Below are 114336 nucleotides of genomic sequence, written 5' to 3' on the forward strand. Positions count from 1 at the left end.
GGTGTCGGCCGGCGCTGGAAGGAACATGAGCATGACATTCAAGGCACTGGTTACCGACAAGTCGGCAGAGGGGAAACTATCATCACAGGTGCAAACGCTTGAGGATGAACAGTTGCCCGAGGGCGATGTCGTTGTCGATATCGACTGGGCCGGGTTCAACTACAAGGACGGTTTGTGCCTCAAGGGTGCCGGTGGGTTGGTGCGCAATTTTCCGCATGTGGCCGGGATCGATTTTGCTGGGCGGGTGCGCGCAAGTGACGATGCGCGATATGCTGCAGGGCAGGAAGTTGTATTGACCGGTTGGCGCGTTGGCGAGAATCATTGGGGCGGCTTTTCGCAACGGGCGCGGGTCAAGGCCGACTGGCTAGTGCCGCTCCCCAAAGGCTTGAGCGGACGCGAGGCGATGATCGTCGGCACCGCCGGATTGACCGCGATGCTGGCGATTGATCGGTTGGAGCGAGCTGGATTGACACCAGCTGCTGGCGAGGTCCTGGTGACGGGTGCCGGGGGTGTTGGCTCGATTGCCGTGGCGATGCTGGCAAAGCTGGGTTATTCGGTGACGGCGCTATCGGGGCGTGCTGAACTGAGCGAGGCACTCAAAGCCTTTAGGGCGAACGCCATTCTGGATCGCGCGGCCTTTATGGAGGAGGCGGACAAGCCGCTTGAAGCGGCGCGCTGGGCCGGGGTCATTGACGCGGTGGGCGGTGCGGTTCTGGGCAAGCTGTTGCGTCAGGTCAAATATGGTGGGGCCGTCGCGGCGATTGGCAATGCGGCCGGGATCGAGCTCAACACCAATGTGTTGCCCTTTATCCTGCGCGGGGTGGCCCTGTTAGGCATCGACAGCGTCATGCAGCCCTATGAGGCGCGCGTTGCGGCGTGGGCGCGGTTGGCGGATATTTTTGACATCAAGGCCTATGGTGGCTTTGTCGCGGAGATCGGTTTGGCGGATTTGCCAGACGCTGCCGACAGAATTTTGGCGGGTTCGGTCAAGGGGCGGCTGATCGTTAAGCCCTAGCGATAGCCTTGCGCCTGTAACTCAAAAAGTTCGGCATAGCGACCGGCCAGCGCCAGGAGCTGTTCGTGACTGCCGGCCTCGAGAATTTTGCCATCTTCGAGTACCAGAATGCGGTCGGCCATCCGCACCGTCGAGAAGCGGTGGGAAATCAGTACGGCGGTCTTGCCCACGGTCAGGGTCTTGAAGCGCTCAAAGACCTGGGCTTCCGATTTCGCATCGAGCGCGGCGGTCGGTTCATCGAGAATGACCAGATTGGCGTCGCGCATATAGGCGCGGGCGATGGCGACCTTCTGCCACTCGCCGCCCGACAGGTCGCGACCCTTGTTGAACAGCCGACCAAGCGGTTGTTCGTAATTGAGCGGCAATTTGTTAATCACCGCATCGGCCAGGCTGCTGGCGGCGGCATTTTCAATGCGGGGGCGGTCTTCATTGTCGGCAACGCTGCCGACGCCAATATTGTCGGCGGCGGTGAAGCTGTAGCGCATGAAATCCTGAAAAATCACGCCGATATGGGCGTGAATGTCGTCAACGGTCATTTCGCGCAGATCGACTCCATCAACACTAATCCGACCCTCGTCGGGGTCGTAAAGCCGCGTCAGAAGTTTGACGATGGTGGTTTTCCCCGCGCCATTTTCGCCGACAAGCGCCAGCGTCTCGCCGGCATTGAGGGTAAAACTCAGATCACGGATGGCCCAGATATCTGTCTCGGGATAGCGAAAGCCGACCTTTTCAAAAACGATTCCCTGGGCAATGGGATTGGGGAACGGTTTTGGATTTTCCGGCGGCGCGATAGCGGGCTTGATTTCAAAGAACGAGAACAGATCATCGAGATAGAGCGACTGCCCGGCAATCTGGGTAAATCCAAGCAGGATTTTTTGGAACAGGCCATTGAGATTGAGAAATGAGCCGGACAGAAAGGCCAGATCGCCAATGGTGAAGGCCCCGGTTACCGTGCGCCAGACGATAAAGGCGTAGGCACCATAATAGGTCAGCGTCGAGATTGACGAGAACAGTGCCCCCCAGAGCGCCCGGTCAGTGGAGAGCCTTCGGTTTTCAAGAAAAATCGTGTGTGCCAGCGTGCGGAAGCGGTCGACCAGATAATTGCCAAGGCCAAAGAGTTTTATCTCCTTGGCGGTTTCGGCGTTGGCGCCGATGTGGCGAATATATTCGAGTTGTCGCCGCTCAGGGGTGCGACCGCGACTGACAAAATAGGACAATGTGTTAAAGCGGGTTTCACCCCAGATCGAGGGGACGAACGACAGCGGCAGCAGCAGGATGAGCCAAGGCGCATAGACGAACAGACCTGCGGCAAGGGTCACTACGGTGATCACGTCCTGAGCCTGCCCGAACATTTGCGACAATAGCGCATTGCGACCCGCCGCCTGCCGCCGGGCCCGCTCGAGCCGGTCCTGATATTCGGCGGATTCAAAATGACGGAGGTCAAGCCTGGCGGCGTGCAGCATCAATTCCATGCTGACGGTATTAGAATGGAGCTCCCCCAAGATCGTATCGACAAGGCTGGTGGCGCGGTTCAGCAGGTCACCAGAAACGACCAGAACAAATTCGACGAGCAGCAGCACGGCGATGGTGTTGAGCCGACCGCTTTGCCACCACGCGATGAAATCCTCGCCAGCGGGATTACCCGACAGCCGCACGACCTCGTCGATGATCAGCTTGCCGACAAACAGCATGACGACGGGTTGAACGGCGCGAACCAGACGCAGGCCGATGCTGGCGGCTGTCAGTGCGCGGCTGGTCCGCCATATCTGGGCGACCAGGCGCCCCAATAGACGCAGATTTGCCAGGCGTTCAGCCAGTGTTGGCTTTGGCTGGTTGGGGCTGGCGGGTCGAAATGGGGAGGAAAATGAACTCATGGCCGCTCATAAGCCGCAAATTGGCGGGCGTTAAGAGGTGCCGGCCGCATTTGATTGCGGCCGGCATACGGATCAGTAGCGCTGTGGCGCGGCGGGCTTGTTTCCCATGATCGTGTCGATCTTTTCCATCACCTCGGGGGTCAGCTTGTCCTTGGACTTGAGGGAGGCAAGATTGTCCTCCAACTGAGATTTTTTCGATGCGCCCAGAATGACAGTCGAGACGTGTGGATTGGCCAGGCACCACAAAAGCGCGATGTGGTGAATGGGCATGCCCAATTCGTCGGCGAACTTGGCCAATTGTTTGACCTTGGCCAGCTTTGCCTTACCCGCATCGCTCTCCCAGCTGGCTTTTAGCCACTCATAACCGGGCAGATTCAAACGGCTGTCCGTGGGGATGCCGTCATTGTACTTGCCGGTGAGAACGCCCGAGGCCAGCGGCGACCAAATGGTTGTGCCCAGCCCCATGAGATCATAGAGCGGGGTATAGTCGCCCTCGACCTTTTGACGCTCGAACAGGTTATATTGCGGCTGTTCCATGGTCGGCGGGGTGATCCGCAAGTCTTTGGCCACAGCCCAGGCTTCGCTCAATTGCTGGGCATTCCATTCCGAGGTACCCCAATACAAGATCTTGCCCTGCTGGACGAGATCATGCATGGCGCGCACGGTTTCCTCGATCGGGGTATCGATATCGGGACGGTGGCAGAAATAGAGGTCGAGGTAACCGACCTGCAGCCGCTTGAGCGCGGCGTGGCAGGCATCAAAGACGTGCTTGCGGCTGAGCCCGCGCTGAGTGGGCTTGGAGCCGCCCCAGAATACTTTTGAGGAAACGGCGTAACTATCGCGGCTCCAACCCAGCTTGTTGAGCGCCTGCCCCATCAGGGCCTCGGAAGCGCCAGCCTCATAGCCCTCGGCATTGTCGAAAAAATTGATGCCTTCATCATAGGCCAGGGTCATCAGGCTGAGGGCTTCTTTTTCATCGACCTGCTTGCCGAAGGTTACCCACGAACCGAGCGAAACTTCACTGACCTGAAGGCCCGATTTGCCAAGGCGTCGATATTCCATGGTTTATTCCTTTGATTTGGCGGCCAAATGGTCGCGTGGTAATTTGGGTCTGTCGAGCAGCGTCATCACCGCCAGTGTGCGGTTGAGGCTGAAACGCCAAGGGCTTTACCCGGGGAGGGTTCGTCATGCTCAAAGACAAGGATTCTGCGGCAATAGTGGCGGTGACCGATATGAACCGGGCACGGCAATTTTATGAAACAACGTTGGGATTGTCGCTGATAAGCGGCGATGAGAACGTCATGCAATTTGCGACCGGGTCAACGGCTCTGGTAGTATATAGGTCGGACTACGCGGGCAGCAATAAGGCGAATGCCATTGTTTGGGGTGTCGGCTCGGAAATCGAGGCTATTGTCGCCGATCTCAAGGCCAGGGGCGTCGTGTTCGAGCATTACCCCGACATGAATGTGCAGGGGGACGTGCACGTTGCCGGCGACTTCAAGATGGTCTGGTTCAAGGATCCCGACGGCAATATCCTGCACCTCAACAGCCTGTAAATATCAGGGCAGATTGGTCAGGAAATGGGCCAGATTGTCGGTAATATGGTGGACGTGCGGACCCGAGCTTCGCCCTAACTCCCAAGCTTCGACCTGATCATGGACGAAGTCCTCGCCTGCTACTACCTGAACCGTACTCATGCCAATGTCGTGGGGCACAGTGAGGTTTTTTTCCAGATCATCGAACATGACCGCCCGCTTCGGGTCGATAGAATTGAGGCTTAAAAAGCCATCATAGGCGGCTTTGTGAGGCTTGGGCACATAGGTCATGGCGCGAATATCGTGGATATGCTCGAATAGATCAGCACCCCCAAGCCGGGTCAGTACGGCGCGCGCGTGTCCAACGTCGCCATTGGTCAAAATGAACTTGCGGCCCGGCAAATTTCGGATGGCGGCGACCAGCTCGGGATGCGGCGCAACCGGGGCATAGTCGATGGCGTGGACCGTATCAAGAAAATGATCCGGATCCACCTCGTGCTTGAGCATCAACCCGTTGAGTGTGGTGCCATGGTCGCGGTAATAGCCTTTTTGCAAGGCCCGCGCGGCGTCGAAATCGAGCTGGGCGATTTCCATGACATAGTGGGTGATGCGCAAATCAATCTGGGCAAAAAGATTGCAGGTGCGCGGATAGAGCGTGTTGTCCAGATCGAACACCCAATCGGTGACGTGGGACAGGCCGGTGCTGGTAGGCGTTATGGCGTTCATTCCAGCGATCCTAGCCGAAAATGCTGAACACTTCATATAAACTTGGCGTGTCGAGGGGCGGGAGCGAACATATCGCCCCCACCCCAATTCAGCTATTTGGCTGGCTGATTGGCGGTTGCACTGACACCGAGAAGCGGGATCAGCCCGGCAGGGTTGGCCGCGGCGCCCATGGCCATCATGCCATTGACGGGCGAAGGCGGATCAAGCGCCACTTCAAGGCTCTGGGGATCATCAAGGAAGGCATTGACCGCCGGCACCAGAATATCGTTGAGTGCCGGAATGCCAACATTGTTGATCATGGCGGGCACCATCTGCTTGAGCCCGGCGACCAATTGGGCAGGCTCAATGTTTTCCTGAGCGGCAAAGAAGTTGATCAGTTTCATGGCCATCGAAGCATCGTCAAAACGCAGTCGGGCGCTGTTAATGCTGACCGAAGACATGACCTGCATACCCATCATCATGTTGGCCTGATCGATTTGCTCCTGGGTCTTGCTGTCGTCGCCTGCGGCGGCTGCTGAAGCGTAAATGGTGTCCATAAGCGCCGGGGTCAATCCGGTGAGATCAGCGTTGAACATAGCGGCCCCCTGATCATCGAGATTGATCAGAAACTGGTCAATGACCATGTGCCCGTCAGCCATGTTCCAGGTCATGGATTCATTGATATTGCCGCTAACCTGGGTCAGACCCAATGCTTCGATTACCGCGCCCGCCTCGGCGTTTTCTTCGGCCACGGTGCTCAGATCAGCGGAAAAACCGGTAAGCTCAAAGCTTGAGGCGACATCGACCAGATCAGCACTGCCCTGGGCGGGATTGAAGACGTTTGCGGTGCCGATCTTTTCGACGGTTATGACTTCAAGACCATTGCGGGTGACGCTGAGCGGGCCAGCGCTTGCAGATGCAAACCCCTGCAGGGAAGCGATGAAATTCACGCCATCGCCGGCAGGCACATAGATGCCATTGACGACGATATTCTTGAGTGAAACGTGGCCGGGAGTTTTTTCGGTGATGTCATATTCGAAGTCGGGCATGGTCAGCGCGTCGGCGGTGTAGCTGCCATCGGCATTCTCGGTGACGCCAGTAAATGTCAGATCGGCGGCAATGTCGGTTGGGGCTTCGCCCGAGACGGCGATCTTGACGCCTTTGACGACAACAGTGGCGCCGTCGGCCTCGACGGTGCCGGGTTCGATATCATAGCCCATGGCGCCATAGACGGCGGCGACGCGATCAACGAAGGCCTGTGCGTCGAGCGCCATGACCGGCTGGATCATGGTGGCAGTACCGATTGTGGCCAGCAATGCCAAGCGGAACTTTGACGTGAATTTCATATTGGTCTCCGGCAAATTTTTCGTTGTGGAACAGGATGATGGATAGGCAAGACGTTCTGCGATTGGTCTAGCCGGGGAAGTGGCGATTACCAAATCCATTTACAACAGGTTGCGCTGCCCATTGCGTACTTCCGGTTAAATAAACAGTTAAACGGCCCGATTGACCAGACCTTTTCCCGCCGCCGACGCAGCGAAGCGACGAGCACAATATTGCTGGGGCTGATGAACCCCGCATGAATTGCGAGTGAGCCACGAGAATTTTTGGACAATCAATCACTTGATTGAGACGCCGCGTTGGGATACCCGGAACGGCCCAGCCCAATAGTCAACACCAGACCATGACCGTCCAGATCACCATACCAAACAAGCGCGAAAGCACCGACGAGCGCCGCCTGGCCATTGCCCTGGCGGCACGCGCACTGATCGTGGAAAAAGGGTTTGAGGGGCTGCGCACCCGCGATATCGCCGAGCGGGTCGGCATCAATATTGCCACGCTGCACTATCACGTGCCGACCAAGAAAGCCTTGATCCAGTTGGTAGCTCAGACCATCGAGCGGGATTTCAGACAGCAGGAAGAACGGCGTCCGCGCAAACATCTGCCAGCGATTGAGCGGTTGCGTATCGAGTTTGACGATCAGCGCGAAACACTGGTTGATAATCCGGCGCTGGTGGTTGCGATGAGCGAACTGATGCAACGGGCGCGTCGCGATCCCGATGTTGCGCAGATCCTGCAGCCGCTTTATGATTCCTGGATACTCCAACTCACCGACATTGTTACCGCCGGACGGGCGGACGGCAGTTTCCGGCCTGATATCGACCCCAATGCCGCCGCCAACATCATTGCGGGAGCCATAGGCAACCTGTGGCGCCAGCAGGGGGATTGCCCTGACAATTTTGACAATATTACCCGGGAATTGGAGCGATCGCTGCTTTGCCCGGCAAACGACAACAAGGATCCGGCACCATGAATGCCCCCCATTTTCACGTCCCCCAGAGCGTCGAGGAAGCAGATCCGCGCCGCTGGATCGCGTTGGTGATCCTGCTGATGGCCAATTTCATGAACCTGATCGACGTGACCATCGTCAATGTGGCCATTCCGACGATGGAATCGGGGCTGGGCGCCTCCGACAGCCAAATTGAATGGGTGATCGCGGGCTATGTCCTGGCCTTTGCACTGGGTCTTTTGCCGTTCGGGCGGCTGGGGGACATCATTGGGCGCAAGTCGATGTTCCTGATGGGCGTTGCCGGTTTTACGATCGGGTCGGCGTTGTGCGGGCTTTCACCTTCCATCGAATGGCTGGTCGCGGCGCGCATTCTGCAGGGTTTTGCTGGTGCGGTGATGACACCGCAGGTAATGGCCATCGTGCAGGTGACGTTTCCGCCGCAGGAAAAGGGTCTGGCATTTTCCCTGTTCGGGCTGTCCGCAGGCATGGCGTCGGTGGCTGGGCCATTGGTGGGTGGTCTATTGATCAATGCCAATTTGTGGGGTCTGGACTGGCGACCGATCTTTTTGATCAATATTCCGCTGGGGGTGCTGGCGATTGTCGCTGGCTCGATCCTTATTCCCAAAACGCCACGACATCCGACGCTCAAGAATGACTATGTGGGCATTGGCCTGTTCAGCGCCGCCATTCTGCTGCTGATCTATCCGTTGATCGAAGGGCGGGCCTATGGTTGGCCGCTCTGGATATTCGGGATGATGGTATTGTCGTTCATCGGCATGGTGGCGTTCTACCTGTGGCAGAAGCGGCGCGATGCGTTGGGGCAAGCGCAATTGCTGCCGATATCGCTGCTGGAGAACCGGAATTTTGTGCTCGGCGCCTTCATGGTCATGGTGTTTTTCTCCGGCATGCCGGGGCTTTTTCTGGTGCTGGCGATTTTCCTTCAAACCGGGTTTGGCTTTTCGCCGCTCGAATCCGGACTGACCACGGTTCCCTTCCCGATTGGAGTGCTGATGGCATCGCTGTTGGCGGGGCGGTTGGGCAGCAACTTCCTCAAGCAGCGGTTGGCTGGTGGCGCGACGACCATGGTGGTGGGGATGTTGACGTTGCGCTGGGTCTTGAGCGGCATTGATCAAAGCATCGATCATTGGTGGTTTGCGGTACCGCTGTTCATTTCCGGGGTTGGTCTGGGAACCGCAGTTTCTTCGCTGTTCCAGACGGTCCTGGCGGGTATTCCGTCTCAGGATGCCGGGTCGGGATCGGGCACGTTGCAAGCGTTTCAGCAGGTAGGCGGCTCGTTTGGCGTGGCATTGGTGGGGCAGATATTTTTTACCTGGCTGGCCAATGCCGAGGCTTGGGGGGCGACGTCCAAGGGCACCGCATTCAGCAATGCGGCTTCAAATGCAATGCTTTATGTGATCGGGGCGTTCCTCGTGGTGGCGCTGTTGGTGCCCTTTCTCAAGGTTACCAACCAGCCCGGTCATCGCGGCAATAAGCCGGATGAACCCATATTGGTTGAAGTGTAACGCGGGCCTAGAAAAAGGGGAGCATATGCTCCCCTTTTGTTAACGTTGAGGCTAGAGCGCCGGGCGCTCTAGCCTCTGGTGTCGCATCGTTTCTTGCGGAACCCGGTTCCCACTTTCCGCACGATGCTCTAGCGCACGATCAGCGTGCCGGCACCATATTCGGTAAAGAGTTCGACCAGGACGACATGAGGCGTCTTGCCGTTGAGAATGACGACACCTTCAACCCCATCTTCGAGTGCTTCAAGGCAGGTTTCCACCTTTGGAATCATGCCGCCTGAAATGGTGCCGTCGGCGATTAGCGCCTTGGCTTCGCGCACCGTCAGTTCGGCGATCAGCTGCCCATCCTTGTCGAGCACACCGGGAACGTCGGTCAGGAACAGCAAACGCTTGGCACCGAGCGAACCGGCAATGGCGCCAGCGAAAGTATCGGCGTTGATATTATAGGTCGCGCCGTCGCGGCCGGGGGCAACGGGGGCAATGACCGGTATCATTTCCGAGCGCGCCAGAAGGTCGAGCAAGGTGCGGTCGATTTCGACCGGCTCGCCGACAAACCCCAGATCCAGTACCCGTTCGATATTGGAGGTCGGGTCGATGACCTTTTTCGGCCTTGCGGGCAAAGACCATGTTGCCGTCCTTGCCGCAGAGGCCAATGGCCCATTCGCCTTCGGCATTGATCAGCGCGACGATTTCCTTGTTGATCGAGCCTGCGAGGACCATTTCGACGATCTCCATCGTCCGCCGATCGGTGACACGCAAGCCGCCCTCAAACTTGGATTCAATGCCAAGGCTTTTGAGCATCAACGCAATTTGCGGGCCGCCCCCGTGCACAACGATGGGATTGACCTTGGATTGCTTGAGCAGCGCGATGTCGCGGGCGAAGGCTTGGCCAAGGGCGGGGTCGCCCATGGCGTGGCCACCATATTTGACCACGACAGTCTTGCCCTCATAACGCTGCATGAAGGGCAGCGCCTGCGCCAGAATTCCGGCGTCATGAGAAAAGTTATGTTCCTGGGAGGACGTTGGCGGTGTCGGCACCTGAGTCATGGGTCTAGTGATTTCCCTTCAAAGGCGGCGTAAATCTGATCGGGCTCTGATCTAGTCGATTTTGGCGACGAGCGATACCGCCACGTCCTGAATTATTGTGTGACATGATCCAATCATATGGCAACTGCGTTTCAATAGTGGGCTACAAAAACCATGAGGGAGCGCGCGGATAGGCATTTGGCCGATTGCGCGATAGTATATGGTCATGCAAACACCGTCCCAAGACATTGCCGATCTGATTGCGCGTTGTGCGCTGCGCGACCGGGCAGCGTTTCGGTCGCTCTATGAACGCACCAGCGCGAAACTATTCGGGGTGACCCTGCGTATCTTGAAAGACCGATCCGAAGCCGAGGAGGCTATTCAGGAAGTGTACGTCAAGATCTGGCAGCGATCCGACCGCTATGTCGCCGGCAAATACAGCCCCATCAGTTGGCTGGTCGCTGTGGCGCGCAATCATTCGCTCGATATCTTGCGGGCACGCCGACCCATATCGGACGATATTGATGTGGCGCTGGAAATTCCTGATGCCGGGCCTAGCCCGGAACGGGCAACAGAAAACAGTCAGGAACGCGCCCAGATTGAATCATGTCTGGGTGAACTTGATCAGGATAAGGCCGAGGCCGTGCGCGGCGCGTATCTCGACGGGTATAGTTATGATGAGTTGGCACAGCGCCATGCGGTGCCGCTCAATACAATGCGAACATGGCTGCGCCGCAGCCTGATTAAACTAAGAGAGTGTTTGAGCGCATGAGTACCAGTGATGACATCGGCGATCCCGTTGGCGGCAATGCCCTGGTCGCCGAGTTTGTCCTTGGGCTGCTTGATAGCGCCGAGCACGAGCGCGTGGCAAAATTGATCCGCGACGACCCTCGCCTTCAGGCAGAGCAGCATTTTTGGGAAAGCCGGTTCGCCGCGCTCAATGCCGAATATGAAGAGGTGGCGGTGCCGGCCCATTTGATCAATGCTATCGAGGCGCGAGCCTTTGGCGATGCGGTTGGCAGGCAAAAATCGCGCTTGTGGGACAGTCTGATCCTGTGGCGCGGTCTGGCAGCCGGCGCGCTGGCGGTTGCAGTGGTCGCCATTGGCATGAATGCTGGCGGCAACCCTGGCACCAACGATGCGGCAAGCCTTGCAACGCAATTGGTGGCAGCGCTGGAGCTTGATGGCAGCAGCGTCAAATTTGTAGCGCTTTATGATAGTGCGACTGGCACGGTGCGATTAACCTCGCTGTCGGGTGAGCCGGTGCCCGACAAGGATTTTGAGCTTTGGGCCATTCAGGGCGGCAACAATCCGATCTCGATGGGCGTGGTGCCCGTCAATCAGCGCACGCAGGTGACCTTGTCGCCCGATGTCATGGCAGGTTGGGGCGCGGGCTCAGTTCTGGCGATTACACTTGAACCCAAGGGCGGCTCGCCCACCGGTGATCCAACCGGACCGATCGTTGCCAAGGGCTCTGTCACCCAGATCTAGTCTGGGACATGGAAATCTCACTCAAATCCTGTCGGCATACACGCCGACAGGATTTTTTAGTTTTGGCAAGGCGATCGACGCCGGCCGGACCAAAATCGAAGCTTTTCGCAAAATCGGAAAAATAGCTGAAACTATCCTGAAACGCCTTCGTTGCTTTGGCTGTCCCCGAAACAAAGGGGAAAGACACACAGGAAGGAACGTCCCCATGAAACTCTCGATCCGCAGCCTTGCCCTCACCACCATGTTGACCGTCTCATCGCTTTCGGGCGCTGCAGCTTTCGCCCAGGACAACCCAATGGTTGGTGGCGCAGCCATGTATGCTGACAAGAACATCATCGAAAATGCTGTCAATTCAGCTGATCACACCACTTTGGTTGCTGCCGTCAAGGCTGCCGGGCTGGTGGATACGCTTTCGGGTGAAGGTCCATTTACTGTTCTGGCCCCAACCAACGAAGCATTTGACGCGCTGCCAGCCGGCACCGTCGAGACTTTGCTGAAACCAGAAAACAAGGAAATGCTATCAACGATCCTGGCTTGCCATGTCATTGCAGCCAAGGCCTTGTCGACTGACATCGTTGGCATGGTCAAGGATGATGGCGGCGAGCACATGGTTGATACCGTTGGCGGCTGTAAGCTGACCCTCAAGACCACTGCTGATGGTGGCGTTACCGTTACCGACGAAAACGGCACAACGGCCAATGTCACCATTGCCGACGTGATGCAGAGCAATGGCGTAATCCATGTGATTGACGCTGTTCTGACACCAAAGTCCTCAATGTAACCTATCGACGGCGACTAACGAATAGATCTGTGGCGGCCCGGTCTTTTGCAAAAATGATCGGGCTCTCACACAATCTTGACGTGCACCCGCTTCGCCCAAGCAATTACAGTGCACGTCAAAGGGCCCGCGATGCTGCTACCTCCCTCCGGTGGCTTTGGGGCGCGGGCCCGCCTCTTTCAGGGAGTTGGACGATGAAGTTTGACCGACGTAATTTTATCTTTGGCGGCGCAACGCTGCTCGGGCTAGGTGGCCTGGGTTATCTGATGCGCAGCACCGCCCCCGCAGTTGCCAGTGAAGGCAATTTTGCAGTGACCATGACCGACGACGAGTGGCGCGCAAAACTCGGCGATGCCGCCTATCAGGTCCTGCGTCATGAAGGCACGGAACGCGCCTTTACCTCGCCACTACTCGATGAGCACCGTGTTGGCGTCTTTGCCTGCGCCGGTTGCGATCTACCGCTCTACAATTCGGATACCAAGTTTGAAAGCGGCACCGGTTGGCCAAGTTTTTACACCTATATCGACGGTGCCCTTGGCACCAAGGTGGACAACTCGCTGTTCGGTCAGCGTACGGAAGTCCATTGCAGCCGCTGCGGCGGGCATCAGGGCCATGTGTTTGAGGATGGTCCGAAGCCAACGGGGCTTCGCTATTGCATCAATGGCGTTTCCGTCAAGTTTGTCGCAGCCTGATTGATAAAATCCACATTGAATTCAGGTGCCCTTTGCAGCTAATGCGAAGGGCATTTTTCGCTGAGGGCTTTCGTGCAGATCACCATTATCCAGACCGGGCAGGTTCCCCCTGCCCTCGCCGACACTTTCGAGCCTTATCCTCAAATGTTTGAAGCCATGTTTGACGGCACGGGCGCACACTTTGATTTTGAGACGATTGCGGTTCATGAGGGTGCGCCCCTGCCCGACCCCGTCGGGCTCGCAGCCATCGTGATCACCGGATCGTCAGCCGGGGTTTATGATGATCTGATCTGGATGGCGCCGCTGCGCCAGTTTATTCGCGACGCCTATGCGGCGGGAACCCGAATGGTCGGCATCTGTTTTGGCCATCAGATCATGGCCGACGCGTTGGGCGGAGATGTGGGAAAATCGGAAAAAGGCTGGGGGTTGGGTCGACACACCTATGCTGTAACCAATCGCCCCGACTTTATGGCCGATGCACCACAGACCCTGGCCATCGCCTGTTCGCATCAAGATCAGGTCAAGGTGCCGCCAGCGGCGGCGCGCGTCATTATGGCATCCGATTTCACGCCGAATGCCGGGCTGATGTACGAGAATGGCGCGGCACTGAGTTTTCAGCCGCATCCCGAGTTTGACAACGATTTCATGCTGGCTTTGGCGGCGCTGCGACGCGGCCAGGTGCCTGACCAGTTGGTGGAAGCTGCCGAGGCATCGGTTTCGACACCATCTGACAGCAAGGCACTGGCGGGCTATATAGCGACATTTCTGACCAGATAAATCCAAGGCCATCAGGCCCCGGTTAGCTGGCTTTTTCAAACCGTTCGTCAAAGGCATAACCGGCGCCGCGAACGGTGCGGATCGGATCGGCAGAACGACCGCGATTGATCGCCTTGCGAAGGCGTCCGACGTGAACATCGACAGTGCGTTCATCGACATAAACATCATTGCCCCAAACGCCGTCGAGCAATTGCTCGCGCGAATAGACACGACCCGGGTGGCGCATCAGATATTCCAGCAGGCGGTATTCGGTGGGGCCGAGGTGGACTTCGCGGCCCGAGCGGCTGACGCGATGGCTGGTGCGATCCAGCTCCAGATCACCGGCCTTGAGAACGGCGGTGACCAATTGCGGGCTGGAACGGCGCAAAAGGGCATTGATGCGGGCGAGCAGTTCGGGCACCGAGAACGGTTTGACGACATAATCGTCGGCACCCGTGGCCAGACCGCGTACCCGCTCTTCTTCTTCACCACGGGCGGTGATCATGATGATGGGGATGCGCGCGGTTTCCTCGCGGGCGCGCCAGCGGCGGCACAGTTCAATGCCGGAAAGGCCGGGCAGCATCCAATCGAGCAGGATCAAATCCGGTGTGGTTTCCTGCATGGCCTCAACAGCTTCATCGCCGCTTTCGGCGGTCAGCACGCGAAATCCTTCGGCCTCGAGATTATAACGCATGAGGACGGACAGGTCCGCCTCGTCCTCAACGACCAGAATTGTTGCAGCCATCCGCTCTTCAGACCTTGATCTGTGTGCGATGCAGATCCTGCACATCGCTGGTCAATTGCTTGCCGGTCTGTAGATAATAGGCGCGCTCGGCAATGTTGGTGGCATGATCGCCGATGCGCTCGAGGTTCTTGGCGCAGAACAACAGATGAGTACAGGGCGTGATATTGCGCGGGTCTTCCATCATGTAGGTCAAAAGCTCGCGGAACAGCGAGGTGTACATGGCGTCCACCTCGTCGTCATTGTTGCACACCGCAATGGCGGCGTCAGCGTCACGGCTGGCATAGGCATCGAGCGCCAGCTTGATCTGGCGCAGCACCAGATTGGTCATGTTCTTGACGCCGTTGTAAAAAGTCGGCTGCAGGCTGATGCCCTCCAGCTTGAGCGAGCGACGCGATAGCTGCTTGGCCATGTCGCCGACGCGTTCCAGATCGGAGGCGACGTGAATGGCAGTAACGATTGAGCGCAGGTCCGAGGCCATGGGCTGGCGCCGGGCGATCATCGACACGGCCATGTCGTCGATCTTGCGCTGCATGTCGTCGATACGCTGGTCGGCGACGATGGTGATATCGGCCAGTTCACGATCAAGCTTGAGCAGCGAACGGGTGCCGTTTTCAATGGCGACTTCGACCTGTCCGCCCATTTCGGCGATCAACTGCGCCAGCGCCGTCAACTCGTCGGTGTAGGAGGAAACGATGTGGTCCTGGGTAGAATTGGGCATGGCAAAATCCTCAATTGTCCGCGCTGCGGATCAGCCGATACGGCCCATGATATAATCCTGGGTCTGCTTATTGATGGGGTTGGTAAAAATATCTTCGGTCACCCCTTCCTCGATCAGATTGCCCAGATGGAAAAAGGCGGTTTTCTGACTGACGCGAGCGGCCTGCTGCATCGAGTGGGTGACGATGACGATGGTGTAGTTTGCGCGCAATTCATCAATCAACTCTTCGATGATGGCGGTGGCTATCGGGTCGAGGGCCGAGCAAGGCTCGTCCATCAGGATGACCTCGGGCCCGACAGCCATGGCGCGGGCGATGCAAAGGCGCTGCTGCTGACCGCCCGACAGGCCGGTTCCCGGTTCATTGAGACGATCCTTGACCTCTTCAAACAGACCCGCCCTGCGCAGCGAGGAGACGACGATTTCGTCGAGATCAGTGCGCGAGGTGGCGATGCCATGGATTTTGGGACCATAGGCGACATTTTCATAGATCGACTTGGGGAATGGATTGGGCTTCTGGAAAACCATGCCGATGCGGGCGCGCAATTCAACCACGTCGAGCGATGGATCATAGATGTCCTCGCCATCGAGTTTGATCAGGCCTTCAACCCTTGCGCCCTCGATGGTGTCGTTCATGCGGTTGATGCAGCGCAGGAACGTTGATTTGCCGCAGCCTGACGGCCCGATGAATGAGGTGACAGCGCGATCGGGAATCTCGATGGAAACGCCGTGCAACGCTTCTTTGGCGCCGTAGTGAACCTTGACGTCCTGGGCCTGGATGCGAATGGAGCGATCAGGGGCGTCAGTCGGGTTCATGGCGCTTTCCACCGTTGTTTGTGTCATTTTTACCTTACCGGCCATTACGTCCATTTTTCCATGCTCCGTTCAATCATGCCCGGCGCTCGAGGCGCGTCCGCAGGAAGATGGCGATGGCATTGAGCAGGATCATCAGTCCCAACAATACCATGATCGCGGCAGAGGTGCGGGCTTCGAAAAAATTTCTGTTCTCATTGCCGTTCCAGAGGAATATCTGCACCGGCAGGGCCGTTGCCTGATCGAGCGGACTGGCCGGAACGGAAGCAACAAAGGCATTCATGCCGATAAGCAGTAGCGGTGCCGTTTCGCCCAGAGCCTGTGCGACCCCGATGATGGTGGCGGTCAGGATGGATGGAAAGGTGACCGGCAAAACGTGATGAAACACCATCTGGGTTCGGGAGGCGCCCAACCCGAGTGCGGCCTGACGCAAAGCGGGAGAGACGCTCTGCAATGCCGCGCGGGTGGCAATGATGATAGTGGGCAATGTCATCAAGGTCAGCACCATGCCGCCGACCAACGGGGCGGATATGGGCAGGTGAAAGAAATTGATGAATACCGCTGCCCCCAACAGGCCGAAGACGATGGAGGGGACCGCCGCCAGATTATTGATATTGACCTCGATGATATCGGTGAGGCGCGATTTTTTGGCGAATTCTTCAAGATAAATGGCGCTGGCAACCCCGATCGGCACCGCCAGGATTATGACGACCAACATCATATAGACCGAGCCCATGAAGGCGCCGGCCAGACCTGCGGACGCCGGGGCGGCGCGACTATCGACATTGGTGAAAATTCCGGTGGCAAAATCTTTGGTCAGGGTCCCGTTTTCGGCAAAAAAGTCGGTGAGCGCACGGGCGTCTGCGCCAAGCTGTTGCTGGGCATCGGGCAGGTCGCGGTCGATATTGCCCTTAACCCAGTTATCGACATTGGCAGAGGCGACCAGATCAATTGAAATGGTTTTGCCGAGAAGGCCGGGATCCTCAACGTAGCGCTCGCGCAGGATATGACGGGCGTTGGTTTCGGGGATAGTCAGGAGTTGACGTGTATCAATGTCATAATCGGCGGGGGCCGACTTGCGCATCGCGACCTCAAGCACCTTGTTCCAGTTGAGCAAGACAAGCGAACTCCGCCATTTGAGGTTGGCCTGCTCGAAACCAGCATCGGACTGGCCCACTTCGCGCACCGGCGCCGGGGTCAGCTTGATAATTGCGGGATCGTAGGCCACTTCGAGATGCAGGTTGGCCTGAGTGAACGCAGGAATGCCCTTGCTCAATACGTCGGTAAACAGCAGGGCAACAAACCCGAGAGCGGCGACGATGGCGGCAATGCCCAGGCCCCGAAATATCTTTTCGGTCATGTGGCGGCGACGCAATCCGGCCTTGACCTTGCGGGCCCGCTCGGCGGCAAGACTGCGGCTCGCGGTATTGGATTGACTGAGTTCGGTCATGTTATTCGTACTGCTCCCGGAAGCGGCGGACGATGTAAAGCGCCACGACATTTAGGATGAGGGTCATCACGAAAAGCGTCAGCCCCAACGCGAAGGCCACCAGCGATTGCGGTCCGGCAAAGTCGGTATCACCGGTCAGCTGATTGACGATGGAAATGGTGATGGTGGAGACTGGTTCGAGCGGGGTTCCGCGCAACACCGGGCTGTTACCGGCAGCCAGAACGACGATCATGGTTTCGCCAATGGCGCGGCTGATGGCCAGAAGGAAGGCCCCCACGATGCCCGGCAGCGCCGCTGGCAGCAGCACGCGGCGGATGGTTTCGGACTGGGTGGCGCCCAGACCATAAGAGCCGTCGCGCATCGAGGACGGCACCTGGTTGAGAATGTCATCGGATAGCGACGAGATGAAGGGGATGATCATGATCCCCATCACGAGGCCCGCCGTCAGGGCACTGGCGGCCTTGATGTCAAGACCAATGATGTCACCGGCACTTGCCAGGAACGGACCGACAGTCACCAGCGCGAAAAAGCCATAAACGATGGTGGGAATGCCGGCCAGAATTTCAATGATCGGCTTGATGATGGCCCGCAGTTTGCGGGGCGCGTATTGGGAAAGATAGATCGCAGTCATCAGACCGACGGGCACGGCCACCAGGGTCGCGATAAGCGAAACCATCAGCGTGCCTGCCAGGAGCGGCAGCAAACCATATTGGCCTTGAGCGCCCCCTTCGGTGGAGGAGAACACCGGGTTCCAGACAGTTCCGAAGAAGAAATCGAGCGGATTGACGAAGGTGAAGAAGCGCAGTGCTTCGGTCACGAGGGAGGCAACGATGCCGACGGTTGTCAGGATCGCAATTCCCGAGCAGGCCAGTAACAGCAGGCCAATGATGAATTCGACGTTGTTGCGGGCGCGCAGGCGCGGCGTGATCTTGGAGCGCGCGTAGAGCAGCGCCAAAATACCGGTGCCAGCAGCGGCAGCGATGACCACCAGAAATGTGGTGAACTGGAACTGACGCAGCGCTTCGCCTGCGGCCTGTTCATAGGGTTGCACATCGCCTGCAACACCAAACCCGGAAGCCAGCGCGTTGATGCGCTGAAGGGTTGCCTGCAAGTCTTGCCCGGTTTGAGCGGCGACATCGGCGGGCAGTTGGGCAAGGGTAAAAGCGCGGATGACATCGCCGCCGAAATAGGCCCAAAGGGCCAGGATCAGCAGCATGGGAATGATGGCCCATAGCGCGACAAGGGTGCCGTGATATTGCGGACGGGAATGCACGCGGATGCCATTTGGCGTGGCCAGATTGCGGCTACGGGACCAACCAGACTGATAAGCCAGACCCATGATAACAAGGAGCAGGCCAACGACAACGAGTGAGTTCACAGCGGTCACGCTTTCCCATTGATAGTAGGGATGGACCGCGCCCAGGTGGGCGCGGTCCGGGATATGCAGAACTTAGTTGGCGGCGGCTTCGAACGCGGCCAGAACTTGGGCAGTCTTGTCTTCTGGCTGCGGGATCAGACCTGCAGCTTCAAGCGTACCGCCGCTGCCGGACATCATGTCCGACAGGAAGAAATTTACATATTCCTCGATGCCGGGAATGGTGCCGATGTGCTGGCCCTTGATATAAAAGTAGAGCGGACGCGACACAGGATATTCGCCAGCAGCAACGGTATCGTTGGAAGGCACAACGCCATCAATGGTTGCAACCTTTAGCGTGTCCTTGTTCTGGTCGTAAAAGCTCAGACCGAAAACGCCGACAGTGTCAGGGTTGGACTTGAGGCGCGCCAGCGTTTCAGTGTAATCGCCCGAAATTTCGACAACAACGTCCTGACGCAGGGTGGTTTCAGCGGCAGCCTTTTCTTCCTCGCTCAGACCTTCTGGCAGACCTGCTTCTTCAGCACCGGCAGATACAACGCGTTCCTGGAAAACTTCACGGGTGCCGTGGTTGGAACCGGGAATGGCCAGAGCGATGGTCTGATCTGGCAGCGATGCGTCGATCTGATTCCAGTTGGTGTATGGGTTGTCGACCAGCTTGCCATCAACGGGGACCTTGGCAGCGATTGCCTTGTAGATCTGGACGGGGGTCAGGGAGAAGTCAGGACCGGTCGCTTCGGACGCAAAAACGATGCCGTCGAAGCCGAACTGGATTTCACGGATGTCGGTGACGCCGTTTTCTTCACAGGCGGCGCGTTCCTTGTCCTTGATCGGGCGCGACGCATCCGCGATGTCGATGGTATTTTCACCAACCCCTTCGCAGAACTGCTTTAGGCCGCCACCGGTGCCGCCCGAACCGACGACTGGGGTGTTGAACTCAGGGTAGGACGCACCGAATTCCTCGGCAACAATCGAAGCGAATGGCAGAACGGTGGACGAGCCAGCGATCTGAATGGTGTCGCGAGCAATAGCTGCGGTGGTGCCAAATGCGGCAAGTGCAATCACGGCGGCGCTGGCGAAAGACAAGGCTTTCATGGAAGTGTCCTTTTTCTCAAAAATGCGGCTCGAATCCCGGCAATATCTTGTGGGGTTCGACCCCGTCCGGTGTTTGACGGTCGCAACCTATGACGCAGTGGTCATAGATTTATGACACTTGGCTGACAGTTGTATGACAGTACAAGCCGTTGATTTTGAATAATTATTCAAAGAGAAACCCGGAATCAATGACTTCACGGTCAGGGCAATGACACGTCGACCCGCATGCCGTGACCGGGCCTTGAACGGATGGTGAGCTGGCCGCGATGGCGGTTAACCGTGTGCTTTGCAATGGCAAGGCCAAGCCCTGTGCCCTTCTTGCGACGGCTGGCATCGGCATCGATGCGATAGAATCGCTCGGTCAAACGGGGGACATGTTCAGGTTCAACGCCGGGTCCATGATCGACGATGCTGACCAGATGGGTAAAGCCGGGCAGCGCTGCTACCGCCAACTCGATATCTACCGTGTTGCCCGAGCCGCCATACTTTATGGCATTTTCGACCAGATTTTCGAAAACCTCGTAAAGCTCATCGCGATCCCCGATTGCGTTGGTTGTTTCGGCGGGGATGGCGAGGCGAAGCTCGACTTCAGCGGCTTCTGCCTGGGCCTGCAAGCCCTCGCGCACATCGCGCAGCAGGGCGACCAGATCAACCGAGCCGGTGGGGCGAACATGCTGGTGCATTTCGATCCGCGACAGTGAGAGCAAATCTTCGATCAGCTTGGCCATGCGTTCGGCCTGGCCGCGCATGATGTGAAGGAATTTTTCACGCGCCGCCGTATCGCGCGCCGCTGGACCGAGCAATGTGTCGATAAAGCCAAGCAGCGAGGTCAGTGGTGTGCGCAACTCATGACTGGCATTGGCGATGAAATCAGAGCGCATGGCATCGACCCGCTTGAGATCGGTAAGGCTTTGGAAGGTGATCAACAACAGCGGTGGGGTCGTCTCGCCGTTAGGGTCGGTTGTGCTTTGCAAAGGCGAAATGGCCACTTTTTCCCAGGTTTCGCTGGGCAGTGTTTCGTGAAGTTCGAACAGGCGCGTTTCACCACTCTGCCAGACGGCCTCAATGGCCTTTACCAGTTCGGGATAGCGCAGAACGAAGGTAATCGGGTTGCCGATGGCAATATTGGGAAAGCGTTGTGCGGCGGCCGCATTTCGGTGACGCACCACCGAGCGGCGATCCAACACCAGGCAGGGATCAAGCAGAACATCGGCGAAGCGGTCGACCCCCATGGTGGCAATCACGCCGGGCGCGTCTCCGGGGGCATGCTCTTGGTGTTGGCTGACGGTTATTGGCAACCAGAGTGCTGCTATTATCAGGATCAGGAGCGCCAGAACCGCTTCGGGCCAACCCAGCCCTGCCTCAACCACCAGCGCCGCCAGAACGAACGCCACGCAGACAAGCAGCACCACGCGGGTGCGCAGCCGATCCAGCAGGGGCGGCAGGCGCCCGTCGGGTCGGGCATTCTTATTGGAACGATCAACCATTTTAACTCTTTGACAGATAGTTGGCGCGGTTGGCCTTGCACGCGCTTCGGCTTCATAGCACGTTGATTACAACAATGGAGAGACAGTGTGAACGACGCGATCAAGAGCTTTGATATCGAGAATCCGGAACTACCCAAGGCCATCAAGAAGGGTGCACTGGAATCGGGCGGCTATCCCTACAAACACAAACTTGATCGCAAGATTTACGAGAACGAGTTGCATGATTTGCAAGTTCAGCTGGTGCGGTTGCAGGCCCATCTGGCCAAGACAAGCGAGCGGGTCATCCTGGTTTTTGAAGGACGCGACGCGGCCGGAAAAGGCGGTACGATCAAAAATTATCTGACCAATCTCAATGCCCGCTACAATCTGATTGCCGCACTGCCCAAGCCCAACGACAGGGAACGCACGCAATGGTATTTCCAACGCTATGTCGACTGGTTTCCAGCGGCAGGCGAAACGGTATTGTTTGACCGTTCTTGGTACAACCGGGCTGGGGTTGAGCCGGTAATGGGCTTTTCAACGCCCGAGCAGACAGCGCATTTTCTCGAAGAAGTGCCGCACTTTGAAAAACGCATCACCAATGATGGCATTCACCTGTTCAAATTCTGGCTGTCGATCGGGCGCGAAATGCAGCTCAAGCGATTTCATGACCGCCGCCACGATCCGCTCAAGGTCTGGAAGCTGTCGCCGGTCGATCTGGAGGCATTGACGCGCTGGGGCGAATATTCCAAAGCGCGAGATGTGATGCTGGAACGCTCCGATAGCGCACACGCGCCCTGGACCATTGCCCGGTTCAACGACAAACGGCGCGGTCGGCTCAACGTCATGCGCACCGTCCTCAACAAGCTGGCCTATGAGGGCAAGGACCCCATTGCCATTGGCGAAGTCGACCGCAAGATCATGCTGAGCGCCTCGGAGTTTCTGGCACTCAAGACGGTGGACGCCGCCTGAATTCAGCTCGGTTCGGCCATGACGTGTGAAACTCGTTTGACAGGGGGATCAAAACGCCTTCATCTAGCGGCAATCGGCGTTAATGACTGACATTGATGCACAATCGGATGCGCCCGCGCAGAATGACGCCAGACAGGGCCAACATGGTTGACGAGGTTGCAGATCACCGACTGGCGGCGCGGCAGGTGCCCCCGGTATTGGTCGTGAATGGGGACGGCGCATCGCCGTTCGTTCTGGTGTGCGATCATGCGTCCAATCGCCTTCCCGAGCGCTATGGCGATCTGGGTCTGAGCCAGACCCAGCGCCTGTCCCATATTGCATGGGACCCCGGGGCGCTGGCGGTATGCCATCAAATGGTTGATCGGCTTGATGCGCCTTTGATTCACTCGACGGTTTCGCGCCTGATCATTGACGCCAATCGCGATATTGGTTCGCCCGAATTGATCCGGACGGTTTCGGAAACCACCGAAATTGCGGCCAATCTTGAGTTGTCGCCAGAAGAGCGGCAGAGCCGGATCAGCCAGTTTCACACCCCGTTTCACGATGTGATCGGGGCGCTGCTCAATCGGCGGGCGGCGGCTGGCAAGAAGTCAGTATTGGTGTGCATGCACTCGTTTACCCCCTCATTTATGGGCGTTGGCCGACCTTGGCCTATCGGGCTGATCCATGGCAAGGACCAGCAGTTTACCCACGCCTTGCAGGACGCGCTCAAGGCCGAGGATCCGGGGCTTAATGTTGGCTGGAATGAGCCTTATGCGGCTATGAACGGGGTGACGTTCACGCTCGAGGAACATGGGGATCGGCGCGGCATTGATGCCACCATGATCGAGTTGCGCAACGATGAAATCACCGAGCCGGACGGCGTTTCCCATTGGGCGGGTCGGCTGGCGCGGTGCCTTGAAACGGCAAGGCAGGCCAGCGTTTCCTAGCTGTGCTAATGCTGACGCGAATTTGATCTAGATTCGGGGGAAGTGTTGGCAGGCAAGACGCAGGCAGGCGGGATCGCCTACGCGACGCGCGACAATTCCTATTTCGAACAACGGAGGCTAAAGCGCTACGCAGGGGTGTGGTCACTGTGGGCACTGAGCGTCGGCGCGGTGATTTCGGGCCATTTTTCAGGCTGGAACCTAGGTTTTGCCATGGGTGGCTGGGGCGGCATGGCGGTGGCTGCTGTCATTATCGGCGTCATGTATCTCGGGCTGACGCTATGCATTGCCGAAATGAGCCCTGCCCTGCCCCACACCGGGGCCGCCTATTCATTTGCCAGAACCGCCATGGGACCGTGGGGCGGTTTTGTCACCGGGCTGTTTGAAAACGTGGAGTATGTACTGACCCCGGCTGTGGTTGTTACGTTCATATCCTCTTATTTCAGCGCCATTGTGGGGCTTGATGCGGTGTGGCTGCCGCTGGTGTGGGTGGCATTTTATGGCATTTTCCTTGGCCTAAATATTTTCGGCGTGGCCCTGAGTTTTCGGGTGACGCTGGTGGTCACGCTGGCCTCGCTTTTGGTGCTGGCGGTCTTCTGGATCAGTGCGTTGCCCAATATGGATTTTGGCCGATGGGCGCTCAATATCGGGGCGGATGGTTCTGAATTGCCGCTAGGGCATGGTCCGCTGTTTCCCTTTGGCATTGCGGGGATATTTGCCTCGCTGCCCTTTGCCGTCTGGCTGTTTCTGGCGATTGAACAATTGCCGCTGGCGGCTGAAGAGTCGGTTGATCCCAGGCGTGACATGCCGCGCGGTATTTTGCTGGGCATGGGAACGCTGGTGATTTCGGCATTCTTGATTGTGCTGCTTAATCCCTCGGTAATCGGTGTGGGCGCCTATGGACTGGGGCGCTCGGGCGAGCCGCTGCTGGATGGATTTCGGGCGATTTATGGAGACGGCTGGGCCGTTCTATTGGGGCTGGTGGCGATGCTGGGGCTGATCGCCTCGTTTCACGCCATTCTGTTTGCGCAGGGGCGGCAGATCTATTCCCTCAGCCGGGCCGGGTATTTTCCATCGGCTCTGTCGGTGACGCACCGACGCCACAAGACCCCTCACGTTGCGATGATCGGGGGCGCGCTACTGGGCCTCTGCGTCATGTTGACTATCTGGTTTGCCAATGGTGGCGGTGGCGAAGCGCCGACCCAGCTCGGCGACGATATCATTGGCACCGTGCTGCTGAACATGGCGGTATTCGGGGCCATGTTGAGCTATATCATGCAGGCGGTGAGCTTCATTTTGTTGCGGCGCAACCGCGCCAGCATCGCGCGCCCATTTCGCAGCCCCCTGGGTATTGGAGGGGCTGCGCTGACAATCATTATTGCCACGATCACGCTTGGCTTCCAGCTCCAGGACCCGAATTTTTTCCGCGGCGTCATCTGGGTCGTTGTCTGGTGTGCCATTGGCATTGCCTATTTCGGCCTTGTTGGTCGACACCGACTGATCCTGTCGCCAGAGGAAGAGTTCGCTCTGGCGCAGGGAGTAGATTAGGCGACGCGGTCGGCGACTGTTTGGGCGGCGCCGTGCTCGAACAGGTTTTCGAGATGCCCGATAACGGTCGACCTGAAGGCCGGCTGCTCGGCAAGGTCTGCACCAAAAATTTCAGGCAGCGCGACAAGACCGTTGAACAGGGCCTTGGGGTCCTCCCCCGCTTCGGCAGCGATGGCCATCAGGCGCATGGACATCGGGTCCTTGACGTCGATGGGTTTGCCGTTTTCGTCGATGCCCATGACATAACGCATCCATGCGGCGACCCCGAGCGCCAGCCGGTCGATGGATTTACCGGCCGCCAGTCGGTCGCGAATGGTGCCCAAAAGGCGTTGTGGCAGTTTCTGGCTGCCGTCCATGGCAATCTGCCAGGTGCGATGCTTGAGGGCGGGGTTGGCAAAACGGGCCAATAATTGATCGCGATAGGTCGGTAGGTCGGTGCCGGGCATATCAAGGGTCGGCATGATTTCATCGGTCTGCATCTGATGGATCAGTCTGACGAAATTATCATCCTCCATGGCATCGGAAACATGCTCGTAGCCTGCCAGATAGCCGAGGTAGGAAAGGGTCGAGTGCGCGCCATTGAGCATGCGCAGTTTCATCAATTCGAACGGCTCGACGCTTTTGACCAGTTGCGCACCAACGGCTTCAAACGGAGGACGACCTCCGGGAAAATTGTCTTCGATGACCCATTGCGTGAAGGGCTCGGTCATGATCGGCCAGGCATCTTCAGCCCCGATCAATTCGGCAATGGCGCTCCGGTCGGCATCAGTGGTTGCGGGGACGATGCGATCCACCATGGTGCCGGGAAAGGCGACATTATCGGCAACCCAAGCGCCCAGATCAGCATCAAGGAGGCCGGCGAAGCGGGCAACAATGCGCTGGCACGTTTCCCCGTTGGACGGCAGATTATCGCAACTCATCACGGCAAAGGGGGCAACGCCTGAGGCGCGGCGACGCGCGAGCGCGGCAACGATCAGGCCGGGGGCGCTGCGTGGATTTTCGGGATTTGCCAGATCATGGACGATGTCAGGATGTTTGGAATCGAGCTCGCCGGTGGCGGGGTCGTGGCAATAGCCTTTTTCAGTGACGGTCAGCGAAACGATGCGAATGTTGGGCGACGCCATCGTCTCGAGCAGCTTTTCGCGTTCGACATTGGCGTCCAGAATATCAATGATCGAGCCAATAACGCGCGGCTGGGTGCCCGAAGCATCGCGCACGGCAACGGTATAAAGACAATCCTGCGGGGCCAGAGCCTGCTTGGTGTCGGGGCGGCGAAGGCTGGCGCCGACGATCGCCCAATCGGGATGATCCTTGAGCAAATCATCAATATAAACAGCCATGTGGGCGCGATGAAAGGCGCCGATACCAAGGTGCACGATGCCTGCGGAAATACCAGTTCGGTCATAAGCTGGCACGGCCAGTCTGGTGGGAGCATTGGCAAGCGAATTGGCTGAAAGTCGGGTCATAGCTACATCCATTGGTCGACGCGGCTTCTTGTATGGTAGAAATTGAAAAAGCGCCACCACCTGATTGCAGGCTGTGCAAATGTAAGCGATAAGCGGGGCAGATCGGCCCGGGAGACAGGATTTGGCGCAGAAACGCTTCGTGAGTATTGGCGAGTGCATGATCGAAATGTCGGGTGGCGAAGAGCGCCAGTACCGGCTCGGTTATGCCGGCGATACGCTCAACACCGCTTGGTACATGCGGGCGATTTTGGGATCGGACTGGCAGGTCGACTATATGACAGCCCTCGGCGACGACCGCTATTCGGGCGATATTCGGGCGTTTCTGGATAGCCACAATATTGGCACCAGCCACATTGCCACCATCGCCAACAAGCGCCCCGGCCTTTACATGATCCATCAGGACAAGGGCGACCGACACTTTACCTATTGGCGCGAAAATTCGGCGGCACGACAGTTGGCCGACGATAGGGACGGGCTGACGCGGGCGCTCGATGGGGCCGACATGGTCTATTTCTCCGGGATTACGCTTGCGATCCTGCAGCCACGGGCGCGCGGTCGGCTGTTGGGTGCTATTGTTGCAGCGCGCGACGCGGGCGCGCGAATTGTCTTTGATACCAATTTGCGGCCAGCGCTTTGGAGTTCGCCACGGGTGATGGCCTCCATGCTAACTGCCGCAGCCAGCCTTTGCGATGTAGTATTGCCAACCCATAGCGACGAGGCGCCGCTATTTGGTGACAAGAACGTCGAAGACACCGCCAATCGCTATCTTGAACTCGGTGTTGAAGAAGTGGTGGTCAAGGATGGGGCCAATACGGCCCTGATTGCCACGCGTGACCAGCAGGTCAGCGTCAAACCGCCAAAAGTCGACAATGTTGTCGACGCCACCGGCGCAGGTGATTCTTTCAATGGTGCATATTTGTGCGCGCGGGCAGCCGGCCTTGATCTTGCCGACGCGGGCGCAGCGGCGCATCGGGTGGCCGGTATCGTCATTGGCCAAAAAGGCGCGCTGGTCGATCCGGCCCTGCTTGAGACTTAAAAGACGCGGTCACCGATCTCTTTCAGATAGTCGATTTCCTCAGGCGTCGGGACACGCCCCAGTGCCTTGTTGCGCTTGGGGAAGCGACCGAAGCGGGCAATGACGTCGCGATGGCCTTTTTGAAAATCGAGCCAACTTTGCGTGTCCGGTTGGCTGAACAGGGCCATGCCGATCTCCTGAATCACCAGTGATTCCGAATGCATATAGGGCATGTAGACAAACATTTTTTCGTGCGGGGTCAGTCCCTTGTCCAACCCCTCGCCTACGATGTACTGGGCCAAGGTCAAAGCCATCAAATCCTGCGCAAAGGCTTTGGGGGAACCGCGATTAAGCTGGCGGGATAGTTGGTCCAGCAGGATAATTTCGGCGCGGCGACCAACAAGGCTATCGCGCCAGTGATAAAGTTCGCCGCGCGAGGCCTGTTCATGGGTTGAGCTGAACCGGGCGGCACAGGCGACGTCAAATTCCTCGCCGCCTGAAAACCACTGTTCGGGGCCATGTTCGACGAACCAGAATTTGATGACGTCGCTGGGTTGTGTCATGGGTCGTTGCCCTCTGGCTGTTTGATGTCGACTTAAGCTGTCGCAGAAATGCGGAGGCGGTTGCCGGAAGGATCGCGGGTTTCGATGCCCGTTGCAAGATGTTCAACCGACGCACCGGCCTTTTCAAGGCGGGTCACCATTTCAGCAAGCGTTGCAGCATCAGGCACAACAATATTGAACCAACGTAGACCAGCCTTATTGGCTGGCGGTAGTTTTGCGTCGGGACCTGCCCAGACATTGAACGCCAACGTGTGGGGCATATAATTCAGCCCCACATCGCCCATTCCGAAGGAGTGGATCAAAACGAACCCGCCAAAGCCGATAGTGTCCCGATAAAAACCCATAGCGACGTCGAGATCATTGACGTGAACATGCACATGCCCGATGCGGGTGCCCTTTGGCATACTGACCTGTCGTTGAGCAGGATCCCCCAACTCGCCCAGCAGCTCTTCGAGATCAATGCGTTCGCGGCCAGAATGGGGTTTGCCATCGGCTGTTAAAGCATAATAGCCCCTTTTGGGATCGCCCAAGGTGCCGCGCCATGGCGTTTCAAAGGTGATTTCAATGCCATTGCCATCAAGATCCCAAAGATAAATGGCCTCGGAAACCAGATGATCAGTGGGCGAAATGCGAACCTGCTTTTCAATTGCGCGCATGGCCATGGAGGCAAGGTCAGCGCGGGTCGGCACGTGGATGGCGACATGATAAAGGCCGATTGTGTGCGGCACGACCGGTCCCTGAGCATTGGTATCCAGCACAATCAAGGTCTGGTTGTCGACACCCAGTTCAAGTCGATCCGGCAGGTCGCCTATAACGGTCAGGCCGACGACATCGCGCCAGATCGCCAGCGCCCTGTCCTTGTCAGTGACGGCCAGATGAACCGGCCCCAGACGGGTGGTCATGGGGAGCAATGGAGCCGAGCGAATGTCGGACTGCACAGTGGCGTCGATCATCATGACCTCCTGAGGGATTGGCGGAACCTAACAGCATTACGCTGCCTTGCGCATTATATATGCCGGCCGCCCCAATGTTCTATGGCCACAAAGCGAATGGACTGTTCGCTTGTTGCGCCCCAAAGCAAAGTGCCTTTCCAGAATGCCATAACCGTGCTGAATTCTTGATAGTCTTTTAGGAGGAGGCAGGCGAAATGGGCATCAGGACGATTGCAATCGTGGCAAGTCTGTTGGCTGGCACCAGCGGCGCCATGGCGAATTGCTACGAGGATCTGGGGTGCGACAATGGGCGCTATTTCACCCGAAGCGAAGTGCGCCAATTATCGTGTCAGGTGCTATGGGAATTGCGCAATTCCATGTATCACCAGAATGGCTATTGTTTCAAAACCCAGCGCGGTATCAATAGTTTCGGCAATGAGGGTTGCTATATCAGCGATCAGGCAGGGGTCAGCCTCAATGCCTATGAACGCGCCAATATCGGCCTGATTGTCGCCACCGAAAAAGCCAAGGGTTGTCGCTGAATTTGCAACGAATGCAGCGCCGTCCCGTTGTGCTCGACAAGGAGAAATTGAATGAAGATCATGTACACAGCCAAGGCCACCTCAACCGGCGGTGGCCGCGTTGGGCAGGCGGCAACCGATGACGGGGTGCTTGACGTTACCCTGACTTCACCTAAAGAAATGGGCGGCGATGGGGCGCGCGGCACCAACCCTGAACAATTGTTTGCGGTTGGATATTCGGCCTGTTTCCTGGGCGCCATCAGGGGTGCCGCAGGCAAGACAAAGACGAAAATTTCCGACGATTCAACGGTTACCGCCGAGGTCAGTTTCCGGGATCGCGAAGATGGCGAAGGGTTCTGGATTCAGGCAGCACTTAAAGTGCATCTGCCGGGGCTCGACAAGGAAACCGCCGAGGATGTGGTGCGGCGCGCACATATCATTTGCCCCTATAGCGAAGTGTCGCGCAACGGCTTTAACGTGACGCTAGACGTGGTCTAGGCGTCGAATTGATATTTGAGACTGTGGAATCCGGGGCATGGTAGTGCCCCGGATTATTTGTCGTCAGGCGATCATCAGACCCTTGGTCAATTCGAGCGCCTGGCGTTCAAACAGACGCCGGTAGATGCCGCCAGACAGTTGGATCAATTGCTCGTGCCGCCCTTCTTCAACGATACGGCCCTTGTCGAAGACCAACAGGCGATCAAGTGCACGCACCGTGGAAAGGCGGTGGGCAATGACAAGCGTTGTTCGTCCCACCATCAAGCGTTCCATGGCTTCCTGGATCAGCACTTCGCTTTCGCTATCGAGGCTCGATGTCGCCTCGTCCAAAATCAGGATCGGGGCATCGGCCAGAAACGCGCGGGCAATGGCGACGCGCTGGCGTTCGCCGCCTGACAATTTAACGCCACGCTCACCGACCATGGTTTCATAGGCCTTGGGCAGGCCGACGATAAAGTCGTGGGCGCTGGCCTGACGCGCGGCCATCTCGACCTCAGCGCGACTGGCACCGGGGCGGGCATAGGCGATATTGTCGGCCAACGAGCGGTGAAACAGGATTGGCTCCTGCTGCACGATGGCGATCTGGCCGCGCAGGGACGATTGCTGGACGCCAGCAATATCCTGGCCATCAATGCGGATGTCACCCGAGTTGATGTCATAGAGCCGCTGGATCAGCTTGACGAACGTCGTCTTGCCTGAACCCGAATGCCCCACCAACCCGACACGCTCGCCCGGGGCGATCGACACCGAAAAATCGGCATAGAGCGGCGTCTGATGCGAACCGTACTGGAAGGTGACATTGTCAAAGGCAATCGCCCCTTTGCCAATGGCAATGGCGCCAGCGTCAGGTCGATCCTCAACGCCCAGCGGTTGCTCATAGAGTTGCACCAACTCTTCCATGTCGTTCACTGAACGTTGCAGGTTGCGAATGTGCTGGCCGACATCGCGCAAGTGACCCGACAGGACGAAGAACATGGTCAGTACAAAGGTGATGTCGCCTGGGCTGGCCAAACCCTGCTGCCACAGCAACAGTGCGGTGCCCAATATGGCGCTTTGCATGATCACCATCATCAAGCCCTGGACGCCGCCATTGATAGTGCCGCGCTGCCAGACGCGACGGGTGCGGTGGCGCCATTTGTCGACGACGCGCTGCAGGCGAGATTCTTCGCGGGTTTCGGCGCCGAAGGCCTTGACCACGGTATTGCAACTAACGGCATCGGCCAGCGCGCCACCCATTTTGGTGTCCCATGCATTGGCCAGGGCACCAGCGGGCGCCACGAAACCAACCGACAACACAACGGTAACGCCGACATAGATCAACGATCCTAATCCGACAACCAATCCCATCACCGGCCAGGCCATGCCCAGAATAACGGTCGCGCCGAACAGCATGACGAGCGAGGGGAGCAGGGCAATAAGGAGAGTATCATTGAGCAGATCGAGCGCCCCCATGCCACGCGTGATTTTGCGCACGGTGGACCCGGCAAAGCTGTTGGCGTGCCAATCGGTCGAAAACCGCTGGACACGATGGAAGGCGCTGGTGGTGACTTCACTCATGATGCGCAGGGTGAAGGCGATTAGGCTGAAAAACACCAATTGGCGCAACACCACCGAGGCCAGATAAAGCGCAGCCATGATCCAGAATGCCGTTACAGCGGCATCCCAGAACTGCGCAGCCTGACCACTACCCGAAGCCACTGCGTCGACCAGTTTACCGGCAAACAAAGGGCTAAATGCTTCGGCAAGCGTGGCGCCCAAAACCAAGGTTGCTGTGAATACGGCGCGAATTGGTTGCTGCTTCCAGAAGCCAAAGGTGAAGCCAAGCACCTTGCGGAAAGCATCGCCGCGGATATTGAGTTTGAAACGAGCCATGAAACGTTCCAGCGCCACCGTTACGGCGGACCGGTCCCCTGAACTAAAACGGAAACAGCGCGAGGCAATGCCTTGAAGATCGTGCTGTCAGGAAGTGAGAGATTGAGCGCCAGCGCTCGGGGCAGAACGGACCTTTAAGGTCGGAACATGCCGATGGGAGTAATCGCAAATGATGCTGTCAACGAACGCCTCCCATAACAGGGGTTTGAAAGCTCATCTATAGATCAAGATTTGCAGTTCGCCAATATGGCTGATCACGGCCCGGTCAGTGATGTTGCCCAAGTGCAACAGATTCTCGCCGTCCCAACCAGAGAAATTTGGCGGCAACCCTCGCAATGTGTCCCAAAGCGCATTAGCTTGACGCAGTCCTATCTCGATATATTCATTCGGAATTTCATCATGAGCGCAACGACCCCGATCGATCCCGTCAAACTGGATAAACTCGCCCAGGTGGCCATCAAGGTTGGCCTGCAATTGGCTGAAGGGCAGGATCTGGTGATGACGGCCCCGATGACCGCCGCACCGCTGGTACGCCGGATCACCGAGCATGCCTATAAAGCCGGCGCGGGTCTGGTGACGACGTTTTATTCGGACGAGGAAGCAACGCTGGCCCGTTACAAGCACGCCAACAACGCCAGTTTCGACAAGGCGGCAGGCTGGCTTTACAAGGGCATGGCCGAAGCCTTTTCCAACAATGCGGCCCGGCTGGCGATTGCCGGTGACAACCCAATGATGCTGGCCGGACAGGACACGGACAAGGTGTCGCGCGCCAACCGCGCCAATTCGGCTGCCTACAGGCCGGCGCTGCAAAAGATCACCGGCTTTGACATCAACTGGAACATTGTCTCCTACCCCAGCCCTGCATGGGCAAAACTGGTTTTTCCCAATGATCCTGAAGATATCGCGGTGGGCAAGCTGGCCGATGCTATTTTTGCGGCCAGCCGGGTGGATCAGGACGATCCTATTGCTGCCTGGAAGGCCCACAATGCCAATCTGAAGCAGCGCTGGACATGGCTCAATGAGATGAATTTTGCCTCGCTGCACTATACCGGTCCCGGCACCGATCTGACGATCGGGCTGGCCGACGGTCATCAGTGGAAGGGCGGCGCATCGGAAGCCAAGAACGGGATTACCTGCAATCCAAATATTCCGACCGAGGAAGTTTTTACCACCCCACACAAGCTGCGGGTCGACGGCCATGTTGCCGCCACCAAGCCGCTGTCGCACAATGGCTCGCTGATTGAGGAGATGCAGGCACGCTTCGAGGGTGGGCGGCTTGTTGAACTCAAGGCCAGAAAGGGTCAGGACGTGTTCAACAAGGTTCTGGACACTGACGAAGGTGGGCGTCGCCTGGGCGAAGTGGCGCTGGTGCCGCACTCATCGCCAATATCGGCGTCAGGGCTGTTGTTTTTCAATACGCTTTACGACGAAAACGCGGCCTGCCATATCGCGATGGGCCAGTGCTATGCCGACTGCTTTGTTGGTGGCAAGACCCTGGCCCCCGAGCAGATCGCGGCGCAGGGCGGCAATACCAGCAACATTCACATCGACTGGATGATCGGCTCTGACAAGATCGACATTGATGGGATCAAAGACGATGGGTCCATCGTGCCGGTTTTCCGCAAGGGTGAATGGGCCTGATCGGCGCATAAAAAAACCCTCCCCGACTGGGGAGGGTGAGTGCCAACCGAAGTTGGACAGGAAGATCAGCCGGTCCAGCCACCGTCAATGACGTGAACCTGACCTGTGGTGTAGCCGGCCCCGGCAAGATAGACCGCGAGGTCGGCGATTTCCTCAGGCCGACCGATGCGGCCGATTGGCTGGCGCGCAATAAAAGCGGCCTTGGCTTTCTCGAAATCGCCCGTATCTTCCCAGCGTTGATGTAGCGACGGGCTATCGACGGTGCCCGGCGCGATGGCGTTGCAGCGAATGCCTTTATCAACATAATCGGCCGCGACGGCTTTGGTCAGGCCGACAACTGCCGCCTTGGTTGCTGTGTAGACAAACCTGTTCGGAATTCCCTTAACCGACGAGGCGACCGAAGACACATTGATGATATCGCCGTCGCCGCGCTCAAGCATCTGCGGCAATACCGCCTTGATGGTGCGCACCTGAGATTTGACGTTCAGATCGAAAGCAAAATCAAGGTCCTCGTCCGTGCTTTCGAGAATATTGCCGCTGTGAACAACGCCAGCGCAATTGAACAGAATATCGATGCGGCCGATTTCGGCGACGGCTTTGTTCACCGCTTCGCTTGAGAGCACATCGAGCACGCGGGTGGTGACATTTGGTGTGCCGTCAAGTTCGGCCAGCTTTTCGGCATTGATATCAGTGGCAATGACCCTGGCGCCGGCTGCCACGAAAGCGTGGACCGAGGCCAGGCCGATGCCCTGCGCCGCAGCCGTGATCAATACGATTTTTCCATTTAGTTGTGACATTATAAGCCTTTGACAATCTTGACGCAGTGAAAAAGTCGCGCCACTTTCGAAATCTTTCGCTAACATGTTAGCAGCAAAGTGGTCGGAGTCTACTGGCAAAAGGGCGTATGAAGGCCCTTGCAAAGATTTTAACGTTGGCGGTTTCGAGCTAGCTGCCTAACATCACACCATATTCTGATTCAACGAAGGGCCATACAGCATGCGCATTCTCGATACTCATCTGCACCTGGTCTATCCTGAACGCCATAGCTACCCCTGGCTTGCCAACGCGCCAAAGCTGAACAAACCCTGGAGCGTTGAAAGCTATTTCGCCGAGGCCTTGCCGCTGGGGATCGAGTCGGCGCTGCACATGGAAGTGGATGTCGCCGAGACCGATCAGTTGGCCGAAACTGAGTTTGTGCTCGGTCTACCCCGGATTGCCGGGGCGATTGCGGGATGCCGGCCCGAGAGCATGGGGTTTGTGGATCAAATTGAGCAGTTGAGCGAGCACGCCCACGTCAAGGGCGTTCGCCGCGTGCTGCATGTGATGCCAGACGATACGTCACAATCCGATCTGTTCATTGAAAATATTCGCCACCTGCCCGACTATGATCTGAGCTTTGATTTGTGCCTGCGCGCCGACCAATTGCCGCTGGGTACCGAGCTGATCCAGAAGGCGCCTGATGTGCACTTTATTCTGGATCATTGCGGCGTGCCCAATGTGGCGGCCCAGGAGCTTGATCCGTGGCGGGGCTACATTACCGAAATGGCGCGCATGCCCAATGTGGCGGCCAAGATTTCAGGCGTTGTAGCTTATGCCAAACCCGACTGGGTGGTGGATGATTTACGTCCGTTTGTTGAACAAATCATCGAAAGTTTTGGCTGGGATCGGGTCGTTTGGGGATCGGACCATCCTGTGTGCACGCAGACCGCCAATGTGACGCGGTGGGTCGAGGCGACCCATACGTTGATCAAAGGCGCGAGTGAGGATGAAAAAGCCAAGCTGCTGCACCGGAACGCCGAACGCATCTATCGGGTTTAGTCGGGGCGCTTAATTTTAACCGGACAAGCAGTGCGCATCCTGTCGCCTTGAAAGGGGCGGCAGGCCGTTGCATTGTCACATTCACAATAGCCAGGATCTAGAGACCATGAGTACTGCAAACCCAGCCGACCGGATCGCCATTTCAACCTGGTCGCTGCATCGGATGATGGGCACGACCTATCCCCACGATCTGGATAGTCTTGCTATCACCTCGGCGCAGGAAACCTATGGCGAAGTCAATGAATCGCTGCTCGATATACCCTCAGCCATCGCCAACCACGGCATCAACAGGCTTGAAATCTGCTCGTTCCACCTGCCCAGCCGGGACCCGGTCTATCTGGGTGAACTGCGCGATGCACTGGCCCGCGTCGATGTGCAATTGCAGACCCTTTTAATTGAAGCGGGCGATATTTCGGACGCGGCAACCAGTCAACGCGATACCGACTGGATCGCCCATTGGGTCGAAACCGCCAATATTCTGGGGGCCAAGCACGCCCGCGTTATTGCCGGCAAGCAAAAGCCCAGCCTTGAGGCGCTTGATCTTTCAGCCAAAGCGTTGGCCAGTCTGGCCGATCGCAATGCGGGTGGCACGACCCGGCTGGTGGTCGAAAACTGGTTCGATCTGTTGCCAAAGCCTGCGCAGGTCAACGATCTGCTGGATCGGCTTGATGGTCGGGTGGGGCTCAATGCTGATTTTGGCAATTGGAGCGGGCCCAACAAATATGCCGACCTGAGCGCGATTTTTGGCCGCGCCGAACTGTGCCACGCCAAGGCAAGCTTTAAGGACGGGCAGATGGATGAAGGCGACTATGCCCAGTGTCTGTCGGCGGCTGAAGAGGCCGGTTATGCCGGCCCCTATACGCTGATTTTTGATGCCGAAACGCCCAGTGAATGGGACGGCATTGCCATTGAAAAGACATTTGTTGAAGAGCAGTTGACGCTGGCGGCTACTCCAGCGGAGTGAGCGTGCCCAGAAGAGTTGGGATCAACTCGCTGACCGTTGGGTGAATATGGACGGCATGCTGCATGACGGTATAGGGCTGCTTGCCCGCCATCAATTGCAGCAGGCCGTGAATGACCTCATCGCCTTCGATGCCAAGAAAGGCGCCGCCCAAGACCTGTTTGGTTTCAGCATCGACCAGCACCTTGAGCAGGCCCTGCGTTTCGCTGCGTTCGCGGGCGCGGGCGACCTTGGCCATGGGCATGGTGGCCATCAGGGCCGGTTTGCCGCTCTTGCGCACGTCGGTTTCGCTCATGCCGATGCGCCCCAATGGCGGGTCGATAAACAGGGCATAAATCGGGATGCGGACGCCAATATCACGGTTACCATCTTCGAGCAGATTGTCCGCGACAATTTCAAAGTCATTGTATGAGGTATGGGTGAAGGCGCCGCGACCGTTAACGTCGCCCATGGCCCAGATGCCGGGCACATTGGTGCGCAAATGATCGTCAACTTCTATGAAGCCGCGCCGATTGGTAGCGATACCCGCCGCGATCAGGTTGAGCGCCTCGGTATTTGGCAGGCGGCCAGTGGCAATCAGCAAGTGCGAGCCGCTCAGCTTTTGGGACTTGCCGGCGACCTTGAGGACAATCTCGACGCCGTTTTCTGATTTCGACAATTTTACGCCGCTGGTGTTGAATAGGAACTGGATGCCCTCAGCTTCAAGGATTTCACGCACCGCCTCGGATATATCGTCGTCCTCGCGCGCAATCGGGCGGTCGCCGTTGCTGAAGACTGTGACCCTGGCGCCGAAACGGGCATACATCTGGGCAAATTCGAGCCCGACATAGCTGGCCCCGGCAATGATCAGATGATCCGGCACGACATCGAGGTCCATCATCGAGGTGTTGTCGAGATAGGTTATCTCGGAGAGGCCGGGCCAATCGGGAACGGCGGGGCGTCCACCGCTGTTGATGAATATTTTCGGCGCCGTCAGGGTCTTGCCGTTGACGCTGACCTCGTTGGCGGACAAAAAACCGGCTTCGCCCCAAAAAAGCGTCAGATTATCGAGATTGCCGAGCCAGTCGGTCAAGCTGGAAACGGAGGCGCCGACGATTGTGTCTTTCCGGGCCTTTACCGCCTTCATGTCGACGGTGACATTGCCCGCGTTAACGCCAAAATCGGCAGCGCGGCGGGCCATGTGAGCGGCGCGAGCGCTGGCAACCAGTGATTTTGTGGGCGTGCAGCCATCATTGACGCAGGTGCCGCCCAGATGCTCGCGCTCGATCAGTGCGACCTTTGAGCCTGCTTCAGCCATTTTGGCGGCGAGGAAGGGACCAGACTGGCCTGCCCCGATTATGATGGCGTCAAATTGCTGGCTCATAAAGTACCTCGGCTATCGTTTGAGTGACTGATGTCTTGTTTGGTATTAACGTTGATCGAGCCATTTGGTCGGCTTTGAGTGCAATTTGTTTCACCAACCAAGAGAACGCAAATGACCTGGTTGCCATCCAATGATCCGATATTGGGCGATGCGCAGTCGTGCGAGGCGCTGGAATTGGTGGTGGTGCCGCGCACGCGCGACCTTGGCAATTTTCCGGTTCGGCGGGCGCTGCCGCACGGGAAAAGGCAAATGGTTGGCCCGTTCATTTTCTTTGACCATTTCGGCCCGGTGCAGTTCATTTCCGGACAGGGCATGGATATCAAACCGCATCCCCATATCGGGCTGTCGACTGTCACCTATCTGTTCGATGGCAAAATCACCCATCGCGACAGCGAGGGCAATGTGCAGGAAATCCAACCGGGCGCGATGAATTTGATGACCGCGGGGCGGGGTATTACCCATTCGGAACGGACGCCCGATGTCGAGCGGAGCGTGGGGCAAAAAATGCTTGGGCTGCAAAGCTGGATCGCCCTGCCTGAAGGGCGAGAGGAGATTGATCCCTCGTTCCAGCATTTTGGCGCGGAAGCCTTGCCGACGGTGACCGATGCCGGGTTGAGCGCCCGGATCATTGCGGGCAGCGCCTTTGGTAAATCGGCCAAGGTCGACATGGTATCTGACTGGTTTTATGTCGAGGTAACACTGGCGGCCGGCAACAGTGCGCCGCTTGATGCCGATCACGAGGAGCGCGCCATCTATATTGTGGATGGCGAGATAGATATTGCGGGGGATGTCTTTGAAGGGCCGCGGCTTCTGGTTTTTCGCCCCGGCGACAAGATTAGTGTGACGGCGGTTCGGCCCAGCCGCATGATGTTTCTGGGTGGTACGGCCCTGGGTGGGCCGCGCTATATCTGGTGGAACTTTGTTTCCTCAAGCAAGGAGCGGATCGAGCAGGCCAAGGAGGACTGGAAAAACGCCCGGTTCGGCGCGGTACCTGACGAGACCGAGTTTATTCCCCTGCCCGAAAAATCCTTTTAGTGCCCTATTCGGCGCGCCACCCGGGTATTTTGCCGACATCGGGCAGGCCATAGAACTTGCGCACCACGTCCCAGCCTTCTTCAGCGCTGTCGACGATGGTGAAAAGATCTGGATCGGTTGGCGCAATGGTGCCGGCGGCGGCGAGCGCATCGAAATTGATGACCTTGCCCCAAAACTCTGCGCCGAACAGCAGCAGCGGCACAGGCTCCATGCGGCCGGTCTGGATCAGGGTCAGGGTTTCGAAAAATTCGTCCATGGTGCCAAAGCCGCCGGGGAAGACGGCAACCGCCTTGGCGCGCAGCAGGAAATGAATCTTGCGGGTGGCAAAATAGTGAAAATTAAAGCTGAGATCGGGCGTCACATAGTGATTGGGCGCCTGCTCATGGGCCAAAACGATATTGAGGCCGATCGACTGGGCGCCAACATCGACCGCGCCGCGATTGCCCGCCTCCATGACACCGGGTCCGCCGCCGGTCACGACCACAAATTCGCGACTGTCCTGGGCGAGCGAAGTTAGCGAGGCAAATTGGGCGAAACGGCGGGCCTCGTCATAATAGATCGAAGCCTTTTCCAGATTGGCCTTTTGGGTATCGTTGCGCGCCGCCCAGGCGGGCTTTCCGGGCTCTGGAATACGTGCGCCGCCAAAGAGCACGACAGTGGAATTGATCCCATGCTCGCTCAAGCGCATTTCGGTCTTGGTATATTCAAGCTGAAAGCGAATGCCGCGGGTCTCCTCGGCAGTCATGAACTCTTCGTCGGAAAAAGCCAGACGATAGGCCGACGATTCTGTCTGGGGGGTCTGGGGCGCGCGCTTGGCGGCATCGACGTCCTGCGCGGACGTCCGCAGGGGCGTGTGGCGGCGTTTGGCCATATATGGCTCTCCTCGGATTTGGCGCCATGGTGGCATTGTGACAGTTAAGGATGAGTTTGGGCGTACTTCTAGTGATTGACACCGCAAGGCGCCTCGCTATGGTCCCGGCCAAACTGTGTTTGCCCCAAGGATTGCCCCGCATGTCTCACGCCGATCTCGCCAATACAATTGATACAGCCTTCGAAAACCGCAATGAGATCAATTTTTCGACCACTGGTGTCGTGCGCGAAGCGGTCAATGACGCGTTGGCAATGCTCGATAGTGGCAAGGCACGGGTGGCCGAAAAGATCGACGGGCAGTGGCAGGTCAATCAATGGCTGAAAAAAGCGGTGCTTCTGTCGTTCCGGCTCAATGACAACAAGATGATCGAGGGCGCGCCGGGCAGATCGTCGTTCTGGGACAAGGTGCCGACCAAGTTTGAAGGCTGGAGCGAAACCGATTTCCGCAATGGCGGGTTCCGGGCTGTACCGGGCGCGGTGGTGCGCCATTCGGCCCATATCAGCAAGGGTGTCGTTTTGATGCCCAGCTTTGTCAATCTCGGCGCCTATGTGGGCGAAGGCACGATGGTCGATACTTGGGTGACCGTTGGTTCCTGCGCGCAAATCGGCAAGAATGTGCATATTTCGGGCGGCGTCGGCATTGGCGGGGTGCTGGAACCCTTGCAGGCCGGTCCGGTGATCATTGAGGACAATTGCTTTATCGGGGCGCGCTCGGAAGTGGTCGAAGGTGTGGTCGTGGGCGAAGGTGCGGTTATTTCGATGGGCGTTTTCATTGGCGCGTCCACCAAGATCGTCGACCGGGCGACCGGTGAGATCCACATCGGCAAGGTGCCTCCCTATTCGGTGGTTGTTTCAGGCAATCTACCCGGCAGGCCGCTGCCGAACGGGCAGCCCGGTCCATCACTCTATTGTGCGGTGATCGTCAAAACGGTTGATGCGCAGACCCGTTCCAAGACTGGGATCAATGATCTGTTGCGCGATTAACAAGTCCCTGGCCTAAATTGAATGGCCATCTGGCCGGATATGCTTTGGCGCACTAGAGTTTGAGTCGGGCACTATCCGTGCAGGAGGGACAAATGGATTTCAATCAGGACTGGAAGTATCTGTTTACGAGTTTTGAGGGACGTATCAATCGTGCGCCCTTCTGGGCAGGCGTTGTCGTTCTGTTTTTGGTTAGTCTGGTGGTGACCTTCGTGCTCGGGCTGTTGCACCTTAGTTTTCTGGGCAATTTGTTCGCCCTCGTGATGGTTTATCCGGGGGTTGCGCTTTATGCCAAGCGTTGGCACGACCGCTCGAAGTCGGGCTGGTGGTCGCTGGTAATGCTCATTCCGCTGCTGGGTCTGATTTATGCGATCTATGAGATCGGCATTCAGGAAGGGGTTCCTGAAGACAATCAATATGGGTCCAACCCATTGGCGCGCGCCTAGCATTGGGCAGGAAACGGACGGGACATGGTTGCCGACATCGGGGATGATCCCGTCCAATTGCTATCAAACTTGATTGCCTGCGCTTCGGTGACGCCGGAGGAAGCGGGCGCGCTTGGCGTGCTGGAAACAACACTGGTCGCGCTCGGGTTCAGGGTTGAGCGGATCAGGTTTGAGGGCGATGGCTCCTACCCCGTCGACAATCTGTTCGCGACGCGCGGCAATGGCGGCAAGCGCCTGCTGTTTGCCGGGCATACCGATGTAGTGCCGCCCGGCGCGTTAGAGAGTTGGAGCGCTGACCCGTTCGTGCCCCGGATCGCTGATGGCAAGATATATGGGCGTGGTGCGGCGGACATGAAGAGCGGTATCGCAGCCTTTGTTGCAGCGCTCGCCAAAATTCCAGTCGACGCCGGCACCATCGCACTGGCCATTACCAACGACGAAGAGGCCGACGCCATCAACGGGACGGCCAAGCTGATGGCATGGGCGCGCGACAATGGCCATGAATTTGATTTTGCCATTGTGGGCGAGCCCAGTTCGACGGCTCATTTGGGCGACAGTATCAAGATCGGGCGGCGCGGCTCCTTTTCGGGCCGGGTCAGGGTTCAGGGCGTTCAAGGCCATGTGGCCTATCCGGAAAAGGCCCAAAACCCACTGCCGATATTGGCATCAGTCGTGGGGGCGCTCAGCGGCAGGCAGATCGACAATGGCACCCCCCATTTTCCGGCCAGCAATCTTGAGTTCACCTCAATCGACGTCGGCAATCCAACCAGCAATGTCATCCCGGCCAGTGGGGAGGCCCGGTTCAACATTCGCTATAACGATCTTTGGACACCGCAGACATTGCGCAACTGGGTGACGACGCAGATCGGCGATATCGACGCGCATGGCTGCACAATCGACTTTGAATTGGCGGCCACGCCTTCGCGCTCGTTCCTTTCGCCTATCGGGGGGAAGTGGAAAGTCTGCGCGACGCGATATTTTCGGTTACGGGACGACGTCCAGAATTATCCACCGGCGGTGGAACATCCGACGCGCGTTTTATCGCCCACTATTGTGCCGTGGTCGAATGTGGCCTTGTTGGCAGCTCGATGCACAAGAGCGACGAACATGTCGCCATTGCCGATGTCACCGGACTGCGCGATATTTATGCGGCATTCATCAACCGTTATTTTGGCCTTTAGGCATGAGGATATGGCGGGCACTGGTGGGCGCGTCGCGAGGATGGCTTGGCATTATCCAGGGTCAGAAAAATTGGCGCCAACATTTCCGATTGTCGGTTGCCGGGTTGCTTACGGCGCTGATCATATTCGGGCTGGTGGCTCTGATGGTAACGCTTTTGAGCACCATGGGCGAAGCCATTTCAGAAACGTCGATTGCAGGCAGCGTCCTGGTTGAATGCTCAGGATTGCTGGCATTGGTCGTGACCATCGTGGGCGTACGGTTGCTGGGTCGACGCGATTTGCAGCCGCTGACAATGATCATTCCCGGAATATATGCGGTCACCGCCTATGTCCTGTTGCGTTCAATATTTGCCGCCATTAGCGGGCCGTTGGCGGGTCTTGCCCTGTTTGGGCTTGGATTTTTGCTCTACGGATTGGCGCGCCAGGCAGCCAGACTGAACCTTATCGGGGCGGTTGCATTTGCAGTTTTAACGCTTGGCCTGCTTGTGGCAATGCCTGCAAGCCTTTACATGCTCACTATTCCTGCCCATTCGTCCATCTGATCGGTTTATTCAGTGCCCCAATCGCCAACCACCTTTCTTGAAGAAGCAAAAGACGCCGCGCACGGCGTTTATGCGTTGCTGACCGGGGACCGGGCGGCGGCCCGCTTTTTTGACCTGACGCTGGGCGGGCTGGTGGGCAGCTTTGCCATGGTCCTGATAGCGGTGACGCTGGCCAGCTTTGCGCCGCTGCCATTTGATGTCGAGTCGGCGGCACCACCAACGCCAACGCTTGATATCATTTTGAGCCTAATGGCCTATGGGATTCAGGCGGGTGCCGCATATGGGTTTTTCAACCTGATCGGGCGGCTGGATGGGTTTATCCCTTATCTGGTTGCCAGCAACTGGGTGACCTTTTTCAGCGCCATTGCGCTTCAGGTTGCCTTTGCCGTCGTGGGCATGGGGATTGCCATTCCCGGCCTGATCCTGCTGCTGGCCATTCTGATTGGCAGCCTGATCCTGTTCGTCAATGTCGCCCGGTTCATCGCTACCCTCAAGCCATCGCAGATCGTAATGCTGCTGGTGGTTGATGGTATTGCGCTATTTATCGGGCTGGCATTGTTGTCGGTGTTCATTCCGACCCCGGTCGCCAGCTAATAAATGACGTGGGTCAGATAGAGCCCGTCAGGTGGTGCCAGCGCGCCGCAGCGGCTGCGTTGGGCCGCATCGAGCGCCGCGCGAAAATCCTGTGGCGTCCATTTTCGCTGCCCGACCAGCTTGAGTGAGCCGACCATCGAGCGAACCTGATGGTGCAGGAAACTGCGGGCCCTGGCGGTAATCACAATGTGATCCAACTCGCGCCGCACCGAAAAATGATCGAGCGATTTAAGCGGTGATCTGGACTGGCAGGCCGCCGCGCGGAAAGTGGTAAAATCGTGTGTGCCCAAAATCAATTGTGCAGCGGCGTGCATTTTTTCGGCATCAAGCGGCACCGGTACGTGCCACACGTGGTGGCGTTCCAATGCCGCCGGTGCGCGCCGATTGAGAATGCGATATTCATAGTGGCGCGCCAGCGCTGAAAAGCGGGCCTCAAAGGTGTCGGGAACCGCTTCAGCGAGCAGAATGGAGACCGGATGGCGGCGCAGATGGTGATTGATCGCTTCGCGAATGCGGAACGGGTCCCACTCGCGGTTCAGATCGAAATGGACGACCTGCCCCAATGCGTGCACACCGGTATCCGTGCGCCCAGCCGCCTGGGTGTTGACAGTTTCGCCTGAAAACGCGGCAATTGCGGTTTCCAGTTCCTGTTGTACCGAGGGCTGCTCGATCTGGCGTTGCCAACCACAAAAGGGCGTGCCGTCATATTCGATAATGAGCTTATAGCGGGGCATCTCAATTCACGGCTACAGGCAATTGCCCGGTGCCGCGCAGGAAGGTGGCCGCGTCCATGGCCGATTTGCCTTCGCGCTGCACCTGCATGAGGCGCACGGCGCCAGAGCCGCAGGCGATTGTCAATTCACCGTGCAGCACTGTTCCGGGCGCTCCATTGCCGTTAGCCAGGGTCGAGCGCAGGGCCTTGACGCGTACGTGCTTGCTGGCAAGTTCGATTTCGAACCAGGCACCGGGAAACGGCGACAGGCCGCGAATGTGGTTATGGACATCGTGGGCTGGACGCGACCAGTCGATACGCGCTTCGGCCTTTTCGATTTTTTTGGCATAAAGCGCACCGGTTTCCGGTTGGGGGGTAAATTCCAGGCTGCCGCGCTCGAGCGCTGCCAGCGCCCGGCCCATCAAGTCGGCGCCGGTGCGCATCATGATGTCGTGCAATTCGCCCGCTGTCATATCGGGCCCGATAGCCATTTCGTCGGCCAGCCCGATGGCGCCGGTATCGAGCCCTTCGTCCATCTGCATGACCATGACGCCAGTGCGCGCATCACCTGCCATGATGGCGCGCTGAATGGGGGCGGCACCGCGCCAGCGCGGCAAGAGCGACCCGTGCAAATTGAGGCAACCGTGGGCCGGCGCATTCAACACTTGTTTGGGCAACAAGAGGCCATAGGCAACGACAATGGCCACATCTGCATCGTGGGCTGCAAATTCGGCCTGCTCACCGGCGCCCTTGAGCGATTTTGGCGTATAGATGGGGATGCCGAAATTTTCGGCAGCCAAATGAATGGGCGACTTGCGCTCGGCCTGTCCGCGTCCAGCGGGCTTGGGTGCGCGGGTATAGACCGCGACGACCTCATGACCGGCGGCAACAATTTCGGTCAGTGTGGGCACGGAAAAATCGGGCGTACCCATGAATATGACGCGCATGACGGCTGGCTCCTGGCATGCCCATCGCAAAGGCATCAATATGGTGGGTAGATTGGCTTAACCGGCGGCGCGTTTGGCGGCCTTGTCAAATTTCTTGATCACTCGGTCGCGTTTGAGGCGAGACAGATAATCGATATAGAGCACGCCATCGAGGTGATCGAGTTCGTGCTGGACGCAGACGGCTAGACGTTCAGTCGCGGCCAGATCGACAGTTTTGCCATCAAGGTCGGTATAGCGCACGGTGACGGCGGCCGGGCGCTCAACATCGTAATAGAGTTCGGGGATCGACAGGCAGCCTTCTTCGGTGACTACCGTCTCGTCGGAAAGCTTGAGAATTTCGGGATTGATCAACACCAGTGGAGCGGCGGGTTCGTCTTCCTTGGCCAGATCCATGACGACGACGCGGCGCAAGACGCCGATCTGGGGCGCGGCCAAACCAATGCCGGGCGCATCATACATGGTTTCAAGCATGTCACTGACCAAAGCCTTGATATCATCATCGACCGCAACCACTGGATCGGCAACGGCGCGCAACCGGGCATCGGGAATAACGAGAATGGGGCGAATGGCCATGGAAGACTTGTCCTTTGCAAAGCTTGCCCTTCGATATGGTATTTTCCGCGTCGCGGTCAACCATCTGGAACATTCAAGGAACGCGCGAATCGGCTAGAGTGCGCCAATGGACACAATAGTTTTTTCTCTCGGTCAGTTCCCGATCAGCATCATGGTGCTGGCGATTTCCGGCTTTGCCCTTATCACTGTTTTGCTGGCGGGACTGCTGATCAGCGCCTGGCGCACCGGCAGAGATCGTGCGGCCGAGGTTGAGGCGGCGACCCAGCGCGGTGCTGAAACCGAGAAGCATCTCGCTGATCTCATGCGTATTCAGTCCGAAATGACGGGACGCATGCAGACGATGTCGGAAATTTTTGGCTCGCGCACATCGGATCTGGCGCGGGTGGTCAATGAACGATTGGACAGTACCAGCCAGCGAGTCGGGCAAGCGCTGCAGGAAACGCGCGCCAAGACCGATGAGGGGTTGAACAAACTGCATGAGCGGCTGGCGGTGATCGACCGGGCGCAATCGACGATGACGTCGCTCTCGGGCGAGATCGTCTCACTGCAATCAATATTGGCCAACAAGCAGACACGTGGCGCGTTTGGGCAGGGGCGGATGGAGGCGATCATTGCTGATGGGCTTGCGCCCAACGCCTATTCGTTTCAGGCAACGCTGTCCAATGGCAAGCGGCCCGACTGTCTGGTGCTGATGCCCAATGAAGGGCCATCGCTGGTGATCGACGCGAAATTTCCGCTCGAAAGCTGGCAACGCATCAATGAAGCGGTTTCTCCTGATGAGATTAGGCAGGCAAGCAGCCAGTTCAAGGCCGATATTGACGTGCATGTGCGCGCCATTGCCGAAAAATATCTGATCAATGGCGAGACGCAGGACACGGCGTTCATGTTCGTGCCCTCGGAATCGATTTTTGCCGATATCCATGAAAAATTCGAGGATGTTGTGCAAAAGGCCGTGCGGCAGCGGGTGGTGATCGTGTCACCGGCGCTATTGATGCTGTCGATCCAGGTCATACAGGCCTTGTTGCGCGATGTACGGATGCGCGAGCAGGCGCATCTAATCCAGAAGGAAGTGCGTGATCTGTTGGCCGATGTGGGGCGGCTCGACGATAGGGTTAATAAATTGCAGACCCATTTCACTCAAGCCAACAAGGATATTGGCGATATTCTGATTTCAACCAGCAAGGTCACCAAGCGCAGCGAGCGCATCGATCAGATGGATTTTGAAGAAGAACGCGCGCGACTGGCGGGGGAATGATGTGGCGCTGGAGCGTACGCTGTGCGGTTATAGAGGGCTAATGCGCGCAATGTGGCTGACCCGACTGTTGCGTCGTTCGGTCACTAAAATTGAAAGGTCCGCGACATGGCGCATAGAACTTGATTTGTACATCAAGAGTCCATCACGCAGTATGAACCAGAGTGGCATTCGTGAGCGGGAGTTGAAATGGTCATCATCTCAGGAACAATCACATTGCATCCTGGCCAACGCGAGGCCTTCTTAATGGCCTCTCGTACAGCTATTGAAGCGGCGCGCCAAGTTGAGGGATGTAACTGGTTCGTCGTGTCTGCCGATCCTATAGATCCCGACATCGCGAATGTTTATGAGGAATGGGCGTCCGAAGCGGAACTGCAGTCGTTTCGCAATGAAGGTCCATCCGAGGACATGCAACGCTTGATTGCTACAGCAAATGTTCAACGCCATTTCGTGGCAAAAAGCGCCCCCGCCTGAGGAGAATCGGGACGAAAAAATTTGAGTTTTGCGTTGGCTATCTCCTGTTTGTCCGTTAGCGCGGCGGTGTTGTAATTGTCGTGGCACAAAGGTAGCGGGAAGGCGCGATGCAGGGGATCGAATTATCACGAGGTTTCTATACTGAAATCGTTAGACCCTGGCTAAGTCAGGTTGCGCCCGAGCTCCGCTATTCCGCTGCATTGATCGGCTATGGATCGGAACTAATTGGCTTTGACGACGAGACCTCCAAAGACCACAATTGGGGACCGCGCGTCCACATATACGTATCTCAGGATAGCTTCCGCAACGATGCGCGGTGGCTTGTAGCTGAATTTTCAAAGTCCGCACCAGCTAGCTATCTTGGAGAGCCTATTGGCTGGCGCAGCCGACCGCACCCGCCAGCGAACGGCGTCGAAGCAGCGGGATCCCCTGGACACGGGCTAGAATTTCACACGCTCGAGGCGCGCTTAGAAGAGCATTTCGCCCTTCGTTCGACGGCAAGCCTCAATGCACGTCAATGGCTCGGCTTTGCCGAGCAGAAGCTACTTGCCTTTACATCGGGTGCTGTGTTCCGTGATGACGATGACCGCCTGGGTCAAGCCCGACATCGTTTGGAATATTTTCCAGATGATGTGTGGCTATACAAAATTGCATGTCAGTGGCGGCGCATCGCTGAAGAGCAGGCATTTGTCGGTCGCGCAGGACAAGTTGGAGACGATCTCGGTTCACGTGTTATTGCCGCGCGGCTCGTGCGAGACGTGATGAGAATGGGGTTCCTTCTCGAGCGACGCTACGCCCCTTATTCAAAGTGGCTCGGTAGCAGCTTTGCCGAGCTCCCGATCGCAAAAACCCTCTCGCCTCACCTTCGGCGTGCCATGCTTTCGAATATGTGGATGGAGCGCGGTGACGCACTCGCTTGTGCTTATCTAGAACTGGCAAATAAGCAGAATTCGATTGGCGTCGCTGACTTTGAGTCAATTGTGGGTGCATACCACGACCGTCCTTTCACCACCATCAACGCTGACGCAGCGGTAGCGGCCGCGCATTCGGCGATAACGGATGCGTGGATAAAAGGACTGCCGATTGTCGGTTCTCTGGATCAAGTCAGCGACCTTACACCCCTGCTTGAAGATGCCAGGCTCTCCCAAAAGATGATGAGTCAGTTGGGTCAATGATCATCTTCGGGTCGCAGCCGCCCCTTATGTGAACCTGTCACGGGTTGGCGCGTTGGTGGAGTTGAACGCCAATTACAAGGACGATCAGATGAGCCAGCAGCACCACAATCCCGGCACGTTGATGTCAGAGGAAACCAGTTTCGATGAGGGTGACGAGCCGGGCATTGCCCAGCCCATCAGCCAGAGTGAAATCGAAGAACTGCTTTATGGTGATGATCGGCCTGCCGAGCAGCGGCTGGAGAGGTTGCACGAAATTCGGCACGAACTGGCGGCCCGGGAATCGGCAGATTTTGGTGGCGAAGATCCGGCGGCATTGCTGGGTGAAGTGGATCGCGCCATCGCAAGTCTTGGTACCGACACCGACAATGCAGACGATACGGACGATTTTTCGGCGCTGTCAGCGCCCGATAGTCGCGATCCAGCAGACCATCTGGATTCCCTCTCGCCCGATGATGTCGATGCCATCGAAGACATCGAAGGGGCCGGGGATGTGGTGGAAGATGATGTGATCTGGGACGACGGGCGCAACGAGCGCTGACGGTTCGCGCTAAATCCGGGTTCGGGCTTTTAATGCCTGACTGAGCGTGCCTTCGTCGAGATAGTCCAACTCGCCCCCTACAGGTACGCCGTGGGCGAGCCGAGTGATCCTGGTATCAGAACCGGCGAGGCGGTCGGTAATGTAGTGGGCCGTTGTTTGCCCTTCCACCGTGGCATTAACGGCCAGCACCACTTCCTTGAAGGTTGGGGCGCGCTCGACCAGCGAAGCGATTGAAATATCATCGGGGCCGACGCCATCGAGCGGGGACAGGACGCCGCCGAGCACGTGGTAGCGCACCGCGCCAACTCCGGCGCGCTCCAACGCCCAAAGGTCGGACACGTCTTCTACCACAATCAGCATGCCGGATTCAGTGCGTCTTGGATCTGCGCATATACCGCAGGGACTGGTGGTATCGACGTTGCCACATATTTCGCAGGTCTTGACCGCTACCACGGCGCGATCGAGGGCCGCCGAAAGTGGCATCATCAGCGATTCTTTTTTCTTGATCAGATGCAGCACCGCGCGGCGCGCCGAGCGCGGGCCGAGCCCGGGCAGACGCGCCAGCAGTTGGATCAATTGCTCAATTTCTGGTCCGCCGGACGCCAATTTGTGCCTCAGGGTGCGGGGTTGATGGCGCTAGAACGGCAGCTTCATGCCGGGTGGAATTGGCAGGTCGGCGGTCACTTCGGCCATGCGGTTCTGGGTTTCGGATTCCACTTTGGCCTTGGCGTCGGCGTGGGCCGCAACGATGAGGTCCTCAAGGATTTCCACGTCGTCTTCCTTGAACATGGATGGATCAATCTTGACGCCGCGCAATTCGCCCTTGCCATTCAGGCTGACCGTGACCATGCCGCCACCGGACTTACCTTCAACGATCAGATTGGCAAGTTCGGCCTGCATGGCCTCCATCTTGCCCTTCATTTCGCCCGCAGCCTTCATCATTCCCATGATGTCTTTCATAATTCGTCGTCCTCTGTTTCGGGGGGCGCTTCAGTCGCGGCGTCAAATTCGGGGGTAAGCGCATCTTCGCGCACCCGCACATTGACCACCTTGGCACCGGGGAAGGTTTCGAGAATGGCATGCACCAATGGATCGTCGTGCGCCTCGGCGGTTGCCGCTTGCTGACGCTGTTCCTTGATCTGACGGATGGTAGGACCGGGGGGCGCCTTGTTTGAAACCGTTACCAGCCAGCGCTGCCCCGTCCATTGCTGCAGCCGTGCCGACAGGGTGGCGATCAAGCCTGGATCGGCTCCATCGCTCAATGCCACCTCGATCCGGCCTTCGGAAAAGAAACCGGGCGCATGTCGGATTCAAGCGCGATCTTGAGGATCACGTCACGCCGTTGGTTGGCGAGGGCGATTAGTTCGGCATAAGTGCGCGGCCCAGCGACAGCGCTGGGTTGAGATTGAGGCTGCGTTTGGGGAAGCGATTGCTGGGCGCTTGGCGCCTCGACCCGCATGGCCTGCTGGCCGTTGCCGCCGGGCCTATTGAAATTTTGCGGCGGCAGCGGATCGGCCGGGGTGGGCTGGTTGGCCAGTTTGGCCAGTAATTCGTCAGGACTGGGCAAATCGGCGGCATAAGCGAGGCGCACCAGCACCATCTCGGCGGCCTGTAAACCATTGCCAGCGCGCGACACTTCCTCATAGCCCTTGAACAATATCTGCCAGCAGCGCGTCAGCGCCCGCATTGGCAGCTTCGTCGCAAGCTGGGTGCCACGGGTGCGTTCATCGGGGGTCAGGGACACATCATCGGCAGCGGCGGGCACGACCTTGACGCGGGTAACCAGATGGGTGAAGTCGGCCAGATCGGCAATCATGGTTTGCGGGTCAGCACCCGCATCATAAAGTTCGCGCACCAGTTTGAGCGCTTCCCCCACCTGCCCGCCCAATAGATGTTCGAACAGATCGATAGTGCGCGCCCGATCGCCTAATCCCAACATGGCCTTGACGGTGGCCGCGGTGACATGGCCGTTGCCGTGGGAGATTGCCTGATCCAGCAGCGAAAGATTGTCACGGGCCGAGCCTTCGCCTGCGCGGACGATCATGGACAGAGCTTCAGGTTCGAAGGCGATTACTTCCTGAGCCAGAATATTTTGCAGATAGGCGGTCATCACCTCGGGGGTGATGCGGCGCAGATCAAAGCGCTGGCATCGCGACAGGATGGTGACTGGCACCTTGCGGATTTCGGTGGTCGCAAAAATGAATTTGACATAGGGCGGCGGCTCTTCGAGCGTTTTGAGCAGGCCATTGAAAGCCTGGGTCGAGAGCATGTGCACTTCGTCGATGATGTAGACTTTATAGGGTGCGGAAACCGGGCCGTATTTTACCGAGTCGATGATCTCGCGTATATTGTCGATGCCGGTATTGGAGGCCGCATCCATTTCGATGACGTCAATATGGCGCCCTTCGATGATGGCGCGGCAGTGCTCGCCCTCAACATCAAGATCAAGGGTGGGGTATTTACCCGAGGCATCCTGATAATTGAACGCGCGCGCCAGAATGCGGGCGGTCGTGGTTTTGCCCACACCGCGGACACCGGTCAGCATGAAGGCATGATGGATGCGGTTCTGTTTGAAGGCATTGCCCAGGGTCTGAACCATGGCGTCCTGCCCGATGAGCGTGGAAAAGCTCACCGGGCGATATTTGCGCGCCAGCACCAGATAGGGGGACGAAGCTGTATCAGGCGATGCCATACTGCCCTTTGTCACCGTTGCTTGAGGAGAATCTGCTGTGGGTCATGGTCCCATCATAAGCAGAAGTAGGAGGCTGGCAACGACCCGTGAAGGTCTCGTTGGGGCTGCTTCCTTCCGGACCTGACCCGGTTGGCGAGGAACACGTCCGCGCCAACCTCCCGGTCGTCTATATGGCTAAGGATTGCTGCCATGACAAGAGGGAACCAGCAATCAGCCAGCTTCGGCGGCCTTGTAAACGCCGAGGACGCGGAAATAGTCGGTATAAAATCCCAATTCCTCAAAGGCGTGCTGTACCCCGATATCGTCGGGATGGCCCTCGATATCGGCATAAAACTGGGTGGCTGTAAAATTGCCGTCGACCATATAGCTTTCCAGCTTGGTCATATTGACCCCGTTGGTGGCAAAACCGCCCATGGCCTTATAGAGCGCGGCGGGCACGTTGCGGACTCTAAAAACAAATGTTGTCTTGACCTTGCCGACGCTGGCGGGGGCCTCGTCCTTGTCGCGGGCCAGCACCAGAAAGCGGGTGGTATTGTGGGCCGCATCCTCGATATTTTCGGCCAGAACATTCAGACCATATATTTCACCGGCAAAGCGCGAAGCGATGGCGGCCACAGATTTATCGGCCTTGTCGGCTATTTCGCGGGCCGAACCGGCGGTGTCGACAGCGTTGATGGTGCGGAGCTGGTGGGATTGAATGAATTTGCGGCACTGACCCAGCGCCACTGACAAGGACTGCACGGCCTTGATGTCAGCAAGTTTTGCGCCGGGCACCCCCAGCAAGGTCATTTCAACACGCAGGAAAGTCTCCCCGGTGATGAACAGCCCGCTTTCAGGCAACAAGTGGTGAATGTCAGTAATGCGGCCATAGAGCGAATTTTCGACCGGCACGACGCCAAAGGCGGCGCGACGGGTCTGGACGGCGGCGATTGTTTCTTCAAAGGTCACGCAGCCCAGCGGCTCCCCCTGGGGAAACAGGCGAATGGCGGCGGCATGGCTGAAAGCGCCCGGCTCGCCCTGGAATGCGATCTTTTGCGACATTGTGCGGTCCCCGATAATGGTGGCAGCGTTTTGAACCGGGGCGCGTGGGGAGTCAATTGTGCCGCCAAGGCACGATCGGACGCGGAAACTAGTGGGGAATTGTCGCACCATACAATGGGCGGTTGCGCCGATGATAGCTAGATACTATCGTCCGCGCGCGCTCGGAACCTGTCGCGCAGGGGATTTTCTATTGAGAATCACCTATGAGTGATGCGTTCCCTTGACTGGCGCGGGGGTTGACTGGCAGAGAGACCAAATGGATTCGTTCGAGCTAAACAAGATCATTGGCGCCGTTCTCGGCACCCTGTTATTTGTCATGGGTGTCGGTATTGTCGCCGAATCCATCTATAGTCCGATTGAGGATCGGGGGCCCGGCTATGCCTTGCCCGAACCAGAGGCGACCGCAGATGCCGGCGCTGCGCCGGTGGTTGTGGAAACGCCTCTGCCGGTTTTGCTGGCCAGTGCCGACGTCAAGCGCGGTCAGGCCGCTGTTCGCAAGTGCCAGTCCTGCCACAATTTTGGCGAGGGCGAACCCAACAAGCAGGGGCCGCTACTCTATGATGTGGTCGACCGCCTCGAAGGTAGTCATGAAGGTTTCTCCTATTCGGACGAAATGCTGAAACACAATGCCGATGGCGCGCATTGGACTTATGAGAACCTCAACGCCTTCTTGACCAAACCCAAGGATTATGTCCCCGGCACCAAGATGAGCTTCCCAGGCATCAGCAAGCCCGAAGAACGCGCCGACGTCCTGGCCTATTTGCAGACGTTGTCAGCTTCGCCAAAGGCTTTCCCTGAGCCAGAAGCGGCTCCTGCTGAAGCGGCACCCGCCGCCGATGCAGCGGCCCCGGCCGCAGACGCCACCCCGGCCGAAGGCGCAGCTCCTGCAGAGGACACTGCCCCGGCAGCTGAAACACCGGCGCCAACGGCCAGTGAACCTGCGCCAGCCGAAGCAGCCGATACGCCTATTGCAAATGATGCTGCAGCGCCCGCTGCCAGCGGTGGCTCAGCGGCGCCGGTCGAAACGCCGACAACAACCCAGACCGAGACATCGACCGAAGGTACACCGACCACCACCGGCCACTAGGCTGGCCGTTGTCGGTCGATAGAATTACAAGCCGCGCCCTCTGGCGCGGCTTTTTTTGATTTTCCAAGATTGCGCAAGCTTGGGAATTGAACGCTGCATCAAGAATTGCGCTATCAGGGTCAAGCTCGATCAGTGACGCCGCGTGTATTGATCGGCTCCGGGGAATGTCCATGCTATTGTTGCACATGTCCGATATTGACGAAGCCAGTTGGGCTGAAATGCTACGCGAGGTGTTGGCACCCTACCCGGTTGTGGTTCGCACCGATAATTTTGACCCCGCCGATGTACGCTATATTTTGGTCTGGAAGCCGACCGCCGACGCGTTTGACGGCTTGAGCCATCTCAAGGCTGTGCTGTCGATGGGTGCGGGCGTTGATGCCTTGTTGGGCCACCCCAACCTGCCCGATGCACCGATCGTACGCTTCGTTGATGATGATCTGAGCCAGCGCATGAGCGATTATGTGGTGGCGCATGTCGCTATGCATCAAAGGCTTTATACACGTTTTCGCGCCGACCAACGGGCGCGGCGCTGGACACAATTATATCCACCAACCGCCACAACCGTCACGGTGGGCATTATGGGCATGGGCGTTTTGGGGCAAGACGCGGCGCGGCGGCTATTGCCGCTCGGCTATGAACTGCGTGGCTGGAGCCGTTCCCCCAAAAGCATCGAAGGCGTCGCCGGTTTTACGGGGCCCAAGCAGTTTGATGATTTTCTGGCGGGCACCGATATTCTGGTCAACCTGTTGCCATTGACGCCCGACACGGTTGGCATTCTCAACCGCGACACTTTCGCCAAGCTCAAGCGTGACGGATTGACTGGCGGACCGGTGATCATCAATACGGGGCGTGGCGGGCACCAGAAGGAAGCCGATATTGTTTCGGCCCTTAGCGATGGCACTCTGGCCGCCGCGAGCCTTGATGTGTTCGAGGTTGAACCTTTGCCAGTTGACAGCCCGCTGTGGGACATCGAGAATTGCTACATTACCCCGCACATTGCCGCGATTTCATCAAAAAGTGCCGGGATCAGCTATTTTTCCAAGGTCATTCTGGACCATGAGGCCGGCAAGCCGCTGCTCCACGTTGTGGACAGGTCACGCGGTTACTAGCTGATGCGGCCTCAGGCTGGGTACCGCTGCTTTAGAACGCCATAGACCGCGCGGATGCCCTGATCCGTGCCGCCCTGGCTGCGACCTGGGCGGGCCTCCGGTGCCCAGCCGTAGATATCAAGATGCACCCACGCCCCGGCGCGTTCGACAAACCGTTTGAGGAACATGGCGGCGGTGATCGAACCGGCAAAGCCACCGGCACCGGCATTGTTAACGTCGGCAATGCGCGAATTCATCATTGTATCATACGGGCCCCAAAGCGGCATTTGCCAGAGGGGATCGTCGCTGGCCAACCCGGCGGCCATCAGGTCACGCGCCAATTGATCGTCGCTCGTATATAGAGGCGGCAATTCAGGGCCAAGCGCAACGCGGGCGGCACCGGTCAGCGTTGCCATATCGAGCAGCAGTTCGGGCGCCTCCTCATCGGCAAGGGTCAGCGCATCGGCAAGGATCAAGCGCCCCTCGGCATCGGTATTGCCGATCTCGACGGTCAAACCGCGCCGCGAGGGCAGGATATCGCCGGGGCGGAAGGATGAGCCAGCAATCGCGTTTTCGACCACGGGCAGCAGGACGCGCAAACGCAGTTTGAGACCCGCGTCGATAATGGCGTGAGCAAGTCCCAGAATGTTGGCGGCTCCGCCCATGTCTTTTTTCATCAGTCCCATGCCGGCGGCTGATTTGATATCGAGCCCGCCGGTGTCAAAGGTCACACCCTTGCCGACCAATGTTACCTTGGGCGCTGCGGGATCTCCCCAGGTTAAATCGAGCAGTCTTGGTGCCTCGACGCTGGCGCGTCCAACAGCATGAATCAACGGCAGTTTGGCATTGAGCAGGTCATCGCCAACAATGCTGCGCAATTCCATCTTGTGACGGGTGGCAAAGGCTGCGATTTCGCGCTCAAAGGCATCGGGTCCGAGATCGTTGGCAGGCGTATTGATCAGATCGCGCGCCAGATAAGCGGCATCGACCAGGCGGGTTACCTCTGCAGCGTCGGCGTCTTCCGGCATCGCCAGAACTGGGGCCGGGCTGCCTGACTTGTAGCGGTCAAACCTGTAGGCGCCGAGACTAAAAGCAATGGCAGCCAGCGTCGGGTCACCGATGGCACCCTCCAGGCGGTAGTGGCCTTCGGGCAGATTGGTAGCGGCCAGTGCTGCCATCATTGGCGGGCGACCGTTTTCGGGGCCGGTGCCAAAGAGATGGGCCGACAGATTGCCGTGGGCATCGGGCACCGACAGCAAGCGACCGCGCTGGCCAGAAAAACCGTTATTGCTCGCCCAATGCTGGACAAAATCATCCAGGGCAGATGAGGCGATATTGCCCTCCTCGACAAAGATTACCGGCACAATCTGGGAATCGGACATGGCAGCCTACATGGTTTTTCGTTGCCCCTGTTTAGCGGCTTGGCCCGCCCGGATCAATTGGTCAACAGCCGACTTTAACGGGCTGTTAGGGTTAATGATTTATTGCTGGATCCAAGAGGTGCCATCGCATCGTCGAGGAGTTGGCCTATCGTGCTGCAGGTTTCGCGGATAACCCGTTCGTTTCGCGCCATCATGTTGGTAAGTGTTGCCGCTGTGGCGCTGTCGGCCTGCGCATCCAACCGCTCCAGCTCACGTTCTCCTGATTTTGCGGGCCTGTCGCACGATGCCAGTCAAGCCAATCTGGCTGAGCTGAGCGCGCGCTACAAAGCCAATCCCAAGGACAAGGGATTGATCATCTATTTTGCTGCCGCACTGCGCGGGCAGGGCCAGAGCAAACAGGCTGTGTCGGTTCTTGAGGCGGGCATGGCCTATTATAAGAGCGATGTTGATATCAGCGTTGCCTATGCAAAAGCACTGGCGGCCGATGGTCGTTTCGAGCAGGCGCTCAATGTTATAGATGATGCCATTCGTCCCGATGCGCCGGACTGGAACGCGCTTTCTGTCAAGGGTGCCATTCTCGATCAAATGGGGCGTAATGGCGAGGCCCGGCAACTCTATAAGCAGGCGCAAGCCTTTGCGCCGGGCGAAGCCTCGATCGAAGCCAACTGGGGCCTGTCCTTTGCGATGACCCAGGACTTGAATTCGGCCGAACAACATTTGCGTCGCGCCGTTTCAATGCCGGGTGCTACAACGCAAGTCCGGCAAAATCTGGCGTTGATACTGGGACTACAGGGCCAGTTTGACGCCGCCCGAGCCATCTATGCCGCCGAATTGCCGCCGGAACAGGTGGCCGCCAACATGGCTTACGTCAAGGCGCTCCTGACTCAGCAGAACCGCTGGGACACTGTAGCCAAGGCCAACTAGGCCAACTAGGCCAACCTCCCCAACAAACGCTAAGTCTTCCAGTAGACGCTTAGGCGCGCGCCATTGGCGTGGGTAGCAGTGAAGACGGGCATCTAGAACGAGGTTTTAACGGTCTGTGCAAATGCCGTGATGATAGCTGGGGTCATGATGACGATGAACAACACCGGCAGGAAGAACAGGATCAGCGGCACCGTCATTTTGGGCGGCAGAGAGGCAGCCTTTTTTTCCGCTTCCATCAGGCGGGTTTCGCGCCCCTCTTCGGCCATGACGCGCAGCGCCTGACCCACAGAGGTACCGTAGCGATCAGCCTGAATAAGCGCTGTCATTACCGATTTGACGTTGTCCAACCCTGTACGGCGGCCCAGATTGTCATAGGCGCGACTGCGATCATCGAGGAAGGACAGTTCGGCGGTCGTCAGGGTTATCTCTTCGGCCAGTGCCCCGCTTTGCTGGCCGATTTCCTTGGCCACGCGCTTCATGGCGTGTTCAATCGACATGCCCGCTTCAACGCAAAGCAGCATCAGATCAAGACAGTCGGGCCAGGCCTTGCGGATTTCCTTTTGCCGTTTGACCGTCGCATTCTTGAGCAAAATATTGGGTAGGAACGAGGCTATGATGCCCGCGCCGATCGCGTAGACCAGATTGAGAAACAGCGGCTTTTCAGGATACATAACAAAGATCAGATAGGCGGCAACAACGGCAAAAAAGCCAAGTGGGGTTGCAAAGCGCATGAACAGGAACGAATTAAGGTGCCCCTGCCCGCGATAACCGGCCATTGCCAGCTTGTTAACGGTATTGCTGTCCTTGAAAGCCTTCTCGAGACTCAAGTTCTCCACCATGCGTTTCATCATGGTGGTGTTGGAAGTTTCGCTACGCCGAATAGTGCCCCGCGCGTCGCTGGCAACCGGGCCGCGCAGACGAGCCATTTCCTCGGCGCGCATTTTCTCGCGCTCCAGAGCCACACGGCGGATGCGCTGCTTCATCTCTGATTTGACGACAAAAGAGGAGCCGAAAGTGAAAACCACGGCGCCAGCACAAATGGCGGCCAGAACGGCTATGACAAAATCGCGCTGCGCCAGCAATCCGAGCAAATTCATTTGACGCCTCTAAAAATCGAACTGGACCATGCGGTTCATGACGAACACACCGAGCGAGAGCATCAACAGCGCCACCCCAGACCAAATCTGGCCCAGGAATGTGGTCCAGAGCGGTGTGAGATATTGCGGTGAAACCAACGAAACCAAACCCGCGACAACAAACGGCAGCGCGCCAATAATGATCGCGGACGCCTTGGCCTCCGCCGACATCGCCGCAACCTTCTGCTTCATCTTCTTGCGGTTGCGCAGAACGCGCGCCAGATTGGTCAGTGCTTCACTCAAATTGCCGCCCGACTGCTGCTGGACGGTAATGACCACGACGAAGAAATTGACCTCCGACAATGGCACCCGATCAAGCAGCACCGAGACAGCCTCAGTCATCGTCATGCCGACCGACTGTTGGTCTAGTACCCGGGCAAATTCGGATTTTACCGGCTCCTTGGCGTCCTTGGCAACGACGCGCATGCTGTCGTTAAGCGGCAATCCGGTTTTGACACCACGAACGATGGCTTCAACGGCATTGGGCAGTTCATCGAGATATTTGTTCTGATAGCGCTTGCGGCGGCGCGCGATGTACCAGCGTGGCATCAGATAAGCGATACCGACGGCAAAAACGGCTGCAAACAGTATGGGCACCTGCACGAGGAACAGGATGACAAAGGCAATGGCCCCAAGAATGGCGCTATTGCGAATAAAGCCTGCGGGCTTGATCGTCATGCCGGCCTGAAACAATTGCCCCTTGAGTGGCACCCGACGCTTCTTGCGCTCAAGGGCGTCAGACTGTGCCTTGAGCGCCTGCTGCACCGATTTGCGGCGCTGATCCCGGTTCTTGAGGTCGGCGTTTTCCTGCCGCACGACCCTTATGTCCCCCTGGTAGGCTTTGATCCGCTTTTCGGCGCGACCATTGCCCAACATGGACGGCACCAAGGCAAAGCCGACGGCTCCGACGCAGATCATGGCAAGAATAGCGAGGATAAAGGGGGTCATGGCGTCATGAATCCAGAAGTTCGCGGTGCTCGGTATTGGAGTTTTCCAATGCCTCGACCAGATTGGCTTCCTCATTGAAATATTTGGCCCGCTCGGTGAACTGGGGCTTGGTTATACCGGTGGAGCGATGGCGCCCCAGGAGCGCGCCGTTCTGATCCTCGCCAGTAATGTCGTAGAGGAAGATATCCTGGGTGACGATCACATCGCCTTCCATGCCCAGGATCTCGGAAATATGGGTGATGCGGCGTGAGCCATCGCGCAGACGCGCGGCCTGAACGACGACGTCGATCGAGGAGGTGATCATTTCGCGAATGGTGCGGCTGGGCAAAGAATAGCCGCCCATGGTGATCATGGATTCAAGGCGACTGAGTGCCTCGCGGGGCGAGTTGGCGTGCAGCGTTCCCATTGAGCCATCGTGACCAGTGTTCATGGCCTGCAGCAGATCAAAGCTTTCGGGGCCACGCACCTCGCCCACGATGATGCGTTCGGGGCGCATACGCAGGCAGTTCTTGATCAGATCGCGCATGGTAATCTCACCTTCACCCTCGAGATTGGGCGGGCGGGTTTCCAGTCGCACCACATGAGGCTGCTGGAGTTGAAGTTCGGCAGAGTCTTCGCAGGTAATGACGCGTTCATCCTTTTCGATGAAGGCGGTCAGGCAGTTGAGCAAGGTCGTCTTGCCCGAACCGGTACCGCCCGAGATCAGGATATTGGCGCGTACGCGGCCCAGAATGCGCAGCACCTCGGCCCCTTCGGGCGATATCGAGCCATATTTGACCAGTTGCTGAAGCGTCAACTTGTCTTTCTTGAACTTACGAATGGTAAGCGCGGCACCATCGATAGCCAGAGGCGGGGCGATGACGTTGACGCGAGAACCGTCGGGTAGACGCGCATCGCAGATGGGCGAACTTTCATCAACGCGACGGCCAACCTGGCTCACGATGCGTTGGCAAACATTCATCAGATGAGCATCGTCGCGGAACCGGACGTTGGTCAGCTTCACCTTACCCGCCACTTCGATGTAGCAACGCTGCGAACCGTTGACCATGATGTCGGCGATGTCGTCGCGCGCCAGAAGCGGCTCAAGCGGTCCATAACCGAGCACGTCATTACAGATGTCGTCGAGCAGGTCTTCCTGCTCCGAGATCGACATGATGATGGATTTGAGCGCTATGATTTCCGCGACAATATCGCGAATTTCCTCGCGTGCCGCGTCGATCTCCATGGTCGCGAGTTGACTGAGATCGATTGAGTCAATCAGAGCGTTGAAAATTGCCGACTTGGTCTGGAAATATTCCTTGTCGCGCTGAGCATCTGCGGGCGCGCGCACATCGACAACTTCATCGTTTCCCTTGAGGCGCTGGGCAGCCTGGGTCGGGTCGGTTGCCTTGCGAACCTGATCTGGCTTTTCGGCAGGCGCTTCGGCCGGACGCGGCTTGACGACCTCGTTCACGCCCGGGGTGTTGCCACCAAATGATGTACGCTTGCCAAACATGGACTTCCTACCGTTTCAGTCTGGGCCCTGCCCGGCTCATACGCACGGGCAGACCAGGGATTGGATCAGGCACGCTTCTTCATGAATGCGGGCAACTTCATCAGACTGCCCACCTTGCCAGCGCTTACGGGCGCCTGGCGACCGGTGACATGCATGCCGATGCTGCGATAAATTTCGTTGATCTTGTTGTTGGCCGCGACCTCGGCGATCATCTGCCCATTGTTGGCGGCGGTACCGAACAAGGCCGCGTCGAACGGAATTTGACCCAACAGGTGGCACTCAACCGATCCAGCAAATTCGGCAGCTGCAATTTCAGGTCGACGCGGCATGCTGAGCTTGTTGATTACCAATTGAGGCGCGGCCTCACTGGGGCGCAGTGCCTTGATGGTGTCGGCCATGGTCTTGGCATTTCGCAGATTAGCCAGATCGGGTTCGGCCACGATCACAACTTCATCGATGGTGGCAAGGGTCTGGCGTACCCAGGCATTCCAGGCGTGAGGAATATCAAGAACCACCACGGGCATGCTCGATTGACACAGTTCGATGACCTGTTCGAACTGGCGTTCCTCAAAATCATAGGTCTGATCGAGGGTGATCGGTGCCGTGAGCAGATTGATGTGATTGGCGGCCTTTGACATCAGCCGATCCAGCATCACCTGATCGACTTTTTGATTGGCCATGACGGCGTCGGCGATCCCGTGGGGAGGATCCTGATTGAAATTCAATCCGGCTGTGCCAAACGCTAGGTCCATATCAAGAATGAGTGCATCCTGACGCAGGCTCTGGGCAACGGCCCAGGCGACATTGTGCGCGACGGTGGAGGAGCCGGCGCCGCCCTTGGCAGAAATGAAGCCGACGGTTCGACCGATTGGTGTGGAAGTGGCAGAAGCGAAAATTTCGGTGATGGCCGAAACGATGGACTGTGCACTGGCGGGCAGAACGATATATTCGGACACGCCAAATTTGATCAGTTCGCGATAAAGCACCACGTCGTTGACGTGGCCAAGTACGATCAATTTGGTAGTGGCATCGCATACTTCGGCCAAATGCGCCAACGCTTTGGGGATGTCAGCCGGCGGCAGGGTCGTTTCTACCATGATCAAATTGGGCGTGGGATTGGACTTATAAGTTTCAATTGCTCCATCCAAGCCGCCGTTGTGGGTGGTCAGGGCAACCTTGGACATCCGACGGTCGTGAATGGCGCTTTCGACCAATTGCGCAGTTTGGGAGTGCTCGCAAAATGCCTGAATGGTGATGCGCGGGATCAGCCGTGCGCCGCCAGCGATTTCAGCTGCAGGGTCTTCTGTCTTACCGGGCTCAGGGGTCAAAAAGCTCATCGAACCAAGTCTCCAATTTGCCGCCAACGCGACGCGAACTCACTCAAGGTCGGGGCAGCGCGCCGCCCCGGAAACATTTCAGTCAAGCACGAAGCCGACGGAGCCTTTGAAGCTGCCGCGCATGCCGCCGCCGTTGCCAACGCCGTACATGGTTTCCATATTTCCAAGGAAAATGGCTTCAGCATCGCCAGCTACAACACTGCGATCGGTTGGCAGGGGGGCCGCTATCGGGCTCGGCTGAGCCAGATAGGGTGTGACCAGGATAACAAGTTCTGTCTGATCGTTGTTATAGTCACGCGACCGGAAGAGCGCGCCAAGGATCGGGATGTTGCCTAATCCGGGCAATTGCTTGATCTGTTGGCCGACATTGCTCTGCAACAGACCGCCGATTGCCAGTGTATCGCCGGGACGGATCTCAACCGAAGTCTTGGTGTTGCGATTGGTCAACGTATAGCTGCCAGCCTGCAATTCGGAGACGCCGGTATCAATCTCCAGCCCGATTGTGCCGTTGGAACGCACGGTCGGGGTAAAATTGAGTTTTACGCCATAATCCTTGTACTGGATCGTGGTGCCGCCGTTGCCGTCTGATATCGGAATTGGGAACTCGCCGCCAGCCTTGAATTCGGCTGGCTGGCCCGAGAGGGCCGTGAGCGTCGGTTTGGCCAGAACGCGCAGGGCGTTGCGGTCTTCAAGCGCGGTAATGGCTGCGTTAATCTGCAGGCCACCAGAGTTATAGGCACCGCTGACCATATTGTTGGCCGAGGTGGACATGGTATTGTTGAAGCCGAAATTGGCCGAGCCAATCGAGAGCGAACCCGAGAGATTCACGCCCAGCTGCTTGGCAGTCGTTCGTTTAACCTCGGAAACGGTCACCTGCAGCATGACCTGCTGTGGTCCGTCGACATCAAGGATGTTGGCCACGTTCTTTTCATCGCCCGCGAATTGGACGGCAACGGCAGCAGCACGCTGACGGTCCTCATCGGAGCGAACCGAGCCAGTGAGCACAACACGGTTGGTATCGCCGCCCAGGTTCACCGACTCAACAGTGATATTTGAAGTGGGAATGATCCGGGTCAACGCAGCTTGCAACGCTGCACCGATCTGGGATGGTTCCTTGATCACCTGGAGCTCGAGCACCGAAATGGTGCGACCTGAAGCATCGAGAAACAGAATATTGGTTTCACCGCCCCCGACGCCCTGAATGATGGCGCGCCGCGAGGATCGCATGATCGCCCCTGCAACCTCGGGCTGAGAAACAACGACTTCACTTACGTTGCCAGGCAGGTCGACGATCATCGACTTGTTTAACTGCAGCTTGACGTTCTGGGTAATGCCATACTGATTTGAAGAAACTGTCAGCTGGGATTGCGCCATGGCTGGCGCACTGGTCAATGGAGCCAGAGCAAGCGTGGCGCCAATTAGCAGCGCGGCAAGGGCCGAGCGGGTGGTGGCGGGAGTAAAACGGGCTGACTGGGACATGGCGTTCTCCTCACTCATCACTGCACCACGATTTCGGGCAGGACGGGTGCCGATGAGGTCACTTGGGGTGCGTTGGCCGATGGCAACGCGGGATCGATCGCGGGGGGCTGAACCATTTCAGGTGGCGCTGCGCTGGCGGACATCACACTTGATTGTTTGCCGTAACGCACCAGCCGCACCGCCTGCGAGGAATTGGTGCGAACCTCGTTATTGTTGTTGAAATCAGCCATCGAGCGCAGCGCCAGCGAGAGGGAGCCCTGCGATTTGGCGTTCATCAATGTTTCGGCCTGGGACGGGTCGAGTTCAAGCGTGGCAATGGTTCGGTCATCAAACACTTGTGCCTGCGGACCACCTTCTGGCGCAGTCTCGGTCTCTCCGCCCGTGGCGCCAACTTCGCCGAGGCGTTTGCCAATCGCCAGGATGCGAACGTTGGTCAGGACGGCTTCGGAAGTTTGCCCACCAGCTGTCATGCGCGTCAGAAGGACATCGACATGATCGTTGGGCACGATAAATCCACCAGCGCTGGAGGCGGCATCAACCGGCACCGAGACGCCACGCATACCCTTGCTCAATACCGCCGACAGATATCCTTGATCTGCGCGAACAAGCTTGGCTTCACGGATAGGTTCACCGGGGAAGAATTCAAATCGCGCCACAGTGTCCACTAGTAAGTCGGTTGCATCCGGCGTTGCTTCGCTGGTCACATATTCGGGCCGGACAGCTCCTTCGGGCCAATCCTGCCACTGGACCGATTGCGGGGTGAGGCGTTCGCCAACACCTATCGTGTTTCTGGCGACCAGAACCTGAAGCTTGGCTTCCTGCTTGGTCACCTCGGTGACCACAGTCTGGGGCGTGGGCGTACCGCCGCGCATCAGAAGGAAAAATGCAAGGCCACCAGTCAGAACTGCGACGGACAATAAAATGATCTGTGCCGGTTTCATCACTCAACTCCACTGCGTCACAATGCCAGTACCGGGCACCGAACCGTTAAACTGGACAGCAGCCCTAAACCTTGACAGTCTTGACGCGCCAGTTTCATTGTCCAAACTATGATGCAAAAGGGTCAAAGTTTGGTTAACCGGGGATTTGCAAATCCGGTTAATAAACTATTTAAAAATGCGGAGATGAAATAGGCCGTATTGACCGCGAATGTTTGAGTATTCGCGGCGTCCTATTTGGAGTGTGACCAGCTTACGATCGACTTGACCATAAAGATTGATCAGATATTCAGGCGGCCAGCTGCTGAAAGATGGGTGAAGCCGAATATGTCACGAGGCCCGCAATCGCCAGAGCGATGCCATAGGGAATACCAGTCTTTCGATCATGCAGGCGTTCGAGCCAGACAAAGCGCGCCAGAAGCGGGCTGAGCGGCAAGGTACGCAGCGCCAGAATCAGCAGTGTCAGAGCACCGCCGAGCAAGCCGGCATAAACGAGGTAAGGCAAGGTAAGGCCGAAGCCGAGCCACAAAGTAGTGGCAGCGGCGAGTTTTGCATCGCCTCCCCGATCCAGCGCAATGCGAACATGCAAAACGCCACGACGAGAACCACCGTGGCACATGCAATGTGCATGGCGACCTGTTGCAGCGGCAAATTTATCACCAGCGCCAAAACGAAAAATCCGGCGACCAAGGTGAGCACCAGCTTGTTGGATATCTTCATGGTGAGCAGGTCCGAGGATGCGGCCAGCGCCATGGCGAACGGAAAAAACAACATGGCAATCGTGGACACAGTATCCCCCTTGAACCCGGCAACAACGCATTTCGCGCGAGGATCAATCTGAACGAAAGCGGTTAACAATATGCAAAACAAAGGGGGGAGCACGGTGCTCCCCCCTCGGTCAAATCTTTGATTGGTCGCCTAAGGCGATCAGGGTGTTGGAACGGTAACGCCGCCAAGACGGTTCGAGATACCGTTGAACAGGTTACCCAGGTTTCCGCCGAGGGCAGATGCTGCAGCGATGATGCCAACAGCGATCAGAGCGGCGATCAGGCCATATTCGATTGCGGTTGCGCCGGACTCGTCCTGCGCGAAGCTTGCAATAATTTTCATTCCCATACTCCTTGCTCACGTCATTAAGTGACGCCATCGTTCGATACGTCACACATCGAACTTGGCGTTGAAGTTATCCGGCAGTTCTTGAAATTGCGTTAATTGAAGAGTCGGCAGGACCTTGATTCAATATGAAATAAAATATGCATATCAATACCTTAATCCAAAAGTTCGCTTTTTACATACCGCACGAAGGCTAGGGGTTTACCCCTTTTACCCCGCAATATTGCAGTAACACTCTATATATAGCGGTCTGACTGAATAGCCTTCAGACTTGTCATAATTCCTCTTAACAATGACTTGGGACGACAATTCTGACCGCGTTTGCCAATTCTTCACCATTATCAGCGAAAATCATCGTGCCCATTCAGTTTGTCGAGGCCCAATCATGTCGCGTTTCCTTGTTATCGCCGCTGCCACTGTTCTGGTGAGCCTGGTTAATCCAATCTCAGCGATGGCTGAACAAGGCGCACCGATCAACGTCAATGCCAACATGGCGAGGGTCTTGCGGATCAACGCCCCCGCCGCGACGGTCATCGTGGGCAATCCAGCGGTTGCAGACGTGACCATACAAGATCCACAAACGCTGATCCTGACCGGCAAGAGCTATGGACAGACAAACCTCATCGTTCTTGATGCCATCGGTAACCCGATAGCGGACACCTTGATCGAAGTAGTGCAGAAGCAGGCCGGAACAATGACGGTTTATCAGGGGCAGCAGCGGTCGAGCCTGTCGTGTGCGCCCGTTTGTCAGCCCACAATCATGCTGGGCGATGATCCAAGCTTTCTGGCCAATAGCATCTCGGGTTCGAACCTGGTCAGCAGCGCCGCAAACTGATTGCAGCGTTAAGCCGCTGTTTACCACAAATGCGAATGCATTGTGACGGCGGCATTTCATAAGATTTACTTAGCCATGTCCTACTAGATTTGACTGATGAATTGGGCGAGGTCCATGGTCAAGTCACTGTCATCAGCGCGGCGCGGCGTGTTTGCGAGACTGGTTCGCCGCTCGTTCGTGCGCGACACCAGCGGTGCGACGGCCATTGAGTTCGGAATTCTTGCCCTGCCGTTCTTTGCCATCATCGGGGCTATTCTCGAGACATCACTGGTCTTTCTCTCCGGCCAGATTCTAGACAGCGCAGTCAGCGACGCCAGTCGCCAGATAAGGACAGGGCAAGCCGTCAACGCCACATTTGGTGTCGGCGAGTTTCGCAATCTGATCTGCGGTGGGCTTTATGGCCTGTTCGACTGCAGCGCCTTGAACATCAGGGTCAGCACCATCAGTGACTTTTCATCGGCAGTAGTGACTCTTCCGGTCAACGCTGCCTGCACGAGCAGCTGTACATGGACCACCCCAGACACTTATGGGCCAGGGTCGGGATCTAGCACCATCATGGTTCAGGTCTATTACAAATGGCCAATCATACTTGATTTTGGAGGCGGGCTCAGCCTGGCCGACCTACCCGACCGGACCCGGCTCCTCGCCACCGTTCGCGTTTTCCGTAATGAGCCATTCTGATGGTTGGATTAATCAAATTGCTTCGCTCAAGGTTCAATGGATTTGCGCGCGCCAACGAAGCGGTGGCGGCGGTCGAGTTTGCGCTGATCCTGCCGGTGATGCTGCTGGTCTATATCGGCAGCGTTGAGGCCAGCTCACTGATCACGACCGACCGTCGGGTGCAGACCATTACCGGCACGCTGGGCGATCTGGTTGCCCGTTCCAACGAAAAGATTCCCGTTGCCAGCCTCATAAATTTCTTTGAGGCGGCCGAGGGCATCATGGTGCCGTTTTCAACGGCGTCACTTGTGCAAGTGGTGACCTCGGTTCGGGTCAACAATGACGGCACGACAACGGTGTTGTGGAGCCGTCAATACCAGAACAACACGATGTCGTCGGGCGGTCGGGCACATTCGGTCAATCAGCCCTATGCGCTGCCTAGCGCGATTACCGATATTTCCCTCGGGGAATCGGTAATCGTTGCGGAAACTTTCTATACGTTCACGCCCTCGTTCAACATTGTCTACAACGGCACCATTCCGCTTTATCGTGAGAATTTCTATCTGCCGCGCTTTGAAACAGACATTGATCTGGTCCCTTAAGGCCCACGCGCTTGCGCCTTAGAGACGGCTATGCCATAGGCGAGGCATTCCAACCACGGTGTGCCCCATGAGCGAACCCCTGATCCCCGTATTCGACATCGGCAATGTATTTGTCGACTGGAACCCGATGTATCTGTTTCGCAAGCTGTTCGAAACCGAAGAGGAAGCGCGCTGGTTCGCCGACAATGTCTGCACGCCCGACTGGAACCTGGAATTTGACGCTGGCGAAATTTATGCCGAAGGCGTTGCCAAGCTGATTGCCCGCTTTCCGCGATATTGGCGCGAAATTCAAGCGTATGACGTGCGTTGGAAAGAAACCTTTAGCGGGATCATCCAGGGCACTGTCGCTATCCACGACGAGTTGATCGAGCAGGAAATCCCGACATTTGCCATCACCAATTTTTCCTGGGAAAAGTGGGTGTCATGCCTTGGGGAATGGCCGTTTCTTGAAAAATTCGACGGGGTCATCGTCTCGGGGCTTGAGGGACTGGTAAAGCCTGACACAAGGCTTTACCGGGTCTTTTGTGAGCGCTACGGGTTGGCCCCGGAAAGCTGCGTTTTCATTGACGACAGCGAACCAAATGTGATTGCCGCGCGCAAATATGGCATGAACGCCGTTCACTTCACCTCGCCTGAGCAGGCGCGCAAGGAACTGATCGGCTTCGGCCTACCGCTCGCCAGCAAGTAAGGAATTCCCTCGTCCGCCGCCTATTTGGTGCCATACATGCGGTCGCCCGCGTCGCCAAGGCCGGGCATGATGTAGCCCAGCTCATTGAGGTGACTATCGATCGAGGCAGTAAAGACCGGCACATCCGGGTGTGCCTCGGTAAACCGCGCCACCCCTTCGGGCGCCGCCAACAGGCATAGAAAGCGGATATTATTGGCGCCGCGTTCCTTGAGCTTGTCGATGGCCGCAGTCGCCGAATTGGCGGTGGCCAGCATGGGATCGACCACGATGATCAGTCGGTCCTGAAGATTGGAGGGGGCCTTGAAGTAATATTCAACCGGCTCCAGCGTCTCATGGTCGCGATACATGCCAATGTGAGCGACGCGCGCGGCGGGCACCAAGTCCAGCATGCCTTCGAGCAGACCATTGCCGGCACGTAGGATTGAGGCAAACACCAGCTTCTTGCCCTTGATGGCGGGCGCCATCATTTCGGCCATCGGGGTTTCGATCGGGATCAGTTCCAGTTCGAGATCGCGCGTCACCTCATAACAGAGCAAATGGGCAATCTCGCGCAGCAGGCGGCGGAACCCGGCAATCGAGGTTTCCTTGTTGCGCATGATGGTCAGCTTGTGCTGGATCAGCGGGTGATCGACGACCGTAACATTGTTCATTTGATCATCTTTGTTCTAGAGAAAACTCTTGCCGTGTGTGCCCGGCGCCAGACCCAACCAATGGGCGAGGCTTTCCCCAATATCGGCGAAGGTTGAGCGAATGCCAATCTCGCCAGGCGTCAGGCTTGGGGAAAACAGCAGAATTGGTATCTGTTCGCGGGTGTGATCGCTGCCGGGCCAGGTTGGATCATTGCCGTGATCGGCGGTTAGCACAAGCAAATCGTCGGGCTGCATGGCCACGATCAGTTCTGGCAGCCGAGCGTCGAACTGTTCGAGCGCTGCGGCATAGCCGGGCACATCGCGACGATGGCCATATTCAGAGTCGAAATCGACAAAATTGGTCATGACGAAACTGCCGTCGGCCGCCATTTCCATGGCTTCGAGCGTTTTGTCAAACAGCGCCATATTGCCGGTGGCCTTGAGTTTATGGGTCACGCCCATGGTGGCGTAGATATCGGAAATTTTGCCAATTGCAAAAACCTGACGTCCCGCCGCCTTGGCGCGGTCAAGCAATGTGGGTTCGGGCGGGGCGATGGCAAAGTCACGTCGATTGCCAGTACGCTTGAAGGTTTGCGCAGTTTCGCCGACGAAGGGTCGGGCAATGACGCGGCCGATCATCATCGGTTCTGTCAACCTAAAGGCGGTCTGACACACCTCATAGAGCCGATCGAGACCGAAATGGTTTTCGTGGGCGGCAATCTGAAATACGCTATCAATTGAGGTGTAGCAAATCGGTTTGCCGGTGCGGATCGACTCTTCGCCCAATTCAGCAATGATTGTAGTGCCCGACGCGTGTTTGTCGCCCAAAATACCGGGAAGACCCGCTTCGCGTACCAACGTTTCGATTAAATCGGCGGGAAATGTCGGTTCGGTCTGGGGAAAGTAGCCCCATTCAAATGGTACCGGTACCCCGGCGATTTCCCAATGACCGGAGGGTGTATCCTTGCCTTTGGAAATTTCGCGCCCGACACCAAATCGACCGCCCAGTGGTTTGTCGGAAAATCCAGCCGGAACAGTGCCAGTCGACAGTTTCATGGCGGCCCCCAGCCCGATGGAATCCATGTTGGGCAAGTGTAACGGTCCACTGCGCAGGCCGGCTCGATCAGCTTTGCCTGCGGCGGCGTGTTCGACAATATGGCCCAGCGTGTCGGCACCTTGGTCGCCATAGCTGGCTGCATCAGGCGCCCCGCCAATTCCGACGCTATCAAGAATGCACAAAATGGCGCGGGGCATGGCTATTCCTTTCGCTCGACCGAGTCAGGTGCAACGGTGGCGGAGACAAGCGGCTGACGTTCGTGAAAATTGCCCAGTCCATAGGCGGCCAACAGTCGTTTCTCGGCCTCGTCGACACTGGCCGCGTCGTTGGCATGCAGGCGCGCGATGGGAGTCTTGGTGTCGATGCGTGTGCCCAAACCCGCCAGACGATCAAAGCCCACGGCATAATCAATGGCGTCGCCTGGCGTTGTTCGCCCGCCACCCAAGGCTACAACAGCCATGCCAACGCCGCGTGTATCAATGCTGGCTACCGTTCCTTCCTGTGGGGCATGAACGTCACGGATGATGCTGGCCTCGGGTAAGTGGGCATCCATATTGTCGATAAGGTCAGCGGGGCCGCCGAGCGCGGCGACCATTTGGCCAAAGCGTTCAGCGGCGCTGCCATCGTCCAGTCTGGCGTGCAGCAACACGCGGGCCTGTTGGGAGTTCTCGGCAATGTTGGTCATTGTGGCAACCGTTGCGCACAGCGCCAGCGTTACTTCAAGCAATCGCTCGTCGCGATGTCGGCCAGTCAGGAAGTCCACCGCGTTGCGCACCTCAAGCGCGTTGCCGGCGGCGCTTGCCAGCGGCTCGTTCATGTCTGTGATCAGGGCCGACGTCGCAAGGCCTGCCCCATTGGCCACTTCAACCAGACTTTGGGCGAGCGCACGCGCCTTTTCGGGTGTCGACATAAAGGCGCCTGAACCGGTCTTGACGTCGAGCACCAGTGCATCGAGCCCAGCGGCCAGTTTTTTGGCCAGAATCGAAGCGGTAATCAGGGGAATGGATTCAACCGTCGCGGTCACATCACGAATGGCATATAGCCGTTTGTCTGCGGGCGCCAGATCGGCAGTCTGGCCGATAATGGCGCAGCCCGCGTTTTTAACGACCTGCCGAAAAAGCGCATTGTCGGGGCTGGTGGTATAGCCGGGAATGGCATCGAACTTGTCCAGCGTACCGCCGGTGTGCCCGAGCCCCCGCCCCGAAATCATGGGGACATATATCCCGATAGCCGCCAACATTGGCGCCAGCATAAGCGAGACATTATCGCCCACGCCACCGGTCGAGTGCTTGTCGGCCACCGGCCCGTCAAAGTCGCGCCAATCGAGTACCTGACCGCTATCGCGCATCGCCAGCGTGAGTGCGACGCGCTCGTCCATGTCCATATCGTTGAAATAGACTGCCATGGCGAAGGCGGCGGCCTGTGTGTCGGCAACGCGGCCATCGGCAAAACCGGCGATGAATTCAGCGATTTCCGCTTTTGTCAGCGCATGGCCGTCGCGTTTCCTGGCAATGACTTCCTGGGGTAGAAAAACCATTCAACTTCCTGACTCGATGCGATAGAGCCGGACTGGCGAGGGCGTGCGCGCAATGATTTTCTTGGCTTCCTGATCAAGCTGCACGCTTTTGACCCACCAACCAGCCGTCTCACCGCCCGGAAACAAGTCTGGCGGCAGGTCGGGTTTAACAGCTGCAATGATGTCGGCCACAACCATACCGGGTGCCTTTGCGGGCAGCACATTGAGGAATGCCGTGCGCATGGCGTTAAATCTGGCCGCGTCGACCTGATAGGTCTTACCGGGCTGGCCGACATTTTCAATGGTGACCTTTTCGCTCATGCTCCCTCCTCCTCAAGCGCCGTATGGTATCCAGACATTCTTGATCTGGGTGGCGCGTGCCAGCAGATAATCGCCTTCAAAAAGGTGCTGGTCAGCCAGATCATAAGCCAGTCCGCGACTGGTCCAGGTCTGCTTGAGATTGCCGGTTGAGGCCTTTTCGACCATGGTTGATGCTTCAGCCGAGCCCATGAACCAGAGCGCATCAACGCCGTCATGTTCTGCAAGGGTCTTGGCCAGCGTCACGCTATCGCCGGTAACAATATTGATCACCCCCTTGGGCACGTCCGAGGTTTCGATGACCTGATAGAAATCGGTCATCGACAGGGGCGCGGTCTGGCTGGGCACCAGGACGGCTGGATTCCCCATGGCCAGAGCAGGTGCCAACAGGGCGATAGCGCCGAGCAGCGGCATTTCGTCGGGCGCGACAATGCCCATGACCCCGATGGGTTCAACCATGGCTGCAGCAACGGTTCGCTGAGGCGGATTGTGAATGGCGCCATCATATTTGTCGGCCCATCCGGCAAAGGCGAACAGGCGTTCAACGGCAGCTGCAACCTCCCTGGCGCCGTCCTTGCCGGTTTGCGCCTTGAGGCGGTCGGCAAATTCATCGCGACGATAATCGAGATTTTCGGCGAGAAAATAGAGGATCTGGGCGCGCACATGGGCGGCGGTCGTTGCCCAGCTCAGAGCACCGCGCGCCGCTTCCACGGCGTTACGAATATCCTTGCGATTGCCCTCGCCCACTTCGCCGACCAATTGGCCGGATGCGCCGATAACCTGACGGTCATAGCCACTGTCGGGCCGGGCCTGCTTGCCACCGATATACATTTTGGCGGTCTGGTCGAGTTGGGTAGCGTCCAACGGATTGCCCGATTTGGCTGATGTAGCCTTTGTCGTGGGGGCGGCTTTAAGCGCTTTTTCCCAAGCGGGTTTCAGATAGGCGGCAAGTCCTTCCCTGCCCCCTTCGCGGCCAAAGCCACTTTCCTTGTAGCCACCAAAACCGACCGCTGCGTCGAAATTGTTGGTGCCATTGATCCAGACGACACCGGCTTTGATCTTGGGGGCAATATCGAGCGCCAGATTGATGTTCTCGCTCCAGATAGTCGCCGCGAGCCCATATTTGGTATTGTTGGCCAAGGCCACCGCTTCCTCGGGTGTGCGGAAACTCATGGCGACCAGCACGGGCCCGAATATTTCCTCGCTCACCAGCGAATTGGCGGGTGACACATTGGTCACCAGCGTTGGCTTGAGGAAGCACCCCTGCCCCGGCACGTCCATGTCCGGCTCATATATGACAGCGCCTTCGCTGGCGCCAGCCTTTAGCAAATCCTTGACCCGGGTTACCTGAATTTGAGCGACCAGCGCGCCGATATCGACGGATTTATCGAGCGGATCGCCAACGCGTAAAGTGGCCATGCGTTTTTTCAACTTGGCGATGAAACGCTCTTCAATGCTTTCCTGCACCAGGAGGCGCGATCCAGCACAGCAGACCTGCCCCTGATTGAACCAGATGGCGTCGACCAACCCTTCGATGGCGCTATCGATATCGGCATCTTCAAACACCAGATAGGGCGACTTGCCCCCCAATTCGAGCGACAGGCCCTTACCGGTGCCTGCGGTAGCGGCGCGAATGGCCTTGCCCACTTCCGTCGAGCCGGTAAATGCAATCTTGTCGATGCCATCATGCTCGACAATGGCCTGACCGGTTTCGCCTTCCCCGGTCACGATATTGACGACTCCCTTGGGCAAACCGATCCGGTCGCAGATTTCGGCAAACAGCAGCGCGGTCAGCGAGGTGAATTCGGCAGGTTTAAGAATTATGGTATTGCCGGCGGCGAGCGCCGGGGCGATTTTCCAGGACAGCATCAGAAGTGGAAAGTTCCACGGGATGATCTGCCCGCAAACGCCGTAGGGCACATGATCGGGGAAGGTCCGGTTCAGGTGTTGTGCCCAACCGGCGTGGTGGTAGAAATGGCGCGCCACCAAAGGAATGTCGATGTCGCGGCTTTCCCGGATCGGCTTGCCATTATCAAGGCTTTCGAGCACGGCGAACAAACGCGAATGCTTCTGGACTGCGCGGGCGATGGCATAAAGATACCTGCCACGTTCGTAACCCGAAAGACCGCTCCAGCCCTTGAACGCACCGCGCGCCGCTTTTACCGCAGCGTCGACATCTGCCTGTGTGCCCTTGCTGACCTGCGCCAAGATCTTGCCGCTGGCCGGATTTTCCGACGCGAATGTGTCGCCTGGCTTGGTCCATTTGCCATCAATATAGTGGCCAAAGGCTTGGCCGTGGCTCTCAAGCCAATCAAGCGCTGGCTGAGGCCCTTCGGGCGCCGGGCCGTATTCGAGGCTATCAAATATTTGCGCAATCTTGTTCATGGTTGGCCTCCTTCAGAGTGCCGCTGTAATTCTAGAGATCGCAGCCCCCGCCGTCCTTCCGCAAGGGAAGATGTGATCCGGGGCCCGAGGTGCACCCCCGCTAAACCATTGGTTGGCGATAATCGGCCGAATAGTTACCGGTCAGGCCATGCTCCAGCTGCCGCTCAATGTCGGTTAGCAACGAAGAAGCGCCGAAGCGGAACAGGTGCGGCTGCAGCCAGTGCGTGCCCAATTCCTCTTTCATCAGCGCCATATAATTGAGCGCGTCCTTGGAATGGGAAATGCCGCCGGCGGGTTTGTAGCCGATCTCGATGCCGGTTTCTTCATGGAACCAGCGGATCATGCGGATCATGGCCAGCGAGGTGGGCAAATTGGCATTGACCTTTTCCTTGCCGGTCGAGGTCTTGATGAAGTCGGCACCGGCCAACATACACACCAGCGATGCCTTGGCAACATTGGTCAGGGTTGCCAGTTCGCCGGTTCCCAGAATGGTTTTCATGTGCGCATCGCCACAGGCCTTGCGGAAGGCCTTGACCTGATCATACAGCGCCTGCCAGTCGCCGCGCAGCACCATGCCGCGCTCGATGACAATATCAATCTCGCTGGCCCCATCGGCGACCGAGCTTTCGATTTCCTTGAGCTTGGTCTCTACGGGTGCCAGGCCATGTGGAAAGGCGGTCGAAACTGCCGCGACCGGTATATTGGTGCCCTGCAGCGCCGCGACGGCAGTGGCGACAAAACTATGATAGACGCAGACCGCACCAGGCTTGATATCCAGCTTGGCGATACCGAGCGCGTCGACGATATCGGAGCGCAATGGGTGCCGGGCTTTGGCGCAAAGCCGTTCGACGCGCCCGGCCGTGTCGTCAGCATTAAGGGTCGTGAGGTCGATCATGGTGATCGCCTTCAGGAGCCAGGCAAGCTGGTATTCCTTCTTGACTGTGCGGCGCGTGCCAATGGTGGCGGCCCGCCGTTCCAACGCCGAGCGGTTCATGCGGACGCGCCCGACCCAATCAAGATCAAGCGGAAAGCCGGGATTGCGTTTGTGCCCTGCGTCGGTGGGGCTGTGATCGACTACTCGTAAACTCATTTGGGCTCAAAGCTCCTCCACGAGGGCGGGAATGAGTTTGCTCAATTTTTCCGCGCCCTGCACAGCCATGGTCTTGGTGTGCGCGTGGCTTATGTTTTCACTCGACAGACCCGCGCCCATATTGGTGATGGACGAGCAGGCCCAGATTTTCATGCCCAGAAAACGTCCGATTATCACTTCGGGCGCTGTGGACATGCCGACAGCATTGGCCCCCATCCGAATTGCCATCTGGATTTCGGCCGGGGTTTCAAAGCTGGGGCCGGAATACCAAAAATAGACCCCTTCGCGCAGGCCAATTTCCAATCTGTCGGCAATCAGCCCCGCTTTGGCGCGCAGATCGGGAGCGTAGCAATCGACCATGTTCACAAAACGGCGGTCAGTCGCTTCACCTATCAGCGGATTCATGCCGGCATAATTGATATGATCAGCAATCATCATCAGTTGGCCCGGGGGATTTTCGGCCTCGAGCGAACCAGCAGAATTGGTCAGCAGAAGGGTTTGTGCGCCCAGATCGGCCATCGCCTCAAGCGCTGGCCGCATGGCGGCGGCATTGCCATGTTCATAATAGTGCTCACGCCCGGTCAGGACCGCCACGCGCTTGCCACCCATGATCCCGATCAGCAGATCGCGACCATGCCCGGAAACCCCGCCGCCGGGAAATCCCTTGAGTTCGGAAAAAGGAATGGTGACCGTTTCGGTCATCAGTTCGCCAATCGCCAACAAGCCCGATCCCAACACCAGCGCCGCCGAGATCGGCTCGTGCCCGGCGATTTTGCGGATGGTTTTTAGCGCTTTACTCATTTGCCCAGAAACTCCGGGCCAAAGGAATGGGGCAGCAATTGTTCGAGTGTGCTGGTCAACGGCTCGCCTTCCACGCCGTGGGAGATGACCACGGCGTCAAGATCTGCAAATTCGCGGATACGCTGGCGGCAGCCGCCACACGGGGTCACTGGGTCAGTGCCGGGACCGGTAACGTAAATCGCCTTGATCCGCCTGGCACCCCCGGCAATCATGGCTGCAATGGCCGAGGCTTCGGCGCAATTGCCCTGCGGATAGGCCGCGTTCTCAATATTGCAGCCTGCATATATCTGCCCATCATCGGCAAGAATGGCCGCGCCCACTGAAAAACCCGAATAGGGGGCGTAGGCTTTGGCACGAACGGCTTCGGCGGCTGCGAAAAGGGCCTCACCTAATTTTGGCTCGGCCACGGCTAGCGCTCCTTGGTATAGGGCTGGCCCGCGGCCTTGGGTGCCACGGCGCGACCGATGAAGCCGGCAAGTAGAACAACCGTCAGGATGTAAGGCAGCACCTGAATGGCCTGCACCGGTACCTCGCCAATGACCGGGAACTGAATACCCTGCAAACGAAACTGCAGCGCATCAAGAAAGCCGAACAGCAGGCAGGTAGCCAGGGCCGGCCACGGCTTCCATTTGGCAAAGATCAATGCTGCCAGTGCGATGTAGCCACGCCCCGCCGACATATTGTTGTTAAATCCGGCTGACTGGGCGATGGACAGATAGGTACCACCAATACCCACCAGAACTGCGGTGATAATGAGCGCCTGATAACGCAGCAGGGTGACAGACATGCCGGCGGTATCGAGGGCCTTGGGATTTTCGCCCACGGCGCGCAGGCGCAAACCGAAGCGGGTTGAAAACAGCACCCAAGCGGTTACCGGCACCGCGATAAAGGCCACATAGGCCAGAATATTGTGCCCCGAAATCAGCTCGGAATAGAGACCCCCAAGAATTGGGACGTCCTTGACCTGATCGGCATACGGCAAGGAGATTGGTCCAAAACGTTGACTCTGGCTCAGTTGCGGGGTGAAGCCGCCGCGATGAAACCAGCTTTGCCCGAGAAATGTCGTCAGTCCGGCGGCCAGAAAATTCAGCGCGACGCCCGATATAATCTGATTGCCCTTGAGATTGATCGAGGCCAGACCGTGAATCCCCGACATGCCCAAAGCCACGCCAATGCCGGCCAATAGCCCAAGCCATGGCGAACCAGTTACCGCGGACATGGCAGCCGCTCCAAAAGCGGCGCCAAGCAATTTGCCCTCAAGCCCGATGTCGACGATACCAGCGCGTTCCGAATAGAGCCCGGCAAGACACGCCAGGATCAAGGGAATGGCAAGACGGACGGTCGAGTCCAGAATGAGGATGAGATCTGTATAATAATGCATCAGCCGCCCTCCGCCGATGAATTATCGGGCGGTTTGAAAAAGACCCGCTCCAGCGGTGGCCGCAGCATGTCGCCCATGGCACCAGTGAACAGGATGACCAGTGCCTGAATGGTCACGATCATTTCGCGCGTGATGCCGGGCATGGAAAATGCCAGTTCCTGCCCGCCCTGATAAAGCGCGCCGAATAAGAGCGCTGAAAGCGCCACCCCAAATGGATGTCCCTTGCCCATGAAAGCAACAGCAACACCAACAAAGCCGGCGCCGCTAACGAAATTGAGGATCAAACGTCCCTGAACGCCACCAACATTATTGACCGCGACCATGCCTGCCATTGCGCCAGCCAGTGCCATGGTGATCATGATCATGCGTGAATTGGAGATACCGGCATAACGGGCCGCCGTTGGGTTCTGTCCCAGCACGCGCATGGCAAAGCCGAATTTGGTCCGCCAGACCAGCCAGTACACACCGACCAACGCCAGAAGCGCCAGAATGAAGCTGATATTGACCGGGGAATGTTTGAACAGATCCCAGAAGACATTGAGTTGCGGCACTCGGCTGATAGCATCAATGGGTGCACTTTCGTCAGAATTCACCCCGTCGGGTTTTAAGTGCTTGGAGATGATGTAGCCCATCATCGAGACGGCAATGAAGTTGAACAGGATAGTGGTGATAACGATGTGGCTGCCACGCTTTGCCTGCAGGTAGCCGGGAATGAAGGCCCACGCGGCGCCGAACAGGCCGCCCGCCACAATCATGGCAGGAACGGTAACCAGCCAAGGCAGGCCATTGAGTGCCAGGGCAACCAGGATGACACCAAGGCCAGCGACATAGGCCTGCCCTTCTGGCCCGATATTAAAGAGCCCCGCCTGATAGGCCAGGGACACAGCCAACCCGGCGAAAATGAAATCGGTGGTGTAGTAGAGGGTATAGCCAAAGCCACTACCATAGCCGAAGGCGCCATAGATCATGATGCCCACCGCATCGAGCGGATTTTGCCCGACCAGCATCACGACGATACCGCCGATCAAAAAGGCGAGCATGACATTGAGCACTGGCAATAGCGCAACATCAACCCAGCGCGGTAAGGGGACGCGCGCACTCATTGAGATTCATCCTTATCCACGCGCGGGCTCATTTCCGTTAGCGTTTTCTCTATCGGGGTCACATGCTCAGGCAGGCGCGCCTCTGTTTCGGATTCCCCACTCGCGCCCCCCTCGTGAACACCTGCCATGAGCAAGCCGAGCGCGCCTTCATCGGCGGTTGCCGGATCGGCTTCACCGACGATTTCACCGTCAAACAGCACCAGAATGCGATCCGACAGCGAGCGAATTTCGTCCAACTCCACCGAAACGAGCAGGATGGCCTTCCCCGCATCGCGCATGGCAATTATCTGCTTGTGGATAAATTCGATCGCGCCGATGTCGACGCCGCGTGTTGGTTGCCCGACGATCAGCACATCGGGATTGCGCTCCATTTCACGGGCCAGCACGATTTTCTGCTGATTGCCGCCTGAGAAATTAGCGGTCTTGAGAGCCGTGTTGGCCGGGCGAATGTCAAATTTCTCGATGCGCTCTGCCGCCTCGGATTTGGCTTTGGCAATATCAAGCCCAAGGCCTGAACCATAGGAATTATGATAGCCGAGAATTGAATTCTCCCACTCGAGCAACGTGGTGACCAGCCCCTCGCGCAGCCGATCTTCAGGCACATGAGCCAAGCCAGCATCGCGCAAACGTGCGGCGCCATCGTCGCCAAAGGCAGAAATTGCCTGACCGTTGACCTCGACGCTGCCAAGGGTCTGGTCTCGCATGCCCGAAATGGCTTCGAGCAATTCGGACTGGCCGTTGCCGGCCACCCCGGCAATGCCAACAATTTCGCCGGCACGCACCTGAAAGCTGACGTTCTTGACCCGGGCGATACCAAAATCATCGGTAACGACGAGATCCTTGACCTTGAGTAGTACGTCTCCAGGGGAGGCTGGCCCTTTTTCCACTTCAAGTAGCACCCGCCGCCCGACCATAAGCTCAGCCAGCTCACCCGGCGAGGTCTGCGCGGTTTCAAGGGTCTTGACCATAGTCCCCTGCCGCATCACCGAAACCTCGTCGGTGATGGCCATGATTTCACGCAATTTATGCGTGATGAGAATGATGGTCTTGCCCTCGTCGCGCAGGGTTTTGAGAATACGGAACAGATGGTCGGCCTCGGCCGGGGTCAGAACGCCGGTCGGCTCGTCGAGAATGAGAATGTCGGCGCCGCGATAGAGCGCTTTCAATATTTCAACGCGCTGCTGCTGGCCAACCGAGAGATCCTCGATCAACGCGTCGGGATCAACCTCCAGGCCATAGTCCTTGGCCAATTGCTTGAGCTGGTCTCGCGCCTTGCTCAGCGTCGGCCCCAAAAGCGCGCTATCTTCGGCGCCCAGCACGACGTTTTCAATGACAGTAAAATTATCAACCAGCATAAAGTGCTGGTGCACCATGCCGATACCCAGCGCCAGCGCATGGCGACTATCGGTAATCGAAACCGGCTTGCCGCTAACGTGAATGGTGCCGCTATCGGCGGTATAGAAGCCGTAAAGGATCGACATCAGGGTCGATTTTCCCGCGCCATTTTCACCCACGATACCGTGAACGGTACCACGCTGAACCGACAGGTGAATGTCACGATTGGCTCGAACCGGGCCAAAACTCTTATTGATACCCACAAGCTTGATGGCCGGGGGCAAGGCAGCGGCTGTTTCCAGCCGCTGCGTCGAAGATGATGCATCTTTTGCCATCAGGCGGTTCCCGTCTTCAATCAGACGGGACACGCCTTGTCTTCACGGTAGTCGTGAACGACGATGTCGCCGGAAATAATCTTGGCCGTGGCGTCATCGACGGCGGCCTTCATTTCGGGCGTGATCAGGTCCGCATTGTTCTCGTCGAACGCTGCGCCAACGCCTTCTTCAGCCAGACCGAGAACGACGGTGCCGGCAGACCACGTGCCGTTCATTTCGTCCATCATGGCGTTGTAGGCGGCGACGTCCACACGCTTGACCATGGAGGTCAGGACATGGCCGGGATGCAGGTAGTTCTGGTTGCTATCAACACCGATGCCGAATTTGCCCGCGTCGGATGCCGCTTGCAGCACGCCAGCACCAGCACCACCAGCAACCTGGAACACAACGTCAACGCCCTGATCGAGCTGGCTCTTGGTCACCTCGGTTGCCTTGCCGGGATCGTTGAAGGCTTCAAAGCCCGCGCCGACATAGGTTTCAAGCACATCAATATCGGGATTTACCGACTTGGCACCCTCCTTGTACCCGCAGGCAAAGGCTTCGAGCAGGTCGAAATTGAATGCCGGTACGACGCCGATCTTGCCCGATTCGGACTTCATGGCGGCGAGGATACCAACGAGGTAGGAGCCTTCCTGTTCCTTAAAGACTACCGAGCGCACATTTGGCAGATCAACAACGCTGTCGATGATGACGAAATGGGTATCGGGGAAGTCGGGCGCGACGGTGGTCAGTGCGGTCGCCCAGGAAAAGCCGGGAATGATGATGGGCGAGAAGCCCTTGGTGGCGAACTGGCGGATTGCCTGTTCGCGCTGCGCATCACCAGTGATTTCCAGGTCCGAATAGGAGTTGCCGGTTTCCTTCTTGTACATCTCGGCGCCGTTATAGGCACTTTCGTTGAAGGATTTGTCGAACTTGCCGCCACCGTCATAGATCAGTGCGGGATCGGCGAAAGCGGTGCCGGCCAGAATAGCGCTGAGGGCTACGCCACCGGCAATCGCTGATGTGAATTTAGTCAGTGTCATTGATAGTCTCCCTGTCTCGCACCTTTTGCAGCCCGCTTGAGGGCGCCGGACAAACTTCGTGCGTTGACCAAGGATACAATCGTGCAAATGCTTTGCCCGCAAGAGGGAAAACTGAATTTTTTTCCGATTGGTAAAAATTACAAACAGGCTTTTTGGCTTGATCGCACCGAACGTCGCCAGCATTTTTGCCGTACCCGGGATTACCCCGAGATGATTGCCATTGCCTGATGGCAGAGTGAAACCGGCTCAAGCTTGCGGCGGCAAGACAGTTATCGACACGCCCATGGCGTCTGCAAAGCGCTTGAAAAAGCCATCGATGATTTTTTGGGCCGAACTGCCGATGACAGCCTTGCCAAGCCGCATGATCTGACCTGATGCGCCACCGGTTGCGACAAATGTCAGTTCGGTGCCATCCCCATCATCGCTCAGGATGATGTCGGCGGCCCCTTCTGCAAAGCCCAAAAGTCCTCCCCGACCCTTGCCTGTAAGCGTATAGCTGGCTGCCGGCACAATGTCGGTCAGAACCAGATCGCCCTTAAAGACTGGATGAACCACGCCGAGGTTGACCTTAATTTCGAGTTCCAGTGCTTCAGCCCCTACCCAATCTATGCGGTGGCATCCGGGAATAGCCGCTTTGAGCATGGCGGTATCGTTAAGGCCAGCCCATACGGCTACCCGGGGTGCATCAAGTCGATATCTACCGCCGAACTCCATCAGGATGCGGCCACATTGGCAGTGCAGGGTGCGTTGGGGAGATAAATCGCATGCATCACTATTGACCTTGCTCTTAACGTGCGGCTTTTTCGCACCAATATTATCAAAATAGTTGTCTGGCCGAGCAGTTTCAATTGTCATACGGGTCGCCAGAGGCAATCTATGACGCGCAGGCATTTCACGCGGGGAGCTTTTATATGTCCAACGACGCTACCACTACCGAAACCGTGAGCAACAATGTTGCCCTCGCCGAGAAGCCCTTGCAATATCTGGACAAGGCAGTCACGGCCATTCGCAATCTTGGCGTGTGGCCTGAGCAGACGGGAGAACAGCCCATCACCGGGCTTTTGGCGCAAATTACCGAGTTGGACGAGACCCGGGTTATTCTGATTGGTCGAACGTTAAGCCAGGCCAGTGCGTTCAACGAAGTGGTGCGTGAACAGATCGCGGCCATGCAGATTGGCGAGCGTTACGAAGACATCACCAAGGGATTTGATTCGATTCGCGACGATGCCAAGGGCATGGTCGACCAGCTTGCCGACAACAAGATCGATTTGCGTGAACGCGTTTCCAACGTATGGATGAAGGTTTCTCGCGGCGACATCGCGAGCCGATTCAACAAGATCCGCGACACCTATCTCGCCGTTTCGGCCGACACCAAGGATCAGATTGATCGCGAGCACACGATTTTGGAAGCTTATCGCGATTTTCGTGGTGCGCTAAAGCAATCCGAGGTCATGGCACTCGAAGTTCTCGATACGGCGGCCAAGCGTCTGGCCGAAAAGAAGGACATTCTTCAAAAAGCCGCCGACACGCTCGCCGCCTTTACCGGGGATGCTCCAGCGGATCGGGCGCGCCTCGAAATGGATCGCGACGAAAAGCTGCGCAACATGCAGAATGAGGAAGGGCGCTATCAGATCGCCAAGGATCTGTCGGACAATCTGACGATCTCCTACAACACCTCTGAAGTCGTTATGGCCCGCCTGATGCAAACGACCAATGCCAAGGAGCGGGTCTATCAGCAGTCAATTTCGTTCTTTTCGACCAATGAAACCGTGTTGACGGCGCTTTCGGCCTCATTCACCGGCATGTTCGGCCTGCATGAGGCGACCGAGACGCTCAATGCGATGAAGGAGGGGATGAGCAAGAGCCTCGAAACCCTCTCTGAAATCGGCGACAAGGTGCAGGAAGAAGCGCTCAAGGCCGGTTATGGCCCGACCATTCGCGCCGATGCGGTCAAAAAGCTGGTGGATAGTGTTGTCAATTTCCAGGAAAAATCGCGCGGTATCATCAACGACATGCGGGTTGCATCTACCAAGAATTCGGCGGAAATCCGCGATGCTGTCGAAGATGGCAAGAAGCGATTGGCCCAGCTGGCGGCGGACGGCAATGCGCTGATGTTGGACACCAAGAATTGAGGCTGGTCAACGACCGGTGAGCCCGCATCATGAGTGAAACGACCGCCACAACCTCTGCCCCACTGGACGAGGTCATGCTGGCTATGGATGTGGTGGATACGCTCCGGCACCGCCAGGATCTGGCAACGCGCGAACTGGCCGGGGCGACGCGCGAGAGCCAATTGATCGACAAGCTGCGCGAAATTTATCGCCAGCAAGGCATTGATGTGCCTGACCATATCCTGAAGGAAGGCGTGTCGGCGCTGGCTGAAAGCCGGTTCGTCTACACCCCACCTCCGTCGGGTTTCGGCACGACGATGGCGCGCCTCTATGTGGGGCGCAGCCGCTGGCTGCCCAAGGCAATTGGCGCGGTGGCGGTGTTGCTGCTGCTTTTGGGCGGGTATTTCCTGGGCTATCAACCCTATCAGGCACATCAGCGCGAAGTGGCCCATCTGGAGTTGACTCAGGAGCTACCGGCGCGACTTGAAGAACTTTATCAGACCATTTTCAACGAAACCAAGGTGCAGCAGGCCGAGGTTGAGGCCGAGGATCTGCTAAAGCGCGGCAAAGCCTATGCAGCCGAAGGCAATCGTGCGCAGGCTGAAGAAATGGCTAATCGCCTGACCGCGTTGCGGGACCAATTGCGCCAGGAATATACGCTCAGGGTGGTCAATCGACCTGATACGCTCTCGGTGTTCTGGCGTTTTCCGGAAAACAATTCGGCGGCCACCAATTATTACATCGTGGTGGAAGCAGTCGACCCAAATGGCAATCTATTGTCGTTCCCCATCCGCAACGAGGAAAATGGCGAAACCGAAACGGTCAACATCTGGGGGTTGCGGGTGCCTGAAAGCGTTTACCGTTCGGTGGCGGCGGACAAGACCGACAATGGCATTATTGAACGCGACACGGTCGGGCTCAAGTCAGATGGCTTCATGGATATTGAATACACAGTGCCCGTATTGGGCGGGACGGTAACGCAGTGGTAGAACTATGAGCCTGCGCGGTCCTCAAGCTATGGCGTCGCTTGACGAGGCGATGCGCGATATAAGGCGCGAAGAGGACGAGATCTCTAAACGGCTGGCCCGGTCGGGTGAGCGGGTCAGCAAAATTCGCGAAAGCGAAGCCGATCTGGTGCGCGAGCTGGCCAAAATGCGACTAGACCCTGCCATTCAGAGCGAACTGCAGGGTCATATTTCGAACGCCGAGAGCAAGGCGCGCGATATGCTCAAGGCCCATGCCAGCGAGTTGAGTGCGACAGAGAAAGCCCTGGCGGTCATCGACGACAAGCTTGGAGCGCTAACGGCAGAACGTGCCAAGGCCCTCAAGACCCAGACCGCCCGGCAAGTTGAACTCGACAGGCTCGCCGCCAGCATTGCCTCCGATATGGAGAGCAACAAGGTCTATGTCGAGCAGCGCGATTCGGCAGTGCAATTGCTCGATACGGCCAATCAATCAATGGCCAAAACCGAGCAGGCAGAGACCGACCGTGAGGATAAGGGCCGTCCCTACCGCGACGATCCGTTGTTCATGTATTTGTGGGAGAACGGTTACGGCACCAAGAATTATCGGGCCAACAATCTGATCCGTTATCTGGATGGATTAGTGGCGCGCCGGATTGGTTTTGCCAAGGCGCGACCCAACTTCGCCATGCTCAACGAGATTCCGTTGCGACTTCGCGAGCATGCAGAAAACCAGATTGCAGCTGCCCAGGCATCTCAGAGCAAGGTTGAAGCGCTTCAAATGACTGCCGTCGACGCGGCCGGGGGCAAACCGGTTCGTGCCCAAATTGCCGCCGCCCAACAACAGATCGAAGCGATCGACGAAAAGATTACGGCAGCCGAAGACGAACGTGACGCCACCGCCAAAAATCTCAGCCTTTTGGCTCAGGGTGCTGACCCCGCATTCGAGCAAGCGCTATCGACGCTGGCGGCAAGCCTATTGCGGGAAGATATCCAGACCCTTTTGGCCGAAGCCCGCCGCACGGCGACAGGACGCGATGATACGCTGGTGGCGCAGATCGATGATGCGCGGATGCGCGTCAAGGACGAGGACAACGAAACGCGCGAGCAGCGGCAGCGGCTCAAGACGCTGGCGGCACGGCGGCGCGAGTTGGAAGACATCCAGTGGGAATTCAAGAAGTCGCGCTTTGACGATCCGCGCTCCAGCTTTGGCGAAGAGCGGTTGGTGGGTGACCTGCTCAACGAGTTCCTACGCGGCGGCATCACCGCGGCAAACTATTGGGACCAGTGGCGCCGCAGCCAGAATTTCAATCAGGACAGCCCTTGGTCAGGGGGCGGTTCGCGTGGGCCGGCGGGCGGCAGCAATAGTCCCTGGGGCGAGCGCGGTGGCAGCACCATCAATTGGCCCAACGGCAGTTTTGGCGGCGGACGTGGGTCGGGCAGCTCCGGCACAGGGGGCGGCTGGAGCCGTGGCGGCTCGATGGGCGGCGGCTTTTCAAGGCCGCGGTCAGGTTCGTCGGGTGGCGGTTTCAAAACGGGCGGCGGCAGCGGCAAGTCGGGCGGTTTCAAGACCGGTGGGGGCGTCTGAGGCCTGGCCGATCAGTGCGTTGCTGTTGGCGCCAGCACTTCCCACAAATTGCCTTCGGTATCGGCGAAATAGGCCGAATAGCCCCATTCAGATTGCTGGGCGTGGGTGGTGATGGTGCCGCCGGCGACCAGCACCCGCTCCAAGATGGTATCGATCTCCTTGGCGGTGCTGGCGGTATGGCTCAAAACGAACTGCGGGGTGCCAGGGGTGGCGGCGGCCGCGCCGGCGGTATTGGCGATCTGATCGCGCGGGAACAAAACGAATGAAAGATCGGCATCGAGGAAAAATGCCACATGCTCTTCCCCTGCCCCGATTTGTTCGTCGGTAAGATCAAACATGGCGCGATAAAAGGCAAAGGCGCGCTCGAGGTCATCGACACCAACGGTGATGATATTGATCCGGGGTTTCATCAAAGCCTCCAATAACCTTCGACTGTCTAGCCCAATCGAGAGGCGACAACCATCCGCTATCGGGTCCGCACCCAAAATTGATACGCCGTCCCCACGACAGAACGGCGCGTCAACCCTATTTAGCGACGAGGCGCCTGAGTTTTTCCATGGCAGGCTTTGTGTCCTCGCCGTAGGCGATGGTGCCCTCAAACTGCCCCCTGGAATTGAGCAGAAAAACTGTGGCGGTGTGGTCAACCGAATAATCCCCCCATCGAGGGGAACTTTATTGACGTATATGCCCCAGGCCTCGACGATTTTGGCAATTTGCTCATCTGTGCCGGTCAGGCCGGTGACCCTGTCGCCAACCCAACTGACATAGTCCTTCATGACCTCGGTTGTGTCCCTGTCCGGGTCCACGGTAACGAAATAGCCGTGAAGATCTTTTGCGTCATCCCCAAGGGTCTCGAACCAGCTGGCCATTTCCGACAGGGTGGTAGGACAGACGTCGGGACAATGGGTGTAGCCAAAGAACAGGATCGAGGGGTGACCGTCAAAGATGGTCTGGTCCACCGGCTGGCCTTCCTGATCGACCAATTGGTAGGTGCCACGGCCAAAGCCTGCCGCTGCAATCGAGTCTTGGTTGCTGCCACGCAAAAATAGATAGCTAGTGCCAACAAGTAGCGCGAGTGCGGCTACCGCGATCCATAGAAAAAGCGGCAGTTTCTTTATCTGTGCCATTCCTTATCCGATCAATGTTTGGTTGCACGGCGTCACCCGAACCCATGGCATCTTGGGCCATGGGTTCGGGTGACGCCGGTCGCGGCGACCGATAAGACCGGCAATGCCACTTCGACACTGCCCGCGTTGGCGAAGGTCAGTGTCACCGGGACTGTGGCGCCTTCGACAAAGGGTTGTTCCAACCCCATGAACATCAGGTGCAGCCCACTAGGGGTCAAAGAAACAGTCTCACCGGCAGGAATGGGCAGGCCATCGCCCAAATGGCGCATTTTCATGACATCGCCTTCCATTTTCATCTCGTGAACCTGGACCGACTTTGCGGCCGTCGAAGTGGCCGAAACCAACGTATCGGCGTCAGAACCATGGTTGGTGATGGTCAAAAAGCCACCACCAACCGGCGCGTTGGGCAGGGTGGCGCGGGCAAACATGCCCGACAGGTCGAGGTCGCCGAAGTGCGCTTTGCCGTCATGGGCAAAGGCGGCGGGGGCAAAGGCGGCGGGGGCAAAGACAAGGGTAACCGCGAAAGCGGCCGCAAACAGGGTACGGATCATCTGGATTCCAATAATTTCTGACTGAGGCTGGCCATGGTGGCCGTGGTTGTTCAGGCGGAATCGGGGGGACCGCGCGCCGGTGCATCATGGTCCGGAATTGTTGGTCGGAAGGGACCTGGCACAGACCGGTAGATAACAGGCAACACTGCAATATTTGAGCCCAAGGATAGAACCGGCGCGTTGTCCGTTGCCATGGATTGTTTGGCGACGCCAGCAATAGGGCATTTGGTCAGCCGGGTATCAGTGCCGTCATTTTTGTCGGGCGCGCCGCAAAGGGCCCAACTTGGCGCCAATGTTGCGTAGCCCAGCGCGTCGAGTTCCAGTTGGCTGGCGCGGGACTGATGCATGGGCATCAGCACAATCAACAAATAGATGGCCAACACGGCTAATGCCGTGCCCACTTCCTTGACTATGCGATGTGCCGAAATGCGCATTTTTACTCCCACACGGTCCTAGCGCGCCCGCCTGTTCGCCTCAAGCGCCGTAGTGTCGCAACGAGGCTCAGGGGCTGGGTAAATAGGTCTGGACGCAGAGCGTCAGGAACAGTTTCATGGCCGCGGAAAGTGGACTATTGCGGCGCTGTGCCACGAGGAGTTGGCGACGGGCCCAAGGCTCAGCCAGCGGCGCCGCTAGCAGGTCGGTTCCGGCCACCAGATGCAGGCTAGTGCTGCGCAAAAAGCCGATGCCAAAGCCTGCTTCAACCATGCGCACCAGCGCTGGAAAACTCTCCACCCGCACCCTCTCGCCCAAGGTCCGGCCTGCCTTGCGCGCTGCTTCGGCCAACAGACGATCCAGCGCGCCGGTTTGATGAATGCCCACCATTTCGTAGCAAAGCAACTGGTCAAATCCGATCTGGCGTTGTTCTGCAATCGTGGAGGCCAACGGATGGTCGGGGGAGACGACTACCCAGACGTGATCGTCCTCAAACGGCTTTATCTCAAAGCGGGAAAAATCGTAATTGTCCGAAACAATGGCGATGTCGCAGCGACCGTCATCGAGGGCAGCGAGCCCCTTGGAAGCGCTGGTTTCCTGAATTTCGAGAGCAATCGTGGGGTTCTTGTCGGCGTATAGTGCCAAAAGCTCAGGCAGGCGGCCCGAGAGCGCCGAACTGGTGCAAGCCAGTCGCAGGCTACCGCGCTGGCCGGTGGCAAAATCGGCCATGACGGTGTCGAGGGCTGCGATTTCGCGCAACACATTGCGACAGCGTTCGGCGTAGATTTGCCCGGCGGCTGTCAGGCGCACACCCTGGGCGGACCGGTCAAACAGTACCACCCCCAGTCGACTCTCCAGATCACTGACCCGACGGCTAACGGCCGACGAGGCAATACTTTCCCGCTCGGCGGCGCGTCCGATCGAGCCAGTTTCAGCCAAGACCATAATCAATCTGGCGGTAACACTATCGAATTGCTGCATGCCCTGCCCCTTGCGCGCAACATAGCCAAGCTCTGTGCCTACAGCAAAACCAATATTGCGCGCCCGAGGTAGAAAAGACCGATTGCGGTCACAACATAGCGGGTCCAGCGGCGAAAATGGACGTCGGTCATTCGTTCGAGAAGAAATTTTCCGGCGCTAGTGCCAAAAATGGAAAACGGGACGGCGATCAGGACGGCAAGCCATTCAGTTTGGCCAAGGCTTGAGGCGGCGCTCCAGTAAAACGCGATTTTGAACGCATGCGACAAAACCTGAATGGCCGCCTTGGTCGCGATGACAGTGCGGCGGTCCATCATGGTGCGAATGAAGAACATGTCGACCGTTGGACCCGAAGCGCCAGCGCCCAAATTGAGTGCGCCTGAGATGATGCCAGCCGCAAAAGCATGGTGCGGTTTTGAAGCATCAAGCGCCAGCCAATGATTAGGTATCCATATCAAAATGGGCAAAAGACCGATGGCGATCGAGGCGGCCACCAGATTGGGCTTGTAGTTGATCAAAACCAACGCTAACGCGGCCACTACCAGTCCCGATGTGGTGATCGCCAGAATCTTCCAATCGATATAGTGGCGCGAGAACCATGCCCGCGAGCCATTGGCGACGATCTGTATGATGCCTTGCACGGCAATGGCAGTGGCTACCGGCATCAGCAGGAACAAAAGCCACAATAGGATCAGACCACCAGCCATGCCGAAAATGCCCGATAGCATGGCAGTGAAAAACACCGCCATCAGCATTGCCCCAGCGATGACCATGCTCATGGCAGGTTCCAATTCGCGCGTTCGAGATGGTTGCTGGTAGCGCGGTTGATCGGCCCACGAAAGTCATAAGGCGGCATGGCCCCATGCTCATTGCATCAAGTAGACGCGGCCTGGGGTCCTGCGGCGGCGACCATCTCATCGGGAATGTCATCGAAGGAGGAATAGTTCATGTTGTAGAGGCGCGAGTAGAGCCCCCCTCTGCCATGAGTTGATCGTGGTTGCCGCTCTCAATCATTTCACCGTTCTGCAAGACAATGATGCGATCAGCTCCCCTGATGGTGGCCAGCCGGTGCGCGATCACCAGCCCTGTGCGTCCTTCGAGCAATTTAAGCAACGCTTTCTGGATCTGGCGTTCGGTATAGCTGTCGATATTGGCGGTCGCTTCATCCAGCACCAATATCTTGGCATCGGCGACCAAAGCACGGGCAAAACTGATGAGTTGGCGTTGGCCCAGTGACAAATTGCCACCACGCTGCTGCAGGTCAGCTTCATAGCCGCCGGGCATGCGCATGATGAAATCATGGGCGCCAACGGCTTTTGCTGCCCCGATCACCGCTTCGCGGCTGGCATCGGTCTTGTGATAGCGGATGTTTTCCAGAATGGTGCCGGTAAACAGGAATGGCTCCTGCAAGACCATAGCCACCTGCTGGCCCAGCGATTCCTGGGAGATATCGCGCACATCGTGACCGCCGACCAACACGGCACCGCCATTGACCTCATAGAAGCGATGCACCAGGGCCATGGCGCTGGTCTTGCCTGAACCGGTCGGGCCAACCAGCGCGACGGTTTCGCCCGGGTTGACCTTGAAGCTGACATTCTTGAGCACCGGCTGATTGGCGCGATAGGCGAACTCGACGTTACGGAACTCGACCGAGCCATCCATATCACGGGTCAGTGTGATGGCGCCTGAGCGGTCTTTAACGTCGACATTGACGTCCATGACTTCACAAATGCGGGCACCTGAGGACATGGCCCGTTGCATCACCGAATATTGCATGGTGAGTGAGCGGATGGGGTCGAAGAAGCGCTGGATATAGAACAGGAACGCGACGATTACGCCGATATCGAGTTCGCGATTAAGCGCCATGGCACCGCCGACCACGATTACAACCGCCATGGCGATGCCCGTCAACGTATCAACGATCGGCACCATGACCTGGGCAAATTTTGATGCCGTCAGCTGGGTTGTCAGGTTGGCGTGGGCCTTATCGTCATAAAGGTCGAAGTTGACCTTCTGACGATCAAGATTCTGCACCGTGCGCACGCCATTGATGCCCTCCGCCAAAGCGCCATTGGTCGTCGAATTGGTGATATGGGCATTCATGAAGGCGTTCCGCGCCGGCTCAAGCCAGAACAGCCGCACCACGAACAACACCGGCATGACCGAAAGCGTCAACAGACCGAGACGGAAATCAAGGGACAGCAACACAAAAACAATGCCGAACAACAGCACGACGTCGCCGACGGACAGCACGGAGGTTTCAAGGAATTCCTGCATCGAGTTGACGTCGCCCTGAAGGCGGCTCATCAGGCGGCCCACCTCGGTGCGATCCATGAAGGAGAGCGATACTTCCTGCAAATGGGAAAACATGGCGCGGCGCATGTCGAAAAGCACATTTTCAGCGGCCTTTCCGACTACTGTTTCCTGCACGAAGCTGGCGCCAAAATTAATCACCACCATGGCGCCGAACGCCACCACTGCCCAAGCCAGATTGGCACGCCCACCGCCACCCGCGACCATGCCGGTGTCGATGGCATAGCGGATGATCAGCGGGATGGCCAACTGGGTCAACGTGAAGGTCAGGACGGCAGCCACCGCGATGAATATCAGCTTGCGATATGGCGAAACGAATGCCCAGATGCGCTGCACGATGCGGGGATCATAGGCTTTGCCAAAAATCTCTTCTTCGTCGCGATGCGATCCAACAACGGCGCGTGGCGGGCGCTTGTGGCGATCTTCGCTTTCATTATCTTCGGCCATGGTGCTCACGAGCTGGCCTCCGCTGGTGTTGGCGCAATGTCTTCGCCGGGGCGGACCTGCAGATCAAATAGAGCACGATAGCGACCGTTGAGGGCCAGCAGCTCTTCATGGCTGCCGCGCTCGACAATCTTGCCTTCTTCCATGAACAGGATGAAATCGGCGTGCATAAGCGAACTGAGGCGATGCGCGATCACGATGGTGATGCGATCCTTGGCAAATCGTTTGATGGCGCTGCGAATGCGATGTTCGGTGCCTGCATCGATGGCTGCGGTTGAATCGTCAAACACCATGACGGCGGGCTTGAGCACCAAAGTACGGGCAATCGAAAGGCGTTGGCGCTGGCCGCCTGACAATGACACCCCGCGCTCGCCGACCACGGTATCGTAGCCGCCGGGCAGGCCCATTACATAATTGTGCAATTGGGCACTTTCGGCCGCCCGCTCAATCTTGGGTTCCTTTGCCCAGGGATCGCCGTAAGCGATGTTGTTTTCGATTGTCGTCGTGAACAGGAATGAATCCTGCTGGACAACAGCGACCGACTGGCGCAGCGAACGCAATGTGACCTTGGAAATATCCTGGCCATCAAGGGTAATGGAACCGCTATCAATGTCGTAAAAGCGTGGGATGAGGTGGGCCAGCGTGGTCTTGCCGCTGCCGGGGGCGCCGACAATGCCGATGGTCTGGCCGGCATGGGCTTCAAAACTCACGTCCGAGAGCGCCTTTTGTCCACCAGATCCGGGAAAGGTAAAATCAACATTGTCGAACTTGAGCGTCCCCTCGGTCACCTTGAGGTCGGTAGCCCCGGGCGCGTCGTCGATCCCCAGATCCATATCGAGCAGATTGAACAGTCGCGAGCCGCAGGTCGACGCGCGGGCGTAGGAATTGACCATCATTCCGAGTTGACGCACCGGCATCTGCAAAATTGTCATGAAGGTCAGAAATGTGGTGAGTGTACCCACGGTCATGGTCCCGTCGATGACCATATTGCCACCAAACCAGAGTACCAGACCCATCGAAAAGAAGAAGGAAAATGTCATGGCGCTGGTGTTGCGCACGCGGATGTTGACGCGTTGGTGGGTCAGGTTCAACGCCTCCTTTGAGGCGGCGTCAAACTTGTCCATCTCGTGCTTCTGACCGGCAAATGCGCGCACAACGCGAATACCACCGAGATTTTCTTCCATCACCCGGCTCAACCCCGACAGTTTTTCCTGCAGGATCAGCCAGGTGCCGCGTAGCTTCAATTGGGCTACAGACGAACGCCAAGCGACAAAGGGAACAAAGCTCAGGGCGAGCAGGCCGAGCACCGCATCGGTCGAAATCAGCAGATATGCGCCAACCCCGATCAAGACACTCAACAGGACGGTGCGAACCAGCCCGGTGGCAAAGAACATGCGCACCCCGTCAAGATCGAGCATGCCGACGGTAATCAGATCACCGGAGTGCACCTTGTCATGAAAGGCAAAGCTTAGACGCTGGATTTTTTCGTAATACGCCAGGCGCAATTCATAACCGATGGTGTGCCCCACCGATTCACTGAAATAGTTTTGGGTAAGGGTAAAAAGACCGCGCAAAACTGACACCACAAGCAGGGTGATGGCACTGATCCAAAGGGCGCTCTGCGCCTCCTGTCCGCCGCCAATAATGCCCTGCGCGTGGTCCACCGCCTGACCAAGCAAGCGAGGGATGGCCAGCTGCAGGCCCGAAGCGATCATTGTCGCTGTTATGGCGATTGCCACCTGCCAGGGGTGGCGCAATGCCATGCGGGTAATGCGCACCAATGTGCCAAGACCCTGCCCCCATTGGGCAGAGACCAGATGGCCGGGGGCCTTGACGCGCGCGCGGGCACGTCCAACCGTATCGGAATTCAAGGGACTATCCAGACGTCAAAAGGTAGCGCCCGCGCCAAAGGTGCTGTCAGGTCAGATTCGGTTCGGGCAAATCAACTATTCTTACATACAAGGCCATTTTTCGTGCAGTTTCAAGCGCAACTGACGCAAAAAGCCGTGCAATTTTTCATTCCGCAGCCAACTGGACCGATGTCGGTCGTCTATTTTGGCGCCACGGGATAGATCAAGGCCGAGCAGGCCTGGGTGATGGTATTGAGCGCCGCTTGTTCCGAAGGGGTAGGCCGACCACTGTTGACCCCGTCCCAAAGGTCGTTGTCGATGACCCCCGTCAGGCCGCACTGGCAATAGGTTGTACATTGATCCGGCCCGGTTCCGCCTGCGAGGCAAGTGGACTGGCACTGGCTCAAGAACTGCTGTTGCTGGAATTCGGCGCCGGGGCGCAGCACCAATGACAATGGATAAAGCGCGCCCAACAAAAGTGGCTGATGGACCAGATAGATCACCAACGTCCAACGCCCCAGCTTGGCCAATGCGCGCTTGGGCGGATTACTTGCCTTGACCACATCGAGCGTAGCCATCCGTCCCGAGGCAATCAACAAGCGCGTTGTGACGATGGCGCCCAGTACCACACCAAACCAGGGAAAGATCGGGACCAGATCATTGGTTAGGGGCGGGATAGTCCAGAAACCAAGCCATGAGAATGCTCGTTCATTGAAGAAAGGATCGGAATAGCCCCAACCGAGCGCCATGATAACCAAGGCGACCACGACAACCAGCCACAAAGGCGCCCGCAGGAATGGCAGCGCCATGAGACTGAACAGCGCAATCGCATGCAGGATGCCGAAATAGACGAAGGCATCGGGAAAGACCATCACGGTAGCGAAGGTGATCAGGGCGGCGGCGGCAACCAAAATGGCTAACCGTTTCCAGAAAGTGCGCCAGCGAATTGCCTTTCCATGGCTCAGCACTAACCCGACACCAACCAGGAACAGGAAACTCGCCAAAATGGTTCGCGCGAAAATCACCCAGCCGAGATCAGCGCTGACATCAACGGAGAAAAAGCGAAGGTAACTCAGATCCCAGAAGGCGTGATAGATCACCATGGCAATCAGGGCAATGCCGCGTCCCATGTCGATCAGGGCGTAGCGTGGGCGCGGCGTGGCGGCTTCAACCATCATGGGCTTTCGATAGATTCGCAGGCGTTAAATCTGAGCATTGCCAAAAACCGTGGTAGCGCAATAGCCCAACGTTCACCCTTCCTTGACTGCCTCCATCACGACAAAAGTCGAGGTGTGGGCAACATGGGGCAAAGCCGAGATTGTTTCGCCCAAAATCTTGCGATAGGCAGCGATATCGGTGGAGCGCACCTTGAGCAAGTAGTCGAAATTGGCCGCCATCATGTGGCATTCCTCAATCTGGGCAACGGCGGCAACCGCGCGATTGAAATCCTTGAGTGCTGCCGAACGACTATCGGATAGGCTCACCTGCACAAAGGCAATGTGCCCCTCGCCCAACCGAAGCCGATCAATGACAGCGCTATAGCCTTTGATCAGGCCATCAGCCTCCAATCGGCGGACCCGGGCCTGCACCGGTGTTTTGGAAAGGCCAACCCTCTCGGCCAACGCTGCCATCGACAGACGACCGTCAATGTGGAGAGCCTTGACGATATTTCTATCAATACGATCCAAATCGCCTGCATTAAGCATTCATACAACCCATTTTGGTCAATTATACGCCAAATTATAGTCCAATTGCGCCACAAAGGCGATACTAATAGTTCGATCGTTTAGCCACAATTTGCGCTATCATGGCGCGTCCGCAAAGGGAGATCGCCATGTCAGACCGCCTCAGCCTAGCTCGCGCCACCATGCGCAGTCATACCATTGTTGATCGTGATGAAGCGATTGCCCGACTGTTGGTGTTGGCAGATCTGAGCGAGACGACGCGTGAAGAGATCTCGGCCGCGGCTGCGCAATTGGTGCGACAGGTGCGCGGATCATCCAGTCCCGCGCTTATGGAAACCATGCTGGCTGAATATAGTCTTTCAACTGATGAGGGCATTGCCCTGATGTGCCTGGCCGAAGCGCTGCTGCGCGTGCCTGATGCCGACACGATGGACGAGTTGATCGCCGACAAGATCGTTGATCACGACTGGGGCTCGCATGTCGATCACTCCGGTCCGCTGCTGCTTAATGCCTCGGCCTGGGCGCTGATGTTGACCGGGCGGGTCTTGAGTGATGGGCAGATGCAGATCGGGCGTACGCTGCAGTCCATGGTGCGACGTCTTGGCGAACCCGCCATCCGTGGCGCTGTTTCGGCCGCCATGCGGCGCATGGGCAGCCAGTTCGTCCTGGGTCAGACCATCAAGGAAGCGCTCAAGAATGGCGCCGAAAACACGGCAGCCGGCTATCTCTATTCGTTCGACATGCTGGGGGAGGCCGCGCGCACTGACGCCGATGCGTTGCGCTATCATCGTGCCTATGCCGATGCGATTGTTGCGCTGGGCAAAGTTGCCAAACAGGATGATGTGCTGGCCAATCACGGCATTTCGGTCAAACTTTCGGCACTGCACCCACGCTACGAATATAGTCAGCGCCCGCACATGCTGCCGGTCCTCTGCGACCGCCTGCTGGCGCTTTGCATCGCGGCAAAATCGGCGCGCATAGCCCTGAACATTGATGCGGAGGAAGCCGACCGCCTGGATCTCAGCCTTGAGGTTATTGAAACCGTTCTGTCCAACCCTGAACTTGCGGGCTGGCACGGCTTTGGCGTGGTGGTTCAGGCCTATGGCGGGCGGGCTCCCGATGTCATCGATTGGCTTGACGTCTTGACCGAAAAGCTAGACCGGCGCATCTCGGTGCGGCTGGTCAAGGGTGCTTATTGGGATACAGAGATCAAACGTGCCCAAGTGCTGGGCCTGCCCGGATTTCCAGTCTTTACCGCCAAGGCTGAGACTGATCTTTCCTATATGGCCTGTGCCCGCAAGCTGTTAGGGATTGGCCCCCGGATATTCCCGCAGTTCGCAACGCATAATGCCCACACGATGGCGGCGATATTGGCGATGGCGCCAGACCGCAGCAGTTTTGAATTTCAGCGACTGCATGGCATGGGCGAAACGCTGCACGAGATCGTGCATGATGGCGAGCAAACGCGTTGTCGCATTTATGCGCCGGTTGGCGCCCACGAAGACCTGTTGGCCTATTTGGTGCGACGACTGCTCGAAAATGGCGCCAATTCGTCCTTCGTTAATCAGATCGTTGATGAGGCCATTGCGCCCGAAGCCATCGTTCAGGATCCGATTGCGCGGATCATGCGCCCGTCGCGGCGACCGCCCCTAGCGCTGCCAAAAGATATTTTCGGTTCGCGGCAGAATTCACGCGGGTATGATCTGGCCGATCTGCTGATCCTGGATGAAATTGAAGTAGCGCGCGCGCCATTTGCCGCGCCGCACCAGTGGACATTCGGCGCGGGCGATCAAACCATCATCAATCCATCAGATTTTTCCGACACTGTCGGTCGGGTAGGATTTGGCGAAGTCAGCCATATTGATCCATGCGTCAGCCGAGCGCTTGGTTTTCAAAAGACATGGGAGAGCCGCAGCAGCTATGAGCGCGCTGGCATTCTCAATGCCATTGCCGAAAGTTATGAAGCCAATGCGCCCGAATTTTATGCGCTGTGTGCGCGCGAAGCAGGCAAGTCGCTTGCCGATGCCGTCGGCGAAGTGCGCGAAGCCGTCGATTTTCTACGCTATTATGCAGCCGAAGCCATGGCGGAGCCGCCGCGACCGGCCCGTGGGGTGATTGTTTGCATTTCGCCCTGGAATTTCCCGCTGGCGATTTTTACCGGCCAGATCGCAGCTGCATTGGTGACCGGCAATGCCGTTATTGCAAAGCCCGCCGAGCAGACCAATCTGATTGCCAGCCGTGCCGTTCAGCTGATGCACGAGGCGGGCATTCCGATCGATGTATTGCAGCTGTTGCTCGGAGCTGGGGAAACCGTCGGCGCGGGTCTGGTGGCCGATGCGAGAATCAACGGAGTGTGCTTTACCGGCTCGACCGGGGTGGCCAAATCGATTGCGGTCCAATTGGCCAAAACCGCGGCGCCGGACACATTGCTGATCGCTGAAACCGGCGGGCTCAATGCCATGCTGGTGGATTCAACCGCCCTGCCCGAACAGGCGGTGCGCGATATCGTTGCCTCCGCATTCCAGAGTGCTGGACAACGCTGCTCGGCATTGCGGCTGCTCTATGTGCAGGAGGATGTCGCTGACAAGGTAATGGAAATGCTCAAGGGCGCCATGGAAACCCTTTCCGTCGGCAATAGCTGGGCGCTGCAGACCGATGTGGGGCCAGTTATCGACGCCGAAGCCCGCGATGGCATTACCAATTATTGCGATACGCAGGCCAAGACCGGGCGGGTGGTTGCGCGCTTGCATGCTCCCCAGAACGGCAATTATGTCAGCCCCACTATCGTGCGGGTTGATGGTATTGACGATCTCGAACGCGAAATTTTTGGACCGGTGCTCCATGTTGCAACCTTCAAGGCCGAAAATATCGACGCAATCATCGACGATATCAATGCGCGGGGATATGGGCTGACCTTTGCTCTTCACACGCGGATCGATGATCGAGTGCAGCAGGTGGTGGATCGCCTGCACGTTGGCAATTTCTACGTTAATCGCAATCAGATCGGCGCTGTGGTTGGCTCGCAACCCTTTGGTGGTGAGGGACTGTCCGGCACGGGTCCAAAGGCGGGTGGGCCGCTCTATCTCCCCCGATTTGGCCATGCGTCCAAGCTGGCGCAGGGTGATCACGAAGTGACCCCTTCAGGGACGATCAGTCAAATAGAAGTGCCAGATGCCACTGTCTGGTCAGCGCGATCGGATCGGATTTCCCGCCTGCGCGCCTTGCTCCGTGGTAAGGGCGAGCGGGCGATGGCGGTGAGCGCGGCAATGGACATGGGGCCGATTGATCTGCCCGGTCCCACCGGCGAAGCCAATAGCTTGCGCCTTGTCGGACGCGGTACGGTTCTATGTCTCGGGCCACACCCCGACGCGCTACGAGCGCAAGTGGTGATGGCATTGGCGGTCGGCAATGGCGTCGTTGCGGTTGGCCCAACCGCTAGCGACGTCCTGCGCGGGCTCAAGGCCGCCGATGTTCCTCTAAGCATAGTGGATGGTGTTATCGATATGACGCCACTGCGGATCGCCCCGATTTCTGCTGTTGCCATTGAGGGAAACGATACGATGGTTGAGAGCATCCGGCAGGCTCTAGCAGATCGTGAAGGTGCGATTATCCCCGTCATTGCAGGCCTTGATCCAGCCGCTTATGTGCATGAACGCGCCTTGACCGTCGACACCACCGCAGCCGGGGGCAATGCCTCTCTCCTCGCCAGCATGGACGGCGCGGCTTAGTGGGAAGCAACGACCTCCAATTGGGACAAAACGTCGGCTACAGGGCAGATACGCAGATCTCGATAGCGCAGCAAATCGACAATTTCCGCAAAATAGCGCGGTGAGCACCCCAGTGCGCTGGGGTGCCTGCGTACATCATGGGTGACGAAAATCAACCACCCGCAAGTGCGTTCGACTTCGGCGAGCACTGTCAGGATGGTGCCGCGCGTTGAGGAGTTGCCAGCCAACTCATGGATCATCAGCTGTGTTGGATCGATCAGGCCATGATTGATGCCTGTTCTGGTGCCACGCATGCCAAAAAAGCGGTCAGATAGAGCCAGGCGATCAACGTTCGGGAGTACGTCAGAATCATAGGAACAGGTTGGCGGCAGGTTGGAGCCAGGCAGGCTCTCAAGCATTGCCAGATTGTCCCCAAAACTGCCGCCATTCGCACTGGTGGGGTCAATAAGCAGACCTATCTGGTGGCCGCGCCAGGCCAGTTGCTTGGCCAGTTCCAAAGAGGCGAGTCCATCGGCACCGGTCGACGATGCTGTGAGCGGGTCGGACAGGTAAAATGTTGCCGCTATCCCGACATCTTCCAGGATAGGGGCAGCGTTACGGGCAGCCGATCTGGCAAAGCCATCAAAGCTGAAACTCACTGTGGGTTGAGCAAGGCGATATTGAGCATTATTGCCGACCGCCGTTCTGCCATTGCGGCCGCGCAATGATGGCTCAGTCGCGTCAACTGTAGAGCCGCCAAGTGGCGACGAACTCGATCCCAGCCTATCTTTCTTTCCTACCGCCACTCGAAATCTCAATGTCTATCTGAATGTAAATTACGAGATTTGCTAGCATCCAACGTCTGAATTACGAATTTGATTTCATCAACGAAGTTAATTCGCTGAACCAATATTCAACAAACAACAAATGTACTTAAGTATATTCACCCACGGTAGAGATAATGATACACTGATAAAAATCAAACCGACGCAGGTTGCGCGGCCAGGATGGCCAAAAAGGCGTCGCCGTAACGTTCAAGCTTGGCCTGCCCAATACCAGGAATTGAGAGCATATCCTCAGGTGTTTCGGGCCGCGACTGGGCCAGCGCCCGCAGGGTGACATCCTGAAAAACGACATAGGGCGGCACGCCCTGTTGGCGAGCGATGCGCAACCGCTCGGCCCGCAGGGCGTTGAAGATCGACATCACTGACTCGGGAAGTTCGATGGCTCCGGCAAGTTGGCGGCGCACTTCGGCAGCTTTTCGGGGACGATCCTTACGCAATATGACGGTTTGTTCGCGTTTGAACACGGCGCGGGCCCCCTCCCCCAATTTTAGCGCACCATGGGCAGTGTGATCGACCTGGAGCAGGCCCAGTGCTGCGAGTTGACGATAGACAGACTGCCAACTTCGCGCATTGAGATCCTTGCCAGCCCCAAAGACTGCCTGCTGGTCGTGGCCAAAGCGGGTGACTTTTTCGGTCGGCTTGCCCATCAGCACCTCAATAAGATGGGCGGCACCGAACCGCTGACCGGTGCGATAGGCGCAGGCCAATGCCTTGATCGCAGCTTCGGTGCCATCCCAACTGGCGACGGGCGAACGGCAGGTATCGCAATTGCCGCAATTGGTGGGGTAGACTTCGCCAAAATGGGCAAGGATTGCCTTGCGGCGGCATTGGGTGGTTTCGCAAACACCCAACAGGGCCGTCAGTTTGGCGTGTTCAACACGCTTGATTTCCTCGGGGGCATTGCCCTCCTCGATCATGCGGCGGCGCTGGACCACGTCGGCCATGCCATAATTCATCCAGGCATCGGCCGGTTGGCCATCGCGGCCGGCGCGCCCGGTTTCCTGATAGTAGGCCTCAATGGAAGCGGGTAGATCCATATGAGCGACATAGCGCACGTCGGGCTTGTCGATACCCATGCCAAAGGCGACCGTGGCAACGAGGCAAAGATTTTCCTCACGCAGGAACGCATCCTGATTGGCGGAGCGCACAGTGGCGTCCATGCCGGCATGATAGGGTAACGCCCGGATGCCCTGCCGATCCAGCCAATCAGCGATATCCTCGACCTTGGCGCGCGACAGGCAATAGATGATGCCGCTATCACCCTTGTGGCGTTCGAGGAACCGCAGCAATTGCTGACGCGCATTGTCGCGCTCTATAATCTCGTAGGAAATATTGGGGCGATCAAAGCTGGTCTCAAAAACGCGCGCGTCACCAAGGCCCAACCGCTCGATAATGTCGGCGCGGGTAACGGGATCTGCCGTAGCCGTCAAGGCAATGCGCGGCACACCGGGAAAGAGTTCGGTCAGCTTGGCCAGATCGCGGTATTCGGGGCGAAAATCATGCCCCCACTGGCTTACGCAATGGGCTTCGTCGATTGCGAACAGGGCAATTTGAAGACCCTCGAGCATCTGGCGAAATCCGGGCGTGGCGACCTCGTTCGGGAGCGACATAGAGTAGATCCAACTCGCCGCGCCGCAGTTGCTGGCGAACGTTTGTCGCCTCTTGACTGGTGAGCGAGGAATTGAGTGCAGCAGCGCTGACGCCAGCCTGACGCAAGGCTTCGACCTGATCGCGCATCAGGGCAATGAGTGGAGAAATCACGATGCCGACGCCAGCGCGACAAATGGCGGGGATCTGGTAACAGGCCGATTTTCCGGCGCCGGTGGGAAATAACACAACCGCGTCTCCGCCATCGGTCAGATGACGCACCACCTCTTCCTGCTCGCCCCGAAAGGCGGCATGGCCAAAGACATTGCGCAAAACCTCGGCGGGGTCTCTTGGCGCAAAAGCCGGCGCGGAACTGCCGGAATAATTCATGGTGTTGTCCCAGCCCGGGGCGCGACTCAGTGCGCCCAAATCAATGATCTCTTGGACCATGATTGCGGGGCGTGACGCAAGCGCGTCTGCCCCGGGAGCGTGGAACGGATCAGCTTTGCAGCAGCAGTGCTACTTCGGTGCGCAAATCGCTCAATCCATCGCCCTTATGGCTCGACGTGATGATGATATGGGGGTGAGCGGCCGTGCGTTTGGCAACTATCGCCTTGGTCTGAGCGACCACTTTTTCAAGTTCGGGGGCCAGCAGCTTGTCGGCCTTGGTCAAAACGATCTGGTAGCTGACAGCGGCGCTATCAAGCTCGTTCATGACTGTCATGTCGTTTGCCTTGGGGCCATGGCGTGCATCAACCAGCACATAGACGCGGCGCAGAATGGCGCGGCCAGTCAGATAGCGGTGGATGAGTTTGGTCCAGGCGCGGACCTTGTCTTCGGGTGCCTTGGCATAACCATAGCCGGGCATATCGACGATGCGCAGCGGCTCAGTCTCGCTTTCGAAGATGTTGAGCTCCTGGGTGCGACCCGGCGTATTGGAGGTGCGGGCCAGCGACGAAGTGCCCGTCAAGGCGTTGATCAGCGATGATTTACCGACATTGGAGCGTCCGGCAAAAGCGATTTCGAGCCGATCGGGCTCCGGCAAATCGGCAATGGACACACACCCCTTGATGAAGGCGAAGGGGCGAGCGAACAGCAGGCGGCCAGCCTCGAGCACATCGGGTGAATAGTCGATCTTGGTCATGACGGATTGGCTCATTGCTTGGTTGGCTCAGATCTAGTGTCGCGCGAAAATTGGTCGCTCAGAAAAACACTGCCCGCCGGAGGGCTCCAGCGGGCAATAGCATGATTGGCCTTAAATGGCGATCAGGGCTTGGGTTCAACCGCTTTTGGTTTGCGCTTGAAACTGTCGACAATGTTGCCGAACAAATTCACCTCGGCCCCGTGGCGCTTCATGATGAACCATTGCTGGGTGACCGAAAGCGTATTGTTCCATGCCCAGTAGATCACCAGACCCGCGGGGAACGTGCCCAGCATGAAGGTAAAGATAATGGGCATGAACGAGAAGATCATGGCCTGGGTTGGATCTGGTGGCGGCGGATTGAGTTTCATCTGGATCCACATGGTAAAGCCCATGATCACCGGCCAAATACCCAGATGCAGGAAGTGTCCGATTACCGGCAATACCGTCGGATCCCATGCGATGAGGCCGAACAGGGTGAAAATGTTGGTGGGATCGGGCGCCGCCAAATCCTGAATCCAGCCAAAGAACGGTGCGTGGCGCATCTCAAGGCTGATGAAGATCACCGTATAGAGTGAATAGAACACCGGAATCTGGATCAGCATTGGCCAACAGCCGGAAAGTGGATTGATCTTTTCGCGCTTGTAAAGCTCCATCATGGCCTGTTGCTGGGCCGGGCGATCATCTTTGAAGCGCTCCTGCAAGGACTTCATTTCCGGCTGAACGCGGCGCATGGCGGCCATCGACGCGTAGGAGCGATTGGCCAGTGGAAAAAATAGGGCCTTGACCAGAACGGTCACGCACATCACGGCGACGCCGAAATTGCCGATGATCGAATAGAGGAAGGTCAAAACCTTGAACATGGGCCAGGTCAGGAAGTGCAACCAGCCCCAATCGATCAACAAATCAATGCGATCAAAGCCATATTGATCCTTGTAGGCGGACAGGACTGCTTCTTCCTTGGCGCCCGCAAACACATGGCTTTCATCGGTGGCGATTGCCCCCGGGGCAACGGTTACGGGCGTGGTTTCGACATAACTCGACTGATAGATATCCTTGGTACCGCTAGGATTGGACCAGGAGAACCGCGCATTGATCGGCGCGTCGGGCTTGGCGAGCACGGCGGTCGCCCAGTACTTATCGGTAAAGCCCAGCCAACCCGTCGTATTGTCGAGGTCGACCTGTCGATCCTTTTGCATATCCGAATATTTCTTGGAAACCAGATTGTTGGATCCAAGAACGCCAGCAGGGCCTTCGTGCTGAATAAAGAAATTTTGCACGTGAGGCGTGTCGTGGCGCGCCACACGAGCGTAAGGATAGAGGGAAACCGTCTCACTGCCGTAATTTTCAACGGTCTGGGTGACAGTAAACAGATAGTAAGCATCAACGGCGAAGGTGCGGCGGAAAATAAGGCCAGCCCCATTGTCATAGCGCAGCGTAACCGGGGTTGCCTCGGTCAGCGTGACGCTGCTGCTTTCCACTTGCCATTGCGTGGTATTGGTCGGCACCGCCACATTGGTGCCATTGGTTGGCACCCATCCCTGCTCGATGAAATAGGCGTTGGGCACACCGGCAGGGGTCAAAAGCGTAATGATCGGGGAAGTTGGATCAACCGTTTCGGTATAGTTTTTCAGTTCCAGATCATCAAGGCGGGCGCCCTGCAGATTGATCGACCCTTTGAGGTCGGGGGTGTCGATGGCAACGCGCTGGGTTGCAGCAATCGCCGTTGCTCGGTCAGGATAGGTTTCATTGCCAGTGACGGGGGCAACGGCGCCGGGTTCACCAGTAGCCGCGGCGGCCGCAGTTGTCGCAGGCACCGAAAGCGCGGCATCAGCTGCGACCTGCTGTTCGGCTGCGATCTTGGCCTGCTGCTGGGCTCGCTCCATTTGCGGCCCGGCCACTAGAAACTGCCAGCCAAACAGCACCGCGATGCTGAGGACAATGGCCAGAATTACGTTGCGATTATCTGTCATGATCTGTTGTTCCGCTCGCCTTTGGCACGCGTCGCGCCAGGTCTGGCTGAATTGGGTTTGGCCGTGTGAACGCGAGCAATTGCCTGCGAAACATCCCTGACCAGACGGGAGAAAGGCTCATTAAGCGCCTCCCGGCGCCCGACCAGCACATAATCGTGGCCAGCTACAAAGTCACTGGCACACATCGTCACGGCGGCGCGCAAACGGCGCCTGATCCGGTTACGCTCAGGCGAATTGCCAGTTTTCTTGGTGACGGTGAAGCCCACGCCCGGTGCCTCATCATCCACCGAAACTGACTGCATCCCAAACGCAGGACGCCCGGCGCGATTGCCCCGGGCAGCCTTGACAAACTGAGATCGCTGCTTCAACCGGCGCAAAGCGCCCGTGGCTGGTGCCAAGGCCGCCATCCGGCCGGGAAGCCTTAAGCCGAAAGTTTCTTGCGGCCGTCGCGGCGACGGCGGTTCAAAATGGCACGACCGTCCTTGGTGGCCATACGCGCACGGAAACCGTGACGACGGGCACGCACGAGCTGGCTGGGCTGATATGTACGTTTCATGACATCAAACCGCGCGCGGCACGGTTCCTCTTTTTGCTCTGCTTGCGCAAGAAAATCGCTTTTATGCATCGCGAAAACTCGGACGCATTGCGGGTTGGCCGGTGTATATGAAAAAGCTCATGCCAAGTCAACGCTTGGTGTGCACCGTTTAGTGATGCCAGCCAGTTTGTTGCGCCTTTTACCGCCCCGACGTTGTTTTATGGCGTAGACAGCCCCATAACAGTCAAAACCAAACCCTTCCCCAGACTGCACAACCATGCCTGAATATCTCAAACCCGACATCTGTATCATTGGCGGCGGCGCCGGCGGCCTGGCCGCAGCCCGCAAGGCACGGGCCCTGGGGGCATCGGTTGTGCTTGTGGAAGAAGGCAAGATCGGCGGCGACATCAATCTTGGCAGCGTACCCGCACAGGCCCTGATTGGTGCAGCAAATCGCGCCCATATGCTGCGCACGTCGGGCGACTTTGGCATCGCCAACGACGAACCCAAGCTCAATTTCCGTGGCATTCAGACCCATGTCAATTCGGTTATCGAAGCGGTTTTGCGCGTTCAAGGCACCGAACAACTTGCCAGCGATGGAATCGACGTGATTTCAGCCGAAGCAAGATTTGTGGACAAACGCACAGTACAGGCCGGGAACGCCTTGATCTCGCGCCAAGCGTTTCATCATCGCCACGGGGTCAAAGCCCGCCATCCCCGAAATAGCCGGTCTTGGTGATATTGACTATTTTACCACCGACACGATTATTTCAAATTTCCGCAAATTGACCCACCTGCTGGTCATCGGCGGCGGGCCTGCGGGTCTGGAATTAGCTCAAGCATTTTGTCGCCTCGGATGTACGGTCAGCCTGATCGAAAAGAGCACTGTGCTGCGCTTTCATGATCGCGAACTGGTCGACATCGCCTTGCGAGGGTTGCGGGAGGAAGGCGTTGACATTCGTGAGCATAGCACCGTCAGCCAGATCGAGGCACGCAGTCAGGGCATTGGCGTCCGGATCACCAATGAGGCGGGCGACGAACAAACGCTCGATGTTTCTCACGTGTTGGTGGCAGCGGGTCGTCATGCCAATATCGAAGGCCTTGATCTTGGGCTGGCACGGGTCGCCACGACCGGGGCGCTGCAAAAGCGGGTGCGGCTCAACAGATTTGGTGGGACCAGCAATTTTCGCATTTTTGCTATCGGCGATGCGGCGGGAGCACACGCGCAATTGCCCGAGATTGAGCATCAGGCAACCATGGCCATACACCGGGCCCTGTTGGGCAGGACGGCTGAACAGGCACCGTTAGTGGCGCGTACCGTCTATACAGACCCTGAACTGGCCGAGGTGGGCATGACCGAAGCCGAGGCAAAAAAACGGATCGGCAAAGGGTATCGTCTGGTGCGGTGTGCCTTTTCCGATAACCGCCGCGCGCTGGCCATCCGACAGACGTATGGCGTCGCCAAAATGGTATGTGCGCCAAACGGGTCCATTGTTGGTGCCAGCATTGTAGGACCGCAGGCGAGCGAGTTGGTTGCCCTGTTTTCAATGGCGATAGCGCAAAGATTGAACGCACGCCATTTTGAGAAACTGACGCCCGTCAATCCAACGCTAAGCGAGATCCTGCAGCAATTGGGCACGCAGTATGGTCGCGACAGGCCGCTTGCCCGATGGATCAGGCCAATCATGGCAATCAAACGGGCGCTGCCGTAAAAGTGGGGCTACGCAAGGGCGCATATCCTGCCTATAATGGCTTGAAATGACAATGAAACCGCGCCCCATGCCAAATTTTCTTTCCGGGCTTTCAATCAAGCTGATGGCCACAATCATTGTGGTGATTTTGACCGTGGAAGTGGTGATTTTTTTGCCCTCAATGGCCAATTTTCGCGCCAGTTGGCTCGAAGACAGACTGCGCGTGGGTGTGGTTGCTGCGCGGGTTCTTGATGCTGTCCCTGATGTCATGGCCCTGCCCAGTGCGCTTACTGATCGATTGCTGATATCGGCGGGAGCCGATGCGATTGTCTATCGGCGGGAGGGCCAAAGCCAACTGATCGAGAGGGACGGCACCAAACCGCCTGAAAATGTGGTTGCTGCCGATATGCGCCGGCGCGATTTTGCCACGCTGATGACCGGGGCGATCAATACACTACTCAGCGATGGCAGCCGCACGCTGCGCATTGTGGGCGATGGCGACATGAGCGATAGCTTGGTTGAGCTCTTGATGCCGGAGCGGCCACTGCGTCGCGACCTGCTGGACTATTCACGCAATTTCTTCATCATCTCCTTCATTATCGCGGCTATTACGGCCGTGGTGCTTTACGGGGTTGTCAGCGTGCTGTTTATCGCCCCAATCAGGCGGGTTACCCAAAACCTGATCGGCTTCCGCCAAGCCCCTGAAAATGCCACCTTGATTATTTCGCCGTCGACCCGGCGCGATGAAATCGGCATTGCCGAGCGCGAACTAGCCGCCATGGAAACAGACCTGTTCTCCATGCTGCGGCAGCGGCGGCACCTGGCAGATCTGGGGCTAGCGGTTGCCAAGATCAATCATGACCTGCGCAATACCTTAACCTCTGCCCAATTGCTTTCAGATCAGGTGGCAACGCTGGATGACCCCAAGGTGCAAAGACTGGCGCCCCGACTGGTGACAACGCTCGACAAGGCAATCGGCTTTGCCCAGTCGGTGCTCGACTATGGCCGGGAAAGCGCTATGCCTCCAAACCCCACACCAACCAATCTCGGCACCCTGCTCGACGATGCCGCATTCGATGCAAGCCTTGTCGGCCACCCCACCATTTCCTTTACCAACCAGACCCCGGCAGCCCTGGTGCTCAATATCGATGCCGATCAGTTCGGACGGATATTTACCAACTTGTTCAAGAACGCCCGCGAAGCGCTCGAAGCCAGCGCCGGCAAGACCGCCTCCCCAGCCGTGATGGCAGAAGTCAGGCCCGATGACAGCGGCCTGTTCATTACCATAACCGACAATGGCCCGGGACTACCGCCGCGCGCGCGCGATAATTTGTTCGTTGCTTTTGAAGGTTCGGCGCGCTCCGGTGGTACAGGTCTGGGTCTTGCTATCGCACGCGAATTGACCGAGGCCCACGGCGGCACGCTCAATCTTGTCGAACAGGTGCAGGGCACGCGGTTTGAAATTTTCCTGCCCGCCTCGCTCAAACTGCCATAAGAATTCGATCATTGTGATTTTAACGTGCCAGGGCGCTTGCAATGGCGACATTGCCCATGTATGGGTTGCCCCGCTTCACGCTGAGAGCGCCTACAACATTGGCGCCAATCGTGAACTGGCTTGGGCAACCCAGCCACGCGCGCCCTTAGCTCAGCTGGATAGAGCACCAGACTACGAATCTGGGGGTCAGGAGTTCGAATCTCTTAGGGCGCGCCATTCTCGAACAAAAGAGAGAACTGCAGATGAAGAAGTGTTTTCTCTTGGTGTCGGTACCAAATCGAGACCGCCCGCGGCAAATATAGCGGAGCTGTTAGCGCAGTCCGAAAAAGAAGGGCGCATTTCGCCAAAAGCCTGGCATCATTGAGCGCCTAGAGCCACGCGCGAAAAAAGGTCAGCATTGCGTCACGCATGGCTGGCGTTTCCTGGTGCTTGATCCCCGATTCGATTAGTAGCGCCAGCCGATCCGACGCATCGTTGGCCGCATAGAGCGCCGCCGTCTCGGCAAATGCGCGATCAATGGCGAGCGGGGGTGTGAGCGCATCGGCCTCGCCCACGCAAATGAGCTGCGGGCGCGGCGCGATCAGTCCTGCGATTTCACCGGTCGAGGTCTGGTTGAGCAGTCCCGGCACCATGAGATACATGCCGTGCCCGTCCTGGCCGCCCAAGGCGACGAGCGTTTCGTAGTCGCAATAGCAGCAGAGGTGCGCCAGCGCCGCGATGCGGGAATCAATTGCAGCCAACCAGTAACTAAGCGTACAGCCCATCGACATGCCAAAGGCGCCAATGCGGGCCGGATCGACGTCGGTGCGTGAACTGAGATAGGTCAATGCCGCCGCGTGATCGGAGAGCATTTCCCCGATCAGCGACTTGCCGTACCAGAGCAGTCGTTTGGCCGTTGCGTTTTCAGTCTCAGTGGCGCGCAAGCCGAATATCGGCATGTCAATGCACAGTGTTACATAGCCTTGCGCGGCAAGGACCGGCCCGAGCGGACGCAGCAGATATTCGCGGCCCCACAGCAGTTCATCGGCGCCGATATCGTAGCGCCCGCCATGCGAATGACCATAAAGAATAGCCGGCAACAGCCCGCTGCTGGTGCGCGGCCGGGTTAACAGACCGCGCACCTCGCCTTTGCCTTCCAGCCGGAAAGTCAGGCGCTCAAGGATATGATCGCCACGGTCCTCGATGCTGGTTTTGACAAGCGATATGGCAGGTTCGTCAACGCCAAGCAGGGTGCGCAAACGCTTGGGGGTGATGCTCATTGGGTTGTCCTCGTGCAGCCGCGATCAAAATATGTGTCACAGCTGAGCGAGATTTTCACCTCTCCATGGGAGAATAAGAACTTCCAGACCCATCCTAGCGGTGAATCGGTTCCGCGCGGTGCCAGTTGTCAAGCTTCCGCGCGCCTGTATGGGCGCGCATCGCCCATTCGATGCCATTGCCGATGACCTTGTGCACCATCGGGTTGTGGTAGATTGGGAACGTCTCATGCCCCGGGGAAAAATAGAAAATGCGGCCCAGACCGCGATTGAAGGTCAGCCCCGAGCGGAACACTTCGCCGCCCTTGTACCAGCTCATGAAGACGATCTCGTCGGCAGCCGGGATATCGAAGGGCTCGCCGTACATTTCGGACTGCGGGATTTCAAAGAACGGCGGCAGGCCTTCGGCGATCGGGTGGTTGGGATTGGTTACCCACACCCGCTCCAGATCCCCCTCGGGCAACTCGCGCCACGCCAGATTGCAATTGGTACCCAACATGCGACGGAACATTTTGGAATGATGGCCCGAATGCAGCACCACCAGCCCCATACCGGCCAAGATGCGCTGCTGCACCCGGTCGATGATCTCGTCCTTGACTTCGTCATGGGCAACATGTCCCCACCAGGTCAGCACGTCGGTGCGGTCGAGCAGGTCCTTGGTCAAGCCTTGTTCGGGATCATCGATGCAGCGGCGTTCAATGGTAAAATCACGATCGGTCAGGCCCGCGGCCAACGCCCCATCCATCCCATCGGGATAGATCGCAGCGACCGGCGGGTCGTTTTTTTCGTGGCGACCTTCGTTCCAGATCGTCAGGCGAATAGTCATCGATGGTCTCCGTAAGTCAGCCTGGAATGGCGCGGTTTTGGGTATCGAACAGGTGGAAGGCCTGGTGGTCCATTTTGAGGTGGACCACGTCGCCGGGCCGCGCGACCATGTCGCCAGCCAGACGGACCAGCAGGGAATCGCTGCCCTGTTGAACATTGAGATAGGTTTCGGCGCCGAGCCGCTCGACGATGACCACCGTGGCGTCGAAATCGGCATCGGTGGACGAGTCGACCAAGCGAATGTCTTCGGGGCGAATACCCAGGGACACGGGTTGCCCGACACTACCGTCCAAGTTTTGCCCCAGCAGCGGAGCCGACCAGCCGGTACCGACAAAGCGCGGTCCCGCGTCAAGTCTGCCAGCGATGATGTTCATGCGCGGCGAACCGATAAAGGTCGCGACGAACGTGCTCTCCGGATGACGGTACAATTCGATCGGGGCATTCCACTGGGCCACTTCGCCTTGATTCAGCACCACGATCTTGCTGGCCATGGTCATGGCCTCGACCTGATCGTGTGTGACGTAGATGATGGTGGGCTTGAGTTCCTGATGCAGCTTTTGCAGCTCGGCCCGCATCTGCACACGCAGTGAAGCGTCGAGGTTGGACAGCGGCTCGTCGAACAGGATCACGCGGGGCTGCTTGATGATAGCGCGACCGATGGCGACGCGTTGACGCTGGCCACCGGACAGCGCCGCTGGGCGGCGGTCGAGCAGACTCGACAGTTGCAGCAGCTCGGCGACGCGCCCCACTTCACGAGCAATATCGGCCTTGGGGATTTTCTTGAGATCCAGTGAGAAGCCGATATTTTCAGCCACGGTCATGTGCGGATAAAGCGCGTAGCTCTGGAAAACCATGGCGATGCCGCGCTGGTCCGGGGGCACGTCGTTGATGCGCTTGCCGTCGATCAGCAGATCGCCGTCGGTAATGGACTCAAGGCCGGCAATCATGCGCAGCAGGGTGGACTTGCCGCAGCCGGATGGCCCAACGAGCACAGCAAAGTCGCCGTTGGCAACTTCAAAGCTTACCCCCTTGACCACCTCGACGGTGCCAAATGACTTGCGGACATTGCGAAGGGAAATGGTGGCCATGATCTATCCTTTGACCCCACCTGCGAAGGTCTGTACGAGGAAGCGCCGTGAATAACTGAAGGCGATGATGGCGGGCAGCGTGTAGAGCAGGGCCAACGCGCACAAAAAGCCATAATCGACATCATTTACCCGCAGGAAGGCGCGGAATAGTCCGATCGGCAGCAATTGCAGCTCCGCTGAGGAAATAAAGGTCAACGGCATCAAGAAATCGCCCCAGGCTGCAATGAAGGTCAGCAACGCCGCGGCGCCTAGCCCCGGCAGCGCCAGTGGCACCAGGATGCGGCGGATGCGCTGGAACACGTTGGCACCATCCATGATGGCAGCCTCCTCATAATCCTTGGGTACCAGATCAAAAAAAGTCTTGATGATCCATAGCGCCAACGGCAATTGCAGCGCCGCCATCACCAGGATCAGCCCGAGATAGCCATCGACAAAGCCGACGATCTGCATTGTCGGCCGTACCCAGTCGGCGGGCACGATGGACTGCACAAAACCGCGCATGACATTGTTGGCGGTGAGCATCACCTTGTAGAGCGGCACGATCAGCGCTGTCGGTGGCAGCACCCGCACCAGGATGATGGCGTAGAGGAATGGTCGTTTCCACCACGCATTGGTACGGCTGAGCGCGTAGCCGCCCAACCCGCCCACTACCACCACCACCGCCGTGGCGCAGCCGACCACGACCAGTGAGTTGAAGAACCAGCGCCCGCCATTCTCGGTGGTGAATATCTTGACGAAATGGGTCTCCGTCAGGCCCTGCGGCAGTTGCAGGAACTGGCGTGCATTGGGATCGACCGAGGCCAAGAACACCCAGAGGAACGGCAACAGACAGAATATTGTGAGCAAGAACAGGAAGCCATAGGAGGTGGCTTGCGCGCGGGAGAATTTGCGGATGACCATGGCTATACCTCGACCTTCAGGATGCGCACATAAAGTGCGCCGAGCAGGGCGGAAATCGCCAGCATCACCACCGCAACCGCCGAACCGAAGCCGAGCTGATAGGCGGTGAAGGACTGGTTGTAGATATAGATGCCGATGATTTCGGTCGCCCCACCGGGTCCACCTCGCGTCAGGGTATAGATCAACCCGAAAATGGCGAAGGTGCCGACCGTGGAAACTAGCATGTAGAGAAAAATCGTTGGCCGGAGCAGCGGCAGGGTAATGCGCCAGAATATCTGCCGGGCCGTGGCGCCGTCCATGCGCGCCGCCTCATAAACATCGGCGGGGATGGCGGCCAGGCCACTGGTCATCAGGATCATGGCGAAGGCGATACCGCGCCAGGTATTGACGACGATTATCATCAGGAGCGGCGCCGATTGTAGCCATTGCTGACTCGGCACGCCGAGCGGGGCAAGCACTTGGCTGAGTGTGGAATGTTCGCCTCCCGCCAGCATGGAAATCCAGATGAAGCCGGCGACCACTTCGGGTACCGCGTTGGGCAACAGGATCGCAGCCATGAACACCTGCCGGAACGCCAGTGGCCGGTTAAGCGCAACGGCGGCGAATAGCCCCAGCACAAACTGGCCGATAACAGAGGAGCCGATGACGAAGACAAAAGTTACGAACAACGAGTTCCAGAACCCGCCATCGGTAAACAGCCGGACATAATTGCGCGCGCCGACGAAACGCGGATTGAGCGCAGCTGCTCCGTTGAGCGCCTCATTGGTGAGACTGAGCCAGATGGCGGTGCCGGCGGGAATAAGCACGAAGGCGATCAGCAGCACCAGCCCCGGTAACAAGAGCAGCCGGTTTTGCCAGGCGAGGCGCGCTTCATATGTCATGGCCATGGCGGGTCACCCGTCACCAAGAGAAAAGAAGGCGCGCCGAAACGCGCCTTCCCAGTTGGGGAGGAGGATTACTTGACCATCTCGTCACCAAGCAGATTCCTGGTGTAGTCGATCAGGATCTGCTGGGCACCAGCGGCGTCGGTTTCCTTGCGCAACAGTGCTTCGGTGGCGCGGGCAAAACCCTCTGACACAGCAGAGAAGCCCTCACCAGACTGCAGATAGGTACCGCTCTCGGCGTTCTGCAACACCGGAACGAGTTCTGGCAGGGCCTGAAAATCAGCATTGTCTAGCGCGTCGCGCCGTGCCGGGATATTGCCCAGGCGCTTGGCATATTCAACCGTTGGCTGCACCGCAGAGAGTTCGAGCAGCACCTTGGTCGCCATCTCGGTATCGGCGCCTTTGGCGTTGACCATCCAGATGCTCTGGCCGCCCACTGTCACCGTGGAGCCGCTACCATCCTCGTTGGGGACGGCCCAGGTGCCGACAGCGTCGGTCACGTCGGGAATCGGGTTCTTGCTCTCCGGGCCCCAATCATAAATATAGCACCAGGAGCCGCAGGTCGTGGCGACTAATTCGCCCGCCGGAAACATCTCGTATTTGGGGATGACCCAGGGCTCAGGCCCAAGCAGGGGATCAATCGGCATCAGATCTTCGTCGATGAGGGTCTTGTAAAAATCCAGCACATCGGCAATGCCCTCGCCGGTGAGGTCGAGTGTACCGTCGGCGTTCAAAATCTGAGGCGTCGAGGTGCCGACCAGCATCAGCATCACGCCCTCATAGAAGGCACCACCGCCCCAAGTCGTGCCGGCGGGCAGCAGCAGGCCATATTTGCCGGTCTTGGCCTTGATCTCACGGACACGGTCGAGCAGTTCGGCCCAACTCTTGGGCTGGTCGGTGGAAATGCCGGCGGCGTCCAGGACATCGCGGCGATAATAAATCTGACTAACGCTCAGCATGGAATCGAGCTGATACATCTTGCCATCCGGCATCGTCGACAACCGCTTGACCACATCGAGCAGCTCGGGATAGCCGTCCCAACTCTGCACCGCCGCCGTAATGTCGGCGACATAGCCCGCCGCAACCAGATCTGGCACGTCCGCATCATTATTGGCGGTGAACAGGTCGGGCGCATTGCCAGCGCCAAGCTCGGTCAACAGTTTTGAAAAATAGTCCTTTTCCGGGGCGGGATATTCG

Annotated in this window: 106 protein-coding genes, 1 tRNA gene, 1 other RNA gene and 6 pseudogenes (1 of these 114 only partly in view); 43 read left to right on the forward strand and 71 right to left on the reverse strand. The window is 57.8% G+C overall.

Annotation, left to right across the window (positions count from 1 at the left end):
• The first annotated feature begins 31 nt into the window (after positions 1-31).
• Complete coding sequence (locus tag PSQ90_RS04470; RefSeq protein WP_282212985.1) at positions 32-1015, forward strand: acrylyl-CoA reductase family protein; 984 nt, start codon at positions 32-34, stop codon at positions 1013-1015.
• Here PSQ90_RS04470 and PSQ90_RS04475 read toward each other — a convergent pair.
• A complete protein-coding gene (locus PSQ90_RS04475; RefSeq protein ID WP_282212230.1) occupies positions 1012-2889 on the reverse strand; it encodes an ABC transporter ATP-binding protein in 1878 nt (625 codons plus the stop codon). The genes PSQ90_RS04470 and PSQ90_RS04475 overlap by 4 nt on opposite strands.
• A gap of 72 nt (positions 2890-2961) precedes the next feature.
• The gene (locus PSQ90_RS04480; protein ID WP_282212231.1) at positions 2962-3951 is read right to left on the reverse strand and encodes a potassium channel beta subunit family protein; all 990 of its coding nucleotides are present in this window, start codon (positions 3949-3951) and stop codon (positions 2962-2964) included.
• A gap of 125 nt (positions 3952-4076) precedes the next feature.
• Between PSQ90_RS04480 and PSQ90_RS04485 the strand changes: the two genes are divergently transcribed.
• The gene (locus PSQ90_RS04485; RefSeq protein ID WP_282212232.1) at positions 4077-4445 is read left to right on the forward strand and encodes a VOC family protein; all 369 of its coding nucleotides are present in this window, start codon (positions 4077-4079) and stop codon (positions 4443-4445) included.
• 3 nt (positions 4446-4448) lie between these two features.
• On the opposite strand, the gene PSQ90_RS04490 is transcribed toward PSQ90_RS04485, so the two are convergent.
• Both PSQ90_RS04490 and PSQ90_RS04495 read right to left on the reverse strand, forming a co-directional pair.
• Complete coding sequence (locus PSQ90_RS04490) at positions 4449-5150, reverse strand: pyrimidine 5'-nucleotidase (protein WP_282212233.1); 702 nt, start codon at positions 5148-5150, stop codon at positions 4449-4451.
• 92 nt (positions 5151-5242) lie between these two features.
• The gene (locus tag PSQ90_RS04495; protein ID WP_282212234.1) at positions 5243-6475 is read right to left on the reverse strand and encodes a hypothetical protein; all 1233 of its coding nucleotides are present in this window, start codon (positions 6473-6475) and stop codon (positions 5243-5245) included.
• Positions 6476-6813: 338 nt separating this feature from the next.
• Between PSQ90_RS04495 and PSQ90_RS04500 the strand changes: the two genes are divergently transcribed.
• Entirely contained in the window at positions 6814-7443 is a 630-nt protein-coding gene (locus tag PSQ90_RS04500; RefSeq protein ID WP_282212235.1) for a TetR/AcrR family transcriptional regulator, read from the forward strand.
• Positions 7440-8942 (forward strand): DHA2 family efflux MFS transporter permease subunit, encoded by a 1503-nt coding sequence (locus tag PSQ90_RS04505; RefSeq protein ID WP_282212236.1) that lies wholly within the window; start codon positions 7440-7442, stop codon positions 8940-8942. Before PSQ90_RS04500 ends, PSQ90_RS04505 begins: the two co-directional genes overlap by 4 nt.
• 128 nt (positions 8943-9070) lie before the next feature.
• Here the strand turns inward: PSQ90_RS04505 and argB are convergent.
• Positions 9071-9899: pseudogene (gene argB, locus PSQ90_RS04510) on the reverse strand (acetylglutamate kinase).
• A 286-nt stretch (positions 9900-10185) separates the two neighbouring features.
• Between argB and PSQ90_RS04515 the strand changes: the two are divergent.
• The 5 genes from PSQ90_RS04515 (at position 10186) to PSQ90_RS04535 (ending at position 13703) form a co-directional block, all read left to right on the forward strand.
• Positions 10186-10737, forward strand: coding sequence for a sigma-70 family RNA polymerase sigma factor (locus tag PSQ90_RS04515; RefSeq protein ID WP_282212237.1), 552 nt, complete (start codon positions 10186-10188; stop codon positions 10735-10737).
• Complete coding sequence (locus PSQ90_RS04520; protein WP_282212238.1) at positions 10734-11456, forward strand: anti-sigma factor; 723 nt, start codon at positions 10734-10736, stop codon at positions 11454-11456. The genes PSQ90_RS04515 and PSQ90_RS04520 overlap by 4 nt, the downstream gene beginning before the upstream one ends.
• 205 nt (positions 11457-11661) lie before the next feature.
• Positions 11662-12237: a fasciclin domain-containing protein gene (locus PSQ90_RS04525; RefSeq protein WP_407648165.1), complete on the forward strand. Its 576-nt coding sequence runs from the start codon at positions 11662-11664 to the stop codon at positions 12235-12237.
• Positions 12238-12428: 191 nt separating this feature from the next.
• Positions 12429-12926, forward strand: a complete 498-nt coding sequence (gene msrB / locus PSQ90_RS04530) for a peptide-methionine (R)-S-oxide reductase MsrB (RefSeq protein WP_282212239.1) — start codon at positions 12429-12431, stop codon at positions 12924-12926.
• A 72-nt stretch (positions 12927-12998) separates the two neighbouring features.
• On the forward strand, positions 12999-13703 hold the full coding sequence (locus tag PSQ90_RS04535; protein WP_282212240.1) for a type 1 glutamine amidotransferase: 705 nt from the start codon (positions 12999-13001) through the stop codon (positions 13701-13703).
• 22 nt (positions 13704-13725) lie between these two features.
• Here the strand turns inward: PSQ90_RS04535 and phoB are convergent, their stop codons facing one another.
• The 7 genes from phoB to PSQ90_RS04570 form a co-directional block, all read right to left on the reverse strand.
• Positions 13726-14427, reverse strand: a complete 702-nt coding sequence (gene phoB, locus PSQ90_RS04540; protein WP_282212241.1) for a phosphate regulon transcriptional regulator PhoB — start codon at positions 14425-14427, stop codon at positions 13726-13728.
• A gap of 7 nt (positions 14428-14434) precedes the next feature.
• Complete coding sequence (gene phoU, locus PSQ90_RS04545) at positions 14435-15145, reverse strand: phosphate signaling complex protein PhoU (RefSeq protein WP_282212242.1); 711 nt, start codon at positions 15143-15145, stop codon at positions 14435-14437.
• Positions 15146-15175: 30 nt separating this feature from the next.
• Complete coding sequence (gene pstB, locus PSQ90_RS04550) at positions 15176-15958, reverse strand: phosphate ABC transporter ATP-binding protein PstB (RefSeq protein WP_407648197.1); 783 nt, start codon at positions 15956-15958, stop codon at positions 15176-15178.
• Between the two features lie 73 nt (positions 15959-16031).
• The gene (gene pstA / locus PSQ90_RS04555) at positions 16032-17405 is read right to left on the reverse strand and encodes a phosphate ABC transporter permease PstA (protein WP_282212243.1); all 1374 of its coding nucleotides are present in this window, start codon (positions 17403-17405) and stop codon (positions 16032-16034) included.
• A 1-nt stretch (position 17406) separates the two neighbouring features.
• Positions 17407-18783, reverse strand: a complete 1377-nt coding sequence (gene pstC, locus PSQ90_RS04560) for a phosphate ABC transporter permease subunit PstC (protein ID WP_282212988.1) — start codon at positions 18781-18783, stop codon at positions 17407-17409.
• A 72-nt stretch (positions 18784-18855) separates the two neighbouring features.
• Positions 18856-19872: a PstS family phosphate ABC transporter substrate-binding protein gene (locus PSQ90_RS04565; protein ID WP_282212244.1), complete on the reverse strand. Its 1017-nt coding sequence runs from the start codon at positions 19870-19872 to the stop codon at positions 18856-18858.
• A gap of 200 nt (positions 19873-20072) precedes the next feature.
• Entirely contained in the window at positions 20073-21359 is a 1287-nt protein-coding gene (locus tag PSQ90_RS04570) for a sensor histidine kinase (RefSeq protein WP_282212245.1), read from the reverse strand.
• Between the two features lie 87 nt (positions 21360-21446).
• On the opposite strand from PSQ90_RS04570, the gene ppk2 reads away from it, so the two are divergent.
• The 3 genes from ppk2 to PSQ90_RS04585 all read left to right on the forward strand — a co-directional run bounded on the left by ppk2 (position 21447) and on the right by PSQ90_RS04585 (position 24784).
• The gene (gene ppk2 / locus PSQ90_RS04575) at positions 21447-22310 is read left to right on the forward strand and encodes a polyphosphate kinase 2 (RefSeq protein WP_282212246.1); all 864 of its coding nucleotides are present in this window, start codon (positions 21447-21449) and stop codon (positions 22308-22310) included.
• A gap of 143 nt (positions 22311-22453) precedes the next feature.
• Entirely contained in the window at positions 22454-23239 is a 786-nt protein-coding gene (locus PSQ90_RS04580) for an N-formylglutamate amidohydrolase (RefSeq protein ID WP_282212247.1), read from the forward strand.
• A gap of 45 nt (positions 23240-23284) precedes the next feature.
• The gene (locus tag PSQ90_RS04585) at positions 23285-24784 is read left to right on the forward strand and encodes an amino acid permease (RefSeq protein WP_282212248.1); all 1500 of its coding nucleotides are present in this window, start codon (positions 23285-23287) and stop codon (positions 24782-24784) included.
• On the opposite strand, the gene PSQ90_RS04590 is transcribed toward PSQ90_RS04585, so the two are convergent.
• A complete protein-coding gene (locus PSQ90_RS04590) occupies positions 24781-26250 on the reverse strand; it encodes a mannitol dehydrogenase family protein (RefSeq protein ID WP_282212249.1) in 1470 nt (489 codons plus the stop codon). The genes PSQ90_RS04585 and PSQ90_RS04590 overlap by 4 nt on opposite strands.
• A 121-nt stretch (positions 26251-26371) precedes the next feature.
• Between PSQ90_RS04590 and PSQ90_RS04595 the strand changes: the two genes are divergently transcribed.
• The gene (locus tag PSQ90_RS04595; protein ID WP_282212250.1) at positions 26372-27286 is read left to right on the forward strand and encodes a sugar kinase; all 915 of its coding nucleotides are present in this window, start codon (positions 26372-26374) and stop codon (positions 27284-27286) included.
• On the opposite strand, the gene PSQ90_RS04600 is transcribed toward PSQ90_RS04595, so the two are convergent.
• Together PSQ90_RS04600 and PSQ90_RS04605 are read right to left on the reverse strand one after the other, a co-directional pair.
• Entirely contained in the window at positions 27283-27828 is a 546-nt protein-coding gene (locus PSQ90_RS04600) for a DUF924 family protein (RefSeq protein WP_282212251.1), read from the reverse strand. The two genes, PSQ90_RS04595 and PSQ90_RS04600, sit on opposite strands and share 4 nt — an antisense overlap.
• Positions 27829-27860: 32 nt before the next feature.
• Entirely contained in the window at positions 27861-28784 is a 924-nt protein-coding gene (locus PSQ90_RS04605) for a VOC family protein (RefSeq protein ID WP_282212252.1), read from the reverse strand.
• Positions 28785-28975: 191 nt separating this feature from the next.
• On the opposite strand from PSQ90_RS04605, the gene PSQ90_RS04610 reads away from it, so the two are divergent.
• Both PSQ90_RS04610 and PSQ90_RS04615 read left to right on the forward strand, forming a co-directional pair.
• On the forward strand, positions 28976-29302 hold the full coding sequence (locus tag PSQ90_RS04610; protein ID WP_282212253.1) for a YARHG domain-containing protein: 327 nt from the start codon (positions 28976-28978) through the stop codon (positions 29300-29302).
• Positions 29303-29353: 51 nt separating this feature from the next.
• The gene (locus tag PSQ90_RS04615; RefSeq protein ID WP_282212254.1) at positions 29354-29779 is read left to right on the forward strand and encodes an organic hydroperoxide resistance protein; all 426 of its coding nucleotides are present in this window, start codon (positions 29354-29356) and stop codon (positions 29777-29779) included.
• Positions 29780-29842: 63 nt separating this feature from the next.
• On the opposite strand, the gene PSQ90_RS04620 is transcribed toward PSQ90_RS04615, so the two are convergent.
• Positions 29843-31651: an ABC transporter ATP-binding protein gene (locus tag PSQ90_RS04620; protein WP_282212255.1), complete on the reverse strand. Its 1809-nt coding sequence runs from the start codon at positions 31649-31651 to the stop codon at positions 29843-29845.
• Between the two features lie 399 nt (positions 31652-32050).
• Between PSQ90_RS04620 and PSQ90_RS04625 the strand changes: the two genes are divergently transcribed.
• A complete protein-coding gene (locus PSQ90_RS04625) occupies positions 32051-33292 on the forward strand; it encodes an aminopeptidase (protein WP_282212256.1) in 1242 nt (413 codons plus the stop codon).
• A gap of 65 nt (positions 33293-33357) precedes the next feature.
• Here PSQ90_RS04625 and PSQ90_RS04630 read toward each other — a convergent pair whose 3' ends face one another.
• Positions 33358-34089 carry an SDR family oxidoreductase gene (locus PSQ90_RS04630; protein WP_407648166.1) on the reverse strand — a complete coding sequence of 244 codons (732 nt, stop codon included), beginning with the start codon at positions 34087-34089 and terminating at the stop codon, positions 33358-33360.
• Between the two features lie 199 nt (positions 34090-34288).
• Between PSQ90_RS04630 and PSQ90_RS04635 the strand changes: the two genes are divergently transcribed.
• Together PSQ90_RS04635 and PSQ90_RS04640 are read left to right on the forward strand one after the other, a co-directional pair.
• Entirely contained in the window at positions 34289-35110 is an 822-nt protein-coding gene (locus PSQ90_RS04635; protein ID WP_282212257.1) for an amidohydrolase family protein, read from the forward strand.
• A gap of 106 nt (positions 35111-35216) precedes the next feature.
• Positions 35217-36074 (forward strand): sugar phosphate isomerase/epimerase family protein, encoded by an 858-nt coding sequence (locus PSQ90_RS04640; RefSeq protein ID WP_282212258.1) that lies wholly within the window; start codon positions 35217-35219, stop codon positions 36072-36074.
• Here the strand turns inward: PSQ90_RS04640 and PSQ90_RS04645 are convergent.
• On the reverse strand, positions 36058-37434 hold the full coding sequence (locus PSQ90_RS04645) for an FAD-containing oxidoreductase (protein WP_282212259.1): 1377 nt from the start codon (positions 37432-37434) through the stop codon (positions 36058-36060). The genes PSQ90_RS04640 and PSQ90_RS04645 overlap by 17 nt on opposite strands.
• A gap of 111 nt (positions 37435-37545) precedes the next feature.
• On the opposite strand from PSQ90_RS04645, the gene PSQ90_RS04650 reads away from it, so the two are divergent.
• Positions 37546-38469, forward strand: a complete 924-nt coding sequence (locus PSQ90_RS04650; protein ID WP_282212260.1) for a pirin family protein — start codon at positions 37546-37548, stop codon at positions 38467-38469.
• 4 nt (positions 38470-38473) lie between these two features.
• Here the strand turns inward: PSQ90_RS04650 and PSQ90_RS04655 are convergent, their stop codons facing one another.
• Entirely contained in the window at positions 38474-39340 is an 867-nt protein-coding gene (locus PSQ90_RS04655; protein ID WP_282212261.1) for an LOG family protein, read from the reverse strand.
• A gap of 140 nt (positions 39341-39480) precedes the next feature.
• Here PSQ90_RS04655 and dapD point away from each other — a divergent pair, with 140 nt between their 5' ends.
• From dapD to PSQ90_RS04680, 5 genes and pseudogenes are all read left to right on the forward strand, one after another.
• Positions 39481-40323, forward strand: a complete 843-nt coding sequence (dapD, locus tag PSQ90_RS04660) for a 2,3,4,5-tetrahydropyridine-2,6-dicarboxylate N-succinyltransferase (RefSeq protein WP_282212262.1) — start codon at positions 39481-39483, stop codon at positions 40321-40323.
• Positions 40324-40415: 92 nt separating this feature from the next.
• Entirely contained in the window at positions 40416-40766 is a 351-nt protein-coding gene (locus tag PSQ90_RS04665) for a DUF805 domain-containing protein (protein WP_282212263.1), read from the forward strand.
• Between the two features lie 24 nt (positions 40767-40790).
• Positions 40791-41947, forward strand: a pseudogene (gene dapE / locus PSQ90_RS04670) (succinyl-diaminopimelate desuccinylase).
• 23 nt (positions 41948-41970) lie between these two features.
• Positions 41971-42489: a hypothetical protein gene (locus PSQ90_RS04675; RefSeq protein ID WP_282212264.1), complete on the forward strand. Its 519-nt coding sequence runs from the start codon at positions 41971-41973 to the stop codon at positions 42487-42489.
• 12 nt (positions 42490-42501) lie between these two features.
• The gene (locus PSQ90_RS04680; protein ID WP_282212265.1) at positions 42502-43083 is read left to right on the forward strand and encodes a hypothetical protein; all 582 of its coding nucleotides are present in this window, start codon (positions 42502-42504) and stop codon (positions 43081-43083) included.
• On the opposite strand, the gene truA is transcribed toward PSQ90_RS04680, so the two are convergent.
• From truA to def, 3 genes are read right to left on the reverse strand one after another with little or no spacing between them, the layout of a single operon-like run.
• Positions 43080-43817 carry a tRNA pseudouridine(38-40) synthase TruA gene (gene truA, locus PSQ90_RS04685; RefSeq protein ID WP_282212266.1) on the reverse strand — a complete coding sequence of 246 codons (738 nt, stop codon included), beginning with the start codon at positions 43815-43817 and terminating at the stop codon, positions 43080-43082. The genes PSQ90_RS04680 and truA overlap by 4 nt on opposite strands.
• Before the next feature lies 1 nt (position 43818).
• Complete coding sequence (gene fmt / locus PSQ90_RS04690; protein WP_282212267.1) at positions 43819-44742, reverse strand: methionyl-tRNA formyltransferase; 924 nt, start codon at positions 44740-44742, stop codon at positions 43819-43821.
• Positions 44743-44799: 57 nt separating this feature from the next.
• The gene (gene def, locus PSQ90_RS04695) at positions 44800-45315 is read right to left on the reverse strand and encodes a peptide deformylase (RefSeq protein WP_282212268.1); all 516 of its coding nucleotides are present in this window, start codon (positions 45313-45315) and stop codon (positions 44800-44802) included.
• 106 nt (positions 45316-45421) lie between these two features.
• Between def and PSQ90_RS04700 the strand changes: the two genes are divergently transcribed.
• The 4 genes from PSQ90_RS04700 to PSQ90_RS04715 all read left to right on the forward strand — a co-directional run bounded on the left by PSQ90_RS04700 (position 45422) and on the right by PSQ90_RS04715 (position 48754).
• Positions 45422-46570 carry a DNA recombination protein RmuC gene (locus PSQ90_RS04700; protein WP_282212269.1) on the forward strand — a complete coding sequence of 383 codons (1149 nt, stop codon included), beginning with the start codon at positions 45422-45424 and terminating at the stop codon, positions 46568-46570.
• Between the two features lie 186 nt (positions 46571-46756).
• The gene (locus tag PSQ90_RS04705; protein WP_282212270.1) at positions 46757-47041 is read left to right on the forward strand and encodes a putative quinol monooxygenase; all 285 of its coding nucleotides are present in this window, start codon (positions 46757-46759) and stop codon (positions 47039-47041) included.
• A 107-nt stretch (positions 47042-47148) separates the two neighbouring features.
• On the forward strand, positions 47149-48216 hold the full coding sequence (locus PSQ90_RS04710; protein WP_282212271.1) for a DUF4037 domain-containing protein: 1068 nt from the start codon (positions 47149-47151) through the stop codon (positions 48214-48216).
• A 28-nt stretch (positions 48217-48244) separates the two neighbouring features.
• A complete protein-coding gene (locus PSQ90_RS04715; protein WP_282212272.1) occupies positions 48245-48754 on the forward strand; it encodes a hypothetical protein in 510 nt (169 codons plus the stop codon).
• A 9-nt stretch (positions 48755-48763) separates the two neighbouring features.
• Here PSQ90_RS04715 and recR read toward each other — a convergent pair whose 3' ends face one another.
• The 6 genes from recR to PSQ90_RS04745 all read right to left on the reverse strand — a co-directional run bounded on the left by recR (position 48764) and on the right by PSQ90_RS04745 (position 52487).
• Complete coding sequence (gene recR, locus PSQ90_RS04720) at positions 48764-49360, reverse strand: recombination mediator RecR (RefSeq protein ID WP_407648169.1); 597 nt, start codon at positions 49358-49360, stop codon at positions 48764-48766.
• A gap of 30 nt (positions 49361-49390) precedes the next feature.
• On the reverse strand, positions 49391-49714 hold the full coding sequence (locus PSQ90_RS04725) for a YbaB/EbfC family nucleoid-associated protein (RefSeq protein ID WP_282212273.1): 324 nt from the start codon (positions 49712-49714) through the stop codon (positions 49391-49393).
• Positions 49711-50016 carry a hypothetical protein gene (locus PSQ90_RS04730; protein ID WP_282212274.1) on the reverse strand — a complete coding sequence of 102 codons (306 nt, stop codon included), beginning with the start codon at positions 50014-50016 and terminating at the stop codon, positions 49711-49713. Before PSQ90_RS04730 ends, PSQ90_RS04725 begins: the two co-directional genes overlap by 4 nt.
• Complete coding sequence (locus tag PSQ90_RS04735; protein ID WP_282212275.1) at positions 50013-51446, reverse strand: DNA polymerase III subunit gamma/tau; 1434 nt, start codon at positions 51444-51446, stop codon at positions 50013-50015. The genes PSQ90_RS04730 and PSQ90_RS04735 overlap by 4 nt, the downstream gene beginning before the upstream one ends.
• 64 nt (positions 51447-51510) lie before the next feature.
• An RNA gene (gene ffs, locus PSQ90_RS04740) (signal recognition particle sRNA small type) lies at positions 51511-51606 on the reverse strand.
• A 50-nt stretch (positions 51607-51656) separates the two neighbouring features.
• Positions 51657-52487 carry a prephenate dehydratase gene (locus PSQ90_RS04745; RefSeq protein ID WP_282212276.1) on the reverse strand — a complete coding sequence of 277 codons (831 nt, stop codon included), beginning with the start codon at positions 52485-52487 and terminating at the stop codon, positions 51657-51659.
• A 256-nt stretch (positions 52488-52743) separates the two neighbouring features.
• Here PSQ90_RS04745 and PSQ90_RS04750 point away from each other — a divergent pair, with 256 nt between their 5' ends.
• Together PSQ90_RS04750 and PSQ90_RS04755 are read left to right on the forward strand one after the other, a co-directional pair.
• On the forward strand, positions 52744-53574 hold the full coding sequence (locus PSQ90_RS04750) for a c-type cytochrome (RefSeq protein ID WP_282212277.1): 831 nt from the start codon (positions 52744-52746) through the stop codon (positions 53572-53574).
• A 164-nt stretch (positions 53575-53738) separates the two neighbouring features.
• Entirely contained in the window at positions 53739-54683 is a 945-nt protein-coding gene (locus tag PSQ90_RS04755; protein WP_282212278.1) for a 2-hydroxyacid dehydrogenase, read from the forward strand.
• Positions 54684-54694: 11 nt separating this feature from the next.
• Here PSQ90_RS04755 and PSQ90_RS04760 read toward each other — a convergent pair whose 3' ends face one another.
• A complete protein-coding gene (locus PSQ90_RS04760) occupies positions 54695-56044 on the reverse strand; it encodes a leucyl aminopeptidase family protein (RefSeq protein ID WP_282212279.1) in 1350 nt (449 codons plus the stop codon).
• Positions 56045-56194: 150 nt separating this feature from the next.
• Here PSQ90_RS04760 and PSQ90_RS04765 point away from each other — a divergent pair, with 150 nt between their 5' ends.
• Entirely contained in the window at positions 56195-56968 is a 774-nt protein-coding gene (locus tag PSQ90_RS04765; RefSeq protein WP_282212280.1) for a tetratricopeptide repeat protein, read from the forward strand.
• A gap of 92 nt (positions 56969-57060) precedes the next feature.
• On the opposite strand, the gene PSQ90_RS04770 is transcribed toward PSQ90_RS04765, so the two are convergent.
• The 8 genes and pseudogenes from PSQ90_RS04770 to PSQ90_RS04805 all read right to left on the reverse strand — a co-directional run bounded on the left by PSQ90_RS04770 (position 57061) and on the right by PSQ90_RS04805 (position 65411).
• Positions 57061-58065, reverse strand: coding sequence for a type II secretion system F family protein (locus PSQ90_RS04770; protein WP_282212281.1), 1005 nt, complete (start codon positions 58063-58065; stop codon positions 57061-57063).
• A gap of 9 nt (positions 58066-58074) precedes the next feature.
• On the reverse strand, positions 58075-59052 hold the full coding sequence (locus PSQ90_RS04775; RefSeq protein ID WP_282212282.1) for a type II secretion system F family protein: 978 nt from the start codon (positions 59050-59052) through the stop codon (positions 58075-58077).
• 4 nt (positions 59053-59056) lie between these two features.
• Positions 59057-60547, reverse strand: a complete 1491-nt coding sequence (locus PSQ90_RS04780) for a CpaF family protein (protein WP_282212283.1) — start codon at positions 60545-60547, stop codon at positions 59057-59059.
• A gap of 65 nt (positions 60548-60612) precedes the next feature.
• Complete coding sequence (locus PSQ90_RS04785) at positions 60613-61884, reverse strand: AAA family ATPase (RefSeq protein ID WP_282212284.1); 1272 nt, start codon at positions 61882-61884, stop codon at positions 60613-60615.
• A gap of 78 nt (positions 61885-61962) precedes the next feature.
• A complete protein-coding gene (locus PSQ90_RS04790; protein WP_282212285.1) occupies positions 61963-63363 on the reverse strand; it encodes a type II and III secretion system protein family protein in 1401 nt (466 codons plus the stop codon).
• Between the two features lie 17 nt (positions 63364-63380).
• On the reverse strand, positions 63381-64304 hold the full coding sequence (cpaB, locus tag PSQ90_RS04795) for a Flp pilus assembly protein CpaB (protein WP_282212286.1): 924 nt from the start codon (positions 64302-64304) through the stop codon (positions 63381-63383).
• A 286-nt stretch (positions 64305-64590) separates the two neighbouring features.
• A pseudogene (locus PSQ90_RS04800) lies at positions 64591-65075 on the reverse strand (A24 family peptidase).
• Between the two features lie 153 nt (positions 65076-65228).
• Entirely contained in the window at positions 65229-65411 is a 183-nt protein-coding gene (locus PSQ90_RS04805) for a Flp family type IVb pilin (RefSeq protein WP_282212287.1), read from the reverse strand.
• Between the two features lie 388 nt (positions 65412-65799).
• Here PSQ90_RS04805 and PSQ90_RS04810 point away from each other — a divergent pair, with 388 nt between their 5' ends.
• The 4 genes from PSQ90_RS04810 to PSQ90_RS04825 all read left to right on the forward strand — a co-directional run bounded on the left by PSQ90_RS04810 (position 65800) and on the right by PSQ90_RS04825 (position 68199).
• On the forward strand, positions 65800-66249 hold the full coding sequence (locus PSQ90_RS04810; protein WP_282212288.1) for a pilus assembly protein N-terminal domain-containing protein: 450 nt from the start codon (positions 65800-65802) through the stop codon (positions 66247-66249).
• A 114-nt stretch (positions 66250-66363) separates the two neighbouring features.
• Entirely contained in the window at positions 66364-66930 is a 567-nt protein-coding gene (locus tag PSQ90_RS04815) for a TadE/TadG family type IV pilus assembly protein (protein WP_282212289.1), read from the forward strand.
• Positions 66930-67511 carry a TadE/TadG family type IV pilus assembly protein gene (locus PSQ90_RS04820; RefSeq protein WP_282212290.1) on the forward strand — a complete coding sequence of 194 codons (582 nt, stop codon included), beginning with the start codon at positions 66930-66932 and terminating at the stop codon, positions 67509-67511. The genes PSQ90_RS04815 and PSQ90_RS04820 overlap by 1 nt, the downstream gene beginning before the upstream one ends.
• A 67-nt stretch (positions 67512-67578) precedes the next feature.
• The gene (locus PSQ90_RS04825; RefSeq protein WP_282212291.1) at positions 67579-68199 is read left to right on the forward strand and encodes an HAD family hydrolase; all 621 of its coding nucleotides are present in this window, start codon (positions 67579-67581) and stop codon (positions 68197-68199) included.
• A 20-nt stretch (positions 68200-68219) separates the two neighbouring features.
• On the opposite strand, the gene upp is transcribed toward PSQ90_RS04825, so the two are convergent.
• The 13 genes and pseudogenes from upp to PSQ90_RS04890 all read right to left on the reverse strand — a co-directional run bounded on the left by upp (position 68220) and on the right by PSQ90_RS04890 (position 82026).
• On the reverse strand, positions 68220-68849 hold the full coding sequence (upp, locus tag PSQ90_RS04830) for a uracil phosphoribosyltransferase (protein WP_282212292.1): 630 nt from the start codon (positions 68847-68849) through the stop codon (positions 68220-68222).
• 15 nt (positions 68850-68864) lie between these two features.
• Complete coding sequence (locus PSQ90_RS04835) at positions 68865-70082, reverse strand: phosphopentomutase (RefSeq protein WP_282212293.1); 1218 nt, start codon at positions 70080-70082, stop codon at positions 68865-68867.
• Between the two features lie 2 nt (positions 70083-70084).
• Entirely contained in the window at positions 70085-71422 is a 1338-nt protein-coding gene (gene deoA / locus PSQ90_RS04840; protein ID WP_282212294.1) for a thymidine phosphorylase, read from the reverse strand.
• The gene (locus tag PSQ90_RS04845; RefSeq protein WP_282212295.1) at positions 71423-71722 is read right to left on the reverse strand and encodes a DUF6958 family protein; all 300 of its coding nucleotides are present in this window, start codon (positions 71720-71722) and stop codon (positions 71423-71425) included. It lies immediately after the preceding gene.
• A gap of 12 nt (positions 71723-71734) precedes the next feature.
• Entirely contained in the window at positions 71735-74104 is a 2370-nt protein-coding gene (locus tag PSQ90_RS04850) for an aldehyde dehydrogenase family protein (protein WP_282212296.1), read from the reverse strand.
• A gap of 100 nt (positions 74105-74204) precedes the next feature.
• On the reverse strand, positions 74205-75194 hold the full coding sequence (gene deoC, locus PSQ90_RS04855; RefSeq protein WP_282212297.1) for a deoxyribose-phosphate aldolase: 990 nt from the start codon (positions 75192-75194) through the stop codon (positions 74205-74207).
• A gap of 6 nt (positions 75195-75200) precedes the next feature.
• The gene (locus PSQ90_RS04860) at positions 75201-75995 is read right to left on the reverse strand and encodes a purine-nucleoside phosphorylase (RefSeq protein ID WP_282212298.1); all 795 of its coding nucleotides are present in this window, start codon (positions 75993-75995) and stop codon (positions 75201-75203) included.
• The gene (locus tag PSQ90_RS04865) at positions 75992-76402 is read right to left on the reverse strand and encodes a cytidine deaminase (RefSeq protein ID WP_282212299.1); all 411 of its coding nucleotides are present in this window, start codon (positions 76400-76402) and stop codon (positions 75992-75994) included. Before PSQ90_RS04865 ends, PSQ90_RS04860 begins: the two co-directional genes overlap by 4 nt.
• Before the next feature lie 2 nt (positions 76403-76404).
• Positions 76405-77376 (reverse strand): ABC transporter permease, encoded by a 972-nt coding sequence (locus tag PSQ90_RS04870; protein WP_282212300.1) that lies wholly within the window; start codon positions 77374-77376, stop codon positions 76405-76407.
• On the reverse strand, positions 77376-78479 hold the full coding sequence (locus PSQ90_RS04875) for an ABC transporter permease (protein WP_282212301.1): 1104 nt from the start codon (positions 78477-78479) through the stop codon (positions 77376-77378). The genes PSQ90_RS04870 and PSQ90_RS04875 overlap by 1 nt, the downstream gene beginning before the upstream one ends.
• A 98-nt stretch (positions 78480-78577) precedes the next feature.
• A pseudogene (locus PSQ90_RS04880) lies at positions 78578-80149 on the reverse strand (ABC transporter ATP-binding protein); the annotation flags it as partial.
• 20 nt (positions 80150-80169) lie between these two features.
• Positions 80170-81171, reverse strand: coding sequence for a BMP family lipoprotein (locus PSQ90_RS04885; protein WP_282212303.1), 1002 nt, complete (start codon positions 81169-81171; stop codon positions 80170-80172).
• 246 nt (positions 81172-81417) lie between these two features.
• The gene (locus PSQ90_RS04890) at positions 81418-82026 is read right to left on the reverse strand and encodes a CoxG family protein (protein WP_282212304.1); all 609 of its coding nucleotides are present in this window, start codon (positions 82024-82026) and stop codon (positions 81418-81420) included.
• A gap of 56 nt (positions 82027-82082) precedes the next feature.
• Here PSQ90_RS04890 and PSQ90_RS04895 point away from each other — a divergent pair, with 56 nt between their 5' ends.
• Genes PSQ90_RS04895 through PSQ90_RS04905 form a run of 3 tightly spaced genes read left to right on the forward strand, consistent with a single transcriptional unit; the run spans position 82083 to position 85832 of the window.
• Positions 82083-83303 carry a cell surface protein gene (locus PSQ90_RS04895; protein ID WP_282212305.1) on the forward strand — a complete coding sequence of 407 codons (1221 nt, stop codon included), beginning with the start codon at positions 82083-82085 and terminating at the stop codon, positions 83301-83303.
• A gap of 29 nt (positions 83304-83332) precedes the next feature.
• Positions 83333-84271: a DUF6384 family protein gene (locus PSQ90_RS04900; protein WP_282212306.1), complete on the forward strand. Its 939-nt coding sequence runs from the start codon at positions 83333-83335 to the stop codon at positions 84269-84271.
• 4 nt (positions 84272-84275) lie between these two features.
• Positions 84276-85832, forward strand: a complete 1557-nt coding sequence (locus PSQ90_RS04905) for a coiled-coil domain-containing protein (protein WP_282212307.1) — start codon at positions 84276-84278, stop codon at positions 85830-85832.
• Positions 85833-85843: 11 nt separating this feature from the next.
• On the opposite strand, the gene PSQ90_RS04910 is transcribed toward PSQ90_RS04905, so the two are convergent.
• The 9 genes and pseudogenes from PSQ90_RS04910 to PSQ90_RS04950 form a co-directional block, all read right to left on the reverse strand.
• Entirely contained in the window at positions 85844-86959 is a 1116-nt protein-coding gene (locus PSQ90_RS04910) for an SCO family protein (protein ID WP_282212308.1), read from the reverse strand.
• 32 nt (positions 86960-86991) lie between these two features.
• Positions 86992-87510, reverse strand: coding sequence for a copper chaperone PCu(A)C (locus tag PSQ90_RS04915; RefSeq protein ID WP_282212309.1), 519 nt, complete (start codon positions 87508-87510; stop codon positions 86992-86994).
• A 50-nt stretch (positions 87511-87560) separates the two neighbouring features.
• Entirely contained in the window at positions 87561-87944 is a 384-nt protein-coding gene (locus tag PSQ90_RS04920) for a hypothetical protein (RefSeq protein WP_282212310.1), read from the reverse strand.
• Between the two features lie 67 nt (positions 87945-88011).
• A complete protein-coding gene (locus PSQ90_RS04925; RefSeq protein WP_282212311.1) occupies positions 88012-88923 on the reverse strand; it encodes a LysR family transcriptional regulator in 912 nt (303 codons plus the stop codon).
• 38 nt (positions 88924-88961) lie between these two features.
• Positions 88962-89699 carry a sulfite exporter TauE/SafE family protein gene (locus PSQ90_RS04930; RefSeq protein ID WP_282212312.1) on the reverse strand — a complete coding sequence of 246 codons (738 nt, stop codon included), beginning with the start codon at positions 89697-89699 and terminating at the stop codon, positions 88962-88964.
• Between the two features lie 95 nt (positions 89700-89794).
• Positions 89795-91680, reverse strand: a pseudogene (locus PSQ90_RS04935) (ABC transporter ATP-binding protein).
• Between the two features lie 5 nt (positions 91681-91685).
• Complete coding sequence (locus PSQ90_RS04940) at positions 91686-93494, reverse strand: ABC transporter ATP-binding protein (RefSeq protein ID WP_407648200.1); 1809 nt, start codon at positions 93492-93494, stop codon at positions 91686-91688.
• Positions 93495-93727: 233 nt separating this feature from the next.
• Positions 93728-94705, reverse strand: a complete 978-nt coding sequence (locus PSQ90_RS04945) for a heparan-alpha-glucosaminide N-acetyltransferase (protein WP_282212314.1) — start codon at positions 94703-94705, stop codon at positions 93728-93730.
• Between the two features lie 72 nt (positions 94706-94777).
• A complete protein-coding gene (locus PSQ90_RS04950; protein ID WP_282212315.1) occupies positions 94778-95233 on the reverse strand; it encodes an Lrp/AsnC ligand binding domain-containing protein in 456 nt (151 codons plus the stop codon).
• 128 nt (positions 95234-95361) lie between these two features.
• Between PSQ90_RS04950 and putA the strand changes: the two genes are divergently transcribed.
• The gene (putA, locus tag PSQ90_RS04955; RefSeq protein ID WP_282212316.1) at positions 95362-98940 is read left to right on the forward strand and encodes a bifunctional proline dehydrogenase/L-glutamate gamma-semialdehyde dehydrogenase PutA; all 3579 of its coding nucleotides are present in this window, start codon (positions 95362-95364) and stop codon (positions 98938-98940) included.
• On the opposite strand, the gene PSQ90_RS04960 is transcribed toward putA, so the two are convergent.
• From PSQ90_RS04960 to rpmH, 6 genes and pseudogenes are all read right to left on the reverse strand, one after another.
• A complete protein-coding gene (locus PSQ90_RS04960; protein ID WP_282212317.1) occupies positions 98937-99644 on the reverse strand; it encodes a polysaccharide deacetylase family protein in 708 nt (235 codons plus the stop codon). The two genes, putA and PSQ90_RS04960, sit on opposite strands and share 4 nt — an antisense overlap.
• A gap of 254 nt (positions 99645-99898) precedes the next feature.
• A pseudogene (gene recQ, locus PSQ90_RS04965) lies at positions 99899-101741 on the reverse strand (DNA helicase RecQ).
• 109 nt (positions 101742-101850) lie between these two features.
• Entirely contained in the window at positions 101851-102510 is a 660-nt protein-coding gene (gene yihA, locus PSQ90_RS04970; protein WP_282212318.1) for a ribosome biogenesis GTP-binding protein YihA/YsxC, read from the reverse strand.
• Between the two features lie 107 nt (positions 102511-102617).
• Complete coding sequence (yidC, locus tag PSQ90_RS04975) at positions 102618-104465, reverse strand: membrane protein insertase YidC (protein WP_282212319.1); 1848 nt, start codon at positions 104463-104465, stop codon at positions 102618-102620.
• Positions 104462-104863 (reverse strand): ribonuclease P protein component, encoded by a 402-nt coding sequence (gene rnpA / locus PSQ90_RS04980; RefSeq protein WP_282212320.1) that lies wholly within the window; start codon positions 104861-104863, stop codon positions 104462-104464. Before rnpA ends, yidC begins: the two co-directional genes overlap by 4 nt.
• 23 nt (positions 104864-104886) lie before the next feature.
• Positions 104887-105021: a 50S ribosomal protein L34 gene (rpmH, locus tag PSQ90_RS04985; RefSeq protein ID WP_282212321.1), complete on the reverse strand. Its 135-nt coding sequence runs from the start codon at positions 105019-105021 to the stop codon at positions 104887-104889.
• A gap of 256 nt (positions 105022-105277) precedes the next feature.
• Here rpmH and PSQ90_RS04990 point away from each other — a divergent pair, with 256 nt between their 5' ends.
• The 4 genes from PSQ90_RS04990 to PSQ90_RS05005 all read left to right on the forward strand — a co-directional run bounded on the left by PSQ90_RS04990 (position 105278) and on the right by PSQ90_RS05005 (position 108402).
• Positions 105278-105739 (forward strand): FAD-dependent oxidoreductase, encoded by a 462-nt coding sequence (locus PSQ90_RS04990; protein ID WP_282212322.1) that lies wholly within the window; start codon positions 105278-105280, stop codon positions 105737-105739.
• Positions 105723-106712, forward strand: coding sequence for an FAD-dependent oxidoreductase (locus PSQ90_RS04995; RefSeq protein WP_282212991.1), 990 nt, complete (start codon positions 105723-105725; stop codon positions 106710-106712). The genes PSQ90_RS04990 and PSQ90_RS04995 overlap by 17 nt, the downstream gene beginning before the upstream one ends.
• A 67-nt stretch (positions 106713-106779) precedes the next feature.
• The gene (locus tag PSQ90_RS05000) at positions 106780-108186 is read left to right on the forward strand and encodes a sensor histidine kinase (RefSeq protein WP_282212323.1); all 1407 of its coding nucleotides are present in this window, start codon (positions 106780-106782) and stop codon (positions 108184-108186) included.
• Between the two features lie 139 nt (positions 108187-108325).
• Positions 108326-108402, forward strand: a tRNA-Arg gene (locus PSQ90_RS05005).
• 152 nt (positions 108403-108554) lie between these two features.
• Here PSQ90_RS05005 and PSQ90_RS05010 read toward each other — a convergent pair.
• The 6 genes from PSQ90_RS05010 to PSQ90_RS05035 form a co-directional block, all read right to left on the reverse strand.
• Complete coding sequence (locus PSQ90_RS05010) at positions 108555-109445, reverse strand: alpha/beta hydrolase family protein (protein WP_282212324.1); 891 nt, start codon at positions 109443-109445, stop codon at positions 108555-108557.
• Positions 109446-109539: 94 nt separating this feature from the next.
• Positions 109540-110268 carry a ThuA domain-containing protein gene (locus PSQ90_RS05015; protein ID WP_282212325.1) on the reverse strand — a complete coding sequence of 243 codons (729 nt, stop codon included), beginning with the start codon at positions 110266-110268 and terminating at the stop codon, positions 109540-109542.
• Between the two features lie 16 nt (positions 110269-110284).
• The gene (locus PSQ90_RS05020) at positions 110285-111355 is read right to left on the reverse strand and encodes an ABC transporter ATP-binding protein (RefSeq protein WP_282212326.1); all 1071 of its coding nucleotides are present in this window, start codon (positions 111353-111355) and stop codon (positions 110285-110287) included.
• Positions 111356-111358: 3 nt separating this feature from the next.
• The gene (locus tag PSQ90_RS05025) at positions 111359-112255 is read right to left on the reverse strand and encodes a carbohydrate ABC transporter permease (protein WP_282212327.1); all 897 of its coding nucleotides are present in this window, start codon (positions 112253-112255) and stop codon (positions 111359-111361) included.
• Positions 112256-112257: 2 nt separating this feature from the next.
• Positions 112258-113142 (reverse strand): carbohydrate ABC transporter permease, encoded by an 885-nt coding sequence (locus PSQ90_RS05030; RefSeq protein WP_282212328.1) that lies wholly within the window; start codon positions 113140-113142, stop codon positions 112258-112260.
• A gap of 68 nt (positions 113143-113210) precedes the next feature.
• Positions 113211-114336, reverse strand: partial view of an ABC transporter substrate-binding protein gene (locus PSQ90_RS05035; protein WP_282212329.1) — the 3' portion only. 173 nt of this gene lie beyond the right edge of the window; the window shows 1126 of its 1299 coding nt (coding positions 174-1299); its start codon lies beyond the right edge, outside the window — the gene reads right to left on this strand; the stop codon is at positions 113211-113213.

It is taken from the genome of Devosia rhodophyticola (genome assembly GCF_028816475.1).
Taxonomy (GTDB): Bacteria; Pseudomonadota; Alphaproteobacteria; order Rhizobiales; family Devosiaceae; genus Devosia; species Devosia rhodophyticola.

What these genes read in the sequence shown, in the direction of transcription:
- PSQ90_RS04470 (WP_282212985.1), top strand. Translation starts at nt 32, where the DNA reads ATGACATTCAAGGCACTGGTTACCGACAAGTCGGCAGAGGGGAAACTA.
- PSQ90_RS04475 (WP_282212230.1), bottom strand. Translation starts at nt 2,889, where the DNA reads ATGAGTTCATTTTCCTCCCCATTTCGACCCGCCAGCCCCAACCAGCCA.
- PSQ90_RS04480 (WP_282212231.1), bottom strand. Translation starts at nt 3,951, where the DNA reads ATGGAATATCGACGCCTTGGCAAATCGGGCCTTCAGGTCAGTGAAGTT.
- PSQ90_RS04485 (WP_282212232.1), top strand. Translation starts at nt 4,077, where the DNA reads ATGCTCAAAGACAAGGATTCTGCGGCAATAGTGGCGGTGACCGATATG.
- PSQ90_RS04490 (WP_282212233.1), bottom strand. Translation starts at nt 5,150, where the DNA reads ATGAACGCCATAACGCCTACCAGCACCGGCCTGTCCCACGTCACCGAT.
- PSQ90_RS04495 (WP_282212234.1), bottom strand. Translation starts at nt 6,475, where the DNA reads ATGAAATTCACGTCAAAGTTCCGCTTGGCATTGCTGGCCACAATCGGT.
- PSQ90_RS04500 (WP_282212235.1), top strand. Translation starts at nt 6,814, where the DNA reads ATGACCGTCCAGATCACCATACCAAACAAGCGCGAAAGCACCGACGAG.
- PSQ90_RS04505 (WP_282212236.1), top strand. Translation starts at nt 7,440, where the DNA reads ATGAATGCCCCCCATTTTCACGTCCCCCAGAGCGTCGAGGAAGCAGAT.
- PSQ90_RS04515 (WP_282212237.1), top strand. Translation starts at nt 10,186, where the DNA reads ATGGTCATGCAAACACCGTCCCAAGACATTGCCGATCTGATTGCGCGT.
- PSQ90_RS04520 (WP_282212238.1), top strand. Translation starts at nt 10,734, where the DNA reads ATGAGTACCAGTGATGACATCGGCGATCCCGTTGGCGGCAATGCCCTG.
- PSQ90_RS04525 (WP_407648165.1), top strand. Translation starts at nt 11,662, where the DNA reads ATGAAACTCTCGATCCGCAGCCTTGCCCTCACCACCATGTTGACCGTC.
- msrB (WP_282212239.1), top strand. Translation starts at nt 12,429, where the DNA reads ATGAAGTTTGACCGACGTAATTTTATCTTTGGCGGCGCAACGCTGCTC.
- phoB (WP_282212241.1), bottom strand. Translation starts at nt 14,427, where the DNA reads ATGGCTGCAACAATTCTGGTCGTTGAGGACGAGGCGGACCTGTCCGTC.
- phoU (WP_282212242.1), bottom strand. Translation starts at nt 15,145, where the DNA reads ATGCCCAATTCTACCCAGGACCACATCGTTTCCTCCTACACCGACGAG.
- pstB (WP_407648197.1), bottom strand. Translation starts at nt 15,958, where the DNA reads ATGAACCCGACTGACGCCCCTGATCGCTCCATTCGCATCCAGGCCCAG.
- pstA (WP_282212243.1), bottom strand. Translation starts at nt 17,405, where the DNA reads ATGACCGAACTCAGTCAATCCAATACCGCGAGCCGCAGTCTTGCCGCC.
- PSQ90_RS04565 (WP_282212244.1), bottom strand. Translation starts at nt 19,872, where the DNA reads ATGAAAGCCTTGTCTTTCGCCAGCGCCGCCGTGATTGCACTTGCCGCA.
- PSQ90_RS04570 (WP_282212245.1), bottom strand. Translation starts at nt 21,359, where the DNA reads ATGGTTGATCGTTCCAATAAGAATGCCCGACCCGACGGGCGCCTGCCG.
- PSQ90_RS04580 (WP_282212247.1), top strand. Translation starts at nt 22,454, where the DNA reads ATGGTTGACGAGGTTGCAGATCACCGACTGGCGGCGCGGCAGGTGCCC.
- PSQ90_RS04590 (WP_282212249.1), bottom strand. Translation starts at nt 26,250, where the DNA reads ATGACCCGACTTTCAGCCAATTCGCTTGCCAATGCTCCCACCAGACTG.
- PSQ90_RS04600 (WP_282212251.1), bottom strand. Translation starts at nt 27,828, where the DNA reads ATGACACAACCCAGCGACGTCATCAAATTCTGGTTCGTCGAACATGGC.
- PSQ90_RS04605 (WP_282212252.1), bottom strand. Translation starts at nt 28,784, where the DNA reads ATGATGATCGACGCCACTGTGCAGTCCGACATTCGCTCGGCTCCATTG.
- PSQ90_RS04610 (WP_282212253.1), top strand. Translation starts at nt 28,976, where the DNA reads ATGGGCATCAGGACGATTGCAATCGTGGCAAGTCTGTTGGCTGGCACC.
- PSQ90_RS04615 (WP_282212254.1), top strand. Translation starts at nt 29,354, where the DNA reads ATGAAGATCATGTACACAGCCAAGGCCACCTCAACCGGCGGTGGCCGC.
- PSQ90_RS04620 (WP_282212255.1), bottom strand. Translation starts at nt 31,651, where the DNA reads ATGGCTCGTTTCAAACTCAATATCCGCGGCGATGCTTTCCGCAAGGTG.
- PSQ90_RS04625 (WP_282212256.1), top strand. Translation starts at nt 32,051, where the DNA reads ATGAGCGCAACGACCCCGATCGATCCCGTCAAACTGGATAAACTCGCC.
- PSQ90_RS04630 (WP_407648166.1), bottom strand. Translation starts at nt 34,089, where the DNA reads ATGTCACAACTAAATGGAAAAATCGTATTGATCACGGCTGCGGCGCAG.
- PSQ90_RS04635 (WP_282212257.1), top strand. Translation starts at nt 34,289, where the DNA reads ATGCGCATTCTCGATACTCATCTGCACCTGGTCTATCCTGAACGCCAT.
- PSQ90_RS04640 (WP_282212258.1), top strand. Translation starts at nt 35,217, where the DNA reads ATGAGTACTGCAAACCCAGCCGACCGGATCGCCATTTCAACCTGGTCG.
- PSQ90_RS04645 (WP_282212259.1), bottom strand. Translation starts at nt 37,434, where the DNA reads ATGAGCCAGCAATTTGACGCCATCATAATCGGGGCAGGCCAGTCTGGT.
- PSQ90_RS04650 (WP_282212260.1), top strand. Translation starts at nt 37,546, where the DNA reads ATGACCTGGTTGCCATCCAATGATCCGATATTGGGCGATGCGCAGTCG.
- PSQ90_RS04655 (WP_282212261.1), bottom strand. Translation starts at nt 39,340, where the DNA reads ATGGCCAAACGCCGCCACACGCCCCTGCGGACGTCCGCGCAGGACGTC.
- dapD (WP_282212262.1), top strand. Translation starts at nt 39,481, where the DNA reads ATGTCTCACGCCGATCTCGCCAATACAATTGATACAGCCTTCGAAAAC.
- PSQ90_RS04665 (WP_282212263.1), top strand. Translation starts at nt 40,416, where the DNA reads ATGGATTTCAATCAGGACTGGAAGTATCTGTTTACGAGTTTTGAGGGA.
- truA (WP_282212266.1), bottom strand. Translation starts at nt 43,817, where the DNA reads ATGCCCCGCTATAAGCTCATTATCGAATATGACGGCACGCCCTTTTGT.
- fmt (WP_282212267.1), bottom strand. Translation starts at nt 44,742, where the DNA reads ATGCGCGTCATATTCATGGGTACGCCCGATTTTTCCGTGCCCACACTG.
- def (WP_282212268.1), bottom strand. Translation starts at nt 45,315, where the DNA reads ATGGCCATTCGCCCCATTCTCGTTATTCCCGATGCCCGGTTGCGCGCC.
- PSQ90_RS04700 (WP_282212269.1), top strand. Translation starts at nt 45,422, where the DNA reads ATGGACACAATAGTTTTTTCTCTCGGTCAGTTCCCGATCAGCATCATG.
- PSQ90_RS04705 (WP_282212270.1), top strand. Translation starts at nt 46,757, where the DNA reads ATGGTCATCATCTCAGGAACAATCACATTGCATCCTGGCCAACGCGAG.
- PSQ90_RS04710 (WP_282212271.1), top strand. Translation starts at nt 47,149, where the DNA reads ATGCAGGGGATCGAATTATCACGAGGTTTCTATACTGAAATCGTTAGA.
- PSQ90_RS04725 (WP_282212273.1), bottom strand. Translation starts at nt 49,714, where the DNA reads ATGAAAGACATCATGGGAATGATGAAGGCTGCGGGCGAAATGAAGGGC.
- PSQ90_RS04735 (WP_282212275.1), bottom strand. Translation starts at nt 51,446, where the DNA reads ATGGCATCGCCTGATACAGCTTCGTCCCCCTATCTGGTGCTGGCGCGC.
- PSQ90_RS04745 (WP_282212276.1), bottom strand. Translation starts at nt 52,487, where the DNA reads ATGTCGCAAAAGATCGCATTCCAGGGCGAGCCGGGCGCTTTCAGCCAT.
- PSQ90_RS04750 (WP_282212277.1), top strand. Translation starts at nt 52,744, where the DNA reads ATGGATTCGTTCGAGCTAAACAAGATCATTGGCGCCGTTCTCGGCACC.
- PSQ90_RS04755 (WP_282212278.1), top strand. Translation starts at nt 53,739, where the DNA reads ATGTCCATGCTATTGTTGCACATGTCCGATATTGACGAAGCCAGTTGG.
- PSQ90_RS04760 (WP_282212279.1), bottom strand. Translation starts at nt 56,044, where the DNA reads ATGTCCGATTCCCAGATTGTGCCGGTAATCTTTGTCGAGGAGGGCAAT.
- PSQ90_RS04770 (WP_282212281.1), bottom strand. Translation starts at nt 58,065, where the DNA reads ATGAATTTGCTCGGATTGCTGGCGCAGCGCGATTTTGTCATAGCCGTT.
- PSQ90_RS04775 (WP_282212282.1), bottom strand. Translation starts at nt 59,052, where the DNA reads ATGACCCCCTTTATCCTCGCTATTCTTGCCATGATCTGCGTCGGAGCC.
- PSQ90_RS04780 (WP_282212283.1), bottom strand. Translation starts at nt 60,547, where the DNA reads ATGTTTGGCAAGCGTACATCATTTGGTGGCAACACCCCGGGCGTGAAC.
- PSQ90_RS04785 (WP_282212284.1), bottom strand. Translation starts at nt 61,884, where the DNA reads ATGAGCTTTTTGACCCCTGAGCCCGGTAAGACAGAAGACCCTGCAGCT.
- PSQ90_RS04790 (WP_282212285.1), bottom strand. Translation starts at nt 63,363, where the DNA reads ATGTCCCAGTCAGCCCGTTTTACTCCCGCCACCACCCGCTCGGCCCTT.
- cpaB (WP_282212286.1), bottom strand. Translation starts at nt 64,304, where the DNA reads ATGAAACCGGCACAGATCATTTTATTGTCCGTCGCAGTTCTGACTGGT.
- PSQ90_RS04805 (WP_282212287.1), bottom strand. Translation starts at nt 65,411, where the DNA reads ATGAAAATTATTGCAAGCTTCGCGCAGGACGAGTCCGGCGCAACCGCA.
- PSQ90_RS04810 (WP_282212288.1), top strand. Translation starts at nt 65,800, where the DNA reads ATGTCGCGTTTCCTTGTTATCGCCGCTGCCACTGTTCTGGTGAGCCTG.
- PSQ90_RS04815 (WP_282212289.1), top strand. Translation starts at nt 66,364, where the DNA reads ATGGTCAAGTCACTGTCATCAGCGCGGCGCGGCGTGTTTGCGAGACTG.
- PSQ90_RS04820 (WP_282212290.1), top strand. Translation starts at nt 66,930, where the DNA reads ATGGTTGGATTAATCAAATTGCTTCGCTCAAGGTTCAATGGATTTGCG.
- PSQ90_RS04825 (WP_282212291.1), top strand. Translation starts at nt 67,579, where the DNA reads ATGAGCGAACCCCTGATCCCCGTATTCGACATCGGCAATGTATTTGTC.
- upp (WP_282212292.1), bottom strand. Translation starts at nt 68,849, where the DNA reads ATGAACAATGTTACGGTCGTCGATCACCCGCTGATCCAGCACAAGCTG.
- PSQ90_RS04835 (WP_282212293.1), bottom strand. Translation starts at nt 70,082, where the DNA reads ATGCCCCGCGCCATTTTGTGCATTCTTGATAGCGTCGGAATTGGCGGG.
- deoA (WP_282212294.1), bottom strand. Translation starts at nt 71,422, where the DNA reads ATGGTTTTTCTACCCCAGGAAGTCATTGCCAGGAAACGCGACGGCCAT.
- PSQ90_RS04845 (WP_282212295.1), bottom strand. Translation starts at nt 71,722, where the DNA reads ATGAGCGAAAAGGTCACCATTGAAAATGTCGGCCAGCCCGGTAAGACC.
- PSQ90_RS04850 (WP_282212296.1), bottom strand. Translation starts at nt 74,104, where the DNA reads ATGAACAAGATTGCGCAAATATTTGATAGCCTCGAATACGGCCCGGCG.
- deoC (WP_282212297.1), bottom strand. Translation starts at nt 75,194, where the DNA reads ATGAGTTTACGAGTAGTCGATCACAGCCCCACCGACGCAGGGCACAAA.
- PSQ90_RS04860 (WP_282212298.1), bottom strand. Translation starts at nt 75,995, where the DNA reads ATGAGTAAAGCGCTAAAAACCATCCGCAAAATCGCCGGGCACGAGCCG.
- PSQ90_RS04870 (WP_282212300.1), bottom strand. Translation starts at nt 77,376, where the DNA reads ATGCATTATTATACAGATCTCATCCTCATTCTGGACTCGACCGTCCGT.
- PSQ90_RS04875 (WP_282212301.1), bottom strand. Translation starts at nt 78,479, where the DNA reads ATGAGTGCGCGCGTCCCCTTACCGCGCTGGGTTGATGTTGCGCTATTG.
- PSQ90_RS04885 (WP_282212303.1), bottom strand. Translation starts at nt 81,171, where the DNA reads ATGACACTGACTAAATTCACATCAGCGATTGCCGGTGGCGTAGCCCTC.
- PSQ90_RS04890 (WP_282212304.1), bottom strand. Translation starts at nt 82,026, where the DNA reads ATGACAATTGAAACTGCTCGGCCAGACAACTATTTTGATAATATTGGT.
- PSQ90_RS04895 (WP_282212305.1), top strand. Translation starts at nt 82,083, where the DNA reads ATGTCCAACGACGCTACCACTACCGAAACCGTGAGCAACAATGTTGCC.
- PSQ90_RS04900 (WP_282212306.1), top strand. Translation starts at nt 83,333, where the DNA reads ATGAGTGAAACGACCGCCACAACCTCTGCCCCACTGGACGAGGTCATG.
- PSQ90_RS04905 (WP_282212307.1), top strand. Translation starts at nt 84,276, where the DNA reads ATGAGCCTGCGCGGTCCTCAAGCTATGGCGTCGCTTGACGAGGCGATG.
- PSQ90_RS04910 (WP_282212308.1), bottom strand. Translation starts at nt 86,959, where the DNA reads ATGGCACAGATAAAGAAACTGCCGCTTTTTCTATGGATCGCGGTAGCC.
- PSQ90_RS04915 (WP_282212309.1), bottom strand. Translation starts at nt 87,510, where the DNA reads ATGATCCGTACCCTGTTTGCGGCCGCTTTCGCGGTTACCCTTGTCTTT.
- PSQ90_RS04920 (WP_282212310.1), bottom strand. Translation starts at nt 87,944, where the DNA reads ATGCGCATTTCGGCACATCGCATAGTCAAGGAAGTGGGCACGGCATTA.
- PSQ90_RS04925 (WP_282212311.1), bottom strand. Translation starts at nt 88,923, where the DNA reads ATGCAGCAATTCGATAGTGTTACCGCCAGATTGATTATGGTCTTGGCT.
- PSQ90_RS04930 (WP_282212312.1), bottom strand. Translation starts at nt 89,699, where the DNA reads ATGAGCATGGTCATCGCTGGGGCAATGCTGATGGCGGTGTTTTTCACT.
- PSQ90_RS04945 (WP_282212314.1), bottom strand. Translation starts at nt 94,705, where the DNA reads ATGATGGTTGAAGCCGCCACGCCGCGCCCACGCTACGCCCTGATCGAC.
- PSQ90_RS04950 (WP_282212315.1), bottom strand. Translation starts at nt 95,233, where the DNA reads ATGCTTAATGCAGGCGATTTGGATCGTATTGATAGAAATATCGTCAAG.
- putA (WP_282212316.1), top strand. Translation starts at nt 95,362, where the DNA reads ATGTCAGACCGCCTCAGCCTAGCTCGCGCCACCATGCGCAGTCATACC.
- yihA (WP_282212318.1), bottom strand. Translation starts at nt 102,510, where the DNA reads ATGAGCCAATCCGTCATGACCAAGATCGACTATTCACCCGATGTGCTC.
- yidC (WP_282212319.1), bottom strand. Translation starts at nt 104,465, where the DNA reads ATGACAGATAATCGCAACGTAATTCTGGCCATTGTCCTCAGCATCGCG.
- rpmH (WP_282212321.1), bottom strand. Translation starts at nt 105,021, where the DNA reads ATGAAACGTACATATCAGCCCAGCCAGCTCGTGCGTGCCCGTCGTCAC.
- PSQ90_RS04990 (WP_282212322.1), top strand. Translation starts at nt 105,278, where the DNA reads ATGCCTGAATATCTCAAACCCGACATCTGTATCATTGGCGGCGGCGCC.
- PSQ90_RS05000 (WP_282212323.1), top strand. Translation starts at nt 106,780, where the DNA reads ATGCCAAATTTTCTTTCCGGGCTTTCAATCAAGCTGATGGCCACAATC.
- PSQ90_RS05010 (WP_282212324.1), bottom strand. Translation starts at nt 109,445, where the DNA reads ATGAGCATCACCCCCAAGCGTTTGCGCACCCTGCTTGGCGTTGACGAA.
- PSQ90_RS05015 (WP_282212325.1), bottom strand. Translation starts at nt 110,268, where the DNA reads ATGACTATTCGCCTGACGATCTGGAACGAAGGTCGCCACGAAAAAAAC.
- PSQ90_RS05020 (WP_282212326.1), bottom strand. Translation starts at nt 111,355, where the DNA reads ATGGCCACCATTTCCCTTCGCAATGTCCGCAAGTCATTTGGCACCGTC.
- PSQ90_RS05025 (WP_282212327.1), bottom strand. Translation starts at nt 112,255, where the DNA reads ATGGTCATCCGCAAATTCTCCCGCGCGCAAGCCACCTCCTATGGCTTC.
- PSQ90_RS05030 (WP_282212328.1), bottom strand. Translation starts at nt 113,142, where the DNA reads ATGGCCATGACATATGAAGCGCGCCTCGCCTGGCAAAACCGGCTGCTC.